This is a genomic window from Vibrio minamisatsumaniensis (genome assembly GCF_050337445.1).
GTDB classification, from domain to species: Bacteria; Pseudomonadota; Gammaproteobacteria; order Enterobacterales; family Vibrionaceae; genus Vibrio; species Vibrio artabrorum.
The window spans coordinates 1-115,343 of the sequence record NZ_JAKJSY010000010.1 but is presented as its reverse complement, the minus strand read 5'-3'; the positions used below and the strand labels follow the sequence as shown (position 1 = coordinate 115,343).

The following is a 115,343-nucleotide window of genomic DNA, read 5'->3' as shown; positions in this document are numbered from 1 at the left end:
CGATACAACGTTTGGAAGCCAAACGCTTGCTTACCCGTCGTCAAGGTGGGGGAACATTTGTGAGTGAAAATATCTGGAAAAGCTTTTCAGATCCTTTGCTTAATTTGTTGTCATCCCATTCTGAAACCCAACTAGACTTGTTGGAATCGCGTCATGCGATGGAAGGGATTTCGGCTTACTTTGCGGCATTACGTGGCACTGATGAAGACTTTGTTCGAATTCAAGCATGCCAAGAAAAAATTCACGACGCGCAAGATAAGGGTGATATAGAAGCCGAATCTGCAGCCGTGATGGCTTTTCTTATTGCTTTAACAGAGGCAGCACACAATGTGGTGTTATTGCACATTGTACGCAGTTTGGCTCCGTTACTTGAACAAAACGTTTTGCAGAATTTAAAGCTGTTGCATCGTCGTAAAGACGTTGTGGAGAAAGTGAGTATACATCGAGCTAACATTGTAGATGCGATTGTTTCAGGTCAGCCAGAACATGCGCGTGAAATGTCACATTCTCATTTAGCTTACATCGAAGAAACATTGCTGGATTTGACCAAAGAAGAATCGCGTCGCGAGCGCTCTTTACGTCGAATTCAACAGGGTAAATAACCGTAATACTTCGGCTATTTACATGTTTAGTAGAATCCAACTAACAAAAAGGATAGATCGCCATGTCTGACATGAAGCATGACGTTGATGCTCTGGAAACTCAAGATTGGTTAGAAGCTCTTGAATCAGTAGTACGTGAAGAAGGTGTAGAACGTGCACAGTTTTTACTAGAACAAGTTCTAGATAAAGCGCGTTTAGATGGTGTTGATATGGCTACAGGCATCAACACAAACTACATCAACACCATTCCAGCAGCACAAGAGCCAGCTTACCCTGGTGACGTAACTCTTGAGCGTCGTATTCGTTCGATTATTCGCTGGAACGCAATCATGATCGTATTGCGTGCTTCTAAGAAAGACCTAGACCTTGGTGGTCACATGGCTTCTTACCAGTCAGCAGCTGCGTTCTACGAAGTGTGTTTCAACCACTTCTTCCGTGCTCCAAACGAGACAGACGGTGGCGATCTGGTTTACTACCAAGGTCACATCTCTCCTGGTATCTACTCGCGTGCATTCGTTGAAGGTCGTCTCACTGAAGAGCAGCTAGATAACTTCCGTCAAGAAGTGGATGGCAAAGGTATCCCTTCTTACCCGCACCCGAAACTGATGCCTGAGTTTTGGCAGTTCCCGACCGTATCTATGGGTCTTGGCCCTATCTCTGCTATCTACCAAGCGCGCTTCCTTAAGTACCTTGACGGCCGTGGCCTGAAAGATACGTCAGCGCAACGCGTATACGCGTTCCTAGGTGACGGTGAGATGGATGAGCCAGAATCACGTGGTGCTATCTCTTTCGCTGCGCGTGAGAAGCTAGACAATCTATGTTTCCTAATCAACTGTAACCTGCAGCGTCTAGACGGCCCTGTAATGGGTAACGGCAGCATCATCCAAGAACTTGAAGGTCTATTTAAAGGCGCAGGTTGGAACGTTGTTAAAGTTATCTGGGGCAATAACTGGGATGCTCTATTAGCTAAAGATACAACGGGTAAGCTGCTACAGCTTATGAACGAAACGATCGACGGTGACTACCAAACATTCAAATCGAAAGATGGCGCATACGTACGTGAGCACTTCTTTGGTAAGTACCCAGAAACAGCTGCACTAGTTGCAGACATGACTGATGACGAAATCTTCGCGCTTAAGCGTGGTGGTCACGATTCTTCTAAACTGTTTGCTGCATTCAACAATGCAAAAGAGACAAACGGCAAGCCAACGGTCATCCTAGCTAAGACGGTTAAAGGTTACGGCATGGGTGATGCCGCTGAAGGTAAGAACATTGCACACGGTGTTAAAAAAATGGACATGACTCATGTTCAACACCTGCGTGATCGCCTAGGCCTAGAAGATATTCTTTCTGATGAGAAAGTGGCTGAACTTCCTTACCTAAAACTGGAAGAAGGTTCTGCTGAGTACGAATACCTGCACGCTCGCCGTAAAGCACTAAAAGGTTACACGCCACAGCGCCTACCTAAGTTCACACAAGAGTTTAAAATACCAGAACTCGAAGAGTTCGCTCCTCTACTGGGTGCTCAAAAGCGTGAAATCTCGACCACTATGGCTTATGTACGTACGCTAAACATTCTGCTTAAAGATAAGAACATTGGTAAGAACATTGTTCCTATCATCTGTGATGAAGCGCGTACATTTGGTATGGAAGGTCTCTTCCGTCAGGTTGGTATCTACAACCCACACGGTCAAGAATACACACCTGAAGATAAAGGCATCGTTTCTTACTACAAAGAAGCAACGTCTGGCCAAGTACTTCAAGAAGGTATCAACGAACTCGGTTCTATGGCTTCATGGGTTGCTGCTGCAACTTCATACAGCACCAACGATCTACCGATGATCCCGTTCTACATCTACTACTCAATGTTCGGTTTCCAACGTATTGGTGACATGGCATGGCTAGCAGGCGACCAACAAGCTCGTGGCTTCCTACTCGGTGCTACTGCAGGTCGTACAACACTGAACGGTGAAGGTCTACAGCACGAAGATGGTCACTCGCACATCCAAGCGAACACGATCCCGAACTGTATCTCTTACGACCCAACATTCGCTTACGAGCTAGCAGTAATCATGCAAGATGGTATCCGTCGCATGTACGGTCCTGAGCAAGAGAACGTTTACTACTACCTAACAGTAATGAACGAAAACTACGCAATGCCAGCAATGCCAGAAGGCGCTGAAGAAGGCATCCGTAAAGGTATCTACAAGCTTGAATCTCACGCTGGTGCTAAGGGCAAAGTTCAACTAATGAGCTCTGGTACTATCATGAACGAAGCGCGTAAAGCGGCTGAAATTCTAAGCGAAGAGTACGGCGTAGCATCTGACGTATTCTCTGTAACGTCGTTCAACGAACTAACTCGTGACGGCCAAGCGGTAGAGCGTGACAACATGCTTCACCCAGAAGCGGAAGAGAAAGTACCGTACATCACGACTGTTCTTGGTAACGAACCTGCGATCGCAGTGACTGACTACATGAAGAACTACGCTGAGCAAGTACGTGCGTACATGCCAACTGAGTCTTACAAAGTACTTGGTACAGATGGTTTCGGCCGTTCTGACAGCCGTGCAAACCTACGTCGTCACTTCGAAGTTAACGCTGGCTACATCGTAGTTGCAGCTCTAACTGAACTGGTTAAACGTGGTGACATCGAGAAATCTGTCGTTGTTGAAGCAATTGCTAAATTCGATATCGACACTGAAAAAACAAATCCACTTTACGCTTAATACAGCGCTAAACTAGAAGGTAAATAAGCAATGGCAATCGAAATTAATGTACCTGACATCGGTGCGGATGAGGTTGAAGTTACTGAGATTCTTGTAAGCGTTGGCGACAAGGTTGAAGAAGAACAGTCTCTGATCACTGTTGAAGGCGATAAAGCTTCTATGGAAGTTCCAGCGTCTCAAGCGGGTATCGTTAAAGAAATCAAAGTAGCGGAAGGCGATTCTGTTTCTACTGGTTCTCTTATTATGATCTTCGAAGCGGAAGGTGCAGCAGCACCAGCAGTTGAAGCGGCGGCACCAGTTGCAGCTGCTCCTGCAGCGGCGGCTCCTTCTGTTGCGAACGAACTGAAAGAAGTTCACGTTCCAGATATCGGCGGTGATGAAGTAGAAGTTACTGAAATCATGGTTAAAGTTGGCGATGCAGTAGAAGAAGAGCAATCTCTTCTTACTGTTGAAGGTGACAAAGCTTCTATGGAAGTACCAGCACCATTTGCAGGTATCGTTAAAGAAATCAAGATCGCTTCTGGTGACTCAGTATCGACTGGTTCTCTTGTGATGGTATTTGAAGTCGCGGGTTCAGGCGCTCCAGTGGCAGCAGCTTCTGCTCCTGTGGCAGCACCCGTTGCCGCGGCTCCAGCAGCATCCGCTGAAAAAGAAGTAAACGTTCCTGATATCGGTGGTGACGAAGTCGAAGTGACTGAAATCATGGTCGCGGTTGGCGATACAGTAGAAGAAGAGCAATCTCTAATCACTGTTGAAGGCGACAAAGCGTCAATGGAAGTGCCTGCACCATTCGCTGGTACAGTAAAAGAGATCAAGATTGCTGCTGGCGACACAGTGTCAACGGGCTCTCTAATCATGACTTTCGTCGTTGAAGGCGCAGCGCCTGCTCCTGTTGCAGCACCTGCACAAGCAGCAGCTCCAGCGGCGGCACCGGCTCCTAAAGCAGAAGCACCTGCAGCGGCTCCAGCCGCTGGCGACTTCCAAGATAACGGTGACTACGCGCACGCTTCTCCAGTTGTTCGTCGTCTAGCTCGTGAATTTGGCGTTAACCTTTCTAAGGTTAAAGGTACTGGTCGTAAGAGCCGTATCCTTAAAGAAGACGTTCAGTCTTACGTTAAAGATGCACTTAAGCGTCTTGAGTCTGGTGCCGCGGCATCTGGCAAAGGCGGCGACGGTTCTGCTCTTGGTCTACTACCATGGCCAAAAGTTGACTTCAGCAAGTTTGGCGAAACTGAAGTTCAGAAGCTTTCTAAGATTAAGAAGATCTCTGGCGCTAACCTGCACCGTAACTGGGTAATGATCCCTCACGTTACACAGTGGGACAACGCAGACATCACTGAGCTAGAAGCATTCCGTAAAGAACAGAACGCAATCGAAGCGAAGAAAGACACGGGCATGAAGATCACGCCACTTGTGTTCATCATGAAAGCGGTTGCTAAAGCGCTAGAAGCATTCCCAGCGTTTAACTCTTCTCTTTCTGAAGATGGCGAAAGCATCATTCTTAAGAAGTACGTAAATGTGGGCATCGCAGTTGATACACCAAACGGTCTAGTGGTTCCTGTTTTCAAAGACGTGAACAAGAAAGGCATTTACGAGCTATCTGAAGAGCTAATGGCTGTTTCTAAGAAAGCACGTTCTGGTAAGCTAACAGCGGCAGACATGCAAGGCGGTTGTTTCACAATCTCTAGCCTTGGTGGCATTGGCGGTACGGCATTTACTCCAATCGTAAACGCGCCAGAAGTAGGTATCCTAGGGGTATCTAAGTCTGAAATTAAGCCAGTTTGGAATGGTAAAGAGTTCCAACCACGTCTACAGCTTCCACTGTCTCTATCATACGATCACCGCGTGATCGATGGTGCTGAAGGTGCTCGCTTTATTACTTTCCTAAACAGCGCACTATCTGATATTCGTCGTTTAGTACTGTAATTGAGAAAGTAATGATAAGGTGACTTGCGGGTCACCTTAATTCTTTAGATAAAGATTATTTTTAGAGAACAGTTTCCTGCAGTTCTTATTATCTGATAGGGAATTGTTGTCTAGCTCACAGGCTAACTGAAAGCTACTTTCACACCGTTAACATCTCTGTAAAATGTTTCCTGTTTGAAAGCCCAATGATTTTAAGAACATCTACTCAGCCTGTTAGGGATAATGACTACAAGAGGTCACAATGAGCAAAGAAATTAAAGCCCAAGTTGTTGTACTTGGTTCAGGTCCTGCTGGTTACTCAGCAGCATTCCGTTGTGCGGATTTAGGTCTAGAAACCGTTCTGGTAGAACGTTACAGCACGCTTGGTGGTGTATGTCTAAACGTTGGTTGTATTCCATCAAAAGCACTTCTTCATGTTTCAAAAGTCATTGAAGAAGCGAAAGCGATGGCAGAGCACGGCGTTGTATTCGGCGAGCCACAAACGGACATCAACAAAATCCGTATTTGGAAAGAAAAAGTAGTAGATCAACTGACTGGTGGTCTTGGCGGTATGGCTAAGATGCGTAACGTTACGGTTGTTAACGGTTTCGGTAAGTTCACTGGTCCTAATAGCATCGAAGTTGTTGGCGAAGAAACGACAACAATTAACTTTGATAATGCAATTATTGCAGCGGGTTCTCGCCCAATCAAACTTCCTTTCATCCCACATGAAGACCCACGTATTTGGGATTCTACGGATGCACTTGAGCTGAAAGATGTACCTGAAAAACTGCTTATCATGGGCGGCGGTATCATCGGTCTTGAGATGGGTACGGTTTACCACTCTCTAGGTTCTAAAGTTGAAGTTGTAGAGATGTTCGATCAAGTTATCCCTGCTGCGGATAAAGACATCGTTAAAGTTTTCACTAAGCGCATTAAGAATAAGTTCAAGCTAATGCTTGAAACTAAAGTGACTGCTGTTGAAGCGAAAGAAGACGGTATCTACGTTTCAATGGAAGGCAAAAAAGCACCAGCTGAAGCTGAGCGCTACGATGCTGTTCTTGTTGCTATCGGTCGTGTTCCAAACGGTGCACTTATCGACGCTGAAAAAGCGGGTATCGAAGTTGATGAACGTGGCTTCATCAATGTTGATAAGCAAATGCGTACTAACGTTCCTCACATCCACGCGATCGGTGACGTTGTTGGTCAACCAATGCTTGCTCACAAAGGTGTGCATGAAGGTCACGTAGCTGCTGAAGTTATCTCTGGTAAGAAGCACTACTTCGACCCTAAAGTCATCCCATCCATTGCGTACACTGAGCCAGAAGTTGCTTGGGTAGGTAAGACTGAGAAAGAAGCGAAAGCTGAAGGCATCAACTACGAAGTTGCGACTTTCCCTTGGGCTGCTTCTGGTCGTGCAATCGCTTCTGACTGTGCAGACGGTATGACTAAGATGATCTTCGATAAAGAGACTCATCGCGTAATCGGTGGTGCTGTTGTTGGTACGAACGGTGGTGAACTTCTTGGCGAAATCGGCCTAGCAATCGAAATGGGTTGTGATGCAGAAGATATCGCTCTTACTATCCACGCTCACCCAACGCTACACGAGTCTGTTGGTCTAGCTGCGGAAGTATTTGAAGGTTCAATCACTGACCTTCCAAACAAGAAAGCAGTGAAAAAGAAGAAGTAATTCTTTTTTAGCCACTCGCTAATGTTTTTAAAAGCCGCTGACTCGTCAGCGGTTTTTTTATGTCTGAAGAAACGTTGGTCGTCATGCTTGTAGAGATCCCCAACTCGCTCGTCCCTCGCTCTTGAGGATGACGAAGTGAGGTGTTGACGTTTATGCTTTGGTGATTCTTTAGTGTGAAGTGAGAACTGTCACTCTATATGTCCGTGATTCCCTAGACTGACGAAGGAAGGAGTAGGGAATCTCTTTCAACTCATAGCAATCTATTGGCAATCAAAAAGGATTGACGAAAAACGCCAATCCTTAAATCATTTTACTCGAATCTCGAATCTCGAATCTCGAATCTCGAATCTCGAATCTCGAATCTCGAATCTCGAATCTCGAATCTCGAATCTACTTATAAATGCACAGCATGTTCAAGTAGCTATCCGTTAAGCTTGAAAGCTCTTCTGGTGTTTCTGCACGTTTCGCTTGGATAAATAGCGAGTAACAAATGCCATGGAATAGGTTTGTTAGGTGTTTAGGCGCATGCTTGTTGCTGACTTCACCACGTTCAATCGCTTGACTAAACATATTTTCCACTAACATTTGATTCGTACGATTTGTTGTTACAAATAGAGGCCATACTTCATCACGAGTCGAAGTGCTCCATTCGAACCAAACATTCAACCAATGGCAGTTTTTAGCGACTAAGCTCACCATTTCGTTCGTGATATTGTGTAAATTCTCTTTTGCGTGAATATCGAGATCGATCGTGTCTGAGAGAAAATTAGAGAATTGACGGACTACGTGATTCAGCACCTCATCAACCAGATCTTCACGGGTTGGAAAGTAGTTAAATACGGTTGCAACGGAAACTTGGGCAATGTCTGCGATGTCTGCATGACCGCCACGTCCAATACCACGACGAGAGAAGACCTCGAGCGCGATTTCCATCAATTGAAGTTTTCTTTTTAAGGGTGAAAGCCTAGTTCTAGGTCTCTTAGATATTGAGTCCATTTTATTTTCCTTGCCAACGAATTTTTTATATTAATGATTTTATTATTATTTAAGCACTAATGAGTGTAATGGTGCATATGAATATGGTCAATCCTTTGAGCTTGTTTTATAGGCAGTTGATCCATAAAGCGTGATCAGCATAGATATGAGAGAAAGCGACGGTTGGACAAGTCTTTGTGTGCACAATCGTTGATAATCTAACAGCAAATTCGAGTCATAAGGTGGTGTGGGTATTTGAGCAATGCTAGACTTAGCCACAAAATTGAGCGGCAAACCTGGCGAAACGGTCAATATTGGTCGCAATCACTAAATAAAATGAGAGCAGTATGAAGCATACAGTTGAAGTCATGATCTCTGAGCAAGAAGTTCAGGATCGAGTGAGCGAATTAGGTAAACAGATCACGGAGCATTACAACGGTAGTGAAGATCTTGTTTTAGTTGGCTTATTACGTGGATCTTTTGTCTTTATGGCGGATCTTGCTCGCGCTATCGATTTAACTCACCAAGTTGATTTCATGACGGCGTCTAGCTATGGCAATGGCATGGAAAGTTCGCGTGATGTACGTATTTTGAAAGATCTTGATGACGATATTCAAGGTAAAGACGTTTTGCTGGTAGAAGATATTATCGATACGGGTAATACACTGACGAAAGTGAAAGAGATTCTGAGCCTACGTGGTCCTAAATCTATCGAAATCTGCACGTTACTGGACAAACCTTCTCGTCGTGAAGTCATTGTCGATACTAAGTGGATTGGTTTTGAAATCCCGGATGAGTTTGTTGTTGGTGTGGGTATTGATTACGCACAAAAATATCGTCACTTACCGTATATTGGTAAAGTTGTTCCTCAAGAGTAATCTTTGTCTTTCTTGAGAAAAACATAAAAGGCTCGCACTGTGCGAGCCTTTTTCATATTTTTCGCTTTCAGTATCAACCAAGAGTTGGTGATGACAGGATTTTATCAAGTGCTTCTAGATGGGTGTTTTCTAGCGTGTCATTACTTGAACAACGTACCCCAAGATCTTGCAGCTTACCATTACCGATACCGTATACGACACCATGGATTTCAATCTCTTGCCCACGTTCCCATGCGGTTTGGATGATGGTTGAGTTACCGAGGTTGTAGACTTGCTCTGCGACGTTAATCTCACAGAGTTTGTCACCCCATTGTTCACGAGGTAGAGATTCAATCTGCTTACGATATTTAAGGTAGTTATCACGGATGTGAAGTAGCCAGTTATTGATCAGACCTAGTTTAGGGTTATCAATCGCGGCATTGACACCACCACAACCATAGTGACCACAGACAATGATGTGCTTAACTTTGAGTACGTCCACTGCGTATTGTACAACTGATAAGCAGTTAAGATCGGTATGAATGACTTGGTTGGCCACATTTCGATGAACAAACAGTTCGCCGGAATATAAACCCGTGAGACGCTCGGCCGGTACACGGCTATCAGAACAACCTATCCATAGGAAACCAGGGTTTTGTCCCTCTTCAAGCGTAGCAAAGTATTCTGGTCGTTCAGAGCGAATAGACTCTGACCATTTAGAATTATTTTCAAAAAGCTGTTTAATTTCTGGCATTTTACGTCTTACATCCCTTAATTAAGAATGGTAACTATACACAATGTTACAAATTCAATCCCGTAAAAAATCGATTAATACGCACTCATCTGACGTGTTCTAGTCCCTAAAATCATTAACTTAGCACATAAGCTACCATCTGGTTATAAGACATAAACAATGTGATTGATTTACCACTTTCGGCATGGCTCACTCATTTGCTAGAGTGATGAAATTTGTTCATTAATCATCAGGAAAGTGTATTTTGTTGGGACATCGTTTTACGGATATCAATCTCAAAGGTGACATGTTTGGCGGCGTAACGACTGCGATTATTTCACTGCCATTAGCGTTGGCATTTGGCGTTGCTTCTGGGGCGGGAGCTGAGGCTGGCCTTTGGGGCGCGATCATGGTGGGCCTATTTGCCGCATTGTTCGGTGGTTCGAGCAGTTTGATATCAGAGCCTACCGGTCCAATGACGGTGATCATGACCGCTGTTATGACAAGTATGGTCACCAAGTACCCTGAAAGTGGAATGGCAATGACCTTTACTGTTGTGATGATGGCAGGGGCTTTTCAGATATTACTGGGTACATTAAAGCTCGGAAAATATGTTACTTTGATGCCATATAGCGTGATCTCTGGGTTTATGTCGGGTATCGGCGTTATTCTAATTATTCTTCAGTTGTCTCCTTTATTAGGACATGCCGCTCCCTCTGGCGGGGTAATAGGCACGCTCTCTGCGCTTCCTGATACACTGGCTAATCTTAAAATCAGCGAACTGTTCTTAGGGGCATTAACGCTCGCTATTCTTTTCGGTTTTCCGGCTAAATATCGCAAGTATGTGCCCGCTCAGCTGGTTGCTTTGATTGCTGTTACGCTCTTTTCCGTCATTATTTTTGATACCGATTCCATTCGTCGAATTGGTGAAATTTCAGCGGGTTTGCCTTCTCTGGTTATTCCTACTATCAGTGCTGAGCAATTCACCACCATGGTTATTGATGCGTTAGTGCTAGGTACGCTTGGTTGTATTGATACGCTCTTGACCGCCGTTATTGGAGACTCACTGACTCGTAAAGAGCACGATTCCGACAAGGAACTTCGCGGGCAGGGTATCGCCAATATGATTTCAGGTTTGTTTGGTGCGCTTCCCGGTGCTGGTGCCACGATGGGCACGGTAACCAATATTCAGGTGGGAGCGCGTTCTCCGCTTTCAGGTGTTATTCGAGCGTTAGTACTTGCGCTAGTGGTATTGGTTGCGGGTGGCTTAACCGAACCGATTCCTATGGCGGTTTTAGCTGGCATAGCAATGTATGTCGGTTTCAATATACTCGATTGGAGTTTCATCCAACGTGCGCATAAGGTCAGTTATGCGGGTATGGGCGTGATGTATGGTGTGATGCTGTTAACCGTATTTGTTGATTTGATCATTGCGGTTGGCCTTGGTGTTTTTATTTCGAACATCCTGATTATTGAAAGATTGAGCCGAGAGCAAGCGAGACAAGTTAAGGCAATCAGTGATGGTGATGATGAAGAGGATATTCCACTAACGGATAGTGAACGCCAGTTGTTAGACTCTGCTAATGGCAAAGTATTGTTCTTCTATCTTTCTGGCCCGATGATCTTCAGTGTATCGAAAGCGATCTCACGTCAGCACTCAAGCATCTCAGACTATGAAGCCATGATTTTAGATTTGACAGATGTCCCGATGATTGACGTAACCGTTGGTTTGGCGCTCGAAAATGCGATCAAAGATGCCTTAGATGCGCAGTGCGAAGTTTATTTGCTGTGTCCGAATGAAAATACACGTCAACAGCTAGAGAAATTCCACGTGATTGATCTCGTGCCTGAATCCAACACCTACCGATTTAGATATGAAGCGTTAACGGCGGCAACAAGCTATGTAGACAGAGATGAACATCAATTTGTCGCAGTCTGAACTTCAACCTTAGTTTGAATTTATGTTTCAATCGATTATGTATTATTGAGCCATTATGAAAGTTGCTAAATTGATGATTTGGCGTTTTTTTTCTTTTATTGATAGTCGCTTGCCTCTCGTCCTTAAAGAAATGCTCAATCGACATTTGTGTTCATCGTAATTCAACGATAGACTTGCTGGCAAAATGGTCGTGCAGATAAGTTTTAAGCGGGTTTTAACTTGTTCGTTTAACGCTGCACACACTTCCTCATGTTCGACCAACGACACGTATCTATCGCAAATGGCAGTCTATCTCTATGTATGCATTAGAAATTGAGCAATTAAGAAAAACGTATTCCGGGGGCTTTGAGGCTCTCAAAGGCATTAGTTTACAAGTCAAAAAAGGCGACTTTTACGCGCTACTTGGCCCAAACGGAGCGGGTAAATCAACCACCATTGGTGTTATCTCCTCTCTGGTCAATAAGACTTCTGGCAAGGTTAATGTCTTCGGTTATGACATTGATACTGATTTGGAATTGGCCAAGCAGAATTTGGGGTTAGTGCCTCAAGAATTTAACTTTAACCCATTCGAAAGGGTTGAGCAGATTGTGCTGCAACAAGCCGGTTACTACGGCGTACCGAAAGCGCTTGCTAAAGAGCGGGCAAAGAAGTACCTATCTCAGTTAGATTTGTGGGATAAACGCAGCGAACGTGCTCGTAATTTGTCGGGAGGGATGAAGCGTCGTTTAATGATCGCTCGTGCACTGATGCATGAGCCTAAGCTCTTGATTCTTGATGAACCTACGGCGGGGGTTGATATTGAACTGCGTCGTTCAATGTGGGAGTTCTTAAAGGACATTAATGAAAAGCAAGGCACGACCATTATCTTGACCACACACTATCTCGAAGAAGCGGAAATGCTGTGTCGCAATATTGGAATCATCAATCGCGGTGAACTGATTGAGAACACAACAATGAAAGCACTGTTGGGTAAATTGAGTGCAGAGACCTTTATTCTCGATCTTGAAGAGGGGGCATCTGAACCTAAGCTTGAAGGTGTGAATAGCCAAGCCTTGGTCAATGGCTCTTTAGAAATCGAAATTGACAAAAACTTAGGTTTGAACTCAATCTTTGCCCAGTTGAGTGAACAGAATGTGAAAGTCCTTTCTATGCGTAATAAAGCGAATCGTCTAGAGGAGCTGTTTGTGAGTATTGTTCGAGAGGGGAGTAAATAATATGTACCGTCTATATTGGACCGCTTTTTGTAGCTTATTGACCAAAGAGATTAATCGCTTTACGCGTATCTGGGTACAAACGTTAGTACCGCCTGCGATTACGATGACGCTTTATTTCATCATCTTCGGTAACCTTATCGGTGCGAGAATCGGAGAAATGAACGGCTTTAGTTACATGGAATATATTGTGCCCGGCCTGATCATGATGTCGGTGATCACCAACTCATACTCCAACGTTGCTTCATCGTTTTTTAGTGCCAAATTTCAAAAGAACATTGAAGAGTTGCTCGTCGCACCGGTTCCCAATTACGTGATCATTGCCGGCTTCGTCATGGGGGGAGTGGTTCGTGGCTTGTTAGTGGGCACCATAGTCACTTTCGTATCCTTGTTCTTTGTCGACCTACAAGTTGACCATTGGGGGGTGATCATTGCGACGGTATTTTTAACTTCTATTGTGTTCGCTCTTGGTGGTTTAATTAATGCCGTGTTCGCACGCACATTTGATGATATCTCTATTATCCCGACTTTTATTTTAACGCCTCTGACATACCTTGGTGGGGTATTCTACTCGATCAGCCTATTGCCTGAATTTTGGCAAGGCGTGTCGAAGCTGAACCCGATTGTGTACATGGTCAATGCATTCCGATACGGCTTCTTAGGCGTGTCTGATGTGGGTATCGTAACGTCATTTAGCGTGCTTGGTGTGTTTATCGTGCTGTTATATGGCATTGCACACTACCTAGTGACAAAGGGTATTGGCTTACGTAGCTAATCTTTGGTTAATCTAAGTAACAGGCAAAGAAAAAGGTCGATATTACATCGACCTTTTTTATATCTTTCATTTGTGCTTTTGTTTTGCGTTAAGAGCAGAAGCCAATTATTCAGTTGCTTCTTCTTTCACTTCTTCTTTAGTTTCCGTTACCAAGTCGAGAACTTGGTTATCGATAAGACGAGTCTTACCTAGGAAAGCCGACATTAGGATCACAGCTTGAGTGGATTCTGAAGTGATGGCTTGTAGTGTTTTCGCATCGCAAATAAAAATCTCATCGGGGTGCAGGCCAGCGGCTCGAAGTTGATCGATGGCATCTTCAACGATTGACGCGTAATCATCACGTCCTCCACGAATGGCACTGCTGATCCAACGCATCGTGCGCGCTAAAACAGGTGCCCGTTGACGCTCATCAATGGTGAGATTACTGTTGCGAGAGCTCATGGCTAAACCATCCATTTCTCGAACGGTCGCAACACCCACAATTTGAATATCTAACGCTAAGTCAGTCGTCATCTGGCGAATTACAGCAAGTTGCTGGAAGTCTTTCTCGCCGAAGCATGCAAAATCTGGCTGAACGATATTAAACAATTTAGTCACGATCGTTGCTACGCCGCGGAAGTGGCCTGGGCGAGATGCCCCTTCAAGCATTTGAGATATGCCAGGGACCTCAACAAACGTCTGTTTGTCTAATCCATCTGGGTACATCACTTCTGGGGTTGGGGTAAATACTAGCTCAACACCTTCACCTGTTAGTTTGCTTAAATCCGCCTCTAACGTGCGAGGGTAGTTGTTTAGATCGTCGGCGCGGTCAAACTGCATTGGGTTTACAAAGATGCTGACCACAACGATGTCTGCCAGTTCTCGAGCTTTCTTTACCAGAGTCAGGTGGCCTTCATGCAGGTTTCCCATTGTCGGCACAAAAGCAACCGTACGTCCATCACGCTTAAACTGTTTAATCTGCTCACGAAGAGCCGCTATTTCAGCAAAAGTTTGCATACTTACTCCTAAGCGATTGTATGAGCTTCATCAGGGAAGCGAGCGCTCTCTACGTCTTCTTTATATAGCGCTACAGCTTTACGCATATCACCTGTTTCAGCTAAAAAATTCTTAGAGAATTTTGGCATGTAGTTGGCTGAGATACCAAACATATCATGCATAACCAAGATCTGACCATCGGTAACATTGCCAGCACCAATACCAATAACCGGCACGTGACAAGCTTCTGTAATTCGTTTTGCCAATGAAGCCGGTACACATTCAAGGAGAACGATTTGAGCCCCGGCGCTTTGTAGCGCGAGTGCGTCAGCAACCATTTTATCCGCTTGATCGTCGTCGCGACCTTGAACCTTATAACCACCAAAGATGTTCACCGATTGAGGCGTTAAGCCTAAGTGTGCACATACTGGTACAGCGCGGTCTGTTAGCATCTTCACAGTATCGACCAACCAGCTGCCACCTTCGATTTTTACCATGTTCGCGCCAGCACGCATTAAGGTGGCCGCATTCTCACAAGCTTGCTCAGGTGTTGCGTAGCTCATGAATGGCATATCAGCCATAAGAAGACAGTTTGGGCTACCGGCACGTACTGAGCGTGTATGGTAAGCAATGTCTTCAATGGTGACGGGTAGTGTATCGTTATGGCCTTGTAAAACCATACCCAGTGAATCACCGACAAGCAGTACTGGCATTTCTTGGCTTTCGAATAATTGAGCAAAGCTCGCATCATAAGCTGTCGATGTCGCGAATTTACGGCCTTCACGTTTGCATTTGATCAGGTCGTTAATGGTTACTTTTTTCATTGTTTTTCCTTAATGCGCTTGGCTATTGTTGCCAAACATTGAGCCCGTTCTTATCGACTACTTTGAGTAGTTCTGTCAGCTCAGTCCCATCAGGGAGTTGTAAACTTGGTGCGATTTCAGCAAGCGGGTAGAGTACAAACTCTCGTTCTTTCATTCCATAATGAGGAACAATTAAGCGCTCTGAATCGATCACCTCATTGCCGTATAACACAATGTCGAGATCCAAGGTTCTTGGTCCCCAACGTTCGTCTTTACGGACACGCCCCTGCTCTAGCTCGATCTTTTGAGTGCAATCAAGCAGTTCAATGGGCGTTAATTCGGTTTGGATAGCGACAACCGCGTTGATGTAATCGGGTTGATTTTGCGGCCCCATTGGAGTGCTACTATATAGCTGAGAGGTCGCAATAAACGTTGATCGCGGTAGGTTTTTTAGCGTTTCGATAGCCAAATGAGCTTGGCTAACGGGGTCGGCAAGGTTGCTGCCGACCGCAATATAAGCCGTTATCATTCTGATTGCTTACTCTTTTTGTTTCGGTAAGTCTTACGGCGGCGATGGCCTGATTTTGCTGGGGCAGCAATGTCGTTAGCCATTGCTTGGCGCATGTTGCGACCAGCAGTCTGATAACGCTCCCACCATTTTGCTAACTCTTTGGTTTCCCCGCCTTCGAGCTCACCACGCATTTCTAGGAAATCGTAACCAGCGCGGAACTTGTTGAGTTCCATTAGGCGAACAGCACGTTTACCGTTGCGGCGGGGAAGTCGGACTTGCAGCTGCCAAATTTCACGAATAGTCGCAGTATGACGACGAGGTATAGCAATCGATTTTACTTGCTGATCAAGGATGATGTTGCTTGCTTCCATGATCGCATCGTAGTGTGCCATACCCTGTTCAGCGACCAATTTGTCTGCCAGCTTATTCATTGGGTACCAAAGGATCGCTGCAAACATAAATGCTGGGTTTACTCGCTTGCCATCTTCAATGCGAAGGTCGGTTGAGTCGAGTACTAAGTCAAGCATCTGTTCTGTACGAGAATCGTAACTCTCAGTAAAGTGCTCTGCGATGGATGGGAACATTTGTTGGAACAGATTATATTCACGCATCAGATGGTAGGTCTCTAAACCATGGCCTGATTGCAGTAACTTGAGAGATTCTTCGTAAAGGCGTGCGGCTGGGATATCTTTTAATAGGTGTGCTAACTCTTCAATCGGGTCAGCGGTATCTTCTTCGATATCGAAATCCAGTTTAGCGGCGAAGCGCATTGCACGTAGCATACGTACTGGGTCTTCGCGGTAACGCGTTTCTGGATCACCAATTAGGCGGATCAGTTTATCTTCTAGATCTTCTACACCCCCCGCGTAATCGTGGATGCTGTAGTCTGCAATGTTGTAGTACATCGCGTTGATTGTGAAATCACGGCGTTCTGCATCTTCATCAACACTGCCGTACACGTTATCGCGCAGTAGCATACCTTCTTTAGATTGGGCAGAAACGTTCTTTGATGGCTCTTGGTGGTGACCACGGAAAGTCGCGACTTCAATGATGTCACGGCCAAACATGATATGTGCCAAGCGGAAACGGCGACCGATAAGACGGCAGTTTCTAAAGAGGTGTTTGATTTGTTCTGGCGTAGCGTTGGTCGCAATATCAAAATCTTTTGGCTGAGAGCCTAATAAGATATCGCGCACACCACCACCGACTAAAAACGCGTCAAAACCCGCACCATTTAGGCGATATAACACTTTTAGTGCGTTGTCACTGATCTGCTTGCGTGAAATATTGTGCTCTTGACGAGTATAAATATTCAGTGCTAATTCGTGGAATCCGCGTTGTTCGCTTGGGGTATTGTCGTTTGTATTCATTAGTTTAGAACAAAGTAGGTATCGCCAACTTTGTTTTTCTCTTAGTCCAAAGTGGTAGTGCAGAGTTTAATTGCGGCTAATAATAGCTTAGCGCGAGCCATTTGAGAACATCGTCTGCTTAACCACAGTGGTTGGTTATGGCATTTTTATGTGTCGTTATTGCTATTTGCCGTGAGTTTCGAGCTAATCACAGTGCTCTTTTTGTAAACTATCAGGTAGCTGACTGACGTTCCATTGCCGGCAGCCCCACAATAAAATCTCATCCATTGAAGTATCACAAAGGGCCGTCGGGATATCAAAACCTAAGAATTGCATAGCATTGAGTAACGTTGGTTTTGGGTTACCAAGATCTATCGCGGTGGCATGATTCTGTTTTGACAGTTTATTCCCCAAGTTATCGATTGCCAATGGTAAGTGCAAGTAACTGACGTTTTTTTGTTTGAGTGTTTTATACAAACTGATTTGTCGCCCTGTTGGTTCAATCAGGTCTGCGCCTCTTACGACTTCTGTCACTCCTTGTTCGATGTCATCAAGGACAACCGCCAAGTTATAGGCAAACAACCCATCTCGGCGTTTGATAATGAAGTCTTCTTCAGCCAGTGCTTTCGGTATTTGAATGGTACCGTGACGCACATCGTCAAAGGACTCGACTGGAAAATCCATGCACAAACGCACCGCTTGCTCGCCAGAATCAATCAATCCAGCATCTCGGCAATGGCCATTATAGAAGCCACCCATTGCTTTTATCTGTTTTCGGGTGCATTGGCAGTAGTAGGCTTGATTTTCGGTAATCCATTGGTCAATTTGAGCTTGATAGAGATCGTGACGCTGACTTTGATAAACGACCTCACCATCCCAAAAGAGATGGTAAGCCTCAAGCGTCTTAAGAATGAGATCAGCCGCGCCATCCATTTCTCTTGGCGGGTCTAGGTCTTCGATGCGAACCAACCATTTTCCTTGGTGAGATTTCGCTTGAAAGTAGCTACCAAGAGCAGCAACCAGTGAGCCAAAATGAAGAGGACCTGACGGTGATGGTGCAAAGCGCCCGATATAATTCATGAGTGAACAACCTAATCTAAATGGTACCGCAGTAACCGATTCTTAAGACGTTTAACAAGAGCTTTAATGCGTAGAACTAAGCTTCAATCTATAGAAAAAAGGTTTGATGTATAGAACTAAGGCTTAAAGCTGCTAATTACTATCAAGCGTGTGAAATACTTCGCTTGGATAACAAACAAAAAAGGGAGCCAAGGCTCCCTTTCTTTACATCTGCAAGAATTAACCTTGCATCTGTTTCTCTTTGATCTCTGCAAGTGTTTTACAGTCAATACAAAGATCAGCCGTTGGACGAGCTTCAAGGCGACGAATGCCGATCTCGATACCGCAAGAATCACAGAAGCCGAAATCATCTTCTTCGATCTTGTCTAATGTCTTCTCAATTTTCTTGATAAGACGACGCTCACGGTCACGGTTACGTAACTCTAGGCTGAACTCTTCTTCTTGAGAAGCTCGGTCAACAGGGTCTGGAAAGTTCGCGGCTTCGTCCTGCATGTGGTGCACAGTACGATCAACTTCTTCCCTTAGCTGGTTGCGCCAAGCTGCTAAAATTTTTGTAAAATGTTCCGTTTGCTCAGGTGACATGTACTCTTCACCTGGCTTTTCTTGGTACGGTTCAACACCTGCGATGGCTAGGATGCCTAGCGCTTTTTTCTTAGATTCTGGCATACAGCATCTCCTATTTACACCTAGTCAACTGCAAAGCAGCTAATTTTAAGGCGGGTATCTATAGCAGAAAGAACGAATGGTGGCAAATACTCTTATTCAAACTTGCAATCAATGTGATTAGTTCAGCATCTTTGCTTAGCTATTGATAAATTCAACAGCTTGTTTTAGTTGTATTTGAGTACTACTGAGCTCTGCTTTATAGCAAAGCACTTCAACTCCAGCGTCTTGTGCTTGTTTTAGTAATAACGAATATTTGGCGTCTATATGGTGCGCCGCAGATACTTTTTCAATACCTGAATGTAAAACAGTGAATAAAAGTACGGCTCTATTTCCAGATTCGACCATTTCTGTGAGTTCACGCAGATGTTTTTGGCCTCTGGTCGTGACCGCATCAGGGAAAAAGCCTTGCCCTTTAGATGACGTTTTTTGCTCGTCGAGCAGAGTGACGCTTTTTACTTCAATATAGCAAGGTGGCTTGTCGTTATCTTCGAGCAGAATATCAATGCGACTATTCTCACGACCATATTTCACCTCAGTTCGTAACACGTTATAACCTAAGAGTTCAACTATAGTCCCATTTTCAATTGCTTCCACTGCTAGCGGGTTTGCCCGCACAGTATTTATACAAATTCGATGACCTTTGTCTGTTTCTGAGATCTCCCAACTGTTTGGGTACTTTCTTTTTGCATTGTCGGATGTTGAGTACCACACCGTATTGCCAGGCGTCGCACACCCTGTCATCGCTCCAGTGTTCGCACAGTGGATAGTGCGTTCACTGCCGTCTGGGAGTTGGATGTCAGTGAGAAAACGTTTATAGCGCTTAATAAGAGTCGCTGGCTCTAAAGGGGGATTGAAGTGCATATTACTTATTTAGACCAGTGGGTTTTTATGTACAATGTTGCCAACATTACACCACAAGGTTCTCCCATTGCCACAACTGCCCATAGAAGCTGTGATGCCAGATCTGCTCGCTGGCGTAGATACACATACTCAACTTATTCTAAAGGCCGCTCCCGGTGCGGGTAAGTCAACATTCTTCCCTTTACAGTTGGTTAAGACCAACGCCGTTCAGGGCAAAATAATCATGCTGGAACCTCGCCGTCTGGCAGCCAGGAATATTGCCACTTACTTAGCGAGCCAATTGGGAGAAAAGGTGGGAGAGAGCATTGGCTTTAGAGTTCGTGGCGAATCTAAAATCAGCAGTGCGACTCGCTTGGAAATCGTCACCGAAGGGATCATGACAAGAATGATCCAAACCGACCCTGAATTGAGCGGGGTGGATATGGTGATCTTTGATGAGTTCCATGAGCGGAGCTTGCACGCTGATACGGCATTGGCGTTTAGCTTAGAGATCCAAGAGGCGCTGCGTGACGATCTAAAAGTGATTGTTATGTCGGCTACTTTAGATCAACAAGCGCTGCAATCTCTGCTACCGAATGCCAAATATGTTGAATCACAAGGCCGCACCTTTCCGGTCAATTTCCGTTATCAGCCTCTCAATGCCAATGAATACTTAGCCCCTAAAATGGCCAGTGTGATTCGCTCTCTGATGGAGAAAGAGTCTGGCTCACTTTTGGCTTTCTTACCGGGCGTTTCTGCGATTAAGCAAGTTGAATCTCAACTTGAACAGCTTGCTGGTGATATCGATGTGTGCCCTTTGTATGGGCAACTCAGCTTTTCTCAACAACAGAAAGCCATCGCGCCATCAGAGAAGGGACGTCGAAAGGTGGTGTTAGCCACCAACATTGCTGAGACCTCTTTGACGATTGAAGGCATTCGACTGGTGGTAGACTCTGGGTTGGAACGTGTCGCAAAGTTCGATCTAAAAACCGGTATTACTAAGCTTGAGCAAGTGAAGATCTCGCAGTCTTCAGCCGAGCAACGAGCGGGGCGTGCGGGACGAATTGAAGAGGGCTTGTGCGTTCGTTTATACAGCGAAACGCAGCTGATTCAGCAACCAGCTGTACCAGAACCTGAAATTCTTCATTCTGATCTGTCTTCGTTGGTCACTGAATTGACGCAATGGGGAGCGATGAGTGCTGATGAATTGCAATGGTTAGACGTTCCACCAAAAGCTTCTATTGAACAAGCTAAACAACTCTTACAGGCTCTTGAATTATTAGACGATAATGGTCAATTTACGGCACTAGGAAAACAGGCCCAACGTTTAGGTCTTGAGCCGCGTATTGCCAGCATGTTAGTTAAAGCGCAGCAAGGTAGTCCTGCTTTATTGAATGTCGCGATTGTTGCCGCGGCTTTGCTTGAAGAGCCTGAACGTAACGTGACGGACATTCAGCACTCGTTACATCGACTTAAGCAAAGAAAGCATTCGAAAAACAGCGTAGTGATGCCGCGAGCGAAAAGTCTCGCTAACAAACTTAATCATCACTTAGATTTGTCACAACTTGATGAATCATTGTTACCATTAGTCCTTTGCTTGGCGTTCCCAGACAGAATTGCTCAATCGAGAAGTACCACGAGCTGTGCATTTCGTCTTGCTAATGGTCATGGAGCGGAAGTCCGAGATGATGATCCCTTGGCTAATCATGAGTACCTTGTTGTGATTGATTTGATGCGCAGTGTAGGGCGAGCGAGTCAGATATTTTTAGCGACGCCTATCGATATTGTGCAACTAGAGCGTTTATTCTGCGGTCTTTTTACCCGCGCAGCTCATGTGGATTGGGATGAAAAACGTGGTCGCTTGGTTGCTGAAGAGAGGCTATTACTGGGTAAGCTGATTATTGGTCGCAAATCTTTACCAGAGCCTGATTCTAGCCAGATAAGCCAAGCGTTACTGAATTATATCGCTCGATGTGGGCTTGAATGTCTAAATTGGACTCCTGCTGCTAAACAGCTCGTTGAGCGTGTGCGTTGCGCAGAGTCTTGGATGCCTGAGCATGATTGGCCAGCGATGGATGACGCGAGTTTAATTGAACGCCTTGATGAGTGGTTATCGCCATATTTGAATGGTATTAAATCGGCCAAAGGGCTGGCTAGTGTTTCGATTGAACAGGCGTTGTCGGCTTATCTTGGTTGGCCTTTGAATCAAGAAATAGACCAATGGCTGCCAACGCATTATTTGATGCCGACAGGCAGCAAAAAGGCGATTCGATATCAGCATTTGTCAGAGCCGGTGATCTCTGTTCGAATGCAAGAGGTTTTTGGAGAGAAAGACTCCCCTTTGATTGCTCAGGGGCGTAAGAAAGTGGTGCTTGAACTACTTTCCCCAGCACAGCGACCACTGCAAATTACTCAAGATTTAGCTGGCTTTTGGGCTGGCGCGTACAAAGAAGTACAAAAAGAGATGAAAGGCCGTTACCCAAAACATCCTTGGCCGGATGATCCTGCTAACCATGTAGCAACCACTAAAACAAAACAACAGTTGAAGCGATGATGACCAAAATGTTAACGCCGAAAAAGGCACCATCTAAAAAAGCGCCAGCAAAGAAGTCACCAGCGACTAAAGCGAAACCAAGAAAGCCGAAAGCGGCAGCCAGAAAAGGGAAATCAAAAGCCAATAGCTCAAAACATAGAGGTTGGATGAAGATTTTATGGGGCATAGCTTGGAAAGTGGGCTTGGCGTTAATTGCACTGTTGTTGTTCATCGGTATTTATCTGGATTCTGTCGTTAAACAGCGATTTGAAGGCCAGTTATTTGATTTGCCGACCGTTGTTTATGCGCGCGTGTTGGACCTATCACCAGGCACTTCGATTAGCTTGATAAAAGTTAAGAACGAATTGGATGTACTCAACTATCGCAAGGTGAGCTCCCCTCGTCATCCGGGTGAGTACTCTTCTTCTTCAACCAAGATCGAGATGATTCGACGCCCATTTGAGTTTGTCGATGGGTTAGAAATGGATCGCCATGTGATGTTGTACTTCAATGGTAACGAATTAACTCGCATTCAATCGCTCGATAAAAAAGGCGACATGGGGTATCTGCGCATTGAACCGAAGATGCTTGGCATGCTTGAGAAAGGTAACGATGAACAGCGTCTGTTCTTAAAACGTAACCAGTTCCCAGAAGTGATGGTTGATGCGCTGTTAGCCACGGAAGATCGTAATTTCTATCAGCACGATGGCGTGTCACCATTGGCAATCGCTCGTGCGATGGTGGTCAATCTAAAAGCCGGGCGAACGGTACAAGGGGGCAGTACGTTGACTCAACAGTTGGCGAAGAACCTGTTCCTATCCAGTGAGCGCACCCTGTGGCGCAAGCTTCGAGAAGCCTACATTGCGCTTATTTTGGATCATCGGTACAGCAAAGATCGGATCTTAGAGGCCTATCTGAATGAAGTTTACCTCGGGCAAAATGGTGGTGAAGCGATTCATGGCTTCGGATTGGCGTCTCGCTTGTACTTCGGGCAGCCTATCCAAGAGCTGAGAATTGATCAGCTGGCCTTGTTGGTCGGTATGGTCAAAGGCCCGTCTTATTATAATCCGGTTCGATACCCAGAACGTGCCAAAACTCGACGTGATTTAGTTCTGCGTTTGTTAATGCAACAAGATATTTTAACTCCGCGCCAGTATGAAGAAGCCGCGAGTCGTGATTTAGATATTCAAGACAACCCACGCATCGCTAGACGTCAGCCCGCTTACTTCCAACAGGTAAGTATTGAGCTGAAGAAGTATGTAGGCGATCGATTTGAAGCGCAGAAAGGTATTCGAGTCTTTACTTCTCTTGATCCGGTTTCTCAAGACAAACTAGAGAAGTCGATTGCGCGTAAAGTGCCTGAATTATCTAAAACAGCAGGGAATAAGCTAGAGGCAGCGGCGATAGCGGTTGACAGGAGCACTGGCGAAATTCGCGCGATGGTTGGGGGCAAACGCGCGGGGTATGATGGCTTTAACCGGGCCCTGAATGCGAGTCGTCCAATTGGTTCATTGGTGAAACCTGCTATCTATCTTACGGCATTGGAACATCCGCAAAAGTATACGCTTGCTACCACCTTAAAGGATACGCCTCTGAGTTTGAAAGGCAGTAAAGGTAGCGTTTGGAGCCCACGAAACTTCGACCGGAAGTTCCGTGGAGACGTGCCTTTGTATGTGGCATTGTCTAAGTCTTACAACGTCCCTACTGTTCGTTTAGGGATGCAATTAGGGATTGATAACGTCTCAAAAACATTGGAAAAGTTGGGGGTTAATAAAGATGAGATTCGCCCTGTGCCGTCGATGTTTTTAGGGGCATTCTCACTGACGCCATTTCAAGTGGCGCAGATGTTCCAGACAATAACGAACTCTGGACGCATTGCACCATTATCAGCCCTTCGTTCTGTTATTGATAATGAGGGGAACGTTTTATATCAATCGATCCCTAAAGTGTCACAACGTGTTGATCAACAAGCGGCTTGGTTGACGACTTATGCGATGAAACGGGTTGTATCGGAAGGCACTGGGCGTTTCTTGCAAGGGCAATTTTCATCGGCGGGGTTAGCCGGAAAAACAGGAACCAGTAATGATAGCCGTGACAGTTGGTTTGTCGGGGTTGATGGCCGAGATGTGACCACCATCTGGCTGGGACGTGATGATAATAAGCCGACCAAACTAACGGGCTCTAGTGGTGCGTTACGTGTTTATGCGAGTTACCTGAAGCAACGAGCACCAGAGCCATTGCTGCTGCCTTGGCCGACTGGAATCGTGACAACTCACTTTACCCGCACACCTGAAGGCGCGTTAGAGTTTGACTGTGATGGGGCCGTCAAATTACCTGTTTGGGATGAGAGTGGCAACATTAAGAAGGGGTGCGAAAGTCAACCAAAACAGTGGCTAAAGAAGCTTTTTCAGTGGTAAAGTCAGAATCGAAAATAATAACAAGGATAGTTAAATAATGATTTCCCGTTGGCTAGTGAGTGGCTTAGGTATTGTCGGTATTGTGATCAGTGTTCAGCTGTTTGCCGCGACTGAGTTGAAAGTTGATGCTTCTCAATCAACGAAACAATCTCATAAGAGGCCAACGGTTGCTGTGGTTCTTGCCGGTGGAGGGGCCAAAGGGGCCGCTCATATTGGGGTGCTTAAAGCCTTAGAAGAGATGCATATCCCGGTTGATTACATTACCGGTACCAGTATGGGCTCTTACGTTGGTGGGCTTTATGCGACAGGGATGAGTGCCGAAGAGATAGAAAGTTTGATTTATACGGTTGATTGGAATCGTGGTTATCGTGATCGAGTCAACCGTAGTGATCGCCGTGTGCGAGACAAAGAGTATGAAGACCGCTATCAGTTAAATACTGACCTAGGTTTAGGCTTTGGTGAAATTAAAGCAAAGAAAGGGGTGGTACAAGGTCAGAATATGTTGCGTATTCTGCGTGAGACGACAGGCAATTTATCCTCTTTTGATTCGTTTGATCATCTGGCTATCCCTTATCGCTCAGTCGCGACTGATATTATCAAACTTGAAGAAGTCGTTATCGACCGTGGTAATTTAGTTGATGCGATGATGGCAAGTATGTCGGTACCGGGAGCGCTTCCACCTTACGAAGTGGATGGACGAATGTTGGTTGACGGTGGTGTGACCAATAATATGCCCGTTGATGTAGCCAGAGCGATGGGGGCTGACATCATTATAGCGATCGATATCAGTTCAAACTATAAAGACAAAGACGATTTCACCACCTTTCTCGCCGCCGCCGATCAACTTTCCAACTACCTGGTTCGTCGCAGTACTCAGGAGCAAGCTGAAACGTTAACGGATGACGATATCTTCTTACATCCTGATGTTGGGCAAATAGAAACGACCGAGTTTGATAAGATGCCAGATGCTTTTCAGGCGGGGTATAATGCAGCATTCCAGCACAAAGACCAGCTTTCCAAATTATCCCTCTCGAGTGCTGATTATCAGAAGTATATCGACCATAAACAACAAGCCAGACAGCAATTGAAGTACGGTGACCAAACCAAGGTTGATAAGGTTGTGATTAATAATAACAGTCACTACTCTGATAAATTGATTGAAAATCGCTTACATCTCAGTGCTGGTCAAGTCCTAAAAACAAGTGAGATCGAATCTCAAGTTAAAGATCTGTACGCGTTAGATCGTTTCGAACTGGTCACTTATAAATTTGACAATGTCGAGGGTGAAGATCAGCTTTTGGTGGATGTGAATGAAAAGTCATGGGGTCCTAACTACCTCAATTTTCGATTCTATCTTGAGGATGACTTTGCTACCGCGAGCCAATATGGCATAGGGATGTCTGCAAACTTTACTGACATCAATTCTCATGGTGCAGAGCTGAGAACGAATGTAGAGATGGGAACAGATAAGCTGGCTGAGGTTGAGTTGTTTTCTCCGTTTTTCTCAAGTCAGAAGTTATTCACATCCACATCATTGGTTTACAGCAATCAAAAACGAAACCTACCCGCTAATATTGACGATATTGAAAGGCCGACGCTTGATGTTACCCAAGATTATTTGCCAATGACCTATAAAGAATTTATTGGTGAATTCGCATTGGGGTATCAACCCGCGTTATGGCAAGAGTTCAAAGTGGGCGCTCGATATACTGATGGTAACGTTAACGTGGCTTCTCTGCCGTCATTCGGCAGTGGTTCTTACCAGCGTACTGGGGCTTTCATGAGTTATCGATTAGACACATTAGATAACTTCAGCTTGCCGACCGAAGGTTATTTTGTCGACCTAGAGTATTTGGTCACACATGATGATTTTGACACTAATAATACGATTTATAATCCTAAGTTGGCGTCAGAAAGTGATACTGTCCATGAGTTTTCCGCCAATTTAATGGCTGCACAAAGCATTGAAAAACATACTTTAGTCGCCAAGCTAGACTTTGGCATGGTGGAAAGTAAAAACTCTATATTTCCAATTGATCCTAAAGATCTTGGTGGGTTCCTTAACTTATCGGGTATTCCAAGAAACAGCTTAATCGGGAAAAACTTAGCATATACTAGCCTGACTTATCGATATAAGTGGTTTGAAAATGACTTCGGCCTCTTTAAATCACCGCTTTACGTGGGGGCGTCCATCGAGCATGGTGGGGTGTGGTCAGATAGTGAACTGGGTTTTGATGAAGCGCCAATGTTTACTGCTGGTTCCGTTTTTGCTGGGGTTGATTCTCCAATAGGGCCGATTATTTTGGCTTATGGTCGTACCGAAGATAATTATGACTCGGTCTACTTAATTATTGGAACGTCTTATAAATAAACATGCGATAGAGGAGCAATTTAGCGCTTTAAGTCGGCCAATAGAGTAGGACTTTCGTCCTAACTTGCTATGTTGGTCAAAATGATAAGATTTTAATGTAACGTTAAATTTGCTATTCTATCGCCCATAGTTTGGCCTCTATGATGCCGCTCATCAATACAAATTGAATGACAAAAATGGCAATGGAGAGCCAAGTTTCCAAGGATGTTCGCTTCTTTATTTTACTCACAATGATGAAGGTAAGAAGTGAACCGCAATGAGAGGAAAAAGTCGTGCTTGAAGCCTATCGTAAACACGTCGCAGAGCGTGCTGCTGAGGGAGTTGTACCCAAACCACTAGATGCTGAGCAAGTTGCTGGTCTAGTTGAACTTCTAAAGAACCCACCTCAAGGTGAAGAAGAGATCATTCTTGACCTACTCGAGAATCGCATTCCACCGGGCGTTGATGAAGCGGCGTATGTAAAAGCCGGTTTTCTTACGGCTATCACCAAAGGTGAAGTAACATCGCCATTAGTCAGCAAAGCCAAAGCTGCGGAGTTACTTGGCACCATGCAAGGTGGCTATAACATCGAGCCTCTAGTCTCTCTACTCGATGATGCGGAACTGGCTCCAATCGCGGTTAAAGCCCTTTCCCACACTCTGCTTATGTTCGATGCTTTCTACGACGTAGAAGAAAAAGCAAAAGCAGGTAATGCTGCTGCACAGCAAGTGCTTCAATCTTGGGCGGAGGCTGAGTGGTTTACCGCAAAAGAGAAAGTCGCGGAAAAAATTACCGTTAAAGTATTTAAAGTCACGGGTGAAACGAACACCGATGACCTGTCTCCAGCACCAGATGCATGGTCACGCCCAGACATTCCAGTACACGCAAAAGCGATGTTGAAGATGGAGCGTGAAGGCATTAACCCTGATGATGCGGGTAATGTTGGTCCAATTAAGCAAATTGAAGAATTACAGAAAGATGGCATCCCACTGGCTTACGTTGGTGACGTAGTTGGTACAGGGTCTTCTCGTAAATCGGCAACAAACTCTGTACTTTGGTTTATGGGGGATGATATCCCATTCGTACCAAATAAGCGTACTGGCGGTGTGTGTCTTGGCGGTAAAATTGCGCCAATCTTCTACAACACAATGGAAGACTCTGGTGCACTACCCATTGAGCTTAACGTACAAGAGATGAACATGGGGGATATCATTGATATCTACCCATATGAAGGTGTTGTACGTAAAGACGGTTCTGTGATTTCAAACTTTGAGTTAGGTAAGGTATTACTTGATGAAGTGCGTGCTGGTGGCCGAATTCCACTGATCATCGGTCGTGGTCTAACGGGTCGTGCTCGTGACGCTCTAGGTCTAGAAGAAACCGATCTGTTTGCTAAACCAATCGATCCATCGGCATCGGATAAAGGCTACACACTAGCTCAGAAGATGGTTGGTAAAGCCTGTGGCGTTGAAGGTGTGCGTGCAGGTCAGTACTGTGAACCTAAAATGACGACAGTCGGTTCTCAAGATACGACTGGCCCTATGACACGTGATGAGCTGAAAGACTTGGCGTGTCTTGGCTTCTCTGCTGACCTTGTCATGCAGTCATTCTGTCACACTTCTGCATACCCTAAACCCGTTGATGTAAACACGCACCACACGCTACCTGATTTCATCATGAACCGTGCCGGTGTTTCACTTCGCCCGGGTGATGGTGTTATTCACTCATGGCTAAACCGTATGCTTCTGCCTGACACTGTTGGTACTGGTGGTGACTCACATACGCGTTTCCCGCTAGGTATTTCATTCCCTGCTGGTTCTGGCTTGGTCGCATTTGCTGCGGCAACCGGTGTGATGCCGCTTGATATGCCGGAATCTATCTTGGTGCGTTTTAAAGGTGAAATGCAGCCGGGTATCACGCTACGTGACCTAGTACATGCAATTCCTCTATACGGCATCAAGCAAGGTCTTTTAACCGTAGAGAAAGCAGGTAAAATCAACGAATTCTCTGGTCGTATACTTGAAATTGAAGGTGTTGAACACCTATCGGTTGAGCAGGCGTTTGAGCTTTCAGATGCATCGGCGGAGCGCTCTGCTGCTGGTTGTACCGTTAAGCTGTCTCAAGAGTCAATCGAAGAGTATCTGAACTCAAACATCGTGATGCTTAAGTGGATGATTGCAGAAGGTTACGGTGATGTTCGTACTATCGAGCGTCGTGTGACTGCAATGGAAGAGTGGTTGGCGAACCCTGAATTGCTTTCTGCGGATTCTGATGCTGAATACGCTCACGTTATTGAAATCGATCTGGCTGATATCGATCAACCTATCCTATGTGCGCCAAACGATCCTGATGATGCTCGTCTGCTTTCTGACGTTCAAGGTACAGAGATTCAAGAAGTGTTCATCGGCTCTTGTATGACCAACATTGGTCACTTCCGTGCCGCAGGTAAGATGCTAGAGGAGTTTAATGGTTCACTGAGCACTCGTCTGTGGGTGGCTCCGCCAACCAAGATGGATAAAGATCAGTTAACGGAAGAAGGCTATTACGGCATCTTCGGTCGCGCTGGAGTACGTATCGAAACTCCGGGTTGTTCACTGTGTATGGGCAACCAAGCTCGTGTTGCAGACAAGTCGACAGTCATGTCTACGTCTACTCGTAACTTCCCGAACCGTTTGGGTACAGGTGCCAACGTTTATCTGGCTTCTGCTGAGCTTTCTGCTGTTGGCGCGATTCTAGGTCGCATCCCAACAAAAGAAGAGTACTTAGAGTACGCTGAGAAGGTGAATGCGACCGCTGCGGATACATACCGTTACTTGAACTTCCATAAAATGGGTCAGTACACGGAAAAAGCAGACACGGTTATCTTCCAAGAGCCAGCGTAATTCCTTGTCATCTTTAATTGAGAGCGTCTACTTCGGTAGGCGCTTTTTTGTGCACCAAGCGATTACATGTCGAGTACAGAACTACCTGTCATTCCATAGACTGACGAAGGAAGGAGTAGGGAATCTCTCCCTGCATGCATATGCTTTTAAAAGATCCCCAACTCACACGTCCCTCGTGCTTGAGGATGACAAGGATCAGTGCTTTCCTATCATAGTTATTGGAGTTTATAGTCTATATCTCGCCTCACACCTTTAGTCCTTGTATACTCCCGCCCATAAAGTTAGCTAGAACCCGATGAGGTGCTCTATGGAATTCGAATTTACTAGAAACACTCTAATGGGTGAATACTATGTGAAATGCAGTATGGGTCATGAGATTGTTGGCCGCTGGCTTCAAGAAGAGATCGGTAAAGATAAGCAGAAGTTAGATCATGTAATGGATCTTATTCAACGATCCAGACAAGACCTTAGCAATGAAGTCACTCTCTTGGGGAAAGAAATAAGCCTTGCGATCAATGAAGATGACGTCACCATTCAAGAAAATGTGTTAGCGCACGAGCAAGAGATGGAAGAGGGCTGTGAGTTCGATTTCTATAACTGTGAAAGCCAGGCAAGTTGCGGCATTGATGATTTCGAGTTGTTGATCGAACGTTGGATGGATTTTTTAGGTTACTAATTTCCCTAAGTTATATGCTGCCATCGTCTCGTTGCCCAAAACTGGAGCAATAACAGTGGCACGCATTAATATAGTGAAAAGGCTGCACCATATTGGTGTGGCCTTTTTTCGTTTTTATGAACTTACAATTCTAATTCTATTTAAATCAACCACTTAAATTTTTGGCACGCTACTTGGATTGTAGTAAAGGAATCAACGGATGAGTAAAAATTTAAGGAACGGATATGAAATTAATAAATGCCATTGTTAAGCCATTCAAATTAGACGATGTGCGCGAAGCGCTCTCTGATGTCGGTATTGAAGGTATGACGGTTTCTGAAGTGAAAGGGTTTGGTCGTCAGAAAGGGCACACTGAATTGTATCGTGGTGCAGAGTATCAAGTGGATTTTCTACCCAAGGTAAAGTTAGAAATTGCGACTCAAGCGGAGAATGTGGACCGAGTTATTGAAGCGATTAGCCAAGCGGCACACACAGGAAAAATTGGCGATGGCAAAATTTTTGTTTATGACCTAAGCCAAGCCGTACGAATTCGTACTGGTGAAATGGATACTGAAGCACTTTAAAGAATGACAAGGATTGGAGACTTTTAATATGGAACTTACAACAACAGTAACGGAGCTACGTTACGCACTAGATACTTTTTTCTTCCTTATTTCAGGTGCGTTGGTCATGTGGATGGCCGCAGGCTTCGCAATGTTAGAAGCTGGCTTAGTTCGCTCAAAAAACACCACTGAAATTTTAACTAAGAACATCTGTTTGTACGCTATCGCTTGTACGACTTTCTTAGTGGTTGGCTACAACATTATGTACGTAAATAACAGTGAAGGTGGCTGGTTGCCATCATTTGGTACATTAATTGGTACACAAGGTGAAGGCGCCGACCACTCTCTAGAGTCTGATTTCTTCTTCCAAGTGGTATTCGTTGCAACGGCAATGTCGGTGGTATCAGGTGCGGTTGCTGAGCGTATGAAGCTTTGGTCATTCCTAATTTTCTCTGTTGTGTTAACAGCGTTTATTTATCCGATGGAAGGCTACTGGACTTGGGGCGGTGGTTTCCTATCAGAAGCGGGTTTTAGTGATTTCGCAGGCTCTGGTATCGTGCATCTGGCTGGCGCTTCAGCGGCACTTGCTGGCGTATTGTTACTCGGTGCTCGTCGAGGAAAATACGGTAAGAATGGTGAAATCTATCCGATTCCTGGTTCAAACATGCCACTTGCCACGTTAGGTACATTTATCCTTTGGTTCGGTTGGTTTGGTTTCAACGGCGGTTCTCAACTGATGGTTTCAGACTTTGAGAACGCAACAGCAGTCGGTCAAATCTTCCTTAACACCAACGCCGCTGCTGCCGCTGGCGCAATCGCAGCACTGCTTGTATGTAAAACGACTTGGGGTAAAGCAGACTTAACCATGATTCTTAACGGCGCGTTAGCGGGCCTCGTCGCCATCACAGCTGATCCTCTATCACCATCCCCTCTATTCTCAGTCGCGATTGGTTCGGTATCTGGTGCATTGGTTGTATTCAGTATTATTGCTCTTGATAAAGCAAAAGTTGATGACCCAGTTGGTGCTATCTCAGTACACGGTGTCTGTGGTTTCTTCGGTCTAATGGTGGTGCCACTCAGCAACGCTGATGCAACGTTTAGTGCTCAACTATTGGGTGCGGCAGTCATCTTTGCATGGGTATTCGGTGCGAGTCTGGCAGTATGGGCAGTGCTCAAAGCAACCATTGGTATTCGTGTTACTGAAGATGAAGAGCTGGAAGGTATGGACATGCACGATTGTGGTGTCGGCGCGTATCCAGAATTCGTAACAGTAAAATAATCACACATCATCTTCTAGCCTGATAGCGGTTAGGCGGAAAAATCAAACCCTACAACTCATGGTTGTGGGGTTTGATTGTTTTTGAGGTAAATGATGAGGTGTTTGTTTCGAAATGCTTTGTTACAAAAGTAAGGCGTTTTAATGGCTGAAGTCGATTTATTTTTTGTTGGTCGTCATTGTAAATATATTCATGATGAATATAATAACGCAACTGATACCCATTATCATTTCGATATAAAGGATTTTACCATGAAAAAACTGCTAACTCTTTCAGCTCTAGCGTGCAGTGTCATTGCTCCGACAGCCATGGCTGCGGAAGAAGTGAATGTATACTCTTACCGTCAACCTTTCCTCGTTGAGCCTATGTTTAAGGAGTTCACAAAAGAGACGGGCATTAAAGTAAACGTTAAGTTTGCTAAAAAAGGTTTAGCAGAAAAGTTAGCTCAAGAAGGTGAATACAGCCCAGCAGATGTCGTGTTAACGGTAGACATCAGCCGTCTATCTGAGCTAACAAAACAAGGTCTAGTTCAACCTGTAGAGAGCGATGTACTTGAAAAGAACATCCCTGCTCAATACCAAGATACAGATAACGAGTGGTTCGCTCTAACAACGCGTACACGTAGCGTTTATTCTTCACGTGACCGTGTTGGTCGTCTAGGTGAAGAGTTCACTTACGCAGATCTAACGAAGCCTGAGTTTAAAGGTAAAATCTGTACTCGTAGCGGTAAGCACCCATACAATGTATCTCTAGTATCTTCGATGATTGCTCACAAAGGTGAAGCTGAAACAAAAGAATGGCTAGAAGGTGTCAAAGCTAACCTGGCTCGTAAGCCTCAAGGTAACGACCGCGCGCAAGTTAAAGCGATCAAAGAAGGTCTGTGTGATGTTGCTCTAGGTAACAGCTACTACTTAGGTAAAATGATTAATGATAAAGAGCAAAAAGCTTGGGCTGACTCTGTTTACATTAACTTCCCTAACCAAGAGACGACAGGTACTCACGTAAACATCTCTGGTATGGCAATGGCTAAATATTCTCCAAATAAAGAGAATGCCGTTAAGCTGATGGAATTCCTATCTGGCAACACAGCACAAAGCATGTACGCCGAAGTGAACTTTGAATATCCAGTGAAAACAGACGTGAAACCTTCTGAACTTGTTGCTTCATGGGGTGAGTTCAAAGCGGATACTATTTCTCTGGATGAAATTGCAAAATACCACGCAGCGGCAATCAAGCTATTAGATGAAGTTAAGTTCGATCTATAATTTATTGATGTAGGCTTCAACCGACATAAAAATACCACCTCAAGTCGTCACTTTTTGGCCACTTGGGGTGGTTTGTTTTTTGGAAATCACTTTTTGATACAAAGCTCTCTGCTGATCCTTTCAGTTATGAACATCTCACCTTGAAGTCATTACCGTATATGGGTATAAATAACCCCACCATTAAAAGGATATGAGATGTATTTGCAAATGCATATGTATTTCATTAAGCCTCGTTGTAGTTAAGCGATGAAAGAAAAGAATTATTTATGGAACACCAGTAGCGGCTTCATCGCTGTGCTACTGGTTTTACCGATCTTAGCGATTTTTACGACGGCTGTTGGCGAAACCGATGAGTTATTTTCTCATCTCATGTCCACGGTGATGCCCACCTATGCTTACAATACGGTGGTTTTAGTGATGGGAACCATGTCCCTGTCTTTAATTTTTGGCATTCCGTCGGCTTGGGTTATGGCAATGTGTCGTATTCCAGGAGAGCGTGTTTTGCAGTGGGCACTCGTCCTGCCATTAGCAATGCCAGGCTATATTGTTGGGTATATCTTTACCGACTGGTTCGACTTTGCCGGCCCGGTTCAGGTTTTACTGCGAGATCTTACTGGGTGGGGACCTGGTGAGTATTGGTTCCCGGATATTAGAACCTTATCCGGCGCTATTATTGTTCTGTCTCTCGTTCTCTATCCTTATGTTTATTTGTTGTGCCGTGCGGCATTTATGGAGCAAAACGTCTCCTTATTGCAATCCGCTCGTTTGCTAAAATGCTCACCTTGGGAAAGCTTTCGTCGTATCTCCTTACCACTTGTTCGTCCGTCAATTGCGGTCGGTTTATCGCTCGTTGCGATGGAAACCATCGGTGACTTTGGTACCGTGAGTTACTTTGCGGTCAATACGTTAACGACGGCGGTTTATGATACTTGGCTAGGCTACTCAAGCTTAACGGCAGCAGCGAAAATATCGGCAATCATGTTGGTTATCGTGATCCTACTGTTGAGCTCAGAACGATACAGTCGCCGTAAGCAGAAGCTATTCCAGAATCAATTCAGCAGCCGCGAAGATTTTCGTTATGACCTTTCTGGTTGGAAAAAATGGCTGGCACTATTGTGGTGCTGGGGATTAGTTTGCGTTGCATTCTTGTTCCCTCTTGGCCAACTTATTATTTATGCCTACCAATATTTTGCTCAAAGCTGGACCCCTGAGTTCAGAGAGTATGCGGTTAACAGCCTTTATGTTTCGGTGGTTGCTGCGATTATTGGTGTGATTGTCGCGATGATTGTTAACTTCAATCAACGTGTTAGCCCGAGCAATAAAAATCAAGCTTATATGCGTCTCGCTTCGATGGGCTATGCCGTTCCGGGCACCGTGTTAGCGATTGGTGTGATGGTACCTGTTTTGTTCATGGATCACTTGGTCAACGATATTGCGAAAGTGATGGAGTGGGGGCGACCTGGTTTGATCTTCTCTGGTTCTATGTTTGCGCTTATTTTTGCCATGGTGGTGCGTTTTTCTGCGGTTGCAATTGGCAGTATTGAAAGTAGCTTGAGTAAAGTCTCCCCTTCATTGGATATGGCTTCTAAAACCATGGGTTGCAATACCAATCAGATGTTACGCCGTGTTCATTTACCTTTGATTAAACGTGGCGCATTGATCGCTGGCTTACTGGTGTTTATCGAATCAATGAAAGAGTTGAATGCGGCCTTGCTGCTGCGCCCTTTTAATTTCGAAACATTGGCAACGTACGTTTATAACTATGCCTCAGACGAGCACTTAGAATTGGCGGCAATGCCTGCTGTATTATTGGTGTTGGTGGGGTTAATTCCTCTGATCATCGTCAACCGTTCCTTGGAGCAGAAACACTAATGAGTTGTGCATTATCAATTAAAGATCTGACTTGTCAGTATGAGTCGCAAACCATTTTGGAAGCGCTCTCGTTAGACGTAGAGCATGGTGAAATTGTCTGTCTGCTTGGTGCGAGTGGCTGCGGAAAAACGACCTTACTTAAGGCGATTGCCGGCTTACTGCCATTGAGTCGTGGTGTAATGAGTTTGAACTGTCAAACCATTGATGATGGCGATAATTGGTTGCCGCCAGAGCAGCGCAATATTGGTATGATTTTCCAAGATTACGCCCTATTTCCGCATCTGACGGTAAACCAGAATGTGGGTTTTGGTTTAAAAGATCTTTCTGAACAGCAAAAGAAAGAGAAGGTTCAAGAGATGTTGGAGTTGGTTCACTTAGATGAGTACGGCGACCGCTACCCACACCAACTTTCTGGTGGTCAGCAACAACGTGTTGCGATTGCTCGCTCTTTGGCTTACAAACCAGACTTACTGCTATTGGATGAACCGTTCTCTAACATTGATACTCAAGTTCGTCATGAGCTGATTTCTCAGATCCGTAAGATATTTAAGAAGCAGGGTGTGACGGCTATTTTTGTGACACACAGCCGTGAAGAAGCGTTCGCTTTTGCGGATAAAATGGCAGTGATGAATCATGGTGTGATTGAACAGTATGGTTCAGCATCTGATCTGTATTTCCATCCATCAAGTCAGTTTGTTGCTGATTTCTTAGGTGGCGGCAGTTATCTCAAGGCACAACGTATTTCAGACAGTGAATTTGAAACCAGCTTAGGTGTGATTGAAGCGAAAGCACAAACTGAGATTGAAGTGGGCGCGGAATGTGCGTTGTTGTTAAGACCTCAACATATCGTTGCCACTCATGATGTGGATAGCAACCTGTCTGTATCAGAGCAACAATTTATGGGTGATCACTGTCGTTATGTGATTGAAGCGCATGGTCAAAAATTATTAGCGACCTCTTCAGAAGCGCTTGAAGTGGGCATGCCAGTCACTGTAAAAGTGGATACCAAAGGCGTATTGGCGTTTTAACCGCCGTTCGTCCGGTCTAAAAAAGCCCAGTACTTTAATCAAGTACTGGGCAAGCGTTCTTCATCTATAGGCTTTAACAAGGCAGTGGTTTGTTAAGCCTTATACAAAACTGCTCACTCTATAAGCCTATAGAGAGAGGAAGTCTTTCACTGTTTGAAGAACATGTTCTGCGGTGTCTTTGTCTTTCATTTCTGCGAAGATTCGTAGTAATGGCTCTGTTCCTGAGAAGCGAGCAATGACCCAGCCGCCATTCTTGAAGTACACCTTAGCCCCATCTTCATAGCTGACTTTTTCAATGTCGTATTCAAATTCAGGCAGTTGTTTCTCTACGTAGATTTTCGTGTAGAGCGCTTCTTTCTCTGAAGGCTTGAACTTGCAATCTCCCTCAGAGGTATAGGCATAGCCGTATTTAGAATAGATTTCATTCAGTAACTCAGATAACTTTTTACCTGTCACACTGATCATCTCAACCAGTAAGCTTGAAGCGAATACACCATCTTTACCTTTGATGTGACCACGAATGGTTAAGCCACCCGAACTCTCACCGCCAATTAATGAGTCATCGGCTTCCATTTGCGAGCTGATATGCTTAAAGCCTACAGGAACCTCAAAGCTTTTTTCGCCATGATCCTCTGCTATTTTGTCGAGTAGGTGTGTGGTTGCGATATTACGAACGACAGACCCTTTCCAGCCTTTGTATTCCAGTAAGTAGTAGTAAAGCAGGAGTAGCACTTCGTTAGGGTGAATAAAGTGACCTTTTTCATCGATGATGCCTAAGCGGTCAGCATCACCATCAGTACCAATGCCAATGTCATAGCCCTCTGCAGCAACTAAGTGCTTCAAGCGATAGAGCGTTGCGGCATTTGGTGATGGCATCAAGCCACCAAAATCTGGGTTTTTGCCATCGTTGATCACGTCGACATCACAGCGACCGTTAATCAGTACTGTTTGCAGAGCATTTTTTGCCACGCCAAACATTGGATCAATCAGTACACGTAGGTTAGCTTGCTTGATCGACTCGATGTCGATGAAGTTGATGATTGAATCAACAAAGTCATTCATCGGGTTGATGATCTCGATTTCTTGGTCATGTAATGCTTGTTCGAAGTCAACGCGGATAACGTCTTCGCTGGTCAGTGTTGCGATTTGCTGTTCGATCTTCTCTGTGATGATCTCATCGGCATCGCGCCCACCTTCAATGAACACCTTGATGCCATTGTAGTCTGCTGGGTTGTGAGAAGCGGTGATACACGCTGAGTAGGTGCATCCCATCTCTTTTGCTTGGAACATCACAATAGGCGTTGGAACGAATTTGTCTATAAAGCTGACTTTGATGTTATTGGCTGCCAATACTTCAGCAAACCAACATGCGGCTTTATCGGAAAGGAAGCGGCGGTCGTAACCGATGACGAAGCCATTTTTTGCTGCATCTTCGTTGTTAATAATGTTAGCAAGCGCCTGTGCTACCAAGCGAACGTTTTCTCTGGTGAACTCTTCACCAATGAAAGCGCGCCAACCACCTGTACCAAATTTAATCATGAGAAAATCCTTTTAGTCTCACTGTCTCAAGCTGATTTGGGCTTGAGACAGGAGCGGTTCGTTAAATTGCGAGACTAGCCTAGAACAACGACAATATCGTTGACGCTGCCTTCTGCTTGTACTGGGATTACGCCTTCAACTGACTCACCATTGATAGTGATCGAAGCGACCCCTTTACTGACTGCATTCGGGTTTTGCACTGTGATGTTGTAAGTCGCGCCACGCCATTGACGAGTAACCTCGAATTCGGGCCAATTCGTCGGGATACAAGGATCAACCGTTAAGCCTTCAAAGCCGGTACGAACACCAAGAATGAAGTTGGTTACCGCGAAGTAAGCCCAACCAGAGGTGCCCGTTAACCAAGGGTGGTTTGCACGGCCATGGTCTTGGTGATCTTTACCCATGATGAATTGCACGTAGGAGTATGGTTCTGCGTAGCGCGTTTCAATCATGTCGTTTTGGTTGTACGGGTTCAGGGCATCGTAGAACTTCATCGCACGGTCACCACGGCCAAGTTTTGCCTCGGCTACCCAAGCCCATGGGTTCGGGTGAGAGAAGATTGCACCGTTCTCTTTAACACCTTGGTAAACGCGAGTGACGAAGCCGATATCATCGTTTGGTGTTGCAAACGATGGAGAATTTAGATGTAGGCCGTATTCAGAGAAAAGATTCTCATCAACGGCGTCCATCGCTTTCTCGCCGCGTTCTTGAGAAACTGCACCAGAGAGAACAGCTAACGTGTTTGATTCAAGGTGAACTCGGCCTTCAGCTTGTTGTGCGGTGCCAATTTTGTCGCCATTTTTAGTCAGACCACGGATGTACCAGCCACCCTCGTCATCCCAAAGGTGGGTTTCACACGCTTCGCGAACATTCGCTGCCATTTCTGTGTATTTAGCAACGTCAGCATCGTTATTGCGGAACTTAGCAAGATCTAGGAATTCTTGTAGCGCCCAGAAGTGTAGGAATGAAACCATTGAAGATTCACCGCCACCTAGGTTCAAACAGTCATTCCAGTCAGCACGAAGGCCTTTACAGATACCGGTTTGACCCACGTATTCAGCAGAGAAGTCTAATGCTGCTTTCATGTGATCATAAACCGTTGCTTCGCCCCCATCTGCGTATGGAATCATGTCATCAAAGAAATCGTGTTCACCGGTTTCCATTACGTACTTGATGATGGTTGGAACGATCCATAGGTGATCATCAGAACAGGTGTCTTCAATGCCGTGGATCTTGTCGTCATCGGATGGTGTTGGAACAACCGTTGGCGATTTGGAAGGTTCAACGTCAGCTTTCTCCGGATCAAACCAATCTGGATCGAATAAGTGCAAACCGTAGCCCGCTTTCACTTGGCCACGAAGCAGGTCAATAATGCGTTTCTTGGTCATTTGTGGGTTGGCATGAGGCACTGAGATAGCATCTTGCGCCGTATCACGGTAACCAAGGCCAGTACGGCCACCCACTTCGATGAAGGATGCAAAGCGTGACCACACCACACAAGTTTCCGCTTGGTATAGCGTCCACGTGTTGATCATGGTGTCTAAGCCTTCGTTTGGCGACTTAACTTGGAATTTGTTGCGACGCTCGTCCCAGTGATCTTTGATGCCTTGGAAAGCAGCATCTACGTTGGCTGTGTCTTGGTACTTCTCACGTAGGCGTTCACCGTTGCCTTTACCGATACCGAGTACATACGCAAAGCGAACTTCTTCACCGGGTTGAATCGTAAATTGCTTGTGCAGAGAACCACAGTGGTTGTAACAAGTTTGCGCGCTGTTAGAACACTTACCGTTTTCGACCGCAATCGGGTTTGCTTCATCACGGTACATGCCAAGGAAGTTGTCACGTTGGCCATCGTAGCTGTCTGGTGAGAAAGTTGAAGCTAGGTAGTAGAAGCCTTCAAAGTCGTTAGTGTTGTAGTACAGGTCGTACTCCAGAACGCCTTCTTGGTAAGACGTGCCGGCAGAGTACAAAGACATCTGATGGTTTTGGTTGTCTGATTGAATGTGACTGAAAGAGAACTCAACAAACGAGAAGGTACTGATGGTTCTTGGCTTGTCTGTGTTGTTCTTCAGTACCACATCCCAAACTTCGGCATCTTCGCCCTTAGGTACGAATAGGGTTTTGGTTGCGGTAATGCCGCTGTACTCACATTTGAATTTTGAGTATGACAGACCATGACGGACTTCGTAGTTCGCGTCATCTAGGCTTTTTGCCACTGGCTGCCAAGAGATAGACCAGTAATCCCCCGTTTCATCATCACGTAGGTAAACATAGTGCCCTGGACGGTCGAAAGTGCCGTTTGGACGGAATTTAGTAACACGGTTGTATTCCGGAGAATTGTAGAACGAGTAACCGCCCGCATTGTGCGAAATCACGGTACAAAACTTTTCAGTACCTAGGTAGTTGGTCCAAGGTGCTGGTACGTCAGGGCGAGTGATGACGTATTCGCGATTGTCGTTATCGAAATAGCCGTATTTCATTGTCATTTCCTTTTTAACAAACTGCCTCTATGCAGCTAATTTTTAAATAGTGAGGCTGAGTCTTATCGGACTGAGCATCTTAATTTGAGTCAGCAAGCTCTCAATGTGAGCCTGCTATGTTTTTGTTTTCTTAAGTTTTCCAAGGGTTGCGATACTCGACATTGAGTCTGTCGAGTAATGGCAGATGCCCCTTTAGGCGAGATAGGTAATCTCGCCAGTTTCGGTTGTTTTTATGTGTCCAACATCCTTCAGCTAAAGCGCTCATTCTTGGGAATACCATGTAATCCATACGCTTTTGGTTGGTGATGATCTCACACCATAGAGCACACTGAATTCCGCGGATCCGTTTACGAATCGGGTCGGTGTCGGAGATTTCAGCAAGTGCTTCGTAGGTATAAGCTTGTTCTAATGGGATAACCGCTGCCCAATCGACCCCCGGCTCCTCCGGTGCGTAATCTTGGGTCATGTCGAGATAAGTAAACTGCGCAGGTTGCAGCACCACATCAAAGCCTTGGCGAGCGCAATTGACAGCGGCCTCTTCACTGAGCCAAGAATAGATGATGGTCTCTTTGCTCACCTTGTCGCCGTGTTGCGCCTCTTCCCAGCCAACCATACGCTTGCCCAGTTGCTTGAGTTTGTTCTCGGCATAACGAAATAGGTGACCTTGTAAGTCTTTGCTGTCTTGATATTGATGCTCTTTCATTAGAGCTTGAGCGGCAGGGCTGTTGGTCCACACGCCGAGGGGGACTTCGTCTGCACCCATGTGAATTAATTCGCTAGGAAAAAGCGCTGCGACTTCTTCAATAACGGCATCTAGGAATTGGTAAGTGCCCGGTAACCCCGGATTTAGTACGTTGTCGTTGTAGTGCTGAATGCTTTTGTAGTGTGTGGTGTCTGCTTGCTCTACCAGCATATCAGGCAGTGATTTGATCGCGGCGCGGCAGTGACCTGGGATATCAATTTCAGGGATCACGGTGATACTGCGTTGTTCTGCGTATTCAATGACGCCACGAATCTGCTGCTGTGTGTAAAAGCCACCATAGTTATCTGCAATGTGAGTATATTGAGGCTCTAATACATGATCAGGGCCGCGCCAAGCGCCAATTTCTGTTAGCTGAGGCAGGCTCTTGATCTCAATCCTCCAACCTTCATCATCAGTGAGGTGCCAATGAAATACGTTGAACTTATAGTGTGCCAGTTGGTTGATTAACCGCTTCACTTGTTCCACGGAGTGGAAGTGACGAGCGCAGTCCAACATCATGCCGCGATACTGAAAACGAGGTTGATCGATGATTTTGCAACATGGAATGGCGAAGCGCTTGATACCCAGCGGTTGAACTAATTGAATTAGACTGGCTACGGCATGCGTAAAGCCAGACTGACTACCGGATTCAAGTATGATCTGCTGTGCATTGATGGCGAGCTTATAATGGGCTTCGTCTAACGTCGGATTGCTGCGAAATAGAATGTCGCCACTTTCGTCTTTTGAAAGCGCATTCGAAAGAGACAGTTCAAAAGCAGAAAGTAACTCTTGTTGTAGCCAACAGACCGCCTTATCAGCAAGATGAGATTGAGCGTCAATCTTACATTCGCCAGTTAGCGTGAAGTTACCGGGTTGAAGTTCGATCTGATTGGGTTGAGGAATTAACGCCACTTGAGCGGCATTGACTTCAGGAATTTGGTTGCGTTCACGGTAGGGTGAAGCCAAAACAATCGGTGATATAGCAACGGGCAGTACCGATGTTTCTCCTTGGTGATGAGATTGAATAAAGGCATCATTTAGACCATCCGAATAGAAGCGGAATGGGGCGCTTTGAATACTGAATTCAAAGTAGTAATGGTTATTGGCCATTAATACGAGCGAACTCGGTTTGAATGAGCAATAGCTGCCAACTTGAGTCAGCTCACCTTGCGATAAACTTTCAGGAAGGATGAATCGGTCAAAGGCAAAATGCAGTGACCAATCTTTTACGTCGAAGTCACTTAAGTTATGTACGGTAAGGCCAAGTCGGCAGTTATTCTTTTGTTCAGAAAGAACAGCAAAGTCGATGCGATAATTCATATAACTACCCTGCTAAGCCGATTGATACAAGTTATGTTGTGATTTACCGGCAAACATCAATGCGCCTTCGATAGCGTCAAATTGAGGTTTAACGATCCATTGTTGAACAGGGGGGGATAACCAATGGAGAATGCGCTCTGCGATACTGCCCATTAAGCACACCTTGTCAGCCCCTTTTCGATGCAGTGCTAAGACAAACATTTCGATATCAGCTGCGGTTTGCTTGAGCAGTTCGATGGCCAACTCATCGCCTTCATTAGCGAGTTGAAAAATGATCGGAGAAAATTGGCCGTAATCCTTTGGAATCGCGCCTTTCGACCACGCCACGATAGCATCCACATCATGATTAAAGTGACTCATAACATGCTGAGTTAGCGGGGTTTTACTGCGAATGCCGTCCTCTGCTAACAGGACTTGTTGAATTAAACGTAAGCCCATAACCGCGCCGCCGCCTTGGTCTGAAATTGGGAATTCACGACCACCAACAACATGTTGCTCACCGTCTTTTAGATAGATGCCACATGAGCCTGTACCACCAATCATGATTGCGCCGTCTTGGCCATTGTGAGCACCGATACACGCGCCATAAGCATCGGTATTTAATGTCATGCTGGCGAAAGGGTGGTCTTGTTGCATGAATCCTAGCCATGCTGATTTTTGTTCAGCACCAGCCAGTGCTAACCCGACATGCATACGAGAAAAATCGTTGGAGTCGAGTTGCCCTTGTTGTGCCGCTTTTGTGATGGCATCAATAATGGAGCTCATCGCAACATCAACACCCAAAAGGATGTTGGCACTGCCGCTCTTTGCTTCACCGATGAGTTTGCCTTGGTCATCTCGGATTCGAGCTCGGCAAGAGGTACCACCACCATCAATGCCTATGTAGTAAAGAGTCATGATTATTGCTCCCTACTCGATGTAAAATGACTGAATTGTGCAGCGGTCGCCAACAAGTACCACGCGCCATGAGGGATCCATTGTTCACCCCAGCGCCAGTTTTGTAGCATGTCTTCTTTTTGAGCGGGTGGATTGAACGCGATGTCTTGTTCATCCTCAAAGCCAGCCGTGATGCCGTTACAAATACCGCCTTTCGCATTGAAGAAACCAAGCTGTGGTAGGTAGTCGGGGTTGTTATGACCGTGACCATCAAGCATGCACATGTGGTAAGGGTTCAATCCCAAAATCCAATCAAGGCTGTTTTGTGAAAGTTGGAGTAAGCGCTTTTTAAGGGGCTCATCTTTAATGTGTGGTTGAACGAAATACGCCATGGTTGCAATGGAGCCAAGACGCGCGTTTTCACCTTGCCACCAGTAGCCGGTTTCGTTCTGTTGTGCGACAAAGAAGGCATCACGTTTATCACCATCGACAGACTTAACGTACTGTCTTGGGTAGCCAAACGGGTTGGTGACTTTGTCGGTGATGTTGATTTCGAACTGACAAGCTTGCTCAACCGCAACACGTGCTTGTTCTTTCAACTTAGGGTCCGTTTCATGGTCGATGTATTCGCATAGTGCAATCACCGGAAGGCCAGCTTCTGCGGCATGAAAGTACGGTCGAGTGCCATTAGAGTTCGCGGACCAGAAATGCTCAAAGGAATCATCGGATTGCTGACGAGAGAGCAATCGTTCAGCCCAAGTTCTTGCTTCTGATAGATATCGTGAATCTTGTGTTACTCGGTACAACTCATTGGCGGCGAGTAGGGCGCAATACTCATCGATGATGTTCTCTTCACCATCGTTTAGGTATTGCAGATTGTACTCTTTTAAGTGCCAGTAACCTTTGATAGCCGTATCAAGATAGGTTTGGCTAGAGTAATCGCCACTGCTTTCCAGCTCAGCCGCCGCAGCCAATGCTGCGATAGCAACACCAGCACCTTGACGGTAGCCCGCTTGTAAGTCTGTTGATTTATGCCCTTCTTGAGTGGCATACGCGCAGATGTCGCGCTGATTGATATCTTTGCTCCATTTGTCGAATACCGTCATGTAGAAGTAACCAGCGGTGTCTTGCATGCGTACTAAGAAATCCGCACCGAATAGCGCTTCTTCAGTCAAGCGGGTCATCGAGAATTTAGGGAAGTCTGGGTTATTGTGGGTCAAGCGAACGCTTTTTAGCATGTTCCAAACGACCATGGGAATTTGTTGTGGGTTGAGGTAGTTGCCATAAGATAAGTGGCTAAAATACTTACTCACGTCACCTGATGCATCATACCAACCGCCATGCACGTCAATATATCTGTCGGTTCCCAAGATCTGTGCTTGTCGATCTTTCTTGTCAAAAATACCGCCGCAACGTTGAGACTTAAAGTAATGAATCACATCAGAAAATGTGTGGTTCATTAATAGGTTGCTACCAATCTCAAACACTTCTGAACGCAGGTTGTCAAAACGTAGATAGTAGCGACCAGATTCAGTGGCTGAACTGAAATCGATAGTGAAGAATTGCCCTTGATGCCAATTTGCTACGCGGCCTTGTTTAACCACATCAAAACTTCCGACAGTCATATGGTTGTCAGCACAGACGAGCAGAGCCGTTGTGCTAGATAGGCGAGCTTTTTTCGTTTGTAAGATAGCTTGCTTGGGGCCTGTGGACTCATAGCCAATATGGTTGGTCAATAACAGCATCAATATTCTCCGACAGTCCTAGTTTCTATTGGCTAGGTACCAGAATTGGTTTGGATAAAAATAGTTAGAGCCCAGAGACCCTAACTCAGTTTTAATCTTTAGCTTTCGTGTAGGTAGCAGCGAACAAAGTGGTTGTCTGCTAGTTGAGTTACACCCGGTAACTGCTCTTTACACTTGTCCATCGCTTGAGTACAACGACCTGCAAATGGGCAACCGACAGATGCTGGAGTCCAAAGTGGGATTTCCCCTTTATTACCCGCCAGTTTTTCGTGGATCGATTTTTTAGGATCTGGAACGGCAGAAACAAGAAGTTGCGTGTAAGGGTGTTGAGGGTTAGCTATCACGCTATCGGTATCACCCCATTCCACCATATGTCCCACGTACATCACTGAAAGATCTTCAGCGATATAACGCGCGGTTGCGATATCGTGAGTGATGTAAAGAAGAGACATCTGCTTCTCAAATTTCATCTCTTCCATTAGGTTTAAAACACCAGCACGAATGGAAACGTCTAGCATTGACGTCGGTTCATCGGCTAGCACAACTTCTGCACCGACCGCAATGTTACGTGCTAGGTTGACACGTTGACGCTGGCCACCAGACAGTTGGTGAGGGTATTTTGTTGATGTCTCTTTTGGCGGAATTAACCCCACTTGCTCTAGAAGATCATATACGCGCTCTTCAAGTTCTTTCTTATTGCCCGGAGTGACCTTTTTATGGATCAACAGTGGTCGAGCAATGTGGTGAAAGATGTTGTGTGTAGGGTTAAGAGAGCCAAACGGGTCTTGCCATACCATCTGCACACCTTCACGGTAATGCATCAGATCTTTTCGGCTCGAAATCTCTTGGATATCACGGCCTTTGTACTCAATGGTACCGCCCGAAGGCGCATACATTTTTGCGATCATTTTGGCGGTTGTGGATTTGCCTGAACCAGACTCACCAACCACCGCGAGGCCACGACTCTTGTACATCTTGAATGACACGTCGTTAATTGCACGCATCATCGGGGTTTGAATGGTGGTACTGCTTATTGGGAAGTCTTTTACGACATTCTTACCTTCTACCAATAATTGACCGAAATCTTTACTCATAATTGTCTCCAGAATCCTTGTTCGCTTTGCTTGCTTTTGGCAGTCGATCTGCCTTGTTCATTACTCACGCTGACTAAGCGTGCAAGCTATAGCTTCCTTTGTACTATTGGGTCACCGTACAAGTGGCAGTTAGACAAATGTCCCGCTTCGATAGCACGCAGCTTGGTTGGCACCTTGGTACACGTTTCGTGTACGCGGTCACAACGTGCTTGGAAACGACACCCTTCAGGAATCTCTAATAGATTCAGAGGGTTACCTTGGATGCCGGTTAACTTTGTCTTTGGCCCTATTAATGGGGGAAAAGAACTGCCCAGCCCTTTGGTGTAAGGGTGGTAAGGGTTTTCTAGAATATCTTGAGAGTTCGCGACCTCAATCAGTTCACCTGAGTACATGATGCCGATGCGGTCAGAAAACTCGACCATCAATGACAAGTCATGAGTAATGAACAGAATTGAGAAGCCAAACTCTTCTTTTAGCGCATAGATTTTTTGTAGGATTTCGCGTTGAACAACCACATCAAGTGCTGTTGTCGGTTCATCCATAATGATCAGCTTTGGATTCAGAGCTAGCGCAATAGCAATAACCAAACGTTGACGCATGCCACCAGAAAATTGGTGAGGGTAGTCAGTTAATCGACTCGGGTGAATGTCGACGATTTCAAGCAGACCTTCAGCTCGTTTTTTCGCTTGTTCACGCGTCATATTGGTGTGACGCATAATCACATCACAGAACTGCTCTTCCATGGGTAATACAGGGTTGAGTGCGTTCATCGCACTCTGGAAGACCATCGACATCTCGCTCCAACGGAACGACTGCATACGGTCATCACTGTATTCCAAGATGTTCTCACCGTTGAAGATAACCTCACCACCACTGATATAAGCGGGTGGCTTATGTAAGCGCATTAAAGAGAAAGCGACCGTTGATTTACCACAGCCAGATTCACCAGCAAGGCCAAATACTTCACCTGGGGCGATATCGAAACTTACGTTGTTACAAGCACGAACATCGCCTGAGTCTGTGATGTAATCTACGCATAAATTGCGGATAGAAATTAGTGGTTCAGACATGATTATTTATCTCCGCTCCAAAGTGCATTTTGTGGTGGTAGTACTGGTTCACGTTCGTCTTTATCTTGCGCCGCGAGTTTTTTCCAACGCTTCATGCCTTTGTGAGAACGCAGTTGTGGGTTGGCAATTTCATCGACAGCGAAGTTAAGCAGAGCAAGACCCGTTACCAGTAGTGTCAATGCGATACAAGGAGCCAACAGTTCCCACCAAGCGCCAATCAACATTGATGAAGAGGTTTGAACGTTGTACAGCATGATGCCCCAGCTGATTGTGTTCGGGTCACCAAGACCTAGGAACGAAATCGTAGCTTCCATCATGATTGCGTACATCACCGAACCGATGAAGCTCGCCCCAACGATAGAGATAAGGTTTGGCAGAATCTCGACGAAGATGATGCGGAATGAAGATTCACCCAAAACTTCAGCGGCTTTTACAAACTCTTTTTCACGCAGTGCTAAGGTTTGGGATCGAACAACACGGGCCCCCCAAGCCCAGGACATAAAGCCAATAACTAAGGTGATGGTGAGTGGCCCTGCCTCACCGATAAAGGCGGCCACTACAAACAGTAATGGGTATTGAGGAATGACTAACATGATGTTCATTGCGGCGGTTAGAACGTCATCGACACGACCACCGAAGTAACCTGCAGAAACACCAATAACCGTTGCGAGTAAACATACGGTGAGACCCGCACCAAATCCCACAGCTAGAGATACGCGTGCGCCGTATACCACTTGTGACCAAACGTCACGGCCCATACGAGTAGTACCGAGTACATGGTCTGCGTTTTTCGACATAATTAATGTACGACGATCGTCCGCTAGATTCTGAGCAACCCAGCCATCAGGATTCGTTTGTGCTGACTTAACAATGAAACCAGGGTATTCGTGTGGATTACCTGTACGCTTGTCTGGTACGTGCTTAGTGATTAATGGAGCTGCAATCGCACCAAGAATAAAAACACTGAGGATGATGACACCAGTCAGGGCCATCGGGTTACGCCAAATGAGTTTTAAAAAGTCTTTCATGATTATTTACCACCCTTACGAAGACGAGGATCAAGAACAACGTAAAGCATGTCTGCAACTAGGTTAAAGAACAGCATGAATAGCGTCATGATAAGCAGCTGGCCTTGCAGTACTTGGTAGTCACGAGCGTTAATTGCATTGAAAAGTACGCTGCCTAGGCCTGGGTAGTTAAAGATGATTTCGATAATTAACTGACCACCAATGGCCATACCTAAAGACATCGAAAGCGCAGTGACACTTGGCAGCATTGCATTACGAGCGGCGTAGTTGAATACCACTCGGTTTTCGCTCAAGCCTTTGCCTTTCGCCATGGTGATGTAGTCTTCTGCTAGCAAGTTGATCATGTTGTTACGCATGTTGACTAAGAAGCCACCAATTTGAACAACAGAAGCACAGAACAAGGGTAAGAAGGCATGGTAAGCGACATCTTTAATGAAAGCCCAGCTTGTCCAATCCGGTATCGTACCAGCGGTGTAGGCGTAGCCTGTTGGGAACCACTTTAAGCCAATTGCGAAGGTGAATAGTGCAATCATCGCAATAACAACTTGAGGAACGGCTTGTAGAATCAGCATCCCAGGTGTCACAAAGGCATCGTATTTACTGCCGCGTTTCCACGCTGCAAAAATACCGAGTATGGAACCAATAGAGAAAGAAAGAATAACCGCGGTGCCCGCTAAGAAAAGCGACCAACCGAATGCACCACCTAATAGCGTATTCACTGACAGTGGGTAAAATTGAATTGATGTACCAAGCTCCCAGCTAAGAATATTTTTCATGTACGCAAAGTATTGAACCAAATAGCCACCATCAACGAAGCCTAATAGTTCTTTCATTGCAGCAATACGCTCAGGAGTAACTTGTACAGAAGCATTTGCAAACATCATGGTAACTGGGTCACCAGGCATTGCTCTTGGAATAATAAAGTTTAACGTCGCAGCAACTAATAGCGCGACAAAATAAAATGACAAACGTCTTAAAAAATAACCCATAACTCACACCTTACTCACCCAGATTGTTTCCCTGTTTCTGGATTCAGGTCGCTCCTAGCGAAATTTGGAACGAAAAACCCCCTGACGACGAGCGCCATACATTCAATAGAGAGTGTGGGGGTTTATAAGCGGCGTAAGAAGTTACGCCGCAAAGATTGAACGAATACTTATTTAACTGGTTTTAGGTCCAGTACATGAAGTAGACGCTCTGGAATACCAGCCCAAATGTTTGGACGGCCTTTTGGATTTTCTTCGTTCCACCAACCAGTGAAGCGAGTTGTGTTGTATTGGTACATGTAAGCACCAGACATCACAGGGATTGTCACTTGATCTGCAGCGATGATTTGCTGAATACCATGTGCAATATCTAGCTGTTTGTTCTTATCAGCTGTTTTGTAGAAGCTGTTAAGTAAGCCATCTAGCTTGTCGTTTTTGTAGAAGTGCATTGCGAAGCGAGGCATACCATCACCAGATTGAAGTGCTGAGTTGTAAGCACTGTTCCAGTAAGTGTATGGATCCGCACCGTGGAAGTAGTTTGTGTAAGCTACGTCATACGTACCTTCAAGCATCGCTTGGTTGTAGACAGAGAAGTCTGGAGTACGCGCTTTCGCTTGGATGCCTACTTCAGCCAGTTGCTCTACAGCGAGCTGTACAGTGTTGTTGAAGTCAGTCCAACCGTTTGGTGATTGAATTAGAAGCTCAAAAGACTTACCTGATGGTGTGTCAACAAAACCATCGTTGTTGACATCTTTGAAGCCCGCTTTCTTAAGTAGCTCTTTAGCGCCTTCAACATTGTACGTGTTGTAGCCTTTGTATTTGTTGTGAACCTTTTCATCAGACCAAGCTTCAAACGCGTAGCCTAGACCCGATGCGAAGTCATTTACTGTACCGCCACCGTAGAACGCGATGTCAATAATCGTTTGACGGTCAAGCGCCATCGAGAATGCGCGACGGAAGTCTACGTTAGTGAGTGCTTCTTTTTTCGCTGGATCTGGATCCTTGAAGTTAACGATGAATGCCTGTGTGCCTGAAGGCGGGTACCAGTAGTGATGCTTAGGGCTTGCGGCTGCGTATGTGCGGTCGATATCAGGGATGAACGAAGACGTCCAGTCCATCTCACTGTTGACAACTTTACCTAGGAACTGGTCATTGTTTGCAATTTGTGGAACTCGTAGACAGTCAACATCTAGGTTATCGGCATCCCAGTAGTTCGGGTTTGCACATTGAATGTACAGTTGAGCGGTAAACGTATCGATTTCTGTAAATGGACCAGAACCCACTGGATTTTCATTGGTGAATGTTGATGGGTCTTTGATGTCTTTCCAGATGTGTTTCGGTACGACAGGAACCTTAACGATTTCATAAGGTACGTTTGAGTTCGCTTCTGTTAAGTTAAACTTAACTTGGTAGTCGTTCAGTTTTTCTACAGAAGTGACCCAAGAGTTGATTCCCGATTGGTCAAGCTCTGGTTTCTCTTTTACGAGGTTGAAAGAAAAAACAACATCATCAGCAGAGAAAGTTTCTCCATCAGACCATTTCACACCCTTACGAATGTCGAAAACAACGCTCATCAGATCATCTGACATTTTGAAGCTTTCAGCTAGACGGAATACTGGCGTGTTACCGTGCATTTCGTTAAATACGACGAGTGGCTCATACATAAAGTCAGTTGTCGTATGTAGGTTAGTCGCACCAAGGTACGGGTTAAAGTTACGTACAAAGGTGGTGTACTCTTTCGGGTGAATAGTCAACTCACTGCGTTCTGCAGCGGTTGCTACTGATGCGAAACCTGTTGTAGCAGTTGCAATAATTGCTGTTGCTATTGCTGTTTTTTTTATATTGGCAAGCATAGCTGTTCCTTACTATTTGCTTTCATTTCACTAATGGATTGAATGTTATCTGTCGCTAAAATCATTTAGTTGACACACACTCTAGTTAAAGGCCTACCTCTTTTCTGTTACTCAAGATTTGTCGCGTCTTCTGAGAAGTGATAAGAGTGGCCTGTAGGCCTTTGGCAGGAGTAAGAAAACACCTTATCGATGAAATAATCAAACTTGTTTCCCGTTAAAAACGTTAAAAACATACGTTCATACGTCATTAACGTCAAAATAGGGTGGTTTTTTGCACGGAATTGTTATAGTGATGTGACTCGCAAATGAATTTACATTGCTCGTGATATGTGAGTGCTTACTTGCCCTTTTGCCCTTTAATTGCCGCTTGTTCCCACGTGTTTGTGTAATTGTAGATCTTGGTCACTTGTCGGTTTTACGTTAAATTTCTCTAGAAAATTAAATCTGCCGTTCTGTTGTGACTCGCTTCTCAAACTACAAAAAAGGGTCAGCCAACGGTGAGAAATAGTCAGGAATCGAGCGAGTAATGGAGACTTTTCAGAGGTGCGTTAGATCTCAAGTAACGTGATGTTACCCTTGTTTAAAGGTGTAAAAAAAGTACTCTTAGGTCGATGCGGTTGTTCTTCGAATTGAAGTGTTCGGCACAAAAAAGCCCACACAAGGTGGGCGTAAATCCGTGATATGAGTTTAGCGTTAACTGGTCAACAGTCTTTGCAGTTTATCTCTTAGCATCTCGATATGAGTTCTTTCTGGGGTCTGTTCTTTACAGTGTTCGAGAATGAACTCGATAGAACTCAGAACTGTTCTCCAGCGAGGCGTTCTTGGCAGGGTTTCGACACGTAGGTACTTGTCTAAGGTTCGGGTCTGAAGCGTACTGCGGTCTAAGTAGACACGCCACAAGCCACTCTTTTCTGCGAAAGCAAACTTTGTTTCACCCGTGACCGATTCCCAATAAAAGATGGCATTGGTCATGGCATCAACTAACACTTCTCGCATCAACTCTTGTTTGTTTTTACCTTCCCCCGTCGCCTTATCAGCAAGACGAGTAAATTCCCCACCAAGCTCTTTCAGTTGTTGTAGCTTGTCTTTGTCACCTTCAAAGGCATAGCTTGACAGTGCCTCAACCGCCGTTTCAAGATTATTGACTCGGTTGGAGTTAACGCCACCACCCACATTGAAGATATACATGGTGTCGAGCCCTGATCCTTCAGGAAGCTTAAGGATGTCACTTGGTATGCGCTGACGGGTGTCATCAATATAGATATCAATATCACCACAGTAATGAGCTTGCTCCACCTTGAGGTATTTAGGTGCAATGATTTCGTCGGCCGTAGAGCGCTTAAGTTGCTCTTGTCCGCGTTTAAAGAGCTTCGCCGCGGCTTCGTTGGCAAAGCGAATACGTTGATCTTCTCGAATGCAGATGATGGCTTCTGGGGCTGATTCTAACTGTTCCAGTAAGCGTCCTTGGGTCTCTAACAAGTTTGCTTCGACCATGGCTCGGTGTTTGAGTTCTAATTGCAGTTGGTCATTCTCAATACGCCGCTGTTCGGCTTTGCTCGCTGATAAATGCGCAGTAATTCGAGCAGCCAGTTCTTGCTTATTAAATGGCTTCGATAAGTAATCGTTGGCTCCTGCTTCAAAGCCACGAACTCGGTCTTCTGCTTGGTTGAGTGCGGTAAGCATGATGATGGGTAATTGTGCATGATCATATTGCTTACGCAGCGCTTCACAAACCTGATAGCCACTCATCCCCGGCATCATGATGTCGAGTAGAAGCAATTCAGGTTTCTCTTTTTTAATCAGGTCTATGGTTTCTGGTCCATCACAAGCGGTACGAACTCGATAACCTTCTAATTTCAAAAAGCTGTCTAACACGTGCAGATTTACCGGCTCATCATCAGCGATAACGAGTAGTGGGCCATCGGGATTTTCACTGATAACACTGTTTTCTTGTTGGGTACTATCAATCAGATCGGGTGCTTGGAAGTGCGAGTAGCTCCCTGATTCATTGTAGCTATCTAATTCTTCTTGGGTGGCTAAAGGTAATGTGAAGCTGAAAGTTGTGCCTAGCATTGGCTGACTGCTGACATACAATGAGCCCCCCATGAGTTCAATCAATTGGCGGCTAATGGATAACCCCAGTCCCGCACCTTGACGGTAGTTACTTGCATCTTGACCCGCTTGAATTAACGGCTCAAAAATATGTTCAAGATATTCTGGTGGTATACCTTGCCCGGTATCGACAACTTGTACACGAATATTGTCGTCAATCACGCTGGCCGAGATAACGATTTTTCCTTCTGATGTGTACTTAATGGCATTGCCAACCAAGTTATACATCACTTGTTCCAGTCGTTGAGAGTCGGACGATACTAACGCTAAGTCCGTTGGAACTTGATTAATAATTCGAATCGGCTTATTGCCTAATAGATGATGTGACAGTTCAAGCACTAAGCTGGTGGCGGCCGATAAATCAACAGCGGACTTCTTAATATCTAAACTGCCGTAGCGCATCTTGTGATAATCAAGCAGATCATCAACCAAGGTTGCTAATCTCTGACCACTATTGATGATGATGTCTAATTGGTATTTTTGGTTAGCGGGAATAGGGCCGTTGGCACCCGATATTAGTGCCTCTGCGATACCGACCATACCGTGTAAAGGTGTTCTCAATTCATGTGAGGTTGTTGCTAAGAACTCATCTTTGAGCTTGTTGGCAAGCTGCAAATCTTCGTTTTGCTTTTGAATGGTTTTTAGGTTGTCTTCCAGCTCATCATTTTGGCTTTTGATCAGTTGCATTTTGTCGCAAATCGAACGTTGCATCCGTTCAAAGCTTACCGCTAAGCGGCCTATCTCATCTTTGCGCTCTGTATTGATCATCGCCTCATCGAGATCGCCTGCGGAAACTTTTTCTGCTGCCCAAGTCAGTTTGAGAAGCGGTGAAGTGATAAAATTGGATAAGTAGTGTGATGCGACCACCACAAGAATGATCGCTGTTAGCATCACAATCACGAAGATTTTTTCGAGTTGATGAATACGAGCAAAGGCTTCTTTCTCAGGCAGTTCGACGACTAAAGCCCATGTCGCATATTTTAGTTTGATAGGGGTATATGCTGCGATGAACGCTTGACCTTGCGTGTTATCGAACGTTCCTACAGCTGTCTCTCCGGCCAGTGCTTTATCGACAACATATTGACTTAAGTTGATCGACTCTTGTGAGTGCGCAAGGCTACGAGGTAAATGATCGCTGCCGACCAATAGGGTTTGAATATTTGAACGCTTATTTAAGTCGGCGATCAGTTTGGTAATTCCGTTAATGGGTAATCGAAACATGGCATAACTGTGAAGGTAACCTTGCTGTACGATGGGAGCGCCCAACCAAGCGGTTTGTTTGCCATTTTCATCTTTAAAATCAGAGACAATAACGGGAGTGTAATCCTCATTAGACTTGCGATGCTTGGTCACGTCTTTTGCTAGTCGTTGAAAGGTCTCGCCTAAGTTTGAATTTTTGTATTTTCCCGTCAGTAAGTTGGTGCCATAGTCATCACGTTTAAAAACGGAATAGGCAACATTGCCATTGATATCCACGAGTAAGATATCGTCAAAATCGGAACGTTTAAGGAGCTCTAGGTAAGCATTGTGGTAGCGTTTGTGCAGTAGACGGTAACGTTCACTGCCAATGAAGCTGCTGGATTCTGGAAGAATGGATGTTTTTATTTGGTTTCCTGACCCTTGAATATACCGTTGTTGTGCATTGCTGCGCGCCTCTTCAATATCTAAACCAAGTCGTTGGAATGCATTAACTAAACCATAGAATCGCCCTCCGCTGGCATTCGCCAGTTCTGAGCGAACAAACCCCATGACTTGAGACTCTTGAGCCTCTAGGTAATCGATGATTTGCTGTTGCTTAGTATCACGGACCGAAACAAGGTGCGAAGTACTTTGTTCTTGAAGATCCTGACTGTGCGATTGAAGGAAAAATATCGCGATAAGTGTCACCGGGGTAATACTAAGGACGAGAAATGCCAGCATTAGGGTGTTTTGAAGGCGCTTAAACTTCTGCTTTCGATAGAATCTAAACATAAATTGGGTACTACTTTCCTTGGTGTACTGCAAAAAGGGGGCGAGAAAAAGCACAGAGAATCGAATTAACGGTTTCCAATTTAACGAAATTAACGAGTTTTTTTACTTTGACAAGTAAGTGGTATTTAAAGCGTGTGCAAAAGCTCATTTTTATGATTTTTTGATAAAAAAATAAGCAGGTAGCGCAGATTGTGACCCTGCGCTGTGTTAGGGAGGCTATTTCTTTGCGTGGTATATCTCGAATTTGGTGGTCTTATTTAGAGTCGCGCATTTTCCAAAAGCTTGCTCAATAATCGGTTCGTATTTTAAGAAACTGTTGGCAACGATAATCATCTCACCAGAGCGTTTCAAGTGCTTTGGTGCCTGTGCCAGTAGGGTTTCTGTTGCACTGTAGCTTGTGTCTAATCCTGAGTGAAAAGGTGGGTTACTGATGATGAACTGGTAGTCATTCGAAGTGTCTGAGTAAATATCAGAAGCAAAGACTTTGCCCGTTAGACCATTGATTTCGAGTGTGGCTTGGCTTGATGCGACGGCGAATGCGCTGATATCACACATTTCGAGCTCAATATCAGGGTTACGAGATGCCATAACGGCACCTAACACACCCGCACCACAACCAAAATCCAGTACTTTGCCTTTTAGTTTGGGCAGAGTATCAAGCAGAAGTTGGCTACCGACATCGAATTGACCGTGACTGAAGACGCCAGGGAGACTTTTTACTGTCAGTGTTTGATCGTCAATACTTACCGTGTAAGTTTTAAACCAGTCTTGTAGGTTGAATGCGTGTGGTTGCTCGAAGCACTGGCCCCAGTAGAAAGAACAACGACGGGCGGAATCGTATTTTACAACCTTGCCATAAGGGGTAAACATCTTCTCAATGCTTTTCACTCCTGAGCGATTTTCACCAACGACAACAATCTCTGTATCTTTGCCTAATTTTGCAAATAACATCGCGAGTAAGAACTCCGCTTCCGCTTTGGCTTTTGGCCAATACAGCATCACCAAGTCAGCTTTGGTCTCTTCGGTAAATTCAGTACCGTAGAAACGTTGAATAGAGCGACAATTATCTAATTGGCGATAATAGCTGTAGTTAGACGTAAACACGGTGACAGATTCACAATGTTTCGCCAACTCAACAGGGAATAAGTCTTCAACCTCTCCAGCAACTAAAACATGTTTGCCTTCAAAGTAGGTGAGTTGACGCTGAGCAATCTGGCTTGGGGCTATATAAGCTGACATAGGACACTCTATTGGATCGTTAGCAAAAAATGAGGGCGGATTTTCGCATAATCCGCCCAAAGCTTGAAGTGTTTAATACGTGTTCACCAACCTAGATGACGTTGAGTGGCTTAACTTTTATCTTGCTGGTTTAAAAAGTCCTTAAACTCTTCATCGTAGATGTTGAATAGGACGATAGTAATCGCAAAAATCAGTGGGCCGTAGATAAGACCGATCAAGCCAAACAGTTGAATACCACCTAACAGTGAGAAGAAAATCATTAGGGTATTCATGCCTGCGCTGCCTTGCATCAATAATGGACGCAATAGATTGTCAATGGAACCCACAATCGCGACACAGTAAACCGTTAGGAAAATCGCCCATGTGGTATCACCGGTTAGGAACAAATAGGTTGCCGCAGGGATCCAGATAAGAGCCGTTCCCACAACGGGAATAAAAGAGGCAAACCCCATCATGGTTCCCCAGAATAGACCAGGGAAGCCAGCTATCCACATCCCTAAACCCCCGGCAAAGCCTTGTGCTATCGCGGTTAAAAATGAGCCCATGACAGCAGACTTAGATACTTGCTCAATTTCTGTTAGAAGTTTGTCTTCCTGGCTGCGAGATAGCGGGAGAATATGACGAACGACGCTGATTATTTTGTCACGATCTCTCAATAGGAAGAACAGAACAAACAGCATCAAGAGGAAATTCATCAAAAAATTGGTCGCATCACCAAGAATTTTTGCACTGATACCAACAAGCTTTGACCCAAAGCTTGTCGCGAATTCCCCTACTTTTTGCGCGATGGCTTGAGGTTCAATGTTGTCAAAAGGCAGATAGGTATTTAAGAAAGATAGCGCTTTTACGACTAAAGGGTGTTCGAATAAAGTTTGAATGCCGCCGTGAGTTACCCATTGATAGGTATTTTGAGAAAACAGGGAGCCTTGCTGAACAATCGCTGCAAATACGGCCAATAAAGGGATAACGATAATGAAGGTCAGGATCACACAAGAAAGTAGGGATACAAGGTTTTCTTTATTCGGAATTTTCTTTTCGAGCCATTCGTGAATTGGAAACATTAACAGTGAAATGATAAAGGCCATCACGATCGAGTTAACGTAGGGTTCGATAAGCAGGTAACAAGCATAAGCCGCTGCAAGTAGGGCAATAATGATTACCCAGTGGCTAGAGTTTATTTTAATTTTTTCTGACACAGTAATGGTCTCTATATTAGCGTTCTGAGTTTATAATGGCTGCAAAACAGAGCGTTAGCAATGAGGAGTTTTGATTATGGGATGCTGTAATAAAGATAAGAAATGCCAAGACCAAGAAAAGCAAATAAAAAATGAGATCCCTTGGTTTAGAATGTTTCTAGGTACACTGATGTTGTTGGTTTTCTTTTTCTGGAAACGTTAGGCGCTTTTCGTTCTGTATTGGCCCGAATCAGCCGGTAATCCAGCTGGCATCTTTGGGGGTGATGGACACGGTGTATTAGAAAGGGCTGCGTTAATGCAGCCCTAAATTCAATCGGTTAGCGACTAATAACGTGCTTTCGATTATTTGCTTTCCGCAGCGATGATCGCAAGAGAACGGTCAGCCGCTTCTAGTGTTGCATCCAGCTCTTTTGAACCATGAGCAAGAGAGGTAAAGCTTGCTTCGAATGCTGAAGGAGCAAGGTAAACACCGTGATCCAACATGAGGTGGAAGAAGCGCTTGAAGCGTTCTACATCACACTTAGTTACATCTTCGTAGCACGTCACAGTTTCTTGGTCAGTGAAGAAGAAACCAAACATACCGCCAACTTGGTGCACGAGCATTGGGATGCCGTGCTTATCGGCAAGCTGCTTAAAGCCATTGGCTAACTGTTTAGTTTTTGATGCTAAACGCTTTTCGTTACCTTCTTCTCTTAATAGTGTGAGGCAAGCGTAGCCTGCCGCCATCGCCACAGGGTTACCTGAAAGTGTCCCCGCTTGGTAAACAGGGCCTGTTGGTGCGATGTATTGCATCACGTCTTTACGACCACCGAAAGCTCCCACTGGCATACCGCCGCCGATCACCTTACCAAGACACGTTAGATCGGGCTTGATGTTGTAGTAAGCTTGCGCACAACCTTCAGCAACGCGGAAACCGGTCATGACTTCATCAAAAATGAGCAATGCCCCTTCTTGGTCACAAATTTCACGGAGCCCTTCGTGGAAGCCTTCAACAGGTGGGATGCAGTTCATGTTGCCCGCTACAGGTTCAACGATGATACATGCGATTTCGCCTTTGTTTGCAGCGAAGATTTCACGGACTGAATCTAGGTTGTTGAAGATGGCTGTAAGCGTCAGTTTTGCAAAATCAGCGGGAACGCCCGGAGAGCTTGGTTGACCTAGTGTTAGCGCGCCAGAGCCTGCTTTTACGAGTAAGCTATCGGCATGGCCGTGGTAGCAGCCCTCAAATTTCAGGATCTTATCACGCCCAGTGAAGCCACGAGCTAGACGAATCGCACTCATTGTCGCTTCAGTGCCTGAACTTACCATGCGTAGCTGTTCCATTGATGGAACCATCTCAGAGACAAGTTCAGCCATTTTGATTTCAGTTTCAGTCGGTGCGCCGAAGCTAAGACCACGTTGAGCGGCTTCAATCACAGCATCACGGATAACCACGTGGTTGTGACCTAGGATCATTGGGCCCCAAGAGCCAACGTAATCGATATATGCTTTACCATCAGCATCAAAAATAAGTGGGCCATCTGCTCGCTCAACGAAAATTGGAGAGCCACCTACACCATTAAAAGCGCGCACTGGAGAGTTAACGCCACCTGGAATAGTTTGCTGTGCCTTTTGATAAAGTTCTGCTGATTTGGTCATGGATATATCCTCTTTTGACTGTCGGACCAATTGGCTCGCATTGTACCTATCCCTAATCCAACTAGGAATGCTTTCGCTGATATAATCCGCCGAATCTGGTTATTTTGAGGGATTGCGCGTTGTAATTTTCTCGATTGGACAAGTTTCCAGAAGGAAAAGCAGCGATCCCGCGGTGAATACTTGAACGTTTCAGTCAGGTATTAGATAATCATCCGAATATAAAAAAACATTCAGCAACAGTGATCTCGAATTAGATTTGTATCATGTTGTTTTTGACACAGGTAAGAGAGGTTGTCGTGAGCGAAGTAAATATTCCATTGTCTTTTTCTGATGCAGCTGCCATTCGTGTAAAAACGTTGATAGCAGAAGAAGAAAATCCAGAACTCAAGCTGCGTGTATACATTACTGGTGGTGGTTGTAGTGGCTTCCAATATGGCTTCACATTTGATGAAAAAGTAAATGATGGCGACACGACGATTGTAAACAGCGGAGTAACGTTGGTTGTTGATCCAATGAGCCTACAATATCTGATAGGCGGTGTGGTTGATTACACCGAAGGCTTAGAAGGCGCTCGTTTCTTTGTAAACAACCCGAATGCGACTACAACGTGTGGTTGTGGCGCATCATTCAGCGTATAGCTTGAGTCGAAGATCGTTAAGGTTTAAAGCCACAACAGAAGATGATAAATGCCGAACTTATGTTCGGCATTTTTGTTTTTATATCCCTTAGTTTCAGTTCATCGCAGAGTCAACAATCGTTGAGATACATTAATTCTTTGCTTTTCAAACCATTCCAATCGTTGATTTCTTAATTTTTAGCACACGGTATATTTTTTAAACTGTCGATAGCGTCCAATTTCGTTTGGTTTTGGTCTGTTAATGTTAACAGTGTGTATCAGGAAGATGCACATAACAGTGTTAAGCCACTTAGCGCGTCTTAATCACTTGGACAAAAGGACTTGTTATGCCGACTCTATTTTCTCATTCGCCACTTTTCCAGAAACTTAAACAGCCGTGGTTGTTTTCTCTGTTGTTAGTGGTGCTGCTGTCTATTTGGCTTGGCTTAGGAGTGGGACAGGCGGAAGAGTCTCCTGAGAAAAAAGTGACAGAGATTCCATTGGCTAAGGTTTCCTTCCAAACATTCAGTTCATTACCCACTTTTAAAACCATTGACCTCTATGGTCGAACGGCGCCCGATAGGCACGCCCGATTGGGCGCAGAGGTCGCGGGTAAGATTGTTCGATTGAACGTTGTTAAGGGCGATAGAGTTAAAGCAGGACAAGCCATTGCGCAGATTGATAAAGGTGATTTGGAGGTTCAATTAGAGCGAGCATCGGCTTTATATCGTTTGAAGCAGAAAGAATTTAAAGCCGCGCAATCGCTGAAGAAAAGAGGGCTACAAGGCGAAATCGCCTACACCACCGCAGAGGCGTCATTAACCGAAGCGAAGGCCATGCAGCGCAAGGCCGAATTGGCTTTAAAGAATACCGTTATCACCGCGCCTTTCTCGGGTGTGGTACAAGATTTGATGGTTGAGCTTGGTGATTTTGTTGGTGTTGGAGACCCCGTCGCCGGCGTGATTGACCTCGATCCTCTGGTGATAGAGGCGGATGTGAGTGAACGTCATATCCAACATCTGTTAGTCAATCAATCCGCTTTCGTTCGCCTCCTAGGAAGGGAAGAGGTCGAAGGGCGTTTGCGTTTTGTTTCTCGAATATCTTCTGCTTCAACCAATACCTTCCCAATCGAGATTGAAATCGATAACTCCGATGGCCTGTTGCCTGCTGGCGTCAGTGCTGAAGTTACACTCAATCTAGAAGCAAGAGACGCGGTCAAGGTGACGCCTGCTATGCTGGCACTGGATGAGGCAGGTAACCTTGGTGTCAAAACCCTGGTTTCAGTCGATGACTCACCCATCGTGAAATTTGTCCGTATTCAGCTCGTCAAGGCAGAACAAGATGGTGTGTGGCTCTCTGGATTGGGTCAACACGTCAATATCATCACAGTAGGGCAAGGGTTTGTGCGTGATGGTGACTCTGTTATGGCTGTTGAGCAAGGTGCTGAACTCTCAAATGTAATCGCTGAGTAGGAGATTGCCGATGTATTCAATTATTGATGCAGCCTTGTCTCGTGCTCGAACCATGCTTTCGTTGTTGGCGTTAATTCTGGTCGCCGGTGTTGTCACCTATATCACGATCCCCAAAGAGTCGAGCCCGGATATTACCATCCCGATTATCTACGTTTCAGTCGGGCACCAAGGGATTTCGCCAACCGATGCCGAACGTCTGTTGGTTCGGCCGATAGAGCAAGAGCTGAGGTCGATTGAAGGCGTAAAAGAGATGACGGCTACCGCTGCAGAAGGGCATGCCTCTGTTGTGTTGGAGTTTAATGTTGGTGTCGATCTTACCAAGGCGATGGCGGATGTTCGTGATGCCGTTGACCTCGTCAAACCAAAACTGCCCGAAGACAGTGATGAGCCGACGGTCAATGAGGTGACGCTCGCTTCTGAGCAACCTGTGCTTTCTGTGGTTCTGTTTGGGACCGTGCCTGAACGCACGATCTTAAAAATTGCTCGCCAGCTCGGGGATAAATTAGAAAGCTATCGTCAGATCCTTGAGGTCGATATTGCGGGTGATCGTGATGACATTGTCGAAATCATTGTTGATCCGCTATTGATGGAGAGTTACAGCCTAGATCAAGCGGATATCTATAATTTAATCGCTCTGAACAATCGGGTGGTGGCTGCCGGTTTTGTTGATACTGGCTATGGGCGTTTTTCGGTCAAAGTTCCTTCGGTATTTAACGCCTTAAAAGATGTACTTGAGTTACCCATCAAAGTGGATGGTAAACAGGTCGTCACCTTTGGCGATGTCGCCACCGTTCGTCGAGCGTTTCGAGACCCAGAGAGCTTTGCTCGTTTAGATGGTAAATCTGCGATTGTCTTGGATATCAAGAAGCGTGCAGGTGAAAATATCATTGACACTGTTGAGCTCGTTAAAGCGGTAATGGCCGCTGCTCAGCAACAAGCGGAATGGCCTAATAACCTACTGGTGAAATACACATGGGATGAATCTAAAGATGTGAAGATCATGCTCAACGATCTTCAAAACAATATTTTATCCGCCATCATTTTAGTGGTGATCGTTATCATCGCTATTCTCGGGGTTCGCACCGCTTTGTTGGTGGGTATTTCAATCCCCGGCTCATTCTTGACGGGGTTGTTGGTTCTGTCTGTGTTTGGGCTAACTGTGAATATTGTCGTGTTGTTTTCATTGATCATGGCCGTGGGTATGTTGGTCGACGGTGCGATTGTGGTGACCGAGTTTGCTGACAGGCGAATGCAAGAGGGGGAAGGGCGCAAAGCGGCTTACCGAGATGCGGCGAAGCGGATGGCTTGGCCGATAACGGCATCCACTGCCACAACCTTGGCCGCATTTGCGCCGTTACTGTTTTGGCCAGATGTGACCGGTGAATTCATGAAGTTCTTACCATTAACACTGATCGCAACGCTAACCGCTTCATTGATCATGGCGCTGTTGTTTGTGCCTGTACTTGGCGGTTTGATCGGCAAACCTCAATATGTCTCTTCTGACAATCAAGCTCGAATGGTGGCGCTGCATAATGGTGATTTCTCACAAGCAACAGGCTTAACCAAAGCGTATTACCACACGCTGTCGGTTGCGATTAAGCACCCGTTTAAGATTCTTTTCAGTGCGATATTACTCGCGGTTGCGGTGGGGGTCATTTATTCAAAAGCGGGTCTTGGGGCTGAGTTTTTTCCGGAGGTTGATCCACCATTCTTTAATGTCAAAGTCCGTTCTCATGGTGACCTCTCTATCCAAGAAAAAGATAACATCATGCAAGATATTGAGCAGGTGATGCTCAATCATGACGAGTTTGAAAGCGTTTATACACGTACAGGGGGCGACGATCAGATTGGTTTGATCTCGATTACCCCTGTCGATTGGCAATATCGCCGCAGTGTTAAGGCGATAATTGATGAGCTAAAAGTACAGACCGACCAATACGCTGGGGTTGAGATTGAATATAAGTTTCCAGATGCAGGACCACCGGTTGAGAATGACTTAGTGATTGAGTTGTCGGCAAAAACGCCAGAGCAACTTAATCAGGCAGCAAAAATTGTGAGAAATTGGGCGGATGGCAATCAAGCATTGACCAATATCAGTGACACCGCGAGCAAGGATGGTATCGATTGGAAGGTTGATATTCGCCGCGACGATGCTGCCCGTTTTGCAGCAGACGCGACCTTAGTTGGTAATACCGTTCAATTCGTGACAAATGGACTCAAGATTGGTGATTACTTGCCTGATGATTCATCAGAAGAGGTCGATATCTTGGTGCGTTACCCGAATGACAAGAGAGACATTGGGCGCTTCGATCAATTGAGAGTCAAAACGCCCGCAGGTTTAGTGCCGATCACCAACTTTGCTCAGATTGTTCCCGACCATAAGCAAGACACCATCAAACGCCTCGATGGTCAACGGGTAGTGAACATCATGGCAGATATGAAAGAGGGCTATAACCTTGCCCTCGAACTGCCAAAAATTGAGCAAGCATTAAATGAGTTAGGGCTACCGAGTAGTGTCGAATTTCGTATCCGTGGTCAGAATGAAGAACAAGAAAACTCTTCCGCTTTCTTACAAAGTGCTTTTTTGGTGGCGTTGGCAGTGATGGCTTTGATTCTGATTACTCAGTTTAATAGCTTCTATCAAGCATTCTTAATCCTGAGTGCCGTGTTATTCTCAACCGTTGGTGTGTTCGTCGGTTTGCTTATCTTCCAGCGTCCATTTGGTATTGTGATGTCCGGTATTGGAGTGATAGCGTTGGCTGGGATTGTGGTGAACAACAATATTGTGCTGATTGACACCTATAACCAACTGATCAAAAGAGGCTTGGATAAGCGAGATGCGATTCTCAGAACGGGGGTCCAGCGTTTAAGACCAGTCATGCTGACAACCGTTACCACCATCTTAGGTTTAATGCCGATGGTATTAGAGATGAACATTGATCTGATCAATCAAAAAATAGAATTCGGTGCGCCGAGCACTCAATGGTGGTCACAACTCGCGACGGCCATTGCGGGAGGCTTAGCTTTTGCGACAGTATTAACCTTGGTGCTGACGCCTTGCCTGTTAATGCTAGGGCGAAACCACAAGCCAGGAAAGTAACAGACACCGTTATTCAAAAATGAAGAAGAGCGCCTTGTTGGGCGCTCTTCTTATATGAGAGAAACAATCATATCGCCATTCTCTATGAAGTGTCTTCAACGATTGAGTGGTCTATTGGGTCGCGAGTAACTGGCCATATCGCTCAAGATTTTTCAGTCGAATTTCTGCGTTTGCAATAAAGGTCGCTTTTGCTTTACCGGTTAACGACTTAGATTGTGGTAATTTCACAGTGCGCGCATTTTTATGAACGCCATTGACCAAAAATTCATAGTGTAAGTGCGGGCCCGTTACACGACCTGTCCCCCCCAGCGTGCCGATGGTTTGGCCTTGTTTTACGCGTTGTCCCGTTTTTACCAAACGTTTTTTCATATGCAGGTATTTGGTGATGTAGGTGTTGCTGTGGCGGATGAACACATAGTTACCATTAAATTGGTTATAACTCGACTTTTGAACAATACCGTCACCCGCCGCCCAAATAGGCGTACCAACAGGTGCCGCGTAGTCGGTGCCGCGGTGAGCGCGAACCTTACCGGTTACGGGGTGTTTTCTGCGAGGGTTAAAGTTCGATGTTACACGGCGGAAATCAATCGGTGAGCGCAAGAAGGCTTTCTTCATCGCACGACCATTTTCATCGAAGTAGTCGCCACTTTGATCATCCAATATCGCAGTAAATGAATCGCCTTGATTGTTGAATACAGCCGCTATAATTTTACCTCGACCAATGACTTCGCCTTCCACCACTTTCTCTTGGTATATAATTTTAAAGCTGTCGTTCTTGCGAATATCCAACGCAAAGTCGATATCCCATCCGAAGATACCGGCGAGTTCCATGATTTGGTTTTCGGTTAAACCTGCGCTAACGCCGGCATTCCAGAAGTTCGAGGTGATGTTGGCTTCAGCATAATTGTACTGATAGGCCACTTCTTTTTTGTCGAAGCCAGAAGTAAACGAATCGCCAGATTTGGTGATCTTGAAGCTTTCAAACGCATTCAGTTGTCGTTTTAACTGAATCAGGTCGTTGTTTTCATCAAAACCGAATTGCAATACGTCGCCAGGTCTAAGGTTAGACAACTGCTTTTTAATATCATTGTTGGTATTGAGTAGCGTGATCAACAGGCGATATGAGAGGCCAATACGTTCGAATAAGACGGAGGTGCTTTCGCCTGAACGAACGGTGTATTCTTCCCAATTGAGTACCGCCGTCGGCAGTGTATCCGTTGAGCTCACCATTGAGGATGCATCGATGATGAGTGGATAATGTTTCCCCACCACTAAAGCCCCCGTATCGTCACGCAAACTGTTGACGTCGGGAAGTAAGAAAATCGCGACGAAAATTATGGCACTAAAAAATGCGATAAAAACCCGGTGCAAAATAGGAAGGCGTGCAAAAATAGACAACATGTTCCGGTTCGTTCTATAAATATTATGAAAATCGGCGACGGAACAGTGTAACTGGTTTCAAAATACATCGCTATTCAAGTAAGATGTCTAATTATTATATTTTTGCCAAATCTGTGGGAGTGAACAAGAATGGCGAGTATTGAAGCAGCACTAGCCGAGATCAAACGTGGCGTGGAAGAACTGATTCCAGAAGACGAACTGATTGCGAAACTAAAAGAAGGTCGTCCTTTACGCATTAAGCTGGGTGCCGATCCAACCGCTCCAGATATCCACCTAGGCCATACGGTTATCTTTAACAAGCTTCGTGCTTTCCAAGAGCTTGGTCATGAGGTGACATTCCTTATCGGTGATTTCACGGCAATGGTCGGTGATCCATCTGGTAAAAACTCAACACGTCCACCGCTAAGCCGTGAAGACGTATTGAAGAATGCTGAAACTTACAAAGAGCAAGTATTCAAGATTTTAGATCCTGCGAAAACGCAAATTCGTTTCAACTCTGAATGGCTATCTGAGCTTGGTGCTGAAGGCATGATTCGTCTTGCTTCTAACCAAACGGTTGCTCGTATGCTTGAGCGTGATGATTTCAAAAAGCGTTACGCTGGTGGTCAACCGATCGCAATCCACGAATTCATGTACCCACTTTTACAAGGTCACGACTCTGTTGCACTAGAGAGCGACGTTGAGCTTGGCGGCACTGACCAGAAGTTTAACCTGCTAATGGGTCGTGAATTGCAAAAAGCGGCCGGTCAAAAACCACAAGCGGTACTGATGATGCCACTACTTGTTGGGCTAGACGGCGTTAAGAAGATGTCTAAGTCTGCGCACAACTACATCGGTATCAGCGAAGCACCAAGCGAGATGTTTGGTAAGATCATGTCTATCTCTGACGATCTGATGTGGAGCTACTACGAGCTACTGTCTTTCCGTCCTCTTGAAGAAGTAGCGGAACTGAAAGCTGGCGTTGATGCAGGCAAAAACCCGCGTGACGTTAAAGTACTGCTAGCGAAAGAGATCATCGCTCGTTTCCACAGTGAAGCGGATGCTGAAGCGGCTGAGCAAGAGTTCGTTAACCGTTTTGCTAAGAATCAAGTTCCTGATGAAATGCCTGAATTTGAATTCGAAGCAGGCTTACCGATTGCCAACGTGCTAAAAGAAGCGGGTCTTGTAAACTCGACTTCTGATGCGATGCGTATGATCAAGCAAGGCGCGGCTAAGCTTGAAGGCGAAAAGATTGAAGACAGCAAATTTGTACCTGAAGCGGGTACGGCGGTTTACCAAGTTGGTAAGCGTAAGTTTGCTCGTATTACTATCAAGTAATATTGAATCATCAATCAGTTATCGAAAGGCATCTACGGATGCCTTTTTATTGCCTCTAACATTATTAACCGAAAGTTGACGAAGTTTTTAAACGTCTATTGTTACACTATGCGCGCTGTCAAATTGACAGTAATTCTGGAGATTTTTATGAACAATACCGACCATCCTCCTAGTTTGAATGGAGAAGAATAACCTGTCTCGGTATTGATCTATTGTCCTGCCGCTCAGGTAGGGTATCTTTGTTTTCCCCTCTTTCTTTTCCACACACTAGATTCTAACAAGTAGACACATCAGTGCGTAAAGCTCTTGGTGCGCCTAGTTATGTGCACTTGATGTACTAGCGATAGGCTATTTGTTTTGATGGTCGTTACCTTTGCCAATCGGGAGATTCGCCATGACGGTAATGAACAACACTTTTTTATCTATTGAAGCTCAGTACTCAGAGCAAGACATTCAAGCGGTATCGAATGCTTTTCAACAGTACGGACGCGAACAACAAATTAACCTTTTGAACCGAATGCCGCTCGAAGATGCGGTGTTAGTATTGGGGCAATGCTCTTTGAGTACGATTCAGACTTTACTTAGTGAGCTAGAAGAGCAGGGCTTTGAGAAGCGATCTCGACATCTCGCTCACCAACTAGGGCTGATCTACTCAGAGGTAGAGCCTCAGCAGGGCTATCTTTCTACTGGCGTCATGAGTCACGTCAGGCAGCGTATCGGTTGGATTATTGCGTTAGCACTATTAGGAATCGTCTCTGGGCTTATTATTGCTCAGTATGAAGACATTCTCAGTCAGTTGGTTCTTTTAGCAATCTACATGCCTGTGATTGCTGCTGCTGGTGGTAATACGGGAACACAAGCCGCAACTTTGGTGATCCGGGCTTTAGCTACCGGTGAGTTGCAGAAGCGGCAATGGGCCAACGTTCTGTGGAAAGAATTGAGAGTTGCTATCTGCTTAGCGCTTGCTATCGCTTTGGTGATAATAGGCCGGATCTTACTGTTCAGTGATAGCCCATCAACGGGAGGGCATGACATCAACATGATTGCCTTAGCGATAGCGGTAGCGCTGTTTATTCAGGTGACCTTATCAACCGTACTTGGCGGTGGATTGCCGATAGTCGCTAGGCTATTCAAGCTTGATCCTGCTGTGTTAGTGAGCCCTGTACTGGCTTCGATAGTCGATATCTCAGGAATGTGGATCTACTTCACTGTGGTGAACGCATTCTTAGGCATCGTTTAACCGCTTCTAAAAACAGCTAAAAGACACCTTATAAATGAAAATGGCGCTAAACAGCGCCATTTTTGTTATTAATGTAGAAGCTTACACAGAGCCAGCATTACTTAGATTTGTTTTGTGTTTGACTGAACTCGACCACATCTTTGTAGAAAGCACGCTCAAACTGGGTGATCGGTGCTTCCACTGGTTTGTCTGGCTCTTGTTCTTCAGGGAAATAATCGCGAACAAACTGCACAAATAGAGAGCTTGGATTGCCCGCTTTATCTAAGCCAAAACCGGCCATATTATGGCTGCCGTACAAAGACCCACTCTTCGCAATAATATGGCCTTGGATCGGCGCCTTTCGCATGCTTTGTCGATATTTGAGGGTGCCACTCACTCCAGAGATTGGCATTGCCTTAATTAAATTGAGTCGTTGATCGTTAGCCCAGATGTAACGCAGCACTTGAGCCATGGTTTGTGGTCTTATTCGGTTATTTCTAGACAGCCCAGAACCGTCGACCAACTGCGCCTGACTTAGATCTATATTGGTCTTGGTTTGTAATATCTGCTTTATCGCTTCGGTTCCGTTATTGAAACTTCCAGGCTGAACATAAAACGTCGCACCCAGTGTTTTAGTTAGGTTATCAGCGATCAGGTTATCTGATTTCTTGAGCATGATATCGAGCAGTTCGGGTAATTTTTCTGAGTTGTGACTGGCGACTAACGAGGTCTTATCCGATTTGTCTTTTTTACCAAGGATCACATCGCCTTTTACTTCTATTCTCAGTTCTTTAAGAAGCGATGCGATGACTTGATAGGTGTAAAGCTCTGGGTTTTGAATTGCAAACTTAAGGGGGAGCGGCTTGTTGCGCTCCACTAAGCAACCAGAGAGCGTGTATGTGTTATCTGGTGTGGTGATGAGCTCTAAGTCGCATTGTGTGGCCTTCTGCCCTGAGCGAGTGACCGTGGCGGCCGTGGTGGTTACGTCTATCGGATAGTGAGCGGGAATATAAATCCGGGTGCTGCCGTTATCTTTTGTGTAAATAGAGGCTTGTGCGCAGTTGCTGTCTAAGGTCATTGCACTCGAAGGTGCGCTGTAACAAACACCGAGAATATCCCAAGGCCACCCCACTGCGCGTTGATAGCCAGTAAAAGCTGAGTTATCAAGATACAGGTTACCTTTGATCGATTTAGATTGTGATTGAGCATATTGAGCTAGAAGGCTTTTCAGATGTTCTCGCTGTAGTGTTGGGTCACCACTGAACGAAATGACGGCGTCTTTACCTGAACGAGCAATGCTGGTTGTGTAGTGAAAATCATCCCCCAACTCTAATTTGGCTGCCAAAGCGGTGACGAGCTTTAATGTGCTGGCGGGGGGATAAAAACCATCACTGTTAAAATTCATTTTATTGGAATCCCCATTCAGGGATTCCAAAATTACACTTGTGCTACTGCCATTAGGTAATTTATCTAGCGGGGCGTAAGCGAACGCGTTGAATGAGAAAATGCTAATGGAAAAACTACAGAGAAACAGTGTGGATAGAAAGCGCATAGAAGATTATCTTGGATGGCGGATGTTTTCAGTATACAGATATAAAAAACGCCCGCTAGAGAGCGGACGTTTTGATTTTCAATTAACGCATTCAACAATGAGATAGTCTGAATTAGAAGTCGTAACGTAGACCTACAGCCACTTCGTCTTCAGCACCTTTCTTGCCTACTGTGCTTGTACCTAGAGTATCATTTGCGTCCAGTAGGTTGAAGTTGTAAGAAACATAGCCACGGAAGTTAGGCTTGAAGTAGTAGGTCGTATCGATGGCGATGTTATCTGCAGATGTGTCGCTACCCGTTTCTGCGTTATTGTACGTAGTGGTGAATACCGTTTGGCCTAGTGTGTAAGCGGCGGCTAATTCATAACCCGTGTAGTCTTGAACTCCTGAGAACTTACTACCAATGCTTGAAGCGGTTGTAGAGTCATATTGCCCATCAAAGTCTTTTTCACCATCAGTGAATACACCAGCGAAGTATAGGTCACCCATTGTGTAAGAACCAGAAAGCATGTATTCATTGTTCTTATCTTGGTCTGCGTAACCTGCACCTAGCTTAACGCCAGTTTCGCCAATCGCGTAGATACCAGAAAGTGAGTAGCCGTCTTGAGAGTTATCTGTGTAACCAGATCCATTTAGCTTTGAATCTTCGCGGTCTGCGAAACGGTAGCTCGCTTTAACGCTTAGATCTTGGAATTGACCTTTGTATGAAAGCATGTTGTCGGTACGGTCAGCGACAGCAATTTTGTCTGCAGCTGAGTTACCGTGGTAAGCCATGATATCAGTGAAGTCTGTGATCACGCCTAGCGCACCGTCGTTTTTACCGTAAGTTACTTCACCGAATGTACCGCCTAGACCAGCGTAAGTGTAACGGTTATCTAGGTCAGAGCCGTCAGCATTGTCAGCAGTAGTGAATTCACCTTCGTAGAAACCGACACCGTATAGGCCATCTTGGATTTCAACTTGACCTAAGAAGTTAAGGCGGACACGAGAGTTGTCTTGTGCTTTACCATCTTTCATCGATAGACGAGCTTCAGCACGGCCGCCCATGTCTAGAGTCGTACCGTCTTGGTTGTACAGTTCTGAGGCGTTAGCACCAGTAGCAAGAGCAGCGGCAGAAACTGCCAAAGCGATCATCGTTTTGTTCATGTTATTGATTCCTAATTACTGTCCATAAAGGTATTGATTAAGGATTTGCACCCTTTTTGTGGATTGATTATATGAATGGGGATTCATAAGTATACTTAGAGTAAAATCATGAAACTTACCAGTGCAATCCATGAGATACTTTTTACCCCAAAGTTCCACAGGTCGTTAGTAAAATGATATCAATAAAATATCGAACAATGTTTTATTGTTGGGTTTTTGTTATAAGTCACTGTTGTTAAGTGGATTTTTTGGGCTGGGGTCTGTGTTGGTTTGTTTTTGTTTTTGTTTTTTTTAGGTGTTAAATCGTCAGTTCATAGGTCAGAATATTATTATTCGTTTTTGTTAGGCGTATAATTTAGACTTAGATAAAGCTTTTAGAATGCAAAGTGGAATAAAGATGATTTAGCCATCAAGTTTGTTTACACTAAGTCAAATCGTTTTGTTTCTATCACCCAATGAATGCGTTGGGTGTATTTATGTTGGCCAAAGAAAGCTTTGGCATAGAGGTAAAAAATGGAAAAGGTTCCAATGACAGTACGCGGTGCTCAGCAGCTGCGTGACGAATTAGATCGCTTACTTAAGCTTCGCCCTGTTATCTCAGCAGCTATTGGTGAAGCTCGTGAACTTGGTGACTTGAAAGAGAATGCAGAATATCACGCAGCTCGTGAGGAGCAGGGGATCTGTGAAGCTCAAATTCGAGATATCGAATATAAGTTATCACTCGCTCAAATCATCGATGTCACTCAGATGGATAATACGGGTAAGATTATCTTTGGCACGACTGTTACTTTGGTTGATGTCGATACGGACGAAGAGTTCCGTTACCAAATCGTTTCTGAAGATGAAGCCGATATTAAAACTGGGCGAATTTCTGTGAAATCACCGATTGCGCGCGGTCTAATCGGTAAGATGGAAGGTGATGAAGTTCATATCTCTACTCCAGGTGGTGACAAAGACTTCGAAATCGACAAAGTAGAATATATCTAATTGAATTTTCTTTGTTTCTGATAAGTAAAAAGGTCGCTTAATGCGACCTTTTTCGTTTCTCACGCTACACTAAAAGATAAGCGCTGTGGCTTTCTTTATGTGAATTCAGCTTACTTGCGTGGAATCTCGATTTTACGAGCTTCTGACTGACGGAACAGTACTAGAACTTTACCGATAGTTTGTACTTTCTCTGCTTTAGATTCACGTACAATGGCATCGATAATCAGTTGTTTAGTCTCACGGTCTTCTGATGCAACTTTAATTTTGATCAGTTCGTGGTGGTCTAGAGCTAATTCGATTTCCGCTAGAACAGCTTCAGTAAGTCCATTTGCGCCCATTAGCACGACAGGTTTTAAACTGTGAGCTAGGCCCTTTAGATGCTGCTTTTGTTTGGTACTTAGGTTCATTACGCGGCCAATTTTCTTTAGTATTAGGGTTGAAAAAAGCTATTTTAACGCCATCTAATGCTGAAGACTATAATTTATTCAGCAATTAGTACTTTCCTCCAATTTAGGTATCCAATGAGTAAACAGAAACACTCGGCCAGTTCAGGTCGTTGGTTGAAGGAGCACTTCGACGACAAGTACGCAAATGAGGCGAGAAAGAAAGGCTATCGTTCGCGGGCTTATTTCAAAATGGAAGAGATTCAAGCAAAAGATAAATTGTTGTCTCCTGCGATGACCGTTGTGGATTTAGGGGCAGCACCTGGCGGTTGGTCTCAATATGCTGCTAAGATTATTGGTGATAGTGGGCAAATCATTGCGTGTGACTTGTTGCCGATGGACCCTATCGCTGGTGTGAGCTTTTTACAAGGTGATTTCCGCGAAGAAGCCGTATTGGAAGCCTTACTGGATCGTATTCAACCTAATATGGTCGATGTGGTGATGTCAGATATGGCCCCTAACATTGCGGGAAATAACTCAGTAGACCAACCAAGAGCTATGTACTTGGTTGAATTAGCTTTGGATATGTGTCGACAAGTTCTAGCTACCAATGGTAGTTTTGTCGTTAAAGTATTCCAAGGCGAAGGGTTTGACCAATACGTCAAAGATGTCCGTGAGATGTTTAAAACGGTTAAGGTCAGGAAACCCGACTCTTCTAGGGCTCGATCTCGAGAAGTGTTTATCGTAGCCACTGGTTACAAAGGTTAACGATTCTCTTCAAAGAGTGAGAGTTAACAATATGGCTACAGGTTACAAACTGTAGTACCCTACCTTTAATTACAATTAGTTATCGAGAGGCTGACACCTTGAGTGACATGGCAAAAAATTTAATTCTGTGGCTTGTTATCGCTGTAGTGTTGATGTCGGTATTCCAGAGTTTCGGCCCTGGGGAAAGTAACGGCAGAACAGTAGATTACACCACGTTTGTACAGGAAGTTGGCCAAGGCCAGATTCAAGACGCACAGTTCAATAACAGCGAAATCACTTTCACACGTAGTGGCGGTGGGGGTAAGTTTGTGACTTACATGCCTGTTTATGACCAAAAGCTACTTGATGACTTGATTAATCAAAACGTAAAAGTTCAGGGGACACCACCGGAAGAGCAGAGCTTACTTGGCACTATCTTCATCTCTTGGTTCCCTATGATCTTACTGATTGGTGTATGGATTTTCTTCATGCGTCAAATGCAAGGCGGTGGCGGCGGTAAAGGCGCAATGTCGTTTGGTAAGAGCAAAGCTCGCATGATGAGCGAAGAACAAATCAAAACGATGTTTGCGGACGTTGCCGGTTGTGACGAAGCAAAAGAAGACGTTAAAGAATTGGTTGATTACCTTCGTGACCCAAGTCGATTCCAAAAACTAGGTGGTAAGATCCCGACAGGTATCCTGTTGGTTGGTCCTCCTGGTACGGGTAAGACATTGCTTGCAAAAGCGATTGCTGGTGAAGCGAAAGTACCGTTCTTTACTATCTCGGGTTCTGACTTCGTAGAAATGTTTGTTGGTGTTGGTGCATCTCGTGTGCGTGACATGTTCGAACAAGCGAAGAAAGCCGCGCCGTGTATCATCTTTATCGATGAAATCGATGCGGTAGGTCGTCAACGTGGTGCTGGTGTTGGTGGTGGTCACGACGAACGTGAACAAACACTGAACCAAATGCTCGTTGAGATGGATGGTTTCGAAGGTAACGAAGGTATTATCGTTATCGCTGCGACCAACCGTCCAGATGTACTCGATCCAGCACTACTTCGTCCTGGTCGTTTTGACCGTCAAGTTGTGGTTGGTCTACCGGATGTACGTGGTCGTGAACAAATTCTTAAAGTGCACATGCGTAAAGTGCCACTATCAGGTGATGTTGAACCGTCTCTGATCGCTCGTGGTACACCTGGTTTCTCTGGTGCAGATCTGGCGAACCTTGTGAACGAAGCGGCTCTATTTGCAGCTCGTGGTAACAAGCGCAATGTCTCTATGGTTGAGTTTGAACTTGCTAAAGACAAAATCATGATGGGTGCTGAGCGCCGTTCCATGGTGATGTCTGAGGAAGTAAAAGAGTCAACGGCTTACCACGAAGCAGGTCACGCAATTGTTGGTCGTTTGGTGCCTGAACACGATCCAGTGTACAAAGTATCAATCATTCCACGTGGTCGTGCGCTTGGTGTAACCATGTACTTGCCAGAACAAGATCGTGTGAGCATGTCTCGCCAACACCTAGAGTCTATGATTTCTAGTTTGTATGGTGGTCGTCTTGCTGAAGAACTTATCTACGGTAAGGAGAAAGTGTCGACGGGTGCGTCTAACGATATCGAACGTGCAACGGATATTGCTCGTAAGATGGTGACGCAGTGGGGCTTCTCTGAAAAACTTGGTCCTCTTCTCTATGCTGAAGAAGAAGGTGAAGTTTTCCTAGGTCGTGGTATGAGTCAAGCGAAGCATGTTTCGGATGACACGACTAAGCTGATCGATGAAGAAATTCGAATTCTAATTGATCGCAACTACGACCGTGCACGCAAGATTCTTGAAGAGAACATGGATATCATGCACTCGATGAAAGATGCGTTGATGAAGTTTGAAACGATTGATGCAGGTCAGATTGATGACTTGATGGAGCGTAAAGACGACATTCGTGAACCAGCTGGTTGGGGTGATCAGGCAAAAGCTGAACCTGCAAAGGAAGAGGCAAAACCTGAAGTTAAGGCAGAAGAAGCCAAAGCGGAACCAAAAGCTGAAGAGTCGAAAGTTGAAGACGTTAAATCTGACTCAGATGACGTTGAAAATAAAGATTCTTAATCGTTAAGTTATCAATAAAAACCCTGAGCACGCTCAGGGTTTTTCTGTTTATAGCCCAAGGTGTTTTTACTTTTTGATAGGTGTTTTCCATGATATTAAAAGCAAACAATAAAACGCTCGTTTTAGACCGCCCACATGTAATGGGTATACTTAATGTCACGCCAGATTCTTTTTCAGATGGCGGTAAATTTAATTCGTTAGACAAGGCGTTACAGCAAGCGGAACGAATGATTCAAGCTGGCGTCAGCATCATTGATATTGGTGGTGAATCGACTCGTCCGGGAGCGCCTGAGGTCTCTTTAGAAGAAGAACTCGCTCGCGTTATCCCAGCGATTCAAGCTATTCGCGCTAAGTTTGATGTTTGGATCTCTATTGATACCAGCAAAGCCGAAGTGATGCGTCAAGCCGTTGAGGCTGGTGCTGATTTGATCAATGACGTGCGTGCTTTACAAGAGCCTGGAGCCTTAGAGGCAGCCGCTAACGCGAATGTCCCAATTTGCTTGATGCACATGAAAGGTCAACCTAGAACCATGCAAGCGAATCCCAGCTATGATGACGTGTTAACTGATGTGGAAGACTTTTTGAGAGAAAGAGTCAATGCGTGTGAGGCTATAGGCATATCAAAAGATCAACTTATCCTAGACCCCGGTTTTGGTTTTGGTAAAACGATCGAACATAATTATCATCTATTGGCACATCTTGATAAACTTCACGCATTAGGGTTGCCAATCTTAGCGGGAATGTCGAGAAAATCGATGATCTTTAAGTTGTTAGACAAGGCTCCTGTGGATTGCATGGTAGCCAGTGTTACTTGTGCCACGATTGCCGCTATGAAAGGTGCTCAAATTATTCGTGTTCACGACGTTGACGAAACGTTGGAAGCGATGAAGATAATTGAAGTGATGAATAACAATCACTCATGTAATTAAGGAAAATAAAAATGTCTGATAAAAGACGTTACTTCGGCACAGATGGTGTGCGTGGCAAGGTTGGTCAGTACCCAATTACACCGGATTTTGTCCTCAAGCTTGGTTGGGCTGCAGGGCGTGTTCTCGCGAAGCAGGGCACCAAGAAAGTGATCATTGGTAAGGACACTCGTATCTCTGGTTATATGTTGGAATCAGCTTTAGAGGCGGGTCTTGCTGCTGCGGGGCTGCAAGCTACGTTTACTGGCCCAATGCCGACACCTGCTGTGGCCTACCTGACACAAACGTTCCGCGCTGAGGCTGGGATTGTTATCTCTGCTTCACATAATCCTTACTATGATAACGGTATCAAGTTCTTCTCTTCTGAGGGGACGAAGTTGCCAGACGATATCGAGTTAGCAATCGAAGCAGAACTGGATAAAGATATCGAATGTGTTGATTCATTCGAGCTCGGTAAAGCGGTACGTTTAAACGATGCCGCGGGTCGTTACATTGAATTCTGTAAAAGTACATTCCCAAATCAGATGACGCTTGCAGGAATGAAGATTGTTGTCGATTGTGCTCATGGTGCGACTTACCACATTGCGCCAGCAGTATTTAAAGAGCTGGGCGCTGAAGTTATTGCGATTGGTGTTGAGCCAAACGGTACTAATATCAACCATGAAGTAGGTGCGACGGATGTGCGTGCCCTGCAAGCAAAAGTGGTTGAAGAGAAAGCGGCCTTAGGCCTTGGCTTTGATGGTGATGGTGACCGTATCATCATGGTTGACGAGCTAGGCAACAAGGTGGATGGTGACCAAATTGCTTACATCATTGCTCGTGATGCACTGCGCCGTGGTGAGTTGAAAGGCGGCGTTGTTGGTACGCTCATGACCAACCTTGGTATGGAAAACGGCCTTAAGCAGTTAGGCATTCCGTTTGTACGTGCTGCTGTTGGTGACCGTTACGTAATGGAACAGCTTCTTGCTAAAGGCTGGAAGATCGGTGCAGAGAACTCTGGCCACGTTATTCTATTGGATAAAGTGACCACGGGGGATGCTATCGTTGCTGCACTTCAAGTATTAGCTTCTGTTGTTGATAGCGAAATGACCCTAAACGAGTTGTCTCAGGGCATGACGTTATACCCGCAAGTTTTGGAAAATGTACGTTTCAGCGGTGATTCAAACCCATTAGAAGCCGAAGCGGTGAAAACGGCTGTGATGGCAGTAGAAGCGGAACTGGGTGATAAAGGCCGTGTACTATTGCGTAAATCAGGCACCGAGCCACTGCTACGTGTCATGGTTGAAGGCGAAGATGCAGAGCTTGTTCAAATGTCCGCACTTAAGATCGCTGATGCGGTAAAAGCAAACTGCTAATTAAACCTCTTATTGAGTCGGAGCGACAATAGCTCCTATGATTAAAATTGATTGAGTGGTATGAAGGTCAAAAGGGACATTAATGAGTTTTACGTCGCTTTTGACTTTTTTTTGACCACTCGCTTGGTAAAGGCTTATTTTTTAGCAAATTCCCCTTGTCAGGCAACCTCTCATTCGCTAGTATTGCTCGGCCTTCAGTTAGGAGGTCGCTAGCCTTGTTCTTGAAAATGATTTTTTGAACGGCGCTGGCTCAACAATTAGGAACATAGGTGGAAAAATGTTTACAGTTCTACTTGTGATTTACCTGTTGGCAGCGCTTGGTGTAATTGGCCTAGTGTTGATTCAACAAGGTAAAGGCGCAGATATGGGAGCCTCATTCGGTGCTGGCGCTTCAAACACTGTGTTTGGTGCTAGTGGCTCAGGGAATTTTCTTACCCGAATGACTGCAGTTTTTGCAACTACATTTTTTATCCTTAGCTTGGTGCTTGGTAATATGTCTACACATAAGACTGAGTCACAATGGATTAACCCGACACAAGGTCAGGTTATTCAGAAAGCTGATGATGCAGTGAGTGAAGTTCCATCGCAAGGCGATGAAATTCCACAATAATCTGTAAAGGTTATTTGCCGAGGTGGTGAAATTGGTAGACACGCTAGCATGAGGTGCTAGTGCTTTAGGGTGTGAGGGTTCGAGTCCCTCTCTCGGCACCATGTTTACAAACTTGTAAAACATCTTGTTGAGCGTATAATGCTCACAAGTCGGACGCGGGATGGAGCAGTTTGGTAGCTCGTCGGGCTCATAACCCGAAGGTCGTCGGTTCAAATCCGGCTCCCGCAACCAATTTTGACGCTATAATGTAGCGTGTTTTGGTTGCAAGTTTGCACAGTGTGAACCTCACTGTGAGTTGAGTGTGATATCGAATGTGATGGCACTTGACATATAAGGGTCCAGCAACAAAAACCCCGGCTTATACGGGGTTTTTTGTTATCTAGGCATTTGTAAATGCGTTTAGATAATGTTTGCTTGGAATTTAAATTGGGCTTTGAGCCCTTTTTTTGTTTCTGGAGTGGTTAAATGACTGGTTTAGAAAGACAACTTACTGAAATGCTTGACGCTCCAGTAGCTGCATCAGGTTATGAGTTAGTTGGATTAGAATTTATTCGTGCTGGTGAGCACTCAACGCTACGTATTTACATCGATTCGCCTAACGGTATTAATGTAGATGATTGCGCTGAAGTTAGTCACCAAGTAAGTGCCGTAATGGACGTTGAAGATCCAATTTCAGTGGCTTATAACCTTGAAGTGTCTTCTCCAGGTTTAGAGAGACCACTGTTCAAAGCAGAGCATTACCAACAATTTATTGGTCACGAGGTAAGCATCGTTTTGAAAATGGCTGTCGGCAACCGTCGTAAATGGACAGGTGATATCCAATCTATTGAAGGCGAGACAGTAACAGTATTGGTTGAAGGACAAGAAGAAGAATTTGTCTTGAGCAATATTGCGAAAGCTAACCTGATCCCTAAATTTTAGTTCTCCTAGAGAGAAGAGCTTAAGAGGCTAGATTAATGAACAAAGAAATTTTGGCGGTAGTAGAAGCTGTTTCTAATGAGAAAGCAGTTCCTCGTGAGCGTATTTTTGAAGCGCTTGAAATCGCGCTTGCAACGGCAACAAAAAAGAAAAGCGAATTAGAAATTGAAGTTCGCGTAGAAATTGACCGTAAAACGGGTGATTTCGAAACTTTCCGTCGTTGGGAAGCTGTTGAGGAAGTTGAATTCCCAACAAAAGAAATCTCGATTGAAGCTGCAAAGTACGATAACCCAGAGATCGAACTTGGCGGTTTCATCGAAGATGACATCGAATCAGTAACGTTTGACCGTATTACGACGCAAACAGCTAAGCAAGTTATCGTACAAAAAGTACGTGAAGCTGAACGTGCTCAAATCGTTGAACAGTTTATTGATAACGAAGGTGAACTCGTTACGGGTGCGGTTAAGAAAGTTAACCGTGACACAATTATTCTAGACCTAGGTAATAACGCTGAAGCTGTCATTCTTCGTGATGATCAACTGCCTCGTGAAAACTTCCGTCCTGGTGATCGTGTTCGAGGCCTGTTATACGCAGTAAAACCAGAAGCTCGAGGTTTCCAGCTTTTCGTTACGCGTTCTAAACCAGAAATGCTAGTTGAGCTATTCCGCGTTGAAGTGCCAGAAATTGGTGAAGAGCTAATTGAACTGAAAGCGGCTGCACGTGACGCGGGTTCTCGTGCTAAAATCGCTGTGAAAACAAACGATAAACGTATTGATCCTGTTGGTGCGTGTGTCGGTATGCGTGGTGCACGTGTACAAGCCGTTTCTAATGATCTTGGCGGTGAGCGTATTGATATCGTGCTTTGGGACGATAACCCGGCTCAATTCGTAATCAACGCAATGGCGCCAGCAGATGTTGCTTCTATTATTGTTGATGAAGATGCACACTCTATGGATATCGCTGTAGAAGCGGATAATCTAGCTCAAGCGATCGGCCGCAGTGGACAAAACGTACGTCTAGCATCTCAACTTACTGGTTGGGAACTGAACGTAATGACAGTTGCAGATCTTCAGAAGAAGCACCAAGAAGAAGCGGTTGCTTCCATTGAAAACTTCATGAAGCACTTAGACATCGAAGAAGACTTTGCTCAAATGCTTGTTGAAGAAGGTTTCTCTACGCTAGAAGAAGTGGCTTATGTACCAGTAAACGAGCTACTTGAAGTCGATGGTCTAGATGAAAGTATCGTTGAAGAGTTGCGTAGCCGTGCAAAAGATGCACTAACGACTTTAGCGTTAGCGAAAGAAGAAACTTTCGACGGCGTTGAGCCTGCTGAAGATTTGCTAGCACTTGAAGGCCTAGAGCGTGAAATGGCTTACAAACTAGCAGCAAAAGGCGTGGCAACATTGGAAGACCTAGCTGACCAAGGCGTTGATGAACTAGAAGGCATTGAAGATCTAACTGCAGAGCGTGCGGGTGAGCTAATTATGGCTGCACGTAACATCTGTTGGTTCGGCGACGAAGAATAACTCAGCAAGGAGAGAGCGGTATGACACAATTAACAGTTAAAGCACTGAGTGAAGAGATTGGTACGCCAGTTGACCGCTTAATTGAACAACTTGCTGATGCAGGCATGAAGAAAACAGGTTCGGATCAAGTTAGTGATTCAGAGAAACAATCATTGCTAACGCACCTTAAAAAGGAGCATGGCGACACTTCTGGTGAATCAGAGCCGACTCGTTTAACTCTTCAACGCAAGACCCGCAGCACGCTAAGTGTTGCTGCTGGAGGCGGTAAGAGTAAGGATGTTCAAGTAGAGGTACGCAAAAAGCGTACTTATGTGAAGCGCAGCACTATTGAAGATGAAGCGAAACGTGAAGCTGAGGAACTAGCGAAACGTGAAGCGGAAGAGAAAGCACAACGCGAAGCTCAAGAGCAAGCGAAACGTGATGCTGCAGAGAAAGCACAGCGCGAAGCTGAAGAAAAAGCAAAACGTGAAGCGGATGCAAAACGTGATGCTGAAGAAAAAGCTCAACGCGCACAAGCTGAAAAGGCTAAAAAAGACATGAATTCAAAAAATGCAGACGTTAACGCACAAGCGAAAAAAGAAGCGGATGAACTAAAAGCTCGTCAAGAGCAAGAAGCACAGCGTAAAGCTGAAGCAGAAGCGGCGAAGCTAGTTGAAGAAGCTCGTAAGTTAGCAGAAGAGAATCAAGAGCGCTGGTCTGAAGAAGAGAAGAAGAAGAAAGAACAAGAGAAATCTGCGGATTACCATGTGACGACTTCTACTTATGCTCGTGAAGCGGAAGATGCTGCTGACCAGAAAGAAGAAAAAGCACCTCGTCGTCGTAAGAAGAAAGCGGCTCCAGCGGCTCAACCTAACAATACCCGTGGTGGTCGTAACCAACGTGGTCGTGGCGCTAAAGGTAAGCTTGCTAAACCAACGTCAATGCAGCAAGGTTTTGACAAGTCAGCAACGGTTGCTAAATCAGACGTTGCTATCGGCGAAACAATCGTGGTTTCTGAACTGGCTAGCAAAATGTCAGTTAAAGCAACGGAAGTTATCAAAGTTATGATGAAGATGGGCGCTATGGCGACTATCAACCAAGTGATCGACCAAGAAACTGCGCAACTTGTTGCAGAGGAGATGGGTCACAAGGTAATCCTACGCAAAGAAAACGAACTTGAAGAAGCGGTACTGGCTGACCGTGACAACGATGCTGTCGCTGAAGGTCGCGCCCCTGTTGTTACTATCATGGGTCACGTTGACCACGGTAAAACTTCTACACTGGATTACATCCGTCGTGCACACGTTGCAGATGCGGAAGCTGGTGGTATCACACAACACATCGGTGCATATCACGTTGAAACGGATAACGGCATGATCACGTTCCTTGATACTCCAGGACACGCAGCGTTTACTGCTATGCGTGCTCGTGGTGCTCAAGCGACAGATATCGTTGTTCTTGTTGTTGCTGCTGATGATGGTGTTATGCCGCAAACAATCGAAGCTATCCAGCACGCAAAAGCGGCTGGCGTTCCTCTGATTGTTGCTGTAAACAAAATCGATAAAGAAGGCGCTAATCCAGATAACGTTAAGAATGAGCTTGCTCAATACGATGTTATTCCTGAAGAGTGGGGCGGCGAGAACATCTTCGTTCACATCTCTGCAAAACAGGGTACAAACATTGAAGGTCTTCTTGAAGCGATCCTTCTTCAGTCTGAAGTACTAGAATTGACTGCGGTTAAAGATGGTATGGCATCAGGCGTTGTTGTTGAGTCTCGCCTAGACAGAGGCCGTGGCCCTGTTGCTACTGTTCTTGTTCAGTCTGGTACTCTAAACAAAGGCGACATCGTTCTTTGTGGTCAAGAGTATGGCCGTGTTCGTGCAATGCGCGATGAAAATGGTAAAGACATCGAAACTGCAGGTCCATCTATTCCTGTAGAAATTCTAGGTCTTTCTGGCGTACCTGCATCAGGTGACGAAGCGACGGTTGTACGTGATGAGCGTAAAGCACGTGAAGTTGCGAACTATCGTCAAGGTAAATTCCGTGATGTTAAACTCGCTCGCCAACAAAAAGCGAAACTAGAGAACATGTTCGCCAACATGACGGCTGGCGAAGTCGCTGAGCTTAACGTTGTACTTAAAGCAGACGTTCAAGGTTCTGTAGAAGCGATTGCTGACTCTCTACTGAAACTGTCAACGGATGAAGTTAAAGTGAACATCGTAGGTTCTGGTGTTGGTGGTATTACTGAAACTGATGCAACACTTGCAGCCGCTTCTAATGCTATCATCCTTGGTTTCAACGTTCGTGCTGACGCAACTGCGCGTAACACGGTTCAGAACGAAAACCTAGATCTACGTTACTACTCAATCATTTACCAACTGATCGATGAAGTGAAACAGGCGATGGGCGGCATGCTTGCTCCTGAATTCCGTCAAGAGATTATTGGTCTTGCCCAAGTTCGTGACGTATTTAAGTCGCCTAAACTTGGTGCAATCGCTGGTTGTATCGTGACTGAAGGTACGATTAAGCGTAGCAACCCAATCCGTGTACTTCGTGACAACGTTGTTATCTACGAAGGTGAACTAGAGTCACTTCGTCGCTTTAAAGATGACGTTCAAGAAGTTAAAAATGGTTACGAGTGTGGTGTCGGCGTTAAGAACTACAACGACGTTCGCGTTGGTGACCAGATCGAAGTATTCGAAATTGTTGAGGTTAAACGTACTCTAGACTAATCAGTCTGTACGACTCGACATATTGACTAAGGTTACTAACATTACGAGTAAAGGTAATAAGTAATCGGTTGTTGAATACACCATGGGGGGCTGGTAATTACCAAGCCCCCCATCTTTCTAAGTGAGAAAAGAAATGTCAAAAGAATTTAGCCGCACACAACGTGTGTCTCAGCAGCTTCAAAAAGAGCTTGCTCTTATCCTACAACGTGAAGTTCGTGACTCACGTATCGGTATGGTAACTATCTCAGATGTAGAAGTGTCTCGTGACCTTGCATACGCAAAGGTGTTCGTGACTTTCCTATGTATCGGTGAGCAAACCCCTGAATCTTGCCTTGCCGCTCTTAAGGAGCATGAAGTGCCAGTACGTATGGCGCTTGGTAAGCGTATTCGTCACCGTTTAACGCCTGAAGTTCGTTTTACTTACGACAACACACTCGTAGAAGGCATGCGTATGTCTAACCTAGTGAGTGAAGTTCTGAACGATGACAAGCGCAAGCAAGAAGAAGCGGGTCGTGCTGACGAAACTCAGTCTAAGGGCGAAGAGTAATGGCTCGCCGTCGTAAAGGTCGCCCTATCAATGGGGTAATTCTATTAGATAAGCCGACAGGCATTTCGTCTAATGATGCACTGCAAAAAGTAAAGCGTATTTACTTTGCAGAGAAGGCAGGACACACCGGTGCTCTGGATCCTCTTGCGACTGGCATGCTGCCAATTTGTCTTGGTGAAGCAACGAAGTTCTCTCAGTTTCTTCTCGATTCTGATAAGCGCTACGTTGTTATCGCTAAGCTTGGTGAGCGTACCAATACCTCTGACTCTGATGGTGAAGTGGTCGAGACTCGTGATGTTAACGTGACTCAAGAACAGCTTGAGCGCTGTATTGCAAGCTTCAAGGGTGAAACCGATCAGATCCCATCAATGTTCTCGGCATTGAAATATCAAGGTAAACCTTTGTATGAATACGCGCGTGCCGGTATCGAGGTTCCTCGTGAGTCTCGTAAGATCACGGTTTACTCTATTGAACTGCTTCGCTTTGAAGGTGATGAAGTTGAAATGGAGGTGCACTGTTCGAAAGGTACTTACATCCGAACAATTACCGACGACCTAGGTGAAATGCTAGGTTGTGGTGCTCACGTGACCATGCTGCGTCGTACTGGTGTCGCGAAATACCCATATGAGCGTATGGTGACTTTGGAGCAGTTAAATGGGATTCTAGAGCAAGCACAGGCTCAGGAAATTGCACCGAAAGAGCTGCTTGATCCACTGCTGATGCCTATGGACACTGCCGTTGAAGACTTACCCGAAGTAAACTTGAACGCGGAACTGACTGACCTTGTTCAGCACGGTATGCCCGTTCAGGTTGCGGGTGCGCCAACGGAAGGCACGGTTCGCATGACCAGTGGCGAAGAGAAACTGTTTGTCGGCGTCGCTCAGATTGCTGAAGATGGCCGAGTTGCACCGAAGCGTTTGGTTGTTTTCAGAGATGAAGAGTCACAAGCGTAGCGCTTTAATCAGGTCTGATATTAGCGCTGAGTCGTGAAAGACGAGTCAATAATATAGAAAGCGAGCCCTTCATTTTAATGGTTCGCTTTTTTCGTTTTTAATGGGTTCGATTGTTATTGCACCAACTCGTAAACTTCCCTATAATCCTCGGCTCGCGTAGCGGCTGAATCAGAGATTGGCTGCTACAAATATAAACTTACTCTTATCAGGAGAGAATTATGTCTCTGAATGCAGAAACTAAAGCAGCAATCGTTGCAGAATACGCACAATCTGAAGGCGACACAGGTTCACCAGAAGTACAAGTAGCACTACTTACTGCTTCTATCAACCACCTACAAGGTCACTTCAAAGCGCACAAACACGATCACCACAGCCGTCGTGGTCTACTACGTATGGTTTCTAGCCGTCGTAAGCTTCTTGATTACTTGAAAGGCAAAAACCTTGCTCGTTACCAAGACCTAATCAAGCGTCTAGGCCTACGTCGCTAATCGCGATGTCTGTAAAGACAGTTTGAAGAAAAAGGAGCATTTATGCTCCTTTTTTTGTGCCAGTAAGGAAATGTTTGACAGGATACTCAGAATATCACCTGGCTTTTTCTGCTAGGAAATACCTCTCTTAATAAAAATAGTTTATACTACGCCGGCTAATGCGTTTCAACGTTTGGCAATCAACCTCTCAAGACGTTACAGTCACAGATGTCGGCCAATAGGTCGCGACTATTCAAAGGCGGATTTGGTCTTAACTCGGCGTATGAACTCATACAAAGAAATCGTATTCCCGAGTCCCTTTTTACTAGTCGCGATTGGTAATATCTTGAGTCACTCTTCACTTAATCTAAAGTCATGACTTTAGAGCTAAGGATATACAATGTTTGAAAAACCAGTTGTAAAATCGTTCCAATACGGTAACCACACCGTTACTCTAGAAACGGGCGTAATGGCACGTCAAGCTACTGCTGCTGTGATGGCAACGATGGACGATACATCAGTATTCGTTTCTGTTGTTGCTAAGAAAGAAGCTGTTGCCGGTCAAGATTTCTTCCCTCTAACAGTTAACTACCAAGAGCGTACATACGCTGCGGGTAAAATCCCGGGTGGTTTCTTCAAGCGTGAAGGCCGTCCTTCTGAAGCAGAAACACTAACAGCTCGTCTGATTGACCGTCCAATCCGTCCTCTTTTCCCTGATGCATTCAAAAATGAAGTACAGGTAATTGCAACGGTTGTTTCTATCAACCCTGACGTAAACCCAGACATGATCACTATGATCGCAACGTCTGCTGCACTTGCTATCTCTGGTGTTCCATTTAATGGCCCTATCGGTGCTGCTCGTGTTGGTCACATCGATGGCGAACTTGTTCTTAACCCATCAAATACTGAGCTTGAAAACTCTAAACTAGACCTTGTTGTGTCTGGTACAGAAGGCGCAGTACTCATGGTTGAGTCTGAAGCAGATAATCTATCTGAAGAAGAAATGCTTTCAGCTGTTGTTTACGGTCACGACCAACAGCAAGTTGTGATCAAAGCAATCAATGAGTTCGCTGCTGAAGTGGCGACGCCATCATGGGGTTGGGTTGCTCCAGAAGAGAACACGGCTCTTAACTCTCGCATTGCTGAGCTAGCAGAAGCTAAATTAGTTGAAGCTTACCAAATTACTGAAAAAATGACTCGTTACGATCGCATTCACGCAATCGCTGATGAAGTTAACGAAGTATTAGTATCTGAAAATGAAGATGTGAACCTAAAAGAAGTTCATTCTATCTTCCACGATCTAGAGAAAACGGTTGTACGTCGCAGCATCATCGCTGGTAACCCACGTATTGATGGCCGTGAAAAAGACATGGTTCGTGCACTCGACGTACGTACTGGTGTTCTTCCACGTACACACGGTTCTTCTCTATTCACTCGTGGTGAAACTCAAGCACTTGTTACTGCAACGCTTGGTACACAACGTGATGCTCAAATCATCGACAGCCTAATGGGTGAGAAGAAAGACAACTTCCTTCTACACTACAACTTCCCTCCATACTGTGTAGGTGAAACGGGCTTCGTTGGTTCTCCAAAGCGTCGTGAAATTGGTCACGGTAAGCTTGCTAAACGTGGTATCCAAGCGGTAATGCCTTCTGTTGAAGAATTCCCATACACCGTTCGTGTTGTATCGGAAATCACAGAATCTAACGGTTCTTCTTCAATGGCTTCTGTATGTGGTACATCTCTAGCGCTTATGGATGCTGGTGTTCCAATCAAAGCTTCTGTTGCAGGTATCGCAATGGGTCTTGTTAAAGAAGGCGACGATTTCGTTGTTCTTTCTGACATCCTTGGCGACGAAGATCACCTAGGTGACATGGACTTTAAAGTAGCAGGTACTAACGCTGGTATCACTGCACTTCAAATGGACATCAAGATCGAAGGTATCACTAAAGAGATCATGCAAATTGCACTTAACCAAGCGCAAGGTGCACGTAAGCACATCCTTTCTGTCATGGATGAAGCTATCTCTGGTGCTCGTGAAGATATCTCTGAATTCGCTCCACGTATCCACACAATGAAAATCAGCTCTGATAAGATCAAAGATGTTATCGGTAAAGGCGGCGCCGTTATCCGTGCTCTTTGTGAAGAAACGGGTACGACAATCGAAATCGAAGACGATGGCACAATCAAGATTGCTGCTACTGAAGGCGCAGCTGCTAAAGAAGCTATCCGTCGTATCGAAGAGATCACAGCTGAAGTTGAAGTTGGCCGCATTTACCAAGGTAAAGTTGCTCGTCTAGCTGACTTCGGTGCATTCGTTACTATCCTTCCAGGTAAAGATGGTCTAGTACACATCTCTCAAATCGCTGACAAGCGCGTTGAGAAAGTGTCTGACTACCTAACTGAAGGTCAAGAAGTTCCTGTTAAGGTTCTTGAAATTGACCGTCAAGGCCGTGTACGTCTAAGCATGAAAGAAGCAGTTGAAACGCCAGCTGAAGGCGAAGCACCTGCTGCTGAGTAATTCTCAGTGTGTCGATGGTGATATCGCTTTTTAGTGATTTCTAACCTATCGGCAACAAAGCATGTTATAAAGGGGAGCATATCGCTCCCTTTTTTATTGCGGTCATAACAGGAGTAATTATTTGTGAAATGGTTTCAAACCGTGAGTATGTGTTTACTGCTTGTACTAACAGGTTGTGCGACAACATCAGATAACACCTCACGTTGGGTTTATCCACCAATGGCGGTACCGCTTCAACCGAGTGTTCAACAAGAAATTCAGATAGCACGCCTTAGTCAGCTCTTACTGCGTCCAGATTTGAACGATGAAGTTCGAGCTAAGATGCTGTTTGAACGTGGCAACTACTACGACAGTGTTGGCCTACGTGATCTCGCCCGTCTCGACTACAATCAATCTCTTTCATTGAACCCTGCTCAACCTGATATTTTTAATCTTTTGGGTGTTTACTTTACGCAGGCTGGGGAGTTTGATACCGCTTATGAATCTTTTGATTCTACGTTAGAGCTGGATCCTGCAAACTCATATGCAGAAAGAAACCGTGCTATCGCGCTTTATTATGGTGAGCGTTATGACTTAGCCAATGAAGAGATGATGAAGCACTACGCTGATGATCCGAGTGATCCATTTCGTGCCCTTTGGCTTTACATCATCCAACATGAACTCACGCCAGAGCAAGCCAAGCTTGATTTGCAAGCGCGTTATGAGAACCGTGATGAGCAGTGGGGATGGGTGTTAGTGGCTATCATGCTTGACGATATTACTGAAGAGCAAGCCTTTAAAGCGATCCTAGCCGGTACGCGAGATAATACGCTTCTTGCTCAACGCCTTACTGAGACATACTTCTACCTTGCTAAGCGCCACCACATGAATGGTGACTACGCAAATGCGATCTCTTTGTACAAGCTAGCGTTGTCGTTTAACGTATATGAATACGTTGAGCATCGTTATTCTTTCTTAGAGCTAAGTCGTATTTTTAGCACGCTTAAAGCCGAACATTTGGCGCAGTCTAAATTAGCCGCCGCTAAACAGGCAGAAGCTGAAGAAGAAGCTAAAGCGAAATAAAAGACAGATTAGAAATTTAAGAAACCGCTGCCTGTCAGCGGTTTTTTTTATATGTCCGATTTCATTTCGATTGCTTTTTAAATACACAGCATTAGAATAGTTAGTCTTGCTAACTAAATGCAATACTTTGATTGGGTAAGTATGCTGAACCAGAATTTAGAAAAGATTGAACGCTTCGCCTCTAAGGTATGGCGCACTCAAGTTAATGAAGATCCTATCTGTCAATTGAGCTTCAACGAATACGATTATTTGAAGGTCATTCAAGCTGCACCAGAACCTATTCGACTCACAGACCTTGCGGTTGAGATGCAGGTAACTAAACCTTCCGCAACCACTATGGTTCAAAGACTAGAGAGAAAAGGACTCGTTGAACGTCAACCCTCTCCGGAAGATGCGCGCTCTAAATTGGTCATTTTAACCCAGAAAGCTGAAGTGGGTTTGAAAGAAGAGAGCAAAATTTATCAGGTGATGGCCCAAATTCTGGAAAGCCGCTTGTCTGAGCAAGAATCTCAGCAGTTAAACCTATTATTAAATAAAGCTTTGAAGTAAATAATTTAAATATTTAGTTAGCCTTGTTAACTGATTTTTAGCGTCATATCCCATTGATATGTGGCTCACAAATGAAAGTAGAGTAAGAGATGAGTAACTCAATTAGTCGCCAATTTTGGCGATACACTATTCCTACCGTAGCGGCCATGTTGGTTAATGGACTGTACCAAGTGGTGGATGGCATCTTCATTGGTCGCTATGTGGGGGCTGATGGTCTTGCCGGCATTAATGTGGCGTGGCCTGTGATTGGTTCGATTCTTGGTGTTGGTATGCTGGTTGGGGTAGGGACGGGTGCGCTTGTCTCGATTCGCCAAGGTGAAAAAGATACTCAAGGTGCTAAACAGATCTTAGCTACCGGCCTCACCTTATTGTTGGCGATAACGCCGATTGTTTCAGCCATACTGTTTTTGTTTGCTGATCAATTTTTACTTTGGCAGGGTGCTGAAGGGCGGGTGTATGAACTTGGCCTGCAATACTTGCATATCTTAATTGGTGCCAGTGTCTTCACACTTGGCTCGATCGCGATGCCGTTTCTACTGCGTAACGATGACAGCCCGAACTTAGCGACGATACTGATGATCGTTGGTGCAGTGATTAACATTGCACTCGATTACCTGTTTATCGCTCTTTATGGTTGGGAGTTGACGGGCGCGGCATTAGCAACAGCGATTGCTCAGTTTGTGGTAACGGGCCTTGGCTTGGCTTACTTCTTCTCACGTCGAGCAAACCTACGTTTACGTTGGAATGAGTTGAGATTGAAGCTGGATGTGATTCCACAAATCTTCGCCATTGGTACATCAAGCTTCTTTATGTACGCTTATGGTTCAATGATGGTGGCGTTGCACAATGCCTTGTTTGCTCAATATGGCGACCAGTTGATGATCGGCGCTTACGCGATTTTGGGCTACATCGTGACAGTTTATTATCTCACGGCGGAAGGTATCGCTAACGGTATGCAACCTTTAGTGAGCTATAACCATGGTGCGCGTAATCAAGCGAATATTCGTAAGTTACTTAAAATTGCGATGATGAGTTCAGTATTGATTGGTGTGGCGTTTGTACTGCTTCTGAACGCGTTCCCTCGTGAGTTTGTGTCAGTATTTAACTCGGATGAACCTCAGTTGGTTGAGTACACCGTGTTGGGGATTCGACTGCACATGTTTGCCTTGGCGCTTGATGGCTTCTTGGTGGTAGCGGGTGCTTACTATCAGGCGGTGAATAAGGGCAGCAAGGCGATGTTTGTCACGATAGGCAATATGCTTATCCAGTTACCTTTCTTGTACATTATGCCTAAGCTGTACGGTGTGCCGGGGATCTGGATTGCGTACCCACTGTCTAACATCGCGCTCAGTGTGGTCGTGATGGTGATGCTTTACAAAGACCTAAAGAAGCTCGATGCCTCAGCGATGGAGACCGCAGCGGTATAGGTCGTGTTTCTTAAGTCGAATTAAAAAGGTCTAGCGAATGCTAGACCTTTTTGGTGTCTGTTGCTGGTTAGTCTAATACGAGGAACTAGATGTTCTTAACGTCTAAACCTGCAAGTTGATGCCAGTAGCCATTGCATTGACGGCTTTCAATCTTCATCGGTTTTTGACCTTGCTCGTTCGCTCTGAAGTTATTGATTTCAGAGAAGGTGTCAATACCGAGTGGGCTCAAACGAACCACATCAACCAAATCGTGCATGTTCGGTAAATCATTGACTAGGTTGTAGCTGTAGCCTGATTGCGTCTGGATACCATTAAGGTTGAAGACTGATTGGCCTTCTTGGCTTTCTACTTGTAGCCCGGTTGGATACTTGATACAGCAGGTTTCGCAATCGTCTTTGGCTTTATTTTCAGCACGAGCGGTAAAGCAGCGTGCCGAGTAAGCCAGCGGCAGGTAACCGTGGCTAAACACTTCAACTTCGAATTTATTGCGGATGTTCAGCTCTTCACACTGCGTCATTACGTTGCTTAGCCATTCGCGAGAAAGCTCAACGGGCATACACCAACGCGTCATACCCTGTTTCAAAAACAGGTTCAGCGTGCGTGCGTTGTAAGTGTTTACCGCAGGGCCAACGACGAAAGGTACTTTGCTTTCGCTGGCGAGTTGAATGGCAGAGACATCATTGGCTTCGATCGCAAAGTCACCATTGTCGATGTACTTCTTCATGATATTGACTTCGCTTGGCGCTTCGAGCAATGCCATGGTCGAGAGGACGACTTGCTTACCTGAAGCAGACAACTCTTTGGCAATGTCCATCCAGTGTTGCGCTTTCATTTCGCGACGCTTTGAACATACCGCTTCACCTAGGTAGATGATATCGGCAGAGCTTGATTTCGCTTGCTCATAGAAGCTTTCAACGTCTTGTTTTGGCCAAAAATACAGTAGCGGGCCTAATGCGTATTTCATTGAGTTCTCCATTTGGCGCTATTGCCATTTACGGTGGTAAGCACCAAGCGTGGTTTGTGTACCTTCCGATACATTGGCCAGTGTCGCATTCCAAGCTTGTTCCACTTGGTATTGTTCTGGGTTCGCTAAGTAGCGGTCGATAGCTGCGCGCCAAGTACGAGTGACTTGTTCAACATAAGCAGGGCTGCGTTGGCGGCCTTCAATTTTTACCGAGGCCACATTCGCCGCGAAAAGCTCTGGCAACATGGATAGCGTGTTTAGGCTAGTTGGCTCTTCAAGTGCGTGATAGCGCTTACGCTCACCATCGATCTCTGCTTCAAAGCGGCCTTTACATAGCGTTGGGTAACCTGCGTTCTCACCTGCTTCGTACTTATCGATAAGGATCTCGTTCAAGCGAGACTCTAAGCCGGTTTCTGTTTCTTGCCAGCGAACGTATTTCGCCGGAGAACAAGCACCAACGGTATTGGGTGATTCACCTGTCATGTATGAAGAGAGGTAACAACGGCCTTCTGCCATGATGCATAAACTACCAAAAGCGAATACTTCAAGGTCAACGTCAGAAGTGATATTACGAGAAAGCTGTTTGACCTGATGAATCGACAACACACGTGGCAGTACGACACGCTTAACGTTGAAGTTTTTATGGTAGAAGTCGATAGCCGCTGCATTGGTCGCAGATGCTTGTACTGATAGGTGTAGTTCTAGATCTGGGTACTTATTTGCTGCGTACTCAAGCACTGCGATGTCTGCAATGATCAGCGCATCAACACCCAGTGCGGCGGCGTTGTCTACGGCATTAGTCCAACGGTTGAAGCCATTTGGGTGAGCAAATGTATTGAGGGCGACATGAATTTTCTTGTTGTGGTCATGCACATATTGCACAGCACGATCGAGCTTCTTACCCGCAAAGTTAAGGCCTGCAAAGTGTCTGGCATTGGTATCGTCTTTGAATCCGATATAGACAGCATCCGCACCGCAATCAATAGCGGTTTTCAAAGCAGGTAAGTTACCCGCTGGGCATAAGAGTTCCATTTGCTCACTACCAGTAGTATTAAGTTGAAGCGAGCATTTTATGAAGAATTATGAATGACGGAATTGATGTAAGGCAGGTTTAGATGGATAAATCTGCTTTTACTCCACTTGAGCGACTGACTCGCGCTGGTTTGTGTGCGGCTTTGATTGAAGAATGGGGCTGTGTGCGAAACATCTAATCAGTTCTTATGACGACGGTTTTGGGCGAACAACTCTTCAACATCTTGTTTTGGCTGAGGACGATAGAAATGGAAGCCTTGAATTGAACTGCAGTTGAGATTAGACAATAGAGTTGCTTGCTCACTGGTTTCGACACCTTCAGCCACTACGGTTAAATCGAGAGATTTTCCTAGATTGATGATGTTTTCAATGACAGTGATCTGTTTTGGTAGCGTATCGATATCAGAAATAAAAGCACGATCAATCTTGAGCTCATCAATTGGGAAACGAGCCAGATAAGAGAGTGATGAATAACCGGTTCCAAAATCGTCGATGGATAACGCGAAGCCAAGTCTCTTAATTGCATTCAGCATTTGCAGTGTGTGCTCACTATCGCTCATGACCGCACTTTCTGTTAACTCAAATGTAATCGCACTGGGATCTAACTCTGTAGAGCGTACCAGCTTCTCTACGTAATCAATCAGTTTTGGGTTGCCAAATTGTTCTGGAGACAAGTTAATCGCAACTCTACCGGGCAAGATACCTTGCATCTTCCAGCGCTTAACCGTAGTAAAGACTTCACGCATCACGACACGACCAAGCTGCTCGATAAGACCCGCTCGCTCCGCTACTGGGATGAATGCTGCTGGACTGATATAGCCTTCAACAGGGTGCTTCCAACGTACTAGAGCCTCAGCGCCGTTGATAGTGAAGTCACGCGCGTTGACCTTTGGCTGATACCAAACTTCGAGCCCATTCTGTTGCAGCGCTTTTTGTAACTCGATTTCAAGCCACAGACGCATACGTGCTTCTTTGTTCATCTGCTCGTTGAACTTAATCAGGCGGTTGCGACCCCGATCTTTAGCTTCATACATTGCGGTATCGGCATTTTGCAACAAGATACGTGCGTCTACTCCATCTTGTGGGTAGAGCACACTGCCGATCGAGCAGGCTAAGCGTTTACTAAAGTGGTGAAGATCGAAGGGTTGATTGATGAGAGCAATTATTTTTTCAGAGAGCATCTCAGGTGTTCGTGGATGTTCGGGGTCTGGAATAATAATTCCAAATTCATCTCCGCCTAAATGTCCTACGACCGCTTGGCGGGGCAACAAGCGTTTTAAGCGTGAAGCGACCTCCTTAATGACTTTATCGCCGATGTGATGACCAAGTGAGTCATTGATATTCTTGAAGTTATCAATGTCTAAATAGAGCATGACCAGAGGTGTGTCATTATGGATAAACTGCTCAAGGCGCTTGGTAAACCCTACCCGGTTATAGAGTTTGGTCAGCGCGTCAATGTAGACATCTTCACAGTTTGCGGATGAATACTGCTTTGCGGTGTCTTGTGCATCTTGGATCAGAACCAGTTGGGTGTTGCTCCCTAAGACGACAGTGGAGTCGATGTTAAGTTGAACCTTACGTTCAAAGCCGCATCGGGCACCCGTTAAGCAAACTAAACCAGACTCCGAAATAATAGAACTGATGTCATTGTTGAAGACTGTTTTGGTTTGTTCGTCGATAAATAAGCGCCCTAACTCTTCGCCGATCAACTCGGTTGTGGAGTTAAAGCCAAGCAGACGTGCAGCCGCTGGGTTGGATGACATAATGTAGTCACTTTCAACTAACAGTAAACCGTCTGGGAGCAAGTGGGATAGTTTGTGGAATTTCGTTTCGGATTCTTCTAAAGAACGAACTAGTACTTGGTTTTCTGATGTGTCGAAGGCATGAAAAACAATGTAGTCCGTTTGGGAGTCATTCATCAGTGGAGAAAGACTGAAATGAAGGCTGGTATCGAGGTTCGTCTCGTTGAGTGTCACTTCGGCTTCAATCGTTTCACCATTGAACGCACGTTCGTAATAAGGTTTGAGGTGTTGGTAGAATTGCTCACCTAATGTTTGGCGATCATTCATGCCGACAAGTTCAGTTTTGCTCAAACCAGCAATGTCACAGTAACGCTCATTCACCATCAAGTAATTGTGTTGAGCATCAAGAACTGCAAAAAAGAACGGGCTGTTTGCAGTTAACTGAGTAAACCAATGTTGTAATTGCTGGGGAGGCATCAAAGTACTACCAATTCTCCAATAACGTAAATATTCACAAATGTTAAATGCTGATTAGGTTTTAGTGTAATCATTATTTACCTTGTGAGTGCAGCTGTACGCTGTGTTTTTTGTTCACTCAGTTACTATAACGGCGATTTTAGGGTATCCAAGGCCGGGTATCAAAGAGGTGCAAATTTGACACACAACAGTAACGGAGTTCTTAACATCATTTATGATGCCTTCTATATTATTGACAAAGTTACGGATAAGTCACGTGATAAACAAGATTCGCACTCAACTAGTTCAAAATGCCGCATCAATTTTGCGATCTCCAGTCCAATTATTGCCTAAAAAAGTACAAAAAAAAGCCTTGTTAGAAGCATTGAATAATGTTTTTAAAGAGGCTTTAGAAGATGGTGATTTTGAGTTTTTAGAAGGCAAGTGGTTGAAAGTCTCAATAAAAGATATGAGCTTGAGTTGGTGTATTAGCTATAAAAATGAGCAACTGGTTGTCGCTGATAAAGAGGTTGTTGAGGATGTAAGCTTTAGTGGTAATCTTAATGACCTTGTGCTTATTGCAGGACGTAAAGAGGATCCTGATACGATGTTCTTTCAACGTCGACTTTCTATTGAGGGCGATACCGAGCTCGGATTAGAGGTTAAAAACTTGATGGATAGCGTCGATTTGGATTTATTGCCAAAGCCTATGAAAACTTTGTTAAATCAATTAGCTGATTTTGTGCAGAAGGGAGTACAATCCCCAGACACACAAAGTGAGGTAATGAATGCTTATTCGAACTGAAGCACCAGCAGATATACTTGTCATTGATCGTTTATTAAAATCTGTTTTTGAAACGGATGCCGAAGCTAATTTGGTGATGAGCTTACGTGAGAATAGTCATTTAACGTTATCGTTGGTGGCTTGCTCTGATGAAGGCGAGGTAGTGGGTCACCTGATGTTTAGCCCTATAACCCTTCACGGTGAAGATAATAACTGGCAAGGCCTTGCGCCTCTTGCTGTAAAAGAAGCGTTTCGTAATCAAGGTGTGGCGACCTCTTTAGTTGAAGACGCTTTTTCTACCTTAGTTGATTTTGGCTATCCAGCTTGTGTTGTGTTAGGTGATCCTGCTTATTACCGTCGCTTTGGTTTCAAGGCTGCGAGTGAGTTTGGTCTGAGTTGTGTTTGGGATGTGCCAGAAGGTGCTTTTCAAGCGATTGAGTTGGTAGACGGTGCGTTTACGGGGCATTCTGGTGAGATTGCCTACAGCCCCGAATTTAACGACTTATAAGCAGATTCATCACGCAATAAGAGATAAGCTGATTTTGTCTAAATAAAGGAGCTTGATGCTCCTTTATTTTTTGTTAGTATCAGCCCAGTGCTAATACAGTCTCTTTTAAGAGACACCGTTTTGAGACAATGAAATCGACCAAGCCCCCGGTTTCAATAAGCGTCGACGCGAATAAACTTCGGCTCGAATAAACTTAAGCTCGAATAAACCTAAGGTTACTACCGTAAGATATGTCACAAACACACGCGCAATACCTACAAGAGATGGGCATTAGCCAATGGGAGCTAAGTCACCCAGAGCGTTTAGCGGGGTATGAATCTGAATTGATTCCGCTATCGAGTGACTGCAAATTACTGTTGGTTTCGCCTGAAAAACCTCAGGAAGATCTCGCCGTGATGTTTGAACGCGTACTTAAAAGTATCAAGCTCGACTTATCTCAGGCTTTGCACCTCCAACCACAGCACTTGTCTACTGTCGATTTAAGCTCGGTTGAGTGGGTGTGGTTTGCCGGTTGCGAGTCGACCCAAGAGCTGAAGCTAAAAACACTTCAATCGCCATTACTGTCTGACATTAACGGTAATAACCAACATCGTCGCGACTTATGGCAACAAATTTGTGCTTATGACTAATCAATTCTTACCGACTTCACAACAACATCTCGACGCCATTTGGAACATTGAGCAAGCGGCGCACTCTCATCCTTGGTCTGAAAGTATGATCCGTGAACTGAATAGCCGTGGAGGTTGCCATCGTGTTTTAATAGTGGATGGAGAAGTTGTCGGTTATTTCTATGCTCAGAATATTGTTGGTGAAGTGACTTTGCTGACGATAGCGGTTGATCCGAACCAACAAGGCAAAGGCTACGGTAAAGCTTTGGTTGAGCACTTTCTTGATATGTGTGAACAAGCTGGCGCCGAAAGTGCTTGGCTGGAAGTTCGCGAAAGTAATGTGAATGCGTTCAATCTTTATGAGAAGGCTGGCTTTAATGAAGTCGACCGTCGTCGTAACTATTACCCAACCAAGCAAGGCAATGAAGATGCTATCATTATGAGTTATCTTTTTATGTCTTTTAGCTAGTCATGCTGTGGCTTTTAGCTAAGCAGAGAATCAGCGATAAAATAGGGTGTAAACTGACCCTTTAGAAAGTGGCTTGCTTTCTGTATAATCCGCACACAGAATTCAAGGGCAAGTATTATCTACTTGCCCTTTTTACGCTTTAGATCAGCAAAGGACGACTATGTCTTTCCAACAAGAAGTGAGCAAACGTAGAACGTTTGCGATTATCTCTCACCCGGATGCGGGTAAAACCACGATTACTGAAAAAGTTCTTTTATTCGGAAACGCGATTCAAAAAGCGGGTACCGTAAAAGGCCGTGGCTCCAACCAGCACGCTAAGTCTGACTGGATGGAGATGGAAAAAGAGCGTGGTATCTCGGTAACTACGTCGGTAATGCAATTCCCATACAATGATTGCCTAGTAAACCTACTCGATACTCCCGGACACGAAGATTTCTCGGAAGATACGTACCGTACACTAACAGCGGTTGACTCTTGTTTGATGGTTATCGATGCTGCGAAAGGTGTCGAGGATCGTACTCGTAAACTGATGGAAGTCACGCGTCTGCGTGATACGCCAATCGTCACGTTTATGAACAAACTTGACCGTGACGTTCGTGACCCAATGGAAGTGCTTGATGAAGTCGAGAGTGAGCTGGGTATGGCTTGTGCGCCGATCTCATGGCCAATTGGTTGTGGTAAAGAGTTTAAAGGTGTTTACCACATTCACCGTGATGAAACGATCTTGTATGAATCTGGCCACGGCCATGAGATTCAAGAAGTTCGTATCATCAAAGGTCTCGATAACCCTGAGCTCGATGAAGCGGTCGGTGAAGATCTGGCGAGCAGCGTACGTGAAGAGCTAGAGCTTGTTATTGGCGCATGCCCTGAGTTTGACCGCGAACTGTTCCTTGCTGGTGAACTAACGCCGGTTTACTTCGGTACTGCATTAGGTAACTTTGGTGTTGACCACATGCTTGATGGTCTAACGAAATGGGCTCCAGCTCCTCAAACGCGTCAAGCGAACGAGCGTGATGTTGAAGCAACAGAAGAGAAGTTCTCTGGTTTCGTGTTTAAGATCCAAGCAAACATGGACCCTAAACACCGTGACCGTATCGCATTCATGCGTATCGTTTCGGGGACTTACAACCAAGGTATGAAGATGAACCATGTTCGTACGGGTAAGAGTGTCAGTATCTCTGATGCGGTAACGTTCATGGCGGGAGACCGTGCACGCGCTGAAAAAGCATACGCGGGTGATATTATCGGCCTACATAACCACGGTACTATCCAGATTGGTGATACCTTCACTCAAGGTGAGAGCCTTAAGTTCGCTGGTATTCCTAACTTCGCACCTGAGCTATTCCGTCGTATTCGTCTGCGCGATCCACTGAAGCAGAAGCAACTTCTAAAAGGCTTGGTTCAGCTTTCAGAAGAGGGCGCAGTACAAGTATTCCGTCCTATGCAGAACAATGATCTGATCGTTGGTGCGGTTGGTGTACTTCAGTTCGACGTGGTTGTAGCGCGCTTGAAAGCGGAATACAACGTCGAAGCTATCTACGAAGGCGTTAGCGTTGCAACCGCTCGCTGGGTTGAGTGCGATGACGCTAAGAAACTTGAAGAGTTCAAACGTAAGAACCAATCTAACCTCGCGCTAGATGGTGGTGATAACTTGTCTTACATCGCACCAACCATGGTGAACTTGAACTTAGCTGCTGAACGTTTCCCAGACGTTCAATTCCGAGCGACGCGCGAGCACTAATTTCTCCGCGCTCTATTCGAGTGAAACAAAAACGTCTATTGTTCTGCAATAGGCGTTTTTTAATGCGTTTTATTTAAGGTTTGAAGGCTGGGGGGGCAAGTATGCTGGGTTGGATAAGAGCTTGGATTAAAAGATACGATAAGTGGTGTGAAGAGCTTGGTTTAACGCCTGAAAATAAGCGCTGCTGTGTCGCTTATCGTCGTGATCCTCGAGGAGAACAGCCAGAAGGTGGAGAAGATGACATCGCAGACAAATGATTTTCCACTGTTTGATACCCATTGCCATGCGGATTTTGAGGCGTTTGAGCAAGGTTTTACACCTGATCAAAGTATTGATGGTTACCTCAATGAAGCCAAACAGGCTCAAGTTGAGAAATTACTCATCCCTTCTATCGGTCAAAGTAACTGGAAGAAACTCGGTAACATCGCTCAATCTCATCCCAATGTTTACTACGCGTTAGGCTTTCATCCTTACTTTTTAGAGCAAGCCGATGAGGTGCAATTTGAAGAGCTTCGCCAATTGCTTGCTTCAAAAGCACGTCAGTGTGTGGCGATTGGCGAGTGTGGACTCGACTTTTTTGTGGACGTTGAACGAGAGAAACAAGAGCGTTTTTTTATCCAACAAATGGAGCTTGCCAAGGCGTTTGAGCTGCCTTTGATCATCCATGAGAGGAAGTCTTATAACCGACTCATTGAGCTAATAAAGCGGCATAAGTTCACTTTTGGGGGGGTCATTCACGGCTTTTCTGGGAGTGAACAGCAAGCTTTAGTATGGATCAAGCTTGGTTTCTACATTGGTGTCGGTGGAACCATTACTTATCCAAGAGCGCAAAAAACACGCACAACCATCGCGAAATTGCCCCTTGAATACTTGGTGATTGAAACTGATGCTCCAGATATGCCTATCCATGGAAATCAGGGAAAACGTAATCATTCCAAGTATTTAACTAAGATATTAAATGAGCTTGTTTTGATTAGAAAAGAGACAAAGCAATCGGTTGTAACGCAGATTTGGCATAATAGCCATCGTGCATTCGGTATATGTGAATAAATTCGAAGGTTTTTGTTTATCGTTTGCGTAAATTGCACTTGTGATGTGATTTATCTCACATTTGCGCATGAATGCGACATGAATCTTGTACGAAAGTGTGAAGGCGGCATTACTTTATTCATGGTCGCATGAGTATAATTACCCCCGCTTTATAGCCCCTTTTTGTCACACGCCAATAAATAACTAATAAGGAAGTCATAAACTATGAGCCTGTTTATGAGCCTAGTCGGTATGGTTGCACTGATCGCAATCGCAGTTCTACTATCCGATAACCGCAAAGCAATTAATATCAGAACAGTGGGTGGCGCTTTCGCTATCCAATTCGCACTTGGTGCATTCGTACTTTACATCCCTTGGGGTCGTGATCTACTTGCAGGTTTCTCTGCTGGTGTAGCAAACGTGATCGACTACGGTAAAGATGGTACTGGCTTCCTATTTGGTAGTCTTGTTAACTTCTCTGTTGACGGTATCGGTTTTATCTTTGCATTCCAAGTTCTACCAACACTGATCTTCTTCTCTGCTCTTATCTCTGTACTTTACTACATTGGTGCGATGCAAGTTGTTATTAAGATTCTTGGTGGTGGTCTTCAGAAAGCGCTAGGTACTTCTCGCGCCGAGTCAATGTCTGCAGCAGCAAACATTTTCGTTGGTCAAACGGAAGCCCCTCTGGTTGTTCGTCCATTTGTTCCTAAAATGACTAACTCTGAACTATTCGCAGTAATGTGTGGTGGTTTAGCCTCAGTTGCTGGTGGTGTACTAGCGGGTTACGCATCTATGGGTGTTCCTCTAGAGTACCTAGTGGCAGCGTCATTCATGGCTGCACCGGGTGGTCTACTCTTCGCTAAAATCATCAAGCCTGAAACTGAGGAAGTTGATGAGAACCTAGGTTCAGACATCGACGGTGGCGACGACAAGCCTGCTAACGTTATCGATGCAGCTGCTGGCGGTGCGTCAGTTGGTCTACAACTAGCACTTAACGTAGGTGCAATGCTACTAGCATTCATCGGTCTAATCGCTCTTATTAACGGTATCCTAGGTGGCATCGGTGGTTGGTTCGGTATGGAAAACCTAACTCTAGAACTTCTTCTAGGTTGGATCTTCGCACCGTTAGCATTCATCATTGGTGTTCCATGGGAAGAAGCAACTATTGCGGGTTCTTTCATTGGTCAGAAGACCGTGGTTAACGAATTCGTTGCATACCTAAACTTCGTACCATACGTTGGTGACAATGCTCAAGTAGTTGCAGCGACGGGTCAAGTGATGTCTGAGAAGACTCAAGCTATCATCGCATTCGCACTGTGTGGTTTCGCAAACCTTTCTTCAATTGCGATTCTTCTAGGTGGTCTAGGTGGTATTGCTCCAAACCGTCGTCACGACATCGCACGTATGGGTGTTAAAGCGGTTGTAGCGGGTACTCTATCTAACTTGATGGCAGCAACAATTGCTGGCTTCTTCCTGTCTTTCTAATTAGTTAGAAATCGATATATAGACGCCATTATAATATCGCCCCGTAGCAAGAGATTGCTGCGGGGCTTTTTTGTTTTTAGGCTTAGTGATTCTGAGTTGTGACTTAGAGCTTGTATTAGGCCTAAAATGTTTTTTTGAGATACAAACCGTTTGCGTTCTAAGGAGCACTACAATTTATTGATGGATATCTATAATGTATAACTTTAAGGGATAGGATGTCTCTTGTTGGCAAGAAAGTAACCGTTAATACAACGCTGGTGTTATTTTTCTGGGATTAAGCCAAATTTAGCAATACGCTATAGATGTTAGACACAACATGACTGATTTGTTGTGCCATAGACCAAACTGGTACTGTGCGGTGACAAGGATTGCAATTGGTGGCGAAAGCTATCAAGTCTTCAAGGAACCAAGTCCGTTCATTTGTGACTACTGAGCATGACTAAAATTTCCATCTATACTGGATGGATGGTGAAGTAGTTAACTATTTGAATATATTGATCGGAGATAGAAATGAGCGATTTAAAAGCAGCAGCTCTACGTGCACTTAAACTTATGGACCTAACGACGCTAAATGACGACGACACGACTGAAAAAGTCGTCGCGCTTTGTCATGACGCGAAAACAGCGGTAGGCAACACTGCTGCAATCTGTATTTACCCTCGCTTTATCCCAGCCGCTAAGAAAGCGTTGCGTGAGCAAGGTACTCCAGAAGTACGCATTGCGACTGTAACTAACTTCCCTCATGGTAATGATGACATCGAGATTGCAGTTGCAGAAACAAAAGCAGCGGTCGCATACGGTGCAGATGAAGTTGATGTCGTATTCCCATACCGTGCGCTTATTGCTGGTAACGAAGAAGTTGGCTTTGAACTCGTTAAACAGTGTAAAGCAGCTTGCGGTGATATCACGCTTAAAGTGATCATCGAAACTGGTGAGCTGAAAGAAGAAGCATTGATCAAGAAAGCTTCTCAAATCTGTATCGAAGCAGGTGCTGACTTCATCAAAACTTCAACAGGTAAAGTGCCAGTAAACGCGACTCCTGAATACGCGCGCATGATGCTTGAAGTTATTCGTGACATGGGCGTTGCGAAAACCGTGGGTTTCAAACCTGCTGGTGGCGTACGTACTGCTGAAGATGCAGCATTATACTTAGCAATGGCTGATGAGCTACTTGGCGCTGAGTGGGCAGACAACATGCACTACCGTTTTGGTGCTTCAAGCCTACTAACTAACCTTCTTAATACATTAGAAGTGACAGACGAAACTGCAGATCCTACTGCATATTAATCCTTAACAAGTCTGTTTGATGGAGTGACGTAAAGTCACTCCATATTACCTCTTTCCCCTACAAACCATACTCACTAGAGTTCGGGAGGCACTAATGTATCTACCTCAAGAAATTATTCGCAGAAAACGTGATGGCGAAGTCCTAACAGCAGAAGAGATTAACTTCTTCATTCAAGGCGTCGCTCAAAATACGGTTTCTGAAGGTCAAATTGCCGCATTCGCAATGACAATCTTTTTTAATGAAATGACGATGCCAGAACGTATTGCGCTAACGTGTGCAATGCGTGACTCTGGCATGGTGATTGATTGGAGCCACATGAATTTTGATGGCCCAATCGTTGATAAACACTCAACCGGTGGTGTTGGCGACGTCACTTCTCTGATGCTTGGCCCTATGGTGGCAGCATGTGGTGGTTTTGTTCCAATGATCTCTGGTCGTGGTTTAGGCCATACTGGCGGTACGTTAGACAAGCTAGAATCTATTCCGGGTTACAACATTACACCAACCAACGAAGTGTTCGGTGAAGTAACTAAAGATGCTGGCGTGGCTATCATCGGTCAAACCGGCGATCTAGCTCCTGCTGACAAGCGTGTTTACGCGACTCGTGATATTACAGCAACAGTCGATAATATCTCGCTCATCACCGCTTCAATCCTATCGAAGAAACTGGCCGCGGGTCTTGATTCTTTAGTGATGGACGTCAAAGTCGGCTCAGGCGCGTTCATGCCAACCTATGAAGCTTCTGAAGAGCTCGCGAAATCTATCGTTGCAGTGGCAAACGGTGCTGGCACTAAAACAACGGCAATCCTAACGGATATGAACCAAGTTCTGGCTTCTTCTGCGGGTAACGCCGTTGAAGTTCGCGAAGCGGTTCAATTCTTAACGGGTGAATACCGTAACCCTCGTTTGTTAGAGATCACTCTGGCATCGTGCGCTGAAATGTTGGTGCTGGGCAACCTTGCAAAAGATGCGGAAGAAGTGCGCGAAAAACTGATGGCTGTACTGGATAACGGTAAAGCTGCGGAGTGCTTCGGTAAGATGGTTGCGGGTCTTGGTGGTCCAACTGATTTCGTAACAAACTACGATAGCTACCTTGAAAAAGCAGAAATAATTAAACCAGTGTACGCGCTAGAAAGTGGTGTGGTATCAGCCATGGATACGCGTGCAATTGGCATGGCTGTCGTTGGTATGGGCGGCGGTCGTCGCGTCGCTACTGACAGCATTGATTACGCCGTCGGTTTTGATCACTTTATTCGCCTTGGTGAAGTGGCAAGTAAAGATAAACCATTAGCAATGATTCATGCTCGCAACGAACAACAGTGGCAAGAAGCTGCAACGGCATTACAAAATGCCATCACTGTGGGCGGAGAATATAAAGCAACGCCAGACGTTTACCGTCAGATTCGATCTGAAGACGTGTAAATAACCGATATCGGTATACCTCGTGTATACCGATAAATAGAGTTCTGGTGCAAAGAGCAATAAGTTGGTGAAGAAAATGAAAAGAGCATTTATTTTAGTTTTAGATTCATTCGGTATCGGTGAAACAGCGGATGCAGACAAATTTGGCGATGTAGGTTCGGACACAATGGGTCACATCGCAGAACGTTGTGAGCAAGGTCTTGCAGACAATGCAGACCGTAAGGGGCCATTGACGCTACCAAACCTGTCTAAGCTAGGTTTAGCAATGGCTCACAAAGAGTCGACAGGTCGTGTCGCTCCTGGTATGGATGCCGACGTTGAGATCATTGGTGCGTATGGTCACGCTGCTGAGCTGTCTTCTGGTAAAGACACGCCATCTGGCCACTGGGAAATCGCAGGTGTACCGGTACTGTTTGACTGGGGCTACTTCACCGACAAAGAGAACAGCTTTCCTAAAGCGCTGACGGATCGCATTTTAGAGCGTGCTGGCTTATCTGATTTCTTAGGTAACTGCCACTCATCGGGAACGGAAATCCTAGATAACCTAGGTGAAGAACACATGAAGACGGGCTTTCCAATCTTCTATACTTCAGCTGATTCAGTATTCCAGATCGCATGCCATGAAGAGACATTCGGCCTGCAGAACCTATTAGACCTCTGTCAGATTGCTCGTGAAGAGCTAGAAGATTACAACATCGGCCGTGTTATCGCGCGCCCGTTCATTGGTCCGGGCAAAGGTCAATTCGAACGTACGGGTAACCGCCGTGATCTTTCTGTGGAGCCACCAGCTGCAACCATCCTTCAGAAACTCGTTGATGAGAAGGGCGGTAACGTTCACTCAATCGGTAAGATCTCAGATATTTACGCAGGTTGTGGTATCACTCAGAAAACCAAAGCAACAGGTATTCCTGCACTATTTGAAGCCACCAAAGAAGCGATCAATGAAGCGGGCGACAATACGATCGTGTTCACTAACTTTGTTGACTTTGATTCTGCTTACGGACATCGTCGTGATGTTGCTGGTTACGCAGCAGCGCTTGAGTACTTCGATGGTCGCATCAACGAAATCATTGATATGATGAAAGAAGATGATGTGCTTATCCTAACTGCAGACCACGGTTGTGATCCAACATGGCCGGGTTCTGACCATACTCGTGAGCACATCCCTGTGATTGTTTACGGTAAAAAGGTGCCAGCAGGCTCTCTAGGTCGCCGTGATACCTTCGCTGATATCGGTCAAAGCTTAGCGTCATACTTTGGGACGTCGCCAATGGGATACGGTACTAGCTTTTTATAATAGTTAACTGAGAGAGGGGAACCTCTCTCTGATTTTTTGTTTTGAGATTAAGGATATTTTCAATGGCTACTCCACATATTAATGCTGAAATGGGTGATTTCGCTGACGTAGTTCTCATGCCAGGCGACCCGCTACGTGCTAAATACATCGCTGAAACCTTCTTAGAAGATGTGGTTCAAGTGTGCGACGTTCGCAACATGTTTGGTTACACGGGATCGTACAAAGGTCGTAAGGTTTCGGTAATGGGACATGGTATGGGCATTCCATCTTGTTCGATTTACACGACTGAATTGATCAAAGACTTTGGTGTAAAAAAGATCATCCGTGTTGGCAGTTGTGGTGCAGTGAGTGAAGATATTAAAGTGCGTGATGTGGTGATCGGTATGGGCGCATGCACGGATTCAAAAGTAAACCGTATTCGTTTTAAAGGTCATGACTTTGCGGCAATTGCGGATTACAAAATGGTGCGAGCGGCAGAAGATGCAGCCAAAGCGCGCGGTGTCGACGTGAAAGTCGGTAACCTGTTCTCGGCGGAGTTGTTTTATACGCCCGATCCTGAAATGTTTGAAGTGATGGATAAATACGGCATTGTTGGTGTAGAGATGGAAGCGGCAGGTATCTACGGAGTTTGTGCTGAATATGGTGCAAAAGCTCTGACTATTTGTACGGTTTCTGATCATATCAAAACCGGTGAGCAAACCACATCAGATGAACGTCAAACGACTTTCAACGACATGATGGTTATCGCACTAGACTCGGTGTTACTTGGTGACCAAGAATAATATTTGTTTGTCTTAGTTTGATAAGTTAGCAGATAACAAAAAGCCCCGTTGCTGCCTGAGCGTCGGGGCTTTTTATTGGATCTTTGAAGCTGAGTTGTTATGAGCTTACATTTTTCAACAGTAAGTTCTCACCGGATTTAGTTTGTTTTTTTCGAATAAGCAATACGCACAGAGCCCCGCTGATGAAGCCCATTAAGACCATTCCTATCATGTAACGATCACTTTTGCGGTAGTGGTGATCCGATATTGCCGTTACTTTTCCCGTTTCAAAAGTTACTCGAATAAAACCGATGATTGTGTTTTCGGGTGAATAAACCGGCTCAACTAACTGTTGCCTTCCGATACTTGCTGTTGAAAGTGGTGTATCTAAGCCAAGTACTTCGCGTACTGATAGTGCTTTTTCACTTGAAGCCAGTCGAATACCCTCTGCATCATATATCGTGGCATCAAATACCAGTCGATCTTTCGAAAGCTGATTCGTCAGGTCAAGTAATCGTTCTTGGTCTTGTTGCGTGATCATCTTACTAGCTGAAAGGGAGGCTTGAGATATCAAAACCTTAGTTAACGTTTCGAGCTGCTTGGCTTGAATTTTTTCGTTACCTTTACTGATCACGACGGTATTTTTAATCGTTACAACGAACATGGTAGCCAACAAAATGAGGGCTAACATTCGTAAAGCGTTACGTATTGAGAACAATGATTCATTCATGTTTCATGAAGCCTGAAATAAACAAATGTTATGATTAAGACATATTGAGACTTGCGTTTTCAAATTGCAATAGGTTAACGTTTAGTATAGTTAATTAGGAATCATACACATGGACGCTCAGAAATACCTGCCAATTAAAAGGCACACAACATTACTTACTCGACTCCCCGAGACGCGTTTCGCTTCTCAACTCGCGAAGGCCAAAGCCAACTGGATTGTATTCGCGGAGTACCTATCCCCACAATTTTTTGATGATATCGACTTTTTTACTGGTACTTACACGACCATTTTAGAAACATGGAAAGTGGGGCATTATGAAGTGGCGTTGATGTCAGGGAGTTTAACCCCTGCTCACGAAGAAATTTTACAAGCATTGAAGCTTGATTATGCTTGCCTTAGCGAGGTCCCAGACTTATCCAAACCCGGTTTGATTGTGATGGATATGGATTCTACAGCGATTCAAATTGAGTGTATCGATGAGATAGCCAAGCGAGCAGGTGTCGGAGAGCTCGTTTCTGATATTACTGAGCGCGCAATGCAAGGCGAGCTTGATTTCGAACAGAGCCTGCGTCAGCGAGTCGGTGCACTTAAAGGTGCTGATGAAGCGATTCTAGAACAAGTACGTCAATCTCTGCCATTTATGCCAGACTTAGTTGAACTGGTTAATACATTGAATAAGCTAGGTTGGAAGACTGCGATCGCATCTGGTGGTTTTACGTATTTTTCAGATTACTTAAAGGATACGCTTAATCTTGACCATGCTCAGTCAAACACGTTAGAGATTGTTGATGGTAAATTGACCGGTGAAGTGTTAGGTGATGTGGTTTCAGCGCAAACTAAGGCCGATATATTAGTTGAACTGGCTGACGAGTATGAGCTGGAATTGCACAATACGATTGCTGTGGGGGATGGGGCGAATGATTTAGTTATGATGGGAGCAGCGGGCCTAGGCATTGCCTATCATGCGAAACCGAAAGTTGAGCAGCAAGCTCAAACCGCTGTGCGCTATGCAGGCTTGGGCGGGGTGCTGTGTATTTTATCTGGCGTATTAGCTAAGCAGCAAAAAATCAGCTGGCAAGCGAAACCTTAACTCTTTTCTCGATAACGTTATTCGTCACTCATGTGCCATAAATAGACAGATAATTAGACAAAAAAGCAGGTCATCAGCCTGCTTTTTCTCTTGTTTAATCCAGCATCTCGCAAGCGTTATCTAGTGCGTAAGTTCTAGTCGAATCAAGACTTCATCAGTAATGTCATCTAACTCACCATAGCCAACAAAAGCGGTAACCTCACTTTCTAGTTTCTTCGCTTTGTGCATGCTTATTCGAGACAGCTCTTCTAAATCGGACTGGAATAAGCTCGTTAGTGGGTTAAAAATAGGGGCAGTGGTGACTCGTAACACGTATATGTCACCTAGTTGTTGCGCCTTTTTGATGAATAAGATGCGTTCTTTTGTCGACGTGAATTCTTTGACCAGTTTTGTGTGTACTGATTGGATTTTGTCGCCAAACTGAACCGCAGCAATATAGATATCGTGGTGTTTAGGCTTTGCACCTGCAATTTTTTTCAATGGCTCAGCTAACAACGAGTTAGAGTGCCCTTTAAAAATAGGCTCGAGTGAGAATTTTTGGTTGTGTCCAAGCTTAGCCAGTAATGCGAGATGCTTATTTAATGGGAAGTTCACACCAATGATCTTACAGCGTAATGTTGAGCTTGGCTTATCGATGAATATTGGAGTGCTGACCATCTTACTCAGTAAAATATTATGCAGTGATTCAAGAAGCGAATGCGTTGGCAGTATTTCTTTCTTTTTAATCAGTTTGTTTTGGTTCTGATCAATCAGTCCCTTGAGAAATGAGATGGTGCGCATTGTCTTCGCGTTCTCAGTGATGGCCAATTGTACATTGCGACCATTTGGGCTCACACGAATAACTCGATAAGGCACGGTGCTTAATGGCAAGCTTCTGTCATAGAGTTGCAGCTCATTAAAGCTCACTGATACCGGGTCGTCGATCTTGAATACCATGGGTTGTTCAAGAGCAATACTGAGTCCGCGTTTCGAGATATCTAAGGTGTATCCGTCCACAGTGACGTCATTTTGCGAAGTCAGTTGAAGCGGAGACTTAAATTGGTACCTCGGCTCCTTGCGACGAGTTTGGGCATCAAAGTAGAGGCTTTGGATATTGCCAATAACGGCACGTGAGTGACGGAACTGATTCAGTTCGCTGCTTGGAATGCGAGGCTTTTCACTCAATAGATAATCAGCGGCACTTTCATGATCGCCGATTTCTTGCAAGATACAGCAATGAGTCAGTGGTTCAGAGCTTTGCTTTAACATCTCTGAATGTAACGCTAAGGCTTGTCGCTCGTCACCTGAAAGCTCGAAAACCGAGAACTTAAACGCTTTCCAACTTTTACGTTTACCACCGATATGCCAGAACAATTGCCTTTGTTCACGAGAGGCCTCTGGTAACATCATTGAGTAGAACAAGGTCTTATTCTGGTGTTCGTGAGTAAAAGAGTAGATAACGTTACTGGTTCCCTTGACCCCGGGCTTAGCCAGTAAATTCATTCTTTTTTCGTTGAAGAGTGTCCCCAGAGCTTGCTGGTTTCGTTCATCGTGCCAATATTGCCATAACGGATGGTTGTTATCGGTGAGCAGGGCAAGCTTGAGTTCGCTGCCATTGAAAAAAAGCGGTAGATTACAGGTGTGTTTTAGGTAGGTGTGCTCAATACCTCGAGTACGGGTACGCATAATCCTATCTTGATTTTCATGGCTAGTTTTCTTACTTGAGCTATTTAAAGACTCATTAATTAAGCGCGCGACAATATTCGTATCGCTTACTTTGATGGTTCTTAAAAATTTGACGGCGTCGCTCTCATAAGATTCATCAATGCCTAGAATGCGGTAGTCAATCGCTTTATCGACGTCGTTTTCTCGCGATTTTTCAACCAGCTCTGTGAATTTGACCGAGATGATTTCACCGAGGCTATAGCGAAAAGTGCTCGGTACTTTGAATTTTGCACCCGATGGCGAGATATCAATCGTTACACCATGCAAGTCTTGACCTTTAGATGTTGTCATCTCAACCTGTGAGCTGATCTTGAGCCTGTTTTCTTTACGTTTTAAGTCATACCCTAAGTTAATCGCCTCGGCTTCATATGGGCTATTCGCATCGGTTATCTCGGGAGTGTTTTTAGAGGCGGTGTTCACAATATTACGAAGTGGCTGCGTGCGTGGCGTCATGACCATTTCCCATGCGCCTTCGGTATAACCTTTAAATTTTTTTGTGCCACGCTGATAGGCGTTCAAAGCGATGTCATCGAGCCAGTGTTTACGGCCATCTAACGTGAATTGACGACACTCATTATCAATACGCCCACGTAAATCAATGCTCTTTGTGCATGGAGCCATGATACGATTCAGTTCCATTTTAACGAGTAGCTTCAGAGATGGCGATTCGCCTTCTGTCATTTGCGAAAGAAGGAATTCGAAATCTTCGGCGTGGTAGGCCGGAATAAGTCGTTCTGCTACAGATAGGATTTCAGATTGCTGCATACTTTTCTTGTTAGAATGGGCGGTGCATTATTGCTATATTGCTATCGGCTTATTGTGCTTGATCTTTAGGCATTCAAGGCCCTACTGCAATGTATATTTTCGTGCATACGGTCAATAAGATCACAGAATAGCAATATTACTGGTTACCAAGCAAATTATAGAGGTTTTATGGCGAAGGCAAAACGAGCTTATGTGTGTAATGACTGTGGTGCTGATTTCCCTCGTTGGCAGGGGCAGTGTAATGCATGTGGGGCTTGGAACACAATTACAGAAGTTAGATTGGCCGCTTCACCTCAGGTTGCACGTAATGAAAGACTATCTGGTTACGCTGGCGGTACAAATGAATCATCCGTTCAAACCTTATCTGAAATCGATTTACAAGAAGTTCCACGCTTCAGTAGTGGCTTCAAAGAGCTCGATCGCGTTTTAGGTGGGGGTGTCGTACCCGGTGCCGCGATTCTGATTGGTGGTAACCCTGGGGCAGGTAAGTCAACACTGTTATTACAAACTATGTGCCAACTCTCTTCTCAGTTGCCGACACTTTATGTTACCGGGGAAGAGTCTCTTCAGCAGGTTGCGATGCGCGCCTCTCGATTGGGCTTGCCAAAAGATCATTTGAAAATGCTCTCTGAAACCAATGTCGATAAAATCTGTCAGGTAGCAGAAAGAGAACAGCCGAAGATCATGGTTATCGACTCGATCCAAGTGATGCATGTCGCTGATGTTCAATCATCGCCAGGCAGCGTAGCCCAAGTTCGTGAGTCTGCAACAGCACTGACTCGTTACGCTAAGCAAAACAACGTTGCAGTGTTCTTAGTTGGACACGTAACTAAAGACGGCACTTTAGCGGGGCCCAAAGTGCTTGAGCACATTATTGACTGCTCTGTTCTATTGGATGGCGGTACGGATAGTCGTTTTAGAACGCTGCGCAGTCACAAGAACCGTTTTGGTGCGGTCAATGAGTTGGGTGTGTTTGCAATGACAGGCCAAGGCCTGAAAGAAGTCAGCAACCCATCGGCTATTTTCTTGTCTCGCGGTGAAGAAGAAACCTCAGGCAGTTCAGTGATGGTGGTTTGGGAAGGGACGCGTCCACTTCTTGTTGAAATCCAAGCGCTGGTGGACTATTCCCAGCTAGCTAATCCACGTCGTGTTGCTGTTGGTCTAGAGCAAAACAGGCTTTCACTGTTATTAGCGGTGCTGCATAAACATGGCGGCTTACAAATGGCTGACCAAGATGTGTTTGTGAATGTCGTCGGTGGTGTTAAAGTAACCGAAACCAGTGCCGATCTCGCATTAGTGATAGCGTTACTTTCTAGCTTTAGAGACCGAGCATTACCTAAAGATGTGGTGGTGTTTGGTGAAGTAGGCCTCGCCGGTGAGATTCGACCTGTGCCGAGTGGACAAGAGCGCTTGAATGAAGCGTTTAAGCATGGTTTTAAGCGGGCGATAGTGCCAGCTGCGAACATGCCTAAGGGAGGAATCCCTGGAATGCAAATTCACGGAGTTAAAAAATTGTCAGAGGCAATTAATGCTTTTGATGAGTTGTAATTGAGTGCACTTCAGCTACTCTATACAGCAGAAAATCAGTCTAACTTGAACGCTAATTACGCTTTAGGTTAGCACTAAACCTAACAATCATTTAGATTGTTTTTATAGAGTGCTTTTTCGTTTTCATTACGAAAAGGCAAAGTTTTTTAGTCCCAAATGCATGCAAAGCTATCAGTCCTCACAGATTGTGATATACTCTGCGCGCATTTTATATCCTATTAACAGAGTAAGACAATGGCAGATTTATCGAAATACAGAAACATTGGTATTTTCGCGCACGTTGATGCGGGTAAAACAACTACCACTGAGCGTATCCTTAAGCTAACTGGTCAAATCCACAAGACTGGTGAAGTTCATGATGGCGAATCAACGACTGACTTCATGGAACAGGAAGCTGAGCGCGGTATTACTATCCAATCAGCAGCTGTAAGCTGTTTTTGGAACGATCACCGTCTAAACGTTATCGATACTCCTGGACACGTTGACTTCACAGTTGAAGTATACCGTTCTCTTAAAGTTCTTGATGGCGGTATCGGTGTATTCTGTGGTTCTGGTGGTGTTGAACCACAATCAGAAACTAACTGGCGTTACGCTAACGAATCAGAAGTATCTCGTCTGATCTTCGTTAACAAACTAGACCGTATGGGTGCAGATTTCTACAACGTTGTTGACCAAGTTAAAAACGTTCTAGGTGCTACTCCTCTAGTTATGGTTCTACCAATTGGCCGTGAAGACGAGTTCGTGGGTGTTGTAGACCTACTAAGCCGTAAAGCATACGTTTGGGATGAAACTGGTCTTCCTGAAAACTACGAAATCACAGATGTTCCTGCGGACATGGTTGATGAAGTAGAGCAATACCGTGAAGAGCTAATCGAAACTGCTGTAGAGCAAGACGATGATCTAATGGAAGCTTACATGGAAGGTGAAGAGCCTTCTATTGAAGACATCAAGCGTTGTATCCGTAAAGGTACTCGTGATATCGCATTCTTCCCAACATTCTGTGGTTCTGCGTTCAAGAACAAAGGTATGCAACTTATCCTTGATGCTGTTGTAGATTACCTACCAGCACCAACTGAAGTTGATCCTCAACCTCTAATGGACGAGAACGGCGAAGAAACTGGCGATCACGCTATCGTTTCTACTGATGAAACTTTCAAAGCGCTTGCATTCAAAATCATGGATGACCGTTTTGGTGCTCTAACTTTCGTTCGTATTTACTCTGGTAAATTGAACAAAGGTGACACAATTCTTAACTCATTCACTGGCAAGACTGAACGTGTTGGCCGTATGGTTGAGATGCAAGCTAATGACCGTAACGAACTCACTAGCGCACAAGCGGGTGATATCATTGCGATCGTTGGTATGAAGAACGTGCAAACTGGTCACACTCTATGTGATCCTAAGCACCCAGTGACACTAGAGCCAATGGTTTTCCCAACTCCAGTAATCTCTATCGCTGTATCTCCTAAAGATAAAGGCGGTTCTGAGAAAATGGGTATCGCGATCGGTAAAATGGTTGCAGAAGATCCGTCTTTCCAAGTTGAGACTGACGAAGAGACTGGCGAAACTATCCTGAAAGGTATGGGTGAGCTTCACCTAGACATCAAGGTAGATATCCTTAAGCGTACGTACGGCGTTGACCTAACTGTAGGTGCTCCTCAAGTTGCTTACCGTGAAACTATCACTCAAGCAGTTGAAGATAGCTACACGCACAAGAAGCAATCTGGTGGTTCTGGTCAATTCGGTAAGATCGATTACCGTATCAAACCAGGCGAAGCGGGTTCTGGCTTCACATTTAAGTCTTCTGTTGTGGGCGGTAACGTTCCTAAAGAATTCTGGCCTGCAGTTGAGAAAGGCTTTGCTGGCATGATGGAAAACGGCGTACTAGCTGGCTTCCCTACGCTAGACGTTGAAGTTGAACTTTACGATGGTGGTTTCCACGCAGTCGATTCATCTGCAATCGCATTTGAAATCGCAGCGAAAGGTGCATTCCGTCAATCTATGCCTAAAGCAGGCGCGCAACTTCTTGAGCCAATCATGAATGTTGACGTATTTACTCCAGAAGATCACGTTGGTGATGTTATCGGTGACCTTAACCGTCGTCGTGGCATGATTAAAGATCAACAAGCTGGCGTAACTGGCGTTCGTATTAAAGCTGACGTACCACTTTCAGAAATGTTTGGTTACATCGGTCACCTACGTACTATGACTTCTGGTCGTGGCCAATTCTCTATGGAATTTGCACAATACGCACCATGTCCAACTAACGTTGCTGACGAAGTGATTGCTAAAGTTAAAGCAGATAAAGAAGCTGGTAAGTAATTAGCTCTTTTCTAATTAACTAAAAAAGCCCCGTAAGTGAAAGCTTACGGGGCTTTTTGTTATCTTACGCTTGGAAGACTAAGACTTCTGTTTTAGCTCAATGTAAATAGACTCAACCTTCACTCGAGCCCAGTCTGTTTTACGCAAAAACTTCAAGCTCGATTTAATGCTCGGGTCTTTTTTAAAGCAGTTGATATTCACCATGTAACTCAACTCTTCCCAACCGTAATGTTCAACCAATTCAGTCAGCAGCTTCTGTAGAGTGATACCATGAAGTGGATTATTGTCTTGTGTCATGAGATGTTCTCGCCATTTATTTGAGCCAAGTATATCAGTTTCGCTTTAGGAATTATCAGACCATTTAAGCTAGTAATCTGTCTCGATAATGGTTAACTTCTCTCGACCTCTGTTCCCAAATAGCCAACCCTGATTTTGCATCCTAGCCTCAAACGCTTTCTCTTTTCTCGATGAAGGTTGCCGGTTCTGTCGCAAATATAGTTAGAGGCGTGACAGACCCATCCTACAGATACAATTATACTGCGAGTGCGTAGAATCGTTCAAAGGCCGTCTGCCCTTCAACATCTATCTGGTCTTGTTTCAACATCGTCCACATTTCTCGTC

At 45.0% G+C, this 115,343-nt stretch carries 87 protein-coding genes and 2 tRNA genes (1 of these 89 running past the window's edge); 56 read left to right on the top strand and 33 right to left on the bottom strand.

All coding sequences use genetic code 11. The features are described from left to right. The 4 genes from pdhR to lpdA all read left to right on the top strand — a co-directional run. Positions 1–602 carry the 3' portion of a pyruvate dehydrogenase complex transcriptional repressor PdhR gene (pdhR, locus tag L4B77_RS02075; protein WP_429748262.1) on the top strand. Its footprint begins 160 nt before the window's first position, so the window shows 602 of its 762 coding nt (coding positions 161–762); the start codon falls outside the window, past its left edge; the stop codon is at positions 600–602. Positions 603–664: 62 nt separating this feature from the next. Further along, a complete protein-coding gene (aceE, locus tag L4B77_RS02070; protein WP_429748249.1) occupies positions 665–3,328 on the top strand; it encodes a pyruvate dehydrogenase (acetyl-transferring), homodimeric type in 2,664 nt (887 codons plus the stop codon). A gap of 30 nt (positions 3,329–3,358) precedes the next feature. Beyond that, entirely contained in the window at positions 3,359–5,254 is a 1,896-nt protein-coding gene (aceF, locus tag L4B77_RS02065; protein ID WP_261838059.1) for a pyruvate dehydrogenase complex dihydrolipoyllysine-residue acetyltransferase, read from the top strand. A gap of 241 nt (positions 5,255–5,495) precedes the next feature. Beyond that, on the top strand, positions 5,496–6,923 hold the full coding sequence (gene lpdA, locus L4B77_RS02060) for a dihydrolipoyl dehydrogenase (protein WP_429748248.1): 1,428 nt from the start codon (positions 5,496–5,498) through the stop codon (positions 6,921–6,923). A 390-nt stretch (positions 6,924–7,313) separates the two neighbouring features. Here the strand turns inward: lpdA and L4B77_RS02055 are convergent, their stop codons facing one another. Further along, entirely contained in the window at positions 7,314–7,919 is a 606-nt protein-coding gene (locus tag L4B77_RS02055; protein WP_429748247.1) for a LuxR/HapR/OpaR family quorum-sensing transcriptional regulator, read from the bottom strand. A 326-nt stretch (positions 7,920–8,245) separates the two neighbouring features. Here L4B77_RS02055 and hpt point away from each other — a divergent pair, with 326 nt between their 5' ends. Continuing rightward, positions 8,246–8,776 carry a hypoxanthine phosphoribosyltransferase gene (hpt, locus tag L4B77_RS02050; RefSeq protein WP_261838056.1) on the top strand — a complete coding sequence of 177 codons (531 nt, stop codon included), beginning with the start codon at positions 8,246–8,248 and terminating at the stop codon, positions 8,774–8,776. A 73-nt stretch (positions 8,777–8,849) separates the two neighbouring features. On the opposite strand, the gene can is transcribed toward hpt, so the two are convergent. Then, the gene (gene can, locus L4B77_RS02045; RefSeq protein WP_429748246.1) at positions 8,850–9,509 is read right to left on the bottom strand and encodes a carbonate dehydratase; all 660 of its coding nucleotides are present in this window, start codon (positions 9,507–9,509) and stop codon (positions 8,850–8,852) included. 286 nt (positions 9,510–9,795) lie between these two features. Between can and L4B77_RS02040 the strand changes: the two genes are divergently transcribed. From L4B77_RS02040 to L4B77_RS02030, 3 genes are all read left to right on the top strand, one after another. Further along, positions 9,796–11,427: a SulP family inorganic anion transporter gene (locus tag L4B77_RS02040; protein ID WP_429748261.1), complete on the top strand. Its 1,632-nt coding sequence runs from the start codon at positions 9,796–9,798 to the stop codon at positions 11,425–11,427. A gap of 296 nt (positions 11,428–11,723) precedes the next feature. After that, positions 11,724–12,641 carry an ABC transporter ATP-binding protein gene (locus L4B77_RS02035; protein WP_261838054.1) on the top strand — a complete coding sequence of 306 codons (918 nt, stop codon included), beginning with the start codon at positions 11,724–11,726 and terminating at the stop codon, positions 12,639–12,641. A 1-nt stretch (position 12,642) separates the two neighbouring features. Then, positions 12,643–13,413 carry an ABC transporter permease gene (locus L4B77_RS02030; RefSeq protein WP_372039492.1) on the top strand — a complete coding sequence of 257 codons (771 nt, stop codon included), beginning with the start codon at positions 12,643–12,645 and terminating at the stop codon, positions 13,411–13,413. Between the two features lie 105 nt (positions 13,414–13,518). Here the strand turns inward: L4B77_RS02030 and panC are convergent, their stop codons facing one another. The 7 genes from panC to sfsA form a co-directional block, all read right to left on the bottom strand. After that, a complete protein-coding gene (gene panC, locus L4B77_RS02025) occupies positions 13,519–14,409 on the bottom strand; it encodes a pantoate--beta-alanine ligase (protein WP_372039493.1) in 891 nt (296 codons plus the stop codon). A gap of 8 nt (positions 14,410–14,417) precedes the next feature. Then, the gene (gene panB, locus L4B77_RS02020; RefSeq protein ID WP_261838051.1) at positions 14,418–15,212 is read right to left on the bottom strand and encodes a 3-methyl-2-oxobutanoate hydroxymethyltransferase; all 795 of its coding nucleotides are present in this window, start codon (positions 15,210–15,212) and stop codon (positions 14,418–14,420) included. 22 nt (positions 15,213–15,234) lie between these two features. After that, the gene (gene folK, locus L4B77_RS02015; RefSeq protein ID WP_261838050.1) at positions 15,235–15,720 is read right to left on the bottom strand and encodes a 2-amino-4-hydroxy-6-hydroxymethyldihydropteridine diphosphokinase; all 486 of its coding nucleotides are present in this window, start codon (positions 15,718–15,720) and stop codon (positions 15,235–15,237) included. Next, positions 15,717–17,072: a polynucleotide adenylyltransferase PcnB gene (gene pcnB, locus L4B77_RS02010; RefSeq protein ID WP_429748245.1), complete on the bottom strand. Its 1,356-nt coding sequence runs from the start codon at positions 17,070–17,072 to the stop codon at positions 15,717–15,719. Before pcnB ends, folK begins: the two co-directional genes overlap by 4 nt. Before the next feature lie 183 nt (positions 17,073–17,255). Then, positions 17,256–18,131 (bottom strand): tRNA glutamyl-Q(34) synthetase GluQRS, encoded by an 876-nt coding sequence (gene gluQRS, locus L4B77_RS02005; RefSeq protein WP_261838048.1) that lies wholly within the window; start codon positions 18,129–18,131, stop codon positions 17,256–17,258. Between the two features lie 219 nt (positions 18,132–18,350). Then, the gene (gene dksA / locus L4B77_RS02000) at positions 18,351–18,797 is read right to left on the bottom strand and encodes an RNA polymerase-binding protein DksA (RefSeq protein ID WP_004738189.1); all 447 of its coding nucleotides are present in this window, start codon (positions 18,795–18,797) and stop codon (positions 18,351–18,353) included. Positions 18,798–18,932: 135 nt separating this feature from the next. Beyond that, positions 18,933–19,658 (bottom strand): DNA/RNA nuclease SfsA, encoded by a 726-nt coding sequence (gene sfsA, locus L4B77_RS01995; protein WP_261838047.1) that lies wholly within the window; start codon positions 19,656–19,658, stop codon positions 18,933–18,935. A 34-nt stretch (positions 19,659–19,692) separates the two neighbouring features. Here sfsA and hrpB point away from each other — a divergent pair, with 34 nt between their 5' ends. From hrpB to L4B77_RS01945, 10 genes are all read left to right on the top strand, one after another. Beyond that, a complete protein-coding gene (gene hrpB, locus L4B77_RS01990; protein WP_429748244.1) occupies positions 19,693–22,191 on the top strand; it encodes an ATP-dependent helicase HrpB in 2,499 nt (832 codons plus the stop codon). Continuing rightward, entirely contained in the window at positions 22,188–24,587 is a 2,400-nt protein-coding gene (mrcB, locus tag L4B77_RS01985) for a penicillin-binding protein 1B (protein ID WP_429748243.1), read from the top strand. The genes hrpB and mrcB overlap by 4 nt, the downstream gene beginning before the upstream one ends. 37 nt (positions 24,588–24,624) lie before the next feature. Next, the gene (locus L4B77_RS01980; RefSeq protein WP_429748242.1) at positions 24,625–26,958 is read left to right on the top strand and encodes a patatin-like phospholipase family protein; all 2,334 of its coding nucleotides are present in this window, start codon (positions 24,625–24,627) and stop codon (positions 26,956–26,958) included. A gap of 272 nt (positions 26,959–27,230) precedes the next feature. Beyond that, positions 27,231–29,819, top strand: coding sequence for a bifunctional aconitate hydratase 2/2-methylisocitrate dehydratase (gene acnB, locus L4B77_RS01975; protein ID WP_429748241.1), 2,589 nt, complete (start codon positions 27,231–27,233; stop codon positions 29,817–29,819). Positions 29,820–30,126: 307 nt separating this feature from the next. Then, positions 30,127–30,495, top strand: coding sequence for a YacL family protein (locus L4B77_RS01970; RefSeq protein WP_372039499.1), 369 nt, complete (start codon positions 30,127–30,129; stop codon positions 30,493–30,495). A gap of 224 nt (positions 30,496–30,719) precedes the next feature. Then, positions 30,720–31,058: a P-II family nitrogen regulator gene (glnK, locus tag L4B77_RS01965; protein ID WP_261838041.1), complete on the top strand. Its 339-nt coding sequence runs from the start codon at positions 30,720–30,722 to the stop codon at positions 31,056–31,058. Positions 31,059–31,086: 28 nt separating this feature from the next. Continuing rightward, the gene (locus L4B77_RS01960) at positions 31,087–32,316 is read left to right on the top strand and encodes an ammonium transporter (protein WP_261838040.1); all 1,230 of its coding nucleotides are present in this window, start codon (positions 31,087–31,089) and stop codon (positions 32,314–32,316) included. A 249-nt stretch (positions 32,317–32,565) separates the two neighbouring features. Then, positions 32,566–33,579 carry a Fe(3+) ABC transporter substrate-binding protein gene (locus L4B77_RS01955; protein WP_429748240.1) on the top strand — a complete coding sequence of 338 codons (1,014 nt, stop codon included), beginning with the start codon at positions 32,566–32,568 and terminating at the stop codon, positions 33,577–33,579. Positions 33,580–33,825: 246 nt separating this feature from the next. Next, positions 33,826–35,451, top strand: a complete 1,626-nt coding sequence (locus L4B77_RS01950; protein ID WP_429748239.1) for an ABC transporter permease — start codon at positions 33,826–33,828, stop codon at positions 35,449–35,451. After that, entirely contained in the window at positions 35,451–36,479 is a 1,029-nt protein-coding gene (locus tag L4B77_RS01945) for an ABC transporter ATP-binding protein (protein ID WP_372039501.1), read from the top strand. Before L4B77_RS01950 ends, L4B77_RS01945 begins: the two co-directional genes overlap by 1 nt. 126 nt (positions 36,480–36,605) lie before the next feature. On the opposite strand, the gene L4B77_RS01940 is transcribed toward L4B77_RS01945, so the two are convergent. The 14 genes from L4B77_RS01940 to hemL all read right to left on the bottom strand — a co-directional run bounded on the left by L4B77_RS01940 (position 36,606) and on the right by hemL (position 59,368). Next, complete coding sequence (locus L4B77_RS01940) at positions 36,606–38,018, bottom strand: phosphoglucomutase/phosphomannomutase family protein (protein ID WP_429748238.1); 1,413 nt, start codon at positions 38,016–38,018, stop codon at positions 36,606–36,608. Positions 38,019–38,092: 74 nt separating this feature from the next. Continuing rightward, complete coding sequence (locus tag L4B77_RS01935; protein WP_429748237.1) at positions 38,093–40,498, bottom strand: glycoside hydrolase family 94 protein; 2,406 nt, start codon at positions 40,496–40,498, stop codon at positions 38,093–38,095. Between the two features lie 130 nt (positions 40,499–40,628). Continuing rightward, positions 40,629–42,560 (bottom strand): beta-N-acetylhexosaminidase, encoded by a 1,932-nt coding sequence (locus L4B77_RS01930; protein ID WP_429748236.1) that lies wholly within the window; start codon positions 42,558–42,560, stop codon positions 40,629–40,631. 12 nt (positions 42,561–42,572) lie between these two features. Next, positions 42,573–43,457 carry a glucosamine kinase nucleotide-binding domain-containing protein gene (locus L4B77_RS01925; protein ID WP_261838033.1) on the bottom strand — a complete coding sequence of 295 codons (885 nt, stop codon included), beginning with the start codon at positions 43,455–43,457 and terminating at the stop codon, positions 42,573–42,575. Positions 43,458–43,459: 2 nt separating this feature from the next. Continuing rightward, positions 43,460–45,181 carry a glycoside hydrolase family 9 protein gene (locus L4B77_RS01920; RefSeq protein WP_429748235.1) on the bottom strand — a complete coding sequence of 574 codons (1,722 nt, stop codon included), beginning with the start codon at positions 45,179–45,181 and terminating at the stop codon, positions 43,460–43,462. A 98-nt stretch (positions 45,182–45,279) separates the two neighbouring features. Further along, positions 45,280–46,275, bottom strand: coding sequence for an ABC transporter ATP-binding protein (locus L4B77_RS01915; protein WP_372065068.1), 996 nt, complete (start codon positions 46,273–46,275; stop codon positions 45,280–45,282). An 86-nt stretch (positions 46,276–46,361) separates the two neighbouring features. Beyond that, positions 46,362–47,345 carry an ABC transporter ATP-binding protein gene (locus L4B77_RS01910; protein ID WP_429748234.1) on the bottom strand — a complete coding sequence of 328 codons (984 nt, stop codon included), beginning with the start codon at positions 47,343–47,345 and terminating at the stop codon, positions 46,362–46,364. 2 nt (positions 47,346–47,347) lie between these two features. Next, positions 47,348–48,373: an ABC transporter permease gene (locus L4B77_RS01905; RefSeq protein ID WP_261838029.1), complete on the bottom strand. Its 1,026-nt coding sequence runs from the start codon at positions 48,371–48,373 to the stop codon at positions 47,348–47,350. Positions 48,374–48,375: 2 nt separating this feature from the next. Beyond that, complete coding sequence (locus L4B77_RS01900) at positions 48,376–49,362, bottom strand: ABC transporter permease (protein ID WP_261838028.1); 987 nt, start codon at positions 49,360–49,362, stop codon at positions 48,376–48,378. A 167-nt stretch (positions 49,363–49,529) separates the two neighbouring features. Further along, on the bottom strand, positions 49,530–51,212 hold the full coding sequence (locus tag L4B77_RS01895; RefSeq protein WP_429748233.1) for an ABC transporter substrate-binding protein: 1,683 nt from the start codon (positions 51,210–51,212) through the stop codon (positions 49,530–49,532). A gap of 693 nt (positions 51,213–51,905) precedes the next feature. Beyond that, positions 51,906–55,295, bottom strand: coding sequence for a response regulator (locus L4B77_RS01890; RefSeq protein WP_429748232.1), 3,390 nt, complete (start codon positions 55,293–55,295; stop codon positions 51,906–51,908). Positions 55,296–55,511: 216 nt separating this feature from the next. Beyond that, positions 55,512–56,534, bottom strand: a complete 1,023-nt coding sequence (rsmC, locus tag L4B77_RS01885; protein ID WP_429748231.1) for a 16S rRNA (guanine(1207)-N(2))-methyltransferase RsmC — start codon at positions 56,532–56,534, stop codon at positions 55,512–55,514. A 110-nt stretch (positions 56,535–56,644) separates the two neighbouring features. Next, positions 56,645–57,730 carry an AI-2E family transporter gene (locus L4B77_RS01880; RefSeq protein ID WP_261838024.1) on the bottom strand — a complete coding sequence of 362 codons (1,086 nt, stop codon included), beginning with the start codon at positions 57,728–57,730 and terminating at the stop codon, positions 56,645–56,647. 342 nt (positions 57,731–58,072) lie between these two features. Further along, a complete protein-coding gene (gene hemL, locus L4B77_RS01875; RefSeq protein ID WP_261838023.1) occupies positions 58,073–59,368 on the bottom strand; it encodes a glutamate-1-semialdehyde 2,1-aminomutase in 1,296 nt (431 codons plus the stop codon). A gap of 296 nt (positions 59,369–59,664) precedes the next feature. Between hemL and erpA the strand changes: the two genes are divergently transcribed. From erpA to L4B77_RS01860, 3 genes are all read left to right on the top strand, one after another. Beyond that, the gene (erpA, locus tag L4B77_RS01870; protein ID WP_261838022.1) at positions 59,665–60,006 is read left to right on the top strand and encodes an iron-sulfur cluster insertion protein ErpA; all 342 of its coding nucleotides are present in this window, start codon (positions 59,665–59,667) and stop codon (positions 60,004–60,006) included. 325 nt (positions 60,007–60,331) lie between these two features. Beyond that, positions 60,332–61,456: an efflux RND transporter periplasmic adaptor subunit gene (locus L4B77_RS01865; protein WP_429748230.1), complete on the top strand. Its 1,125-nt coding sequence runs from the start codon at positions 60,332–60,334 to the stop codon at positions 61,454–61,456. Positions 61,457–61,466: 10 nt separating this feature from the next. After that, positions 61,467–64,556 carry an efflux RND transporter permease subunit gene (locus L4B77_RS01860; protein ID WP_429748229.1) on the top strand — a complete coding sequence of 1,030 codons (3,090 nt, stop codon included), beginning with the start codon at positions 61,467–61,469 and terminating at the stop codon, positions 64,554–64,556. 111 nt (positions 64,557–64,667) lie between these two features. Here the strand turns inward: L4B77_RS01860 and shyC are convergent, their stop codons facing one another. Continuing rightward, positions 64,668–65,957 (bottom strand): peptidoglycan DD-endopeptidase ShyC, encoded by a 1,290-nt coding sequence (gene shyC, locus L4B77_RS01855; RefSeq protein WP_429748228.1) that lies wholly within the window; start codon positions 65,955–65,957, stop codon positions 64,668–64,670. A gap of 129 nt (positions 65,958–66,086) precedes the next feature. Between shyC and tyrS the strand changes: the two genes are divergently transcribed. Together tyrS and L4B77_RS01845 are read left to right on the top strand one after the other, a co-directional pair. Then, positions 66,087–67,274, top strand: coding sequence for a tyrosine--tRNA ligase (gene tyrS / locus L4B77_RS01850; protein ID WP_017059402.1), 1,188 nt, complete (start codon positions 66,087–66,089; stop codon positions 67,272–67,274). 394 nt (positions 67,275–67,668) lie between these two features. Continuing rightward, positions 67,669–68,514, top strand: a complete 846-nt coding sequence (locus L4B77_RS01845; protein ID WP_261838018.1) for a magnesium transporter — start codon at positions 67,669–67,671, stop codon at positions 68,512–68,514. A gap of 97 nt (positions 68,515–68,611) precedes the next feature. On the opposite strand, the gene dacB is transcribed toward L4B77_RS01845, so the two are convergent. Further along, positions 68,612–70,045: a serine-type D-Ala-D-Ala carboxypeptidase gene (dacB, locus tag L4B77_RS01840; protein ID WP_429748227.1), complete on the bottom strand. Its 1,434-nt coding sequence runs from the start codon at positions 70,043–70,045 to the stop codon at positions 68,612–68,614. Between the two features lie 112 nt (positions 70,046–70,157). Continuing rightward, positions 70,158–71,189, bottom strand: a complete 1,032-nt coding sequence (locus tag L4B77_RS01835) for a porin (RefSeq protein ID WP_261838016.1) — start codon at positions 71,187–71,189, stop codon at positions 70,158–70,160. A 513-nt stretch (positions 71,190–71,702) separates the two neighbouring features. Between L4B77_RS01835 and greA the strand changes: the two genes are divergently transcribed. Next, positions 71,703–72,176 (top strand): transcription elongation factor GreA, encoded by a 474-nt coding sequence (greA, locus tag L4B77_RS01830; RefSeq protein ID WP_261838015.1) that lies wholly within the window; start codon positions 71,703–71,705, stop codon positions 72,174–72,176. A gap of 110 nt (positions 72,177–72,286) precedes the next feature. On the opposite strand, the gene yhbY is transcribed toward greA, so the two are convergent. Beyond that, positions 72,287–72,583 carry a ribosome assembly RNA-binding protein YhbY gene (yhbY, locus tag L4B77_RS01825; protein WP_004734509.1) on the bottom strand — a complete coding sequence of 99 codons (297 nt, stop codon included), beginning with the start codon at positions 72,581–72,583 and terminating at the stop codon, positions 72,287–72,289. A 114-nt stretch (positions 72,584–72,697) separates the two neighbouring features. Here yhbY and rlmE point away from each other — a divergent pair, with 114 nt between their 5' ends. The 17 genes from rlmE to L4B77_RS01740 all read left to right on the top strand — a co-directional run bounded on the left by rlmE (position 72,698) and on the right by L4B77_RS01740 (position 90,974). Further along, on the top strand, positions 72,698–73,327 hold the full coding sequence (gene rlmE, locus L4B77_RS01820) for a 23S rRNA (uridine(2552)-2'-O)-methyltransferase RlmE (protein ID WP_017106934.1): 630 nt from the start codon (positions 72,698–72,700) through the stop codon (positions 73,325–73,327). A gap of 107 nt (positions 73,328–73,434) precedes the next feature. Next, positions 73,435–75,402: an ATP-dependent zinc metalloprotease FtsH gene (gene ftsH / locus L4B77_RS01815; RefSeq protein WP_429748226.1), complete on the top strand. Its 1,968-nt coding sequence runs from the start codon at positions 73,435–73,437 to the stop codon at positions 75,400–75,402. Positions 75,403–75,491: 89 nt separating this feature from the next. Further along, positions 75,492–76,331: a dihydropteroate synthase gene (folP, locus tag L4B77_RS01810; protein WP_429748225.1), complete on the top strand. Its 840-nt coding sequence runs from the start codon at positions 75,492–75,494 to the stop codon at positions 76,329–76,331. Between the two features lie 11 nt (positions 76,332–76,342). Beyond that, on the top strand, positions 76,343–77,683 hold the full coding sequence (gene glmM / locus L4B77_RS01805) for a phosphoglucosamine mutase (RefSeq protein ID WP_429748224.1): 1,341 nt from the start codon (positions 76,343–76,345) through the stop codon (positions 77,681–77,683). 277 nt (positions 77,684–77,960) lie between these two features. After that, positions 77,961–78,293 (top strand): preprotein translocase subunit SecG, encoded by a 333-nt coding sequence (secG, locus tag L4B77_RS01800; RefSeq protein ID WP_261838011.1) that lies wholly within the window; start codon positions 77,961–77,963, stop codon positions 78,291–78,293. A 16-nt stretch (positions 78,294–78,309) separates the two neighbouring features. Next, positions 78,310–78,394 (top strand) — tRNA-Leu (locus L4B77_RS01795). A 53-nt stretch (positions 78,395–78,447) separates the two neighbouring features. Further along, positions 78,448–78,524: transfer RNA gene (locus L4B77_RS01790), tRNA-Met, on the top strand. Between the two features lie 234 nt (positions 78,525–78,758). Beyond that, entirely contained in the window at positions 78,759–79,214 is a 456-nt protein-coding gene (gene rimP / locus L4B77_RS01785; RefSeq protein ID WP_429748223.1) for a ribosome maturation factor RimP, read from the top strand. A gap of 35 nt (positions 79,215–79,249) precedes the next feature. After that, positions 79,250–80,737, top strand: a complete 1,488-nt coding sequence (gene nusA, locus L4B77_RS01780) for a transcription termination factor NusA (protein ID WP_261838009.1) — start codon at positions 79,250–79,252, stop codon at positions 80,735–80,737. A gap of 20 nt (positions 80,738–80,757) precedes the next feature. Beyond that, positions 80,758–83,448, top strand: a complete 2,691-nt coding sequence (gene infB, locus L4B77_RS01775; protein ID WP_429748222.1) for a translation initiation factor IF-2 — start codon at positions 80,758–80,760, stop codon at positions 83,446–83,448. Between the two features lie 133 nt (positions 83,449–83,581). After that, the gene (rbfA, locus tag L4B77_RS01770; RefSeq protein WP_261838007.1) at positions 83,582–83,995 is read left to right on the top strand and encodes a 30S ribosome-binding factor RbfA; all 414 of its coding nucleotides are present in this window, start codon (positions 83,582–83,584) and stop codon (positions 83,993–83,995) included. Beyond that, positions 83,995–84,948: a tRNA pseudouridine(55) synthase TruB gene (gene truB / locus L4B77_RS01765; RefSeq protein WP_429748221.1), complete on the top strand. Its 954-nt coding sequence runs from the start codon at positions 83,995–83,997 to the stop codon at positions 84,946–84,948. Before rbfA ends, truB begins: the two co-directional genes overlap by 1 nt. A gap of 218 nt (positions 84,949–85,166) precedes the next feature. Further along, complete coding sequence (gene rpsO / locus L4B77_RS01760) at positions 85,167–85,436, top strand: 30S ribosomal protein S15 (RefSeq protein WP_010436144.1); 270 nt, start codon at positions 85,167–85,169, stop codon at positions 85,434–85,436. A 379-nt stretch (positions 85,437–85,815) separates the two neighbouring features. Beyond that, a complete protein-coding gene (gene pnp, locus L4B77_RS01755; protein WP_261838005.1) occupies positions 85,816–87,936 on the top strand; it encodes a polyribonucleotide nucleotidyltransferase in 2,121 nt (706 codons plus the stop codon). 123 nt (positions 87,937–88,059) lie between these two features. Next, positions 88,060–88,998, top strand: a complete 939-nt coding sequence (gene nlpI / locus L4B77_RS01750) for a lipoprotein NlpI (RefSeq protein ID WP_429748220.1) — start codon at positions 88,060–88,062, stop codon at positions 88,996–88,998. Between the two features lie 141 nt (positions 88,999–89,139). Further along, the gene (locus tag L4B77_RS01745; RefSeq protein WP_261838003.1) at positions 89,140–89,547 is read left to right on the top strand and encodes a MarR family winged helix-turn-helix transcriptional regulator; all 408 of its coding nucleotides are present in this window, start codon (positions 89,140–89,142) and stop codon (positions 89,545–89,547) included. 89 nt (positions 89,548–89,636) lie between these two features. Further along, positions 89,637–90,974, top strand: coding sequence for an MATE family efflux transporter (locus L4B77_RS01740; protein ID WP_372039516.1), 1,338 nt, complete (start codon positions 89,637–89,639; stop codon positions 90,972–90,974). 85 nt (positions 90,975–91,059) lie between these two features. Here the strand turns inward: L4B77_RS01740 and L4B77_RS01735 are convergent, their stop codons facing one another. The 3 genes from L4B77_RS01735 to L4B77_RS01725 all read right to left on the bottom strand — a co-directional run bounded on the left by L4B77_RS01735 (position 91,060) and on the right by L4B77_RS01725 (position 95,189). Then, complete coding sequence (locus L4B77_RS01735; protein ID WP_429748219.1) at positions 91,060–91,938, bottom strand: U32 family peptidase; 879 nt, start codon at positions 91,936–91,938, stop codon at positions 91,060–91,062. An 18-nt stretch (positions 91,939–91,956) separates the two neighbouring features. Continuing rightward, positions 91,957–92,970 (bottom strand): ubiquinone anaerobic biosynthesis protein UbiU, encoded by a 1,014-nt coding sequence (gene ubiU, locus L4B77_RS01730; protein WP_261838000.1) that lies wholly within the window; start codon positions 92,968–92,970, stop codon positions 91,957–91,959. Between the two features lie 179 nt (positions 92,971–93,149). Further along, a complete protein-coding gene (locus L4B77_RS01725) occupies positions 93,150–95,189 on the bottom strand; it encodes a sensor domain-containing protein (protein ID WP_429748218.1) in 2,040 nt (679 codons plus the stop codon). 256 nt (positions 95,190–95,445) lie between these two features. Between L4B77_RS01725 and ubiT the strand changes: the two genes are divergently transcribed. The 12 genes from ubiT (at position 95,446) to deoD (ending at position 106,584) form a co-directional block, all read left to right on the top strand. Further along, entirely contained in the window at positions 95,446–95,973 is a 528-nt protein-coding gene (gene ubiT / locus L4B77_RS01720) for a ubiquinone anaerobic biosynthesis accessory factor UbiT (protein ID WP_261837998.1), read from the top strand. Next, positions 95,957–96,460, top strand: coding sequence for a GNAT family N-acetyltransferase (locus L4B77_RS01715; protein ID WP_261837997.1), 504 nt, complete (start codon positions 95,957–95,959; stop codon positions 96,458–96,460). The genes ubiT and L4B77_RS01715 overlap by 17 nt, the downstream gene beginning before the upstream one ends. A 230-nt stretch (positions 96,461–96,690) precedes the next feature. Next, positions 96,691–97,089: a DNA polymerase III subunit psi gene (locus L4B77_RS01710; protein ID WP_429748217.1), complete on the top strand. Its 399-nt coding sequence runs from the start codon at positions 96,691–96,693 to the stop codon at positions 97,087–97,089. Next, positions 97,082–97,537: a ribosomal protein S18-alanine N-acetyltransferase gene (rimI, locus tag L4B77_RS01705; RefSeq protein WP_261837995.1), complete on the top strand. Its 456-nt coding sequence runs from the start codon at positions 97,082–97,084 to the stop codon at positions 97,535–97,537. The genes L4B77_RS01710 and rimI overlap by 8 nt, the downstream gene beginning before the upstream one ends. Positions 97,538–97,697: 160 nt before the next feature. Next, the gene (gene prfC, locus L4B77_RS01700; RefSeq protein WP_261837994.1) at positions 97,698–99,278 is read left to right on the top strand and encodes a peptide chain release factor 3; all 1,581 of its coding nucleotides are present in this window, start codon (positions 97,698–97,700) and stop codon (positions 99,276–99,278) included. Positions 99,279–99,379: 101 nt separating this feature from the next. Beyond that, positions 99,380–99,535 carry a DUF5363 family protein gene (locus L4B77_RS01695; protein WP_261837993.1) on the top strand — a complete coding sequence of 52 codons (156 nt, stop codon included), beginning with the start codon at positions 99,380–99,382 and terminating at the stop codon, positions 99,533–99,535. Further along, positions 99,516–100,328 (top strand): TatD family hydrolase, encoded by an 813-nt coding sequence (locus tag L4B77_RS01690; protein WP_429748216.1) that lies wholly within the window; start codon positions 99,516–99,518, stop codon positions 100,326–100,328. The genes L4B77_RS01695 and L4B77_RS01690 overlap by 20 nt, the downstream gene beginning before the upstream one ends. Before the next feature lie 204 nt (positions 100,329–100,532). Beyond that, complete coding sequence (locus L4B77_RS01685) at positions 100,533–101,795, top strand: NupC/NupG family nucleoside CNT transporter (protein WP_261837991.1); 1,263 nt, start codon at positions 100,533–100,535, stop codon at positions 101,793–101,795. A gap of 510 nt (positions 101,796–102,305) precedes the next feature. Beyond that, positions 102,306–103,082, top strand: a complete 777-nt coding sequence (deoC, locus tag L4B77_RS01680; protein WP_261837990.1) for a deoxyribose-phosphate aldolase — start codon at positions 102,306–102,308, stop codon at positions 103,080–103,082. A gap of 94 nt (positions 103,083–103,176) precedes the next feature. Then, positions 103,177–104,505 (top strand): thymidine phosphorylase, encoded by a 1,329-nt coding sequence (deoA, locus tag L4B77_RS01675; RefSeq protein WP_429748215.1) that lies wholly within the window; start codon positions 103,177–103,179, stop codon positions 104,503–104,505. Positions 104,506–104,581: 76 nt separating this feature from the next. Next, on the top strand, positions 104,582–105,802 hold the full coding sequence (locus L4B77_RS01670) for a phosphopentomutase (protein WP_261837988.1): 1,221 nt from the start codon (positions 104,582–104,584) through the stop codon (positions 105,800–105,802). 62 nt (positions 105,803–105,864) lie between these two features. Beyond that, positions 105,865–106,584 (top strand): purine-nucleoside phosphorylase, encoded by a 720-nt coding sequence (gene deoD / locus L4B77_RS01665; RefSeq protein ID WP_261837987.1) that lies wholly within the window; start codon positions 105,865–105,867, stop codon positions 106,582–106,584. Between the two features lie 97 nt (positions 106,585–106,681). Here the strand turns inward: deoD and L4B77_RS01660 are convergent, their stop codons facing one another. Then, positions 106,682–107,293, bottom strand: coding sequence for a YtjB family periplasmic protein (locus L4B77_RS01660; protein WP_261837986.1), 612 nt, complete (start codon positions 107,291–107,293; stop codon positions 106,682–106,684). A 109-nt stretch (positions 107,294–107,402) separates the two neighbouring features. On the opposite strand from L4B77_RS01660, the gene serB reads away from it, so the two are divergent. Then, positions 107,403–108,383, top strand: a complete 981-nt coding sequence (gene serB / locus L4B77_RS01655) for a phosphoserine phosphatase (protein ID WP_372039521.1) — start codon at positions 107,403–107,405, stop codon at positions 108,381–108,383. A 120-nt stretch (positions 108,384–108,503) separates the two neighbouring features. Here serB and L4B77_RS01650 read toward each other — a convergent pair whose 3' ends face one another. Then, positions 108,504–110,852, bottom strand: coding sequence for a PilZ domain-containing protein (locus tag L4B77_RS01650; RefSeq protein ID WP_429748214.1), 2,349 nt, complete (start codon positions 110,850–110,852; stop codon positions 108,504–108,506). Between the two features lie 168 nt (positions 110,853–111,020). Between L4B77_RS01650 and radA the strand changes: the two genes are divergently transcribed. Next, positions 111,021–112,400, top strand: a complete 1,380-nt coding sequence (gene radA, locus L4B77_RS01645) for a DNA repair protein RadA (RefSeq protein ID WP_372039523.1) — start codon at positions 111,021–111,023, stop codon at positions 112,398–112,400. Between the two features lie 234 nt (positions 112,401–112,634). After that, on the top strand, positions 112,635–114,722 hold the full coding sequence (gene fusA / locus L4B77_RS01640) for an elongation factor G (protein ID WP_429748213.1): 2,088 nt from the start codon (positions 112,635–112,637) through the stop codon (positions 114,720–114,722). A 78-nt stretch (positions 114,723–114,800) separates the two neighbouring features. Here fusA and L4B77_RS01635 read toward each other — a convergent pair whose 3' ends face one another. Next, a complete protein-coding gene (locus tag L4B77_RS01635) occupies positions 114,801–115,019 on the bottom strand; it encodes a VF530 family protein (RefSeq protein ID WP_372065103.1) in 219 nt (72 codons plus the stop codon). Between the last annotated feature and the right edge of the window lie 324 nt (positions 115,020–115,343).

What these genes read in the sequence shown, in the direction of transcription:
- L4B77_RS01945 (WP_372039501.1), top strand. Translation starts at nt 35,451, where the DNA reads ATGAGTTGTGCATTATCAATTAAAGATCTGACTTGTCAGTATGAGTCG.
- yhbY (WP_004734509.1), bottom strand. Translation starts at nt 72,583, where the DNA reads ATGAACCTAAGTACCAAACAAAAGCAGCATCTAAAGGGCCTAGCTCAC.
- prfC (WP_261837994.1), top strand. Translation starts at nt 97,698, where the DNA reads ATGTCTTTCCAACAAGAAGTGAGCAAACGTAGAACGTTTGCGATTATC.
- shyC (WP_429748228.1), bottom strand. Translation starts at nt 65,957, where the DNA reads ATGTTGTCTATTTTTGCACGCCTTCCTATTTTGCACCGGGTTTTTATC.
- L4B77_RS01845 (WP_261838018.1), top strand. Translation starts at nt 67,669, where the DNA reads ATGACGGTAATGAACAACACTTTTTTATCTATTGAAGCTCAGTACTCA.
- L4B77_RS01650 (WP_429748214.1), bottom strand. Translation starts at nt 110,852, where the DNA reads ATGCAGCAATCTGAAATCCTATCTGTAGCAGAACGACTTATTCCGGCC.
- glnK (WP_261838041.1), top strand. Translation starts at nt 30,720, where the DNA reads ATGAAATTAATAAATGCCATTGTTAAGCCATTCAAATTAGACGATGTG.
- L4B77_RS01685 (WP_261837991.1), top strand. Translation starts at nt 100,533, where the DNA reads ATGAGCCTGTTTATGAGCCTAGTCGGTATGGTTGCACTGATCGCAATC.
- pcnB (WP_429748245.1), bottom strand. Translation starts at nt 17,072, where the DNA reads ATGAATACAAACGACAATACCCCAAGCGAACAACGCGGATTCCACGAA.
- L4B77_RS01920 (WP_429748235.1), bottom strand. Translation starts at nt 45,181, where the DNA reads ATGCTGTTATTGACCAACCATATTGGCTATGAGTCCACAGGCCCCAAG.
- L4B77_RS02035 (WP_261838054.1), top strand. Translation starts at nt 11,724, where the DNA reads ATGTATGCATTAGAAATTGAGCAATTAAGAAAAACGTATTCCGGGGGC.
- can (WP_429748246.1), bottom strand. Translation starts at nt 9,509, where the DNA reads ATGCCAGAAATTAAACAGCTTTTTGAAAATAATTCTAAATGGTCAGAG.
- nusA (WP_261838009.1), top strand. Translation starts at nt 79,250, where the DNA reads ATGAACAAAGAAATTTTGGCGGTAGTAGAAGCTGTTTCTAATGAGAAA.
- L4B77_RS01940 (WP_429748238.1), bottom strand. Translation starts at nt 38,018, where the DNA reads ATGATTAAATTTGGTACAGGTGGTTGGCGCGCTTTCATTGGTGAAGAG.
- dacB (WP_429748227.1), bottom strand. Translation starts at nt 70,045, where the DNA reads ATGCGCTTTCTATCCACACTGTTTCTCTGTAGTTTTTCCATTAGCATT.
- L4B77_RS01980 (WP_429748242.1), top strand. Translation starts at nt 24,625, where the DNA reads ATGATTTCCCGTTGGCTAGTGAGTGGCTTAGGTATTGTCGGTATTGTG.
- ubiU (WP_261838000.1), bottom strand. Translation starts at nt 92,970, where the DNA reads ATGGAACTCTTATGCCCAGCGGGTAACTTACCTGCTTTGAAAACCGCT.
- L4B77_RS01635 (WP_372065103.1), bottom strand. Translation starts at nt 115,019, where the DNA reads ATGACACAAGACAATAATCCACTTCATGGTATCACTCTACAGAAGCTG.
- dksA (WP_004738189.1), bottom strand. Translation starts at nt 18,797, where the DNA reads ATGCCAGAATCTAAGAAAAAAGCGCTAGGCATCCTAGCCATCGCAGGT.
- folK (WP_261838050.1), bottom strand. Translation starts at nt 15,720, where the DNA reads ATGATAACGGCTTATATTGCGGTCGGCAGCAACCTTGCCGACCCCGTT.
- deoA (WP_429748215.1), top strand. Translation starts at nt 103,177, where the DNA reads ATGTATCTACCTCAAGAAATTATTCGCAGAAAACGTGATGGCGAAGTC.
- L4B77_RS01725 (WP_429748218.1), bottom strand. Translation starts at nt 95,189, where the DNA reads ATGCCTCCCCAGCAATTACAACATTGGTTTACTCAGTTAACTGCAAAC.
- L4B77_RS01915 (WP_372065068.1), bottom strand. Translation starts at nt 46,275, where the DNA reads ATGAGTAAAGATTTCGGTCAATTATTGGTAGAAGGTAAGAATGTCGTA.
- aceF (WP_261838059.1), top strand. Translation starts at nt 3,359, where the DNA reads ATGGCAATCGAAATTAATGTACCTGACATCGGTGCGGATGAGGTTGAA.
- panC (WP_372039493.1), bottom strand. Translation starts at nt 14,409, where the DNA reads ATGCAAACTTTTGCTGAAATAGCGGCTCTTCGTGAGCAGATTAAACAG.
- greA (WP_261838015.1), top strand. Translation starts at nt 71,703, where the DNA reads ATGGAAAAGGTTCCAATGACAGTACGCGGTGCTCAGCAGCTGCGTGAC.
- deoC (WP_261837990.1), top strand. Translation starts at nt 102,306, where the DNA reads ATGAGCGATTTAAAAGCAGCAGCTCTACGTGCACTTAAACTTATGGAC.
- gluQRS (WP_261838048.1), bottom strand. Translation starts at nt 18,131, where the DNA reads ATGAATTATATCGGGCGCTTTGCACCATCACCGTCAGGTCCTCTTCAT.
- L4B77_RS01745 (WP_261838003.1), top strand. Translation starts at nt 89,140, where the DNA reads ATGCTGAACCAGAATTTAGAAAAGATTGAACGCTTCGCCTCTAAGGTA.
- rbfA (WP_261838007.1), top strand. Translation starts at nt 83,582, where the DNA reads ATGTCAAAAGAATTTAGCCGCACACAACGTGTGTCTCAGCAGCTTCAA.
- lpdA (WP_429748248.1), top strand. Translation starts at nt 5,496, where the DNA reads ATGAGCAAAGAAATTAAAGCCCAAGTTGTTGTACTTGGTTCAGGTCCT.
- rpsO (WP_010436144.1), top strand. Translation starts at nt 85,167, where the DNA reads ATGTCTCTGAATGCAGAAACTAAAGCAGCAATCGTTGCAGAATACGCA.
- sfsA (WP_261838047.1), bottom strand. Translation starts at nt 19,658, where the DNA reads ATGCACTTCAATCCCCCTTTAGAGCCAGCGACTCTTATTAAGCGCTAT.
- L4B77_RS02040 (WP_429748261.1), top strand. Translation starts at nt 9,796, where the DNA reads ATGTTTGGCGGCGTAACGACTGCGATTATTTCACTGCCATTAGCGTTG.
- truB (WP_429748221.1), top strand. Translation starts at nt 83,995, where the DNA reads ATGGCTCGCCGTCGTAAAGGTCGCCCTATCAATGGGGTAATTCTATTA.
- L4B77_RS01970 (WP_372039499.1), top strand. Translation starts at nt 30,127, where the DNA reads ATGGAATTCGAATTTACTAGAAACACTCTAATGGGTGAATACTATGTG.
- L4B77_RS01740 (WP_372039516.1), top strand. Translation starts at nt 89,637, where the DNA reads ATGAGTAACTCAATTAGTCGCCAATTTTGGCGATACACTATTCCTACC.
- L4B77_RS01950 (WP_429748239.1), top strand. Translation starts at nt 33,826, where the DNA reads ATGAAAGAAAAGAATTATTTATGGAACACCAGTAGCGGCTTCATCGCT.
- rimI (WP_261837995.1), top strand. Translation starts at nt 97,082, where the DNA reads ATGACTAATCAATTCTTACCGACTTCACAACAACATCTCGACGCCATT.
- glmM (WP_429748224.1), top strand. Translation starts at nt 76,343, where the DNA reads ATGTCTGATAAAAGACGTTACTTCGGCACAGATGGTGTGCGTGGCAAG.
- L4B77_RS01910 (WP_429748234.1), bottom strand. Translation starts at nt 47,345, where the DNA reads ATGTCTGAACCACTAATTTCTATCCGCAATTTATGCGTAGATTACATC.
- serB (WP_372039521.1), top strand. Translation starts at nt 107,403, where the DNA reads ATGGACGCTCAGAAATACCTGCCAATTAAAAGGCACACAACATTACTT.
- L4B77_RS01890 (WP_429748232.1), bottom strand. Translation starts at nt 55,295, where the DNA reads ATGTTTAGATTCTATCGAAAGCAGAAGTTTAAGCGCCTTCAAAACACC.
- L4B77_RS01955 (WP_429748240.1), top strand. Translation starts at nt 32,566, where the DNA reads ATGAAAAAACTGCTAACTCTTTCAGCTCTAGCGTGCAGTGTCATTGCT.
- rsmC (WP_429748231.1), bottom strand. Translation starts at nt 56,534, where the DNA reads ATGTCAGCTTATATAGCCCCAAGCCAGATTGCTCAGCGTCAACTCACC.
- ftsH (WP_429748226.1), top strand. Translation starts at nt 73,435, where the DNA reads ATGGCAAAAAATTTAATTCTGTGGCTTGTTATCGCTGTAGTGTTGATG.
- hpt (WP_261838056.1), top strand. Translation starts at nt 8,246, where the DNA reads ATGAAGCATACAGTTGAAGTCATGATCTCTGAGCAAGAAGTTCAGGAT.
- secG (WP_261838011.1), top strand. Translation starts at nt 77,961, where the DNA reads ATGTTTACAGTTCTACTTGTGATTTACCTGTTGGCAGCGCTTGGTGTA.
- L4B77_RS01735 (WP_429748219.1), bottom strand. Translation starts at nt 91,938, where the DNA reads ATGAAATACGCATTAGGCCCGCTACTGTATTTTTGGCCAAAACAAGAC.
- deoD (WP_261837987.1), top strand. Translation starts at nt 105,865, where the DNA reads ATGGCTACTCCACATATTAATGCTGAAATGGGTGATTTCGCTGACGTA.
- rimP (WP_429748223.1), top strand. Translation starts at nt 78,759, where the DNA reads ATGACTGGTTTAGAAAGACAACTTACTGAAATGCTTGACGCTCCAGTA.
- folP (WP_429748225.1), top strand. Translation starts at nt 75,492, where the DNA reads ATGATATTAAAAGCAAACAATAAAACGCTCGTTTTAGACCGCCCACAT.
- L4B77_RS01935 (WP_429748237.1), bottom strand. Translation starts at nt 40,498, where the DNA reads ATGAAATACGGCTATTTCGATAACGACAATCGCGAATACGTCATCACT.
- infB (WP_429748222.1), top strand. Translation starts at nt 80,758, where the DNA reads ATGACACAATTAACAGTTAAAGCACTGAGTGAAGAGATTGGTACGCCA.
- L4B77_RS02030 (WP_372039492.1), top strand. Translation starts at nt 12,643, where the DNA reads ATGTACCGTCTATATTGGACCGCTTTTTGTAGCTTATTGACCAAAGAG.
- L4B77_RS01925 (WP_261838033.1), bottom strand. Translation starts at nt 43,457, where the DNA reads ATGACTCTTTACTACATAGGCATTGATGGTGGTGGTACCTCTTGCCGA.
- fusA (WP_429748213.1), top strand. Translation starts at nt 112,635, where the DNA reads ATGGCAGATTTATCGAAATACAGAAACATTGGTATTTTCGCGCACGTT.
- L4B77_RS02055 (WP_429748247.1), bottom strand. Translation starts at nt 7,919, where the DNA reads ATGGACTCAATATCTAAGAGACCTAGAACTAGGCTTTCACCCTTAAAA.
- pnp (WP_261838005.1), top strand. Translation starts at nt 85,816, where the DNA reads ATGTTTGAAAAACCAGTTGTAAAATCGTTCCAATACGGTAACCACACC.
- aceE (WP_429748249.1), top strand. Translation starts at nt 665, where the DNA reads ATGTCTGACATGAAGCATGACGTTGATGCTCTGGAAACTCAAGATTGG.
- L4B77_RS01900 (WP_261838028.1), bottom strand. Translation starts at nt 49,362, where the DNA reads ATGGGTTATTTTTTAAGACGTTTGTCATTTTATTTTGTCGCGCTATTA.
- mrcB (WP_429748243.1), top strand. Translation starts at nt 22,188, where the DNA reads ATGATGACCAAAATGTTAACGCCGAAAAAGGCACCATCTAAAAAAGCG.
- hrpB (WP_429748244.1), top strand. Translation starts at nt 19,693, where the DNA reads ATGTTGCCAACATTACACCACAAGGTTCTCCCATTGCCACAACTGCCC.
- tyrS (WP_017059402.1), top strand. Translation starts at nt 66,087, where the DNA reads ATGGCGAGTATTGAAGCAGCACTAGCCGAGATCAAACGTGGCGTGGAA.
- L4B77_RS01865 (WP_429748230.1), top strand. Translation starts at nt 60,332, where the DNA reads ATGCCGACTCTATTTTCTCATTCGCCACTTTTCCAGAAACTTAAACAG.
- L4B77_RS01960 (WP_261838040.1), top strand. Translation starts at nt 31,087, where the DNA reads ATGGAACTTACAACAACAGTAACGGAGCTACGTTACGCACTAGATACT.
- L4B77_RS01860 (WP_429748229.1), top strand. Translation starts at nt 61,467, where the DNA reads ATGTATTCAATTATTGATGCAGCCTTGTCTCGTGCTCGAACCATGCTT.
- L4B77_RS01670 (WP_261837988.1), top strand. Translation starts at nt 104,582, where the DNA reads ATGAAAAGAGCATTTATTTTAGTTTTAGATTCATTCGGTATCGGTGAA.
- L4B77_RS01660 (WP_261837986.1), bottom strand. Translation starts at nt 107,293, where the DNA reads ATGAATGAATCATTGTTCTCAATACGTAACGCTTTACGAATGTTAGCC.
- L4B77_RS01690 (WP_429748216.1), top strand. Translation starts at nt 99,516, where the DNA reads ATGACATCGCAGACAAATGATTTTCCACTGTTTGATACCCATTGCCAT.
- L4B77_RS01695 (WP_261837993.1), top strand. Translation starts at nt 99,380, where the DNA reads ATGCTGGGTTGGATAAGAGCTTGGATTAAAAGATACGATAAGTGGTGT.
- hemL (WP_261838023.1), bottom strand. Translation starts at nt 59,368, where the DNA reads ATGACCAAATCAGCAGAACTTTATCAAAAGGCACAGCAAACTATTCCA.
- L4B77_RS01710 (WP_429748217.1), top strand. Translation starts at nt 96,691, where the DNA reads ATGTCACAAACACACGCGCAATACCTACAAGAGATGGGCATTAGCCAA.
- radA (WP_372039523.1), top strand. Translation starts at nt 111,021, where the DNA reads ATGGCGAAGGCAAAACGAGCTTATGTGTGTAATGACTGTGGTGCTGAT.
- L4B77_RS01905 (WP_261838029.1), bottom strand. Translation starts at nt 48,373, where the DNA reads ATGAAAGACTTTTTAAAACTCATTTGGCGTAACCCGATGGCCCTGACT.
- L4B77_RS01715 (WP_261837997.1), top strand. Translation starts at nt 95,957, where the DNA reads ATGCTTATTCGAACTGAAGCACCAGCAGATATACTTGTCATTGATCGT.
- L4B77_RS01835 (WP_261838016.1), bottom strand. Translation starts at nt 71,189, where the DNA reads ATGAACAAAACGATGATCGCTTTGGCAGTTTCTGCCGCTGCTCTTGCT.
- L4B77_RS01930 (WP_429748236.1), bottom strand. Translation starts at nt 42,560, where the DNA reads ATGAATTATCGCATCGACTTTGCTGTTCTTTCTGAACAAAAGAATAAC.
- panB (WP_261838051.1), bottom strand. Translation starts at nt 15,212, where the DNA reads ATGAAAAAAGTAACCATTAACGACCTGATCAAATGCAAACGTGAAGGC.
- L4B77_RS01895 (WP_429748233.1), bottom strand. Translation starts at nt 51,212, where the DNA reads ATGCTTGCCAATATAAAAAAAACAGCAATAGCAACAGCAATTATTGCA.
- rlmE (WP_017106934.1), top strand. Translation starts at nt 72,698, where the DNA reads ATGAGTAAACAGAAACACTCGGCCAGTTCAGGTCGTTGGTTGAAGGAG.